The sequence below is a fragment of the Cyanobium sp. Tous-M-B4 genome, assembly GCF_024345395.1.
GTDB lineage: Bacteria > Cyanobacteriota > Cyanobacteriia > PCC-6307 > Cyanobiaceae > Cyanobium_A.
Window position 1 is genome coordinate 221623 of the sequence record NZ_JAGQBA010000004.1, and the last position, 97227, is coordinate 318849.

At 60.4% G+C, this 97227-nt stretch carries 100 protein-coding genes and 1 tRNA gene (1 of these 101 only partly in view); 53 read left to right on the forward strand and 48 right to left on the reverse strand.

Features of this window, described 5'->3' with window-relative positions; genetic code table 11:
* Positions 1–321, reverse strand: partial view of an anthranilate phosphoribosyltransferase gene (gene trpD, locus KBY73_RS09640; protein WP_254936865.1) — the beginning only. Its footprint begins 723 nt before the window's first position; only the first 321 of its 1044 coding nucleotides appear in the window; it begins with the start codon at positions 319–321; the stop codon falls past the left edge of the window.
* A gap of 104 nt (positions 322–425) precedes the next feature.
* Complete coding sequence (locus KBY73_RS09645) at positions 426–758, reverse strand: DUF3288 family protein (protein WP_254936866.1); 333 nt, start codon at positions 756–758, stop codon at positions 426–428.
* A gap of 76 nt (positions 759–834) precedes the next feature.
* Here KBY73_RS09645 and KBY73_RS09650 point away from each other — a divergent pair, with 76 nt between their 5' ends.
* The 7 genes from KBY73_RS09650 to KBY73_RS09680 all read left to right on the forward strand — a co-directional run bounded on the left by KBY73_RS09650 (position 835) and on the right by KBY73_RS09680 (position 4641).
* A complete protein-coding gene (locus KBY73_RS09650) occupies positions 835–2616 on the forward strand; it encodes an ABC transporter ATP-binding protein (protein ID WP_254936867.1) in 1782 nt (593 codons plus the stop codon).
* A gap of 91 nt (positions 2617–2707) precedes the next feature.
* Positions 2708–2986, forward strand: a complete 279-nt coding sequence (locus tag KBY73_RS09655) for a hypothetical protein (RefSeq protein ID WP_254936868.1) — start codon at positions 2708–2710, stop codon at positions 2984–2986.
* Between the two features lie 26 nt (positions 2987–3012).
* Positions 3013–3711 carry a peptide-methionine (S)-S-oxide reductase MsrA gene (gene msrA / locus KBY73_RS09660; protein ID WP_396096920.1) on the forward strand — a complete coding sequence of 233 codons (699 nt, stop codon included), beginning with the start codon at positions 3013–3015 and terminating at the stop codon, positions 3709–3711.
* An 8-nt stretch (positions 3712–3719) separates the two neighbouring features.
* Complete coding sequence (locus KBY73_RS09665) at positions 3720–4010, forward strand: hypothetical protein (RefSeq protein WP_254936869.1); 291 nt, start codon at positions 3720–3722, stop codon at positions 4008–4010.
* Between the two features lie 13 nt (positions 4011–4023).
* Positions 4024–4218, forward strand: coding sequence for a hypothetical protein (locus tag KBY73_RS09670; protein WP_254936870.1), 195 nt, complete (start codon positions 4024–4026; stop codon positions 4216–4218).
* Positions 4215–4556 carry a hypothetical protein gene (locus KBY73_RS09675; protein WP_254936871.1) on the forward strand — a complete coding sequence of 114 codons (342 nt, stop codon included), beginning with the start codon at positions 4215–4217 and terminating at the stop codon, positions 4554–4556. Before KBY73_RS09670 ends, KBY73_RS09675 begins: the two co-directional genes overlap by 4 nt.
* A gap of 11 nt (positions 4557–4567) precedes the next feature.
* Positions 4568–4641: transfer RNA gene (locus KBY73_RS09680), tRNA-Pro, on the forward strand.
* A 122-nt stretch (positions 4642–4763) separates the two neighbouring features.
* Here the strand turns inward: KBY73_RS09680 and KBY73_RS09685 are convergent.
* A complete protein-coding gene (locus KBY73_RS09685; protein WP_254936872.1) occupies positions 4764–4988 on the reverse strand; it encodes a hypothetical protein in 225 nt (74 codons plus the stop codon).
* A 131-nt stretch (positions 4989–5119) separates the two neighbouring features.
* The gene (locus tag KBY73_RS09690; RefSeq protein WP_254936873.1) at positions 5120–5974 is read right to left on the reverse strand and encodes a 3'-5' exonuclease; all 855 of its coding nucleotides are present in this window, start codon (positions 5972–5974) and stop codon (positions 5120–5122) included.
* Positions 5975–6098: 124 nt separating this feature from the next.
* Between KBY73_RS09690 and KBY73_RS09695 the strand changes: the two genes are divergently transcribed.
* The 4 genes from KBY73_RS09695 (at position 6099) to KBY73_RS09710 (ending at position 10253) form a co-directional block, all read left to right on the forward strand.
* Positions 6099–6554, forward strand: coding sequence for a peroxiredoxin (locus KBY73_RS09695; protein WP_254936874.1), 456 nt, complete (start codon positions 6099–6101; stop codon positions 6552–6554).
* Positions 6555–6556: 2 nt separating this feature from the next.
* The gene (locus KBY73_RS09700) at positions 6557–7291 is read left to right on the forward strand and encodes a DUF1350 family protein (RefSeq protein WP_254936875.1); all 735 of its coding nucleotides are present in this window, start codon (positions 6557–6559) and stop codon (positions 7289–7291) included.
* 77 nt (positions 7292–7368) lie between these two features.
* Positions 7369–8544, forward strand: coding sequence for an FIST signal transduction protein (locus KBY73_RS09705; protein ID WP_254936876.1), 1176 nt, complete (start codon positions 7369–7371; stop codon positions 8542–8544).
* 23 nt (positions 8545–8567) lie between these two features.
* Positions 8568–10253, forward strand: a complete 1686-nt coding sequence (locus KBY73_RS09710; RefSeq protein WP_254936877.1) for a bifunctional diguanylate cyclase/phosphodiesterase — start codon at positions 8568–8570, stop codon at positions 10251–10253.
* A gap of 15 nt (positions 10254–10268) precedes the next feature.
* Here KBY73_RS09710 and acs read toward each other — a convergent pair whose 3' ends face one another.
* On the reverse strand, positions 10269–12260 hold the full coding sequence (gene acs / locus KBY73_RS09715) for an acetate--CoA ligase (protein ID WP_254936878.1): 1992 nt from the start codon (positions 12258–12260) through the stop codon (positions 10269–10271).
* Between the two features lie 120 nt (positions 12261–12380).
* On the opposite strand from acs, the gene KBY73_RS09720 reads away from it, so the two are divergent.
* Positions 12381–13028, forward strand: a complete 648-nt coding sequence (locus KBY73_RS09720; protein WP_254936879.1) for an HAD family phosphatase — start codon at positions 12381–12383, stop codon at positions 13026–13028.
* A gap of 14 nt (positions 13029–13042) precedes the next feature.
* On the opposite strand, the gene sds is transcribed toward KBY73_RS09720, so the two are convergent.
* The 5 genes from sds to KBY73_RS09745 form a co-directional block, all read right to left on the reverse strand.
* Entirely contained in the window at positions 13043–14014 is a 972-nt protein-coding gene (gene sds / locus KBY73_RS09725; protein WP_254936880.1) for a solanesyl diphosphate synthase, read from the reverse strand.
* Positions 14015–14037: 23 nt separating this feature from the next.
* Entirely contained in the window at positions 14038–14862 is an 825-nt protein-coding gene (gene murI / locus KBY73_RS09730; RefSeq protein WP_254936881.1) for a glutamate racemase, read from the reverse strand.
* Positions 14859–15947: an N-acetylmuramoyl-L-alanine amidase gene (locus KBY73_RS09735; protein WP_254936882.1), complete on the reverse strand. Its 1089-nt coding sequence runs from the start codon at positions 15945–15947 to the stop codon at positions 14859–14861. Before KBY73_RS09735 ends, murI begins: the two co-directional genes overlap by 4 nt.
* An 8-nt stretch (positions 15948–15955) precedes the next feature.
* On the reverse strand, positions 15956–16774 hold the full coding sequence (locus KBY73_RS09740; RefSeq protein ID WP_254936883.1) for a carbon-nitrogen hydrolase family protein: 819 nt from the start codon (positions 16772–16774) through the stop codon (positions 15956–15958).
* Between the two features lie 65 nt (positions 16775–16839).
* The gene (locus KBY73_RS09745; protein WP_254936884.1) at positions 16840–17595 is read right to left on the reverse strand and encodes a 2-phosphosulfolactate phosphatase family protein; all 756 of its coding nucleotides are present in this window, start codon (positions 17593–17595) and stop codon (positions 16840–16842) included.
* Positions 17596–17647: 52 nt separating this feature from the next.
* On the opposite strand from KBY73_RS09745, the gene KBY73_RS09750 reads away from it, so the two are divergent.
* On the forward strand, positions 17648–19225 hold the full coding sequence (locus KBY73_RS09750; protein ID WP_254936975.1) for a UbiD family decarboxylase: 1578 nt from the start codon (positions 17648–17650) through the stop codon (positions 19223–19225).
* Positions 19225–19692: an Rrf2 family transcriptional regulator gene (locus KBY73_RS09755; protein WP_254936885.1), complete on the forward strand. Its 468-nt coding sequence runs from the start codon at positions 19225–19227 to the stop codon at positions 19690–19692. The genes KBY73_RS09750 and KBY73_RS09755 overlap by 1 nt, the downstream gene beginning before the upstream one ends.
* A gap of 43 nt (positions 19693–19735) precedes the next feature.
* Here KBY73_RS09755 and KBY73_RS09760 read toward each other — a convergent pair whose 3' ends face one another.
* Positions 19736–20107: a hypothetical protein gene (locus tag KBY73_RS09760; RefSeq protein ID WP_254936886.1), complete on the reverse strand. Its 372-nt coding sequence runs from the start codon at positions 20105–20107 to the stop codon at positions 19736–19738.
* A gap of 276 nt (positions 20108–20383) precedes the next feature.
* On the opposite strand from KBY73_RS09760, the gene thiD reads away from it, so the two are divergent.
* From thiD to KBY73_RS09780, 4 genes are read left to right on the forward strand one after another with little or no spacing between them, the layout of a single operon-like run.
* Complete coding sequence (gene thiD, locus KBY73_RS09765) at positions 20384–21208, forward strand: bifunctional hydroxymethylpyrimidine kinase/phosphomethylpyrimidine kinase (protein ID WP_254936887.1); 825 nt, start codon at positions 20384–20386, stop codon at positions 21206–21208.
* Between the two features lie 26 nt (positions 21209–21234).
* Positions 21235–22569: a 3-phosphoshikimate 1-carboxyvinyltransferase gene (aroA, locus tag KBY73_RS09770; protein WP_254936888.1), complete on the forward strand. Its 1335-nt coding sequence runs from the start codon at positions 21235–21237 to the stop codon at positions 22567–22569.
* Positions 22570–22591: 22 nt separating this feature from the next.
* Complete coding sequence (gene glmU, locus KBY73_RS09775; RefSeq protein ID WP_254936889.1) at positions 22592–23965, forward strand: bifunctional UDP-N-acetylglucosamine diphosphorylase/glucosamine-1-phosphate N-acetyltransferase GlmU; 1374 nt, start codon at positions 22592–22594, stop codon at positions 23963–23965.
* 25 nt (positions 23966–23990) lie between these two features.
* A complete protein-coding gene (locus KBY73_RS09780; RefSeq protein ID WP_254936890.1) occupies positions 23991–24251 on the forward strand; it encodes a chlorophyll a/b-binding protein in 261 nt (86 codons plus the stop codon).
* 114 nt (positions 24252–24365) lie between these two features.
* Here KBY73_RS09780 and murF read toward each other — a convergent pair whose 3' ends face one another.
* The 6 genes from murF to menD all read right to left on the reverse strand — a co-directional run bounded on the left by murF (position 24366) and on the right by menD (position 31299).
* A complete protein-coding gene (gene murF, locus KBY73_RS09785; RefSeq protein WP_254936891.1) occupies positions 24366–25760 on the reverse strand; it encodes a UDP-N-acetylmuramoyl-tripeptide--D-alanyl-D-alanine ligase in 1395 nt (464 codons plus the stop codon).
* A gap of 28 nt (positions 25761–25788) precedes the next feature.
* Positions 25789–26454: a hypothetical protein gene (locus KBY73_RS09790; protein WP_254936892.1), complete on the reverse strand. Its 666-nt coding sequence runs from the start codon at positions 26452–26454 to the stop codon at positions 25789–25791.
* A 106-nt stretch (positions 26455–26560) separates the two neighbouring features.
* Positions 26561–28033 carry a glycogen synthase GlgA gene (gene glgA, locus KBY73_RS09795; RefSeq protein WP_315858425.1) on the reverse strand — a complete coding sequence of 491 codons (1473 nt, stop codon included), beginning with the start codon at positions 28031–28033 and terminating at the stop codon, positions 26561–26563.
* Between the two features lie 40 nt (positions 28034–28073).
* Positions 28074–28523, reverse strand: a complete 450-nt coding sequence (locus tag KBY73_RS09800; RefSeq protein ID WP_254936893.1) for a L,D-transpeptidase — start codon at positions 28521–28523, stop codon at positions 28074–28076.
* Between the two features lie 110 nt (positions 28524–28633).
* Complete coding sequence (gene menB, locus KBY73_RS09805; protein ID WP_254936976.1) at positions 28634–29473, reverse strand: 1,4-dihydroxy-2-naphthoyl-CoA synthase; 840 nt, start codon at positions 29471–29473, stop codon at positions 28634–28636.
* A gap of 17 nt (positions 29474–29490) precedes the next feature.
* Positions 29491–31299: a 2-succinyl-5-enolpyruvyl-6-hydroxy-3-cyclohexene-1-carboxylic-acid synthase gene (gene menD / locus KBY73_RS09810; RefSeq protein WP_254936894.1), complete on the reverse strand. Its 1809-nt coding sequence runs from the start codon at positions 31297–31299 to the stop codon at positions 29491–29493.
* Positions 31300–31376: 77 nt separating this feature from the next.
* Here menD and lepB point away from each other — a divergent pair, with 77 nt between their 5' ends.
* Positions 31377–31952: a signal peptidase I gene (gene lepB, locus KBY73_RS09815; protein WP_254936977.1), complete on the forward strand. Its 576-nt coding sequence runs from the start codon at positions 31377–31379 to the stop codon at positions 31950–31952.
* Between the two features lie 30 nt (positions 31953–31982).
* Positions 31983–32342 (forward strand): DUF760 domain-containing protein, encoded by a 360-nt coding sequence (locus tag KBY73_RS09820; protein ID WP_254936978.1) that lies wholly within the window; start codon positions 31983–31985, stop codon positions 32340–32342.
* 12 nt (positions 32343–32354) lie between these two features.
* Here KBY73_RS09820 and KBY73_RS09825 read toward each other — a convergent pair whose 3' ends face one another.
* The 3 genes from KBY73_RS09825 to KBY73_RS09835 are packed head-to-tail and all read right to left on the reverse strand — an operon-like array spanning position 32355 to position 35762.
* Positions 32355–33578, reverse strand: a complete 1224-nt coding sequence (locus KBY73_RS09825) for a DUF4336 domain-containing protein (RefSeq protein WP_254936895.1) — start codon at positions 33576–33578, stop codon at positions 32355–32357.
* A 1-nt stretch (position 33579) separates the two neighbouring features.
* The gene (gene zupT, locus KBY73_RS09830; RefSeq protein ID WP_254936896.1) at positions 33580–34380 is read right to left on the reverse strand and encodes a zinc transporter ZupT; all 801 of its coding nucleotides are present in this window, start codon (positions 34378–34380) and stop codon (positions 33580–33582) included.
* A complete protein-coding gene (locus KBY73_RS09835) occupies positions 34377–35762 on the reverse strand; it encodes a YcjF family protein (RefSeq protein ID WP_254936897.1) in 1386 nt (461 codons plus the stop codon). Before KBY73_RS09835 ends, zupT begins: the two co-directional genes overlap by 4 nt.
* 165 nt (positions 35763–35927) lie before the next feature.
* Here KBY73_RS09835 and KBY73_RS09840 point away from each other — a divergent pair, with 165 nt between their 5' ends.
* From KBY73_RS09840 to trpS, 4 genes are read left to right on the forward strand one after another with little or no spacing between them, the layout of a single operon-like run.
* Positions 35928–36839, forward strand: a complete 912-nt coding sequence (locus tag KBY73_RS09840; RefSeq protein ID WP_254936979.1) for a cation diffusion facilitator family transporter — start codon at positions 35928–35930, stop codon at positions 36837–36839.
* Positions 36832–37389 (forward strand): hypothetical protein, encoded by a 558-nt coding sequence (locus tag KBY73_RS09845; RefSeq protein WP_254936898.1) that lies wholly within the window; start codon positions 36832–36834, stop codon positions 37387–37389. Before KBY73_RS09840 ends, KBY73_RS09845 begins: the two co-directional genes overlap by 8 nt.
* The gene (locus KBY73_RS09850) at positions 37367–37924 is read left to right on the forward strand and encodes a hypothetical protein (protein WP_396096931.1); all 558 of its coding nucleotides are present in this window, start codon (positions 37367–37369) and stop codon (positions 37922–37924) included. Before KBY73_RS09845 ends, KBY73_RS09850 begins: the two co-directional genes overlap by 23 nt.
* A gap of 5 nt (positions 37925–37929) precedes the next feature.
* Complete coding sequence (trpS, locus tag KBY73_RS09855) at positions 37930–38958, forward strand: tryptophan--tRNA ligase (RefSeq protein ID WP_254936899.1); 1029 nt, start codon at positions 37930–37932, stop codon at positions 38956–38958.
* Between the two features lie 16 nt (positions 38959–38974).
* Here trpS and KBY73_RS09860 read toward each other — a convergent pair whose 3' ends face one another.
* The 3 genes from KBY73_RS09860 to KBY73_RS09870 are packed head-to-tail and all read right to left on the reverse strand — an operon-like array spanning position 38975 to position 40085.
* Positions 38975–39328: a DUF2752 domain-containing protein gene (locus KBY73_RS09860; RefSeq protein ID WP_254936900.1), complete on the reverse strand. Its 354-nt coding sequence runs from the start codon at positions 39326–39328 to the stop codon at positions 38975–38977.
* The gene (locus KBY73_RS09865; protein ID WP_254936981.1) at positions 39325–39747 is read right to left on the reverse strand and encodes a TM2 domain-containing protein; all 423 of its coding nucleotides are present in this window, start codon (positions 39745–39747) and stop codon (positions 39325–39327) included. The genes KBY73_RS09860 and KBY73_RS09865 overlap by 4 nt, the downstream gene beginning before the upstream one ends.
* Positions 39747–40085, reverse strand: coding sequence for a DUF2605 family protein (locus KBY73_RS09870; RefSeq protein WP_254936901.1), 339 nt, complete (start codon positions 40083–40085; stop codon positions 39747–39749). Before KBY73_RS09870 ends, KBY73_RS09865 begins: the two co-directional genes overlap by 1 nt.
* 65 nt (positions 40086–40150) lie before the next feature.
* On the opposite strand from KBY73_RS09870, the gene thrS reads away from it, so the two are divergent.
* The 7 genes from thrS (at position 40151) to KBY73_RS09905 (ending at position 49471) form a co-directional block, all read left to right on the forward strand.
* Positions 40151–41968, forward strand: coding sequence for a threonine--tRNA ligase (gene thrS, locus KBY73_RS09875; protein ID WP_254936902.1), 1818 nt, complete (start codon positions 40151–40153; stop codon positions 41966–41968).
* On the forward strand, positions 41965–42957 hold the full coding sequence (locus KBY73_RS09880; RefSeq protein ID WP_254936903.1) for a glucokinase: 993 nt from the start codon (positions 41965–41967) through the stop codon (positions 42955–42957). The genes thrS and KBY73_RS09880 overlap by 4 nt, the downstream gene beginning before the upstream one ends.
* Before the next feature lie 27 nt (positions 42958–42984).
* Positions 42985–43950, forward strand: a complete 966-nt coding sequence (gene thrB / locus KBY73_RS09885) for a homoserine kinase (RefSeq protein WP_254936904.1) — start codon at positions 42985–42987, stop codon at positions 43948–43950.
* A 104-nt stretch (positions 43951–44054) separates the two neighbouring features.
* Positions 44055–45644 carry an NAD(P)H-quinone oxidoreductase subunit 4 gene (locus KBY73_RS09890; protein ID WP_254936982.1) on the forward strand — a complete coding sequence of 530 codons (1590 nt, stop codon included), beginning with the start codon at positions 44055–44057 and terminating at the stop codon, positions 45642–45644.
* A 52-nt stretch (positions 45645–45696) separates the two neighbouring features.
* The gene (locus KBY73_RS09895; protein ID WP_254936905.1) at positions 45697–47781 is read left to right on the forward strand and encodes a M3 family metallopeptidase; all 2085 of its coding nucleotides are present in this window, start codon (positions 45697–45699) and stop codon (positions 47779–47781) included.
* Positions 47781–48890, forward strand: a complete 1110-nt coding sequence (locus KBY73_RS09900; protein ID WP_254936906.1) for a phosphotransferase enzyme family protein — start codon at positions 47781–47783, stop codon at positions 48888–48890. The genes KBY73_RS09895 and KBY73_RS09900 overlap by 1 nt, the downstream gene beginning before the upstream one ends.
* The gene (locus KBY73_RS09905; RefSeq protein ID WP_254936907.1) at positions 48887–49471 is read left to right on the forward strand and encodes a DOMON-like domain-containing protein; all 585 of its coding nucleotides are present in this window, start codon (positions 48887–48889) and stop codon (positions 49469–49471) included. The genes KBY73_RS09900 and KBY73_RS09905 overlap by 4 nt, the downstream gene beginning before the upstream one ends.
* 470 nt (positions 49472–49941) lie before the next feature.
* Here the strand turns inward: KBY73_RS09905 and KBY73_RS09910 are convergent, their stop codons facing one another.
* Both KBY73_RS09910 and KBY73_RS09915 read right to left on the reverse strand, forming a co-directional pair.
* Positions 49942–50466 (reverse strand): hypothetical protein, encoded by a 525-nt coding sequence (locus tag KBY73_RS09910; RefSeq protein ID WP_254936908.1) that lies wholly within the window; start codon positions 50464–50466, stop codon positions 49942–49944.
* A gap of 89 nt (positions 50467–50555) precedes the next feature.
* Entirely contained in the window at positions 50556–51074 is a 519-nt protein-coding gene (locus tag KBY73_RS09915) for a hypothetical protein (RefSeq protein WP_254936909.1), read from the reverse strand.
* Positions 51075–51394: 320 nt separating this feature from the next.
* Here KBY73_RS09915 and KBY73_RS09920 point away from each other — a divergent pair, with 320 nt between their 5' ends.
* On the forward strand, positions 51395–52018 hold the full coding sequence (locus KBY73_RS09920) for a hypothetical protein (RefSeq protein WP_254936910.1): 624 nt from the start codon (positions 51395–51397) through the stop codon (positions 52016–52018).
* A gap of 75 nt (positions 52019–52093) precedes the next feature.
* Here the strand turns inward: KBY73_RS09920 and KBY73_RS09925 are convergent, their stop codons facing one another.
* The 9 genes from KBY73_RS09925 to KBY73_RS09965 form a co-directional block, all read right to left on the reverse strand.
* Positions 52094–55975: an FkbM family methyltransferase gene (locus tag KBY73_RS09925; protein WP_254936911.1), complete on the reverse strand. Its 3882-nt coding sequence runs from the start codon at positions 55973–55975 to the stop codon at positions 52094–52096.
* 430 nt (positions 55976–56405) lie between these two features.
* Positions 56406–56714, reverse strand: a complete 309-nt coding sequence (locus KBY73_RS09930) for a hypothetical protein (RefSeq protein WP_254936912.1) — start codon at positions 56712–56714, stop codon at positions 56406–56408.
* A 47-nt stretch (positions 56715–56761) separates the two neighbouring features.
* Positions 56762–57223: a hypothetical protein gene (locus KBY73_RS09935; protein WP_254936913.1), complete on the reverse strand. Its 462-nt coding sequence runs from the start codon at positions 57221–57223 to the stop codon at positions 56762–56764.
* Positions 57220–57708: a hypothetical protein gene (locus KBY73_RS09940; RefSeq protein WP_254936914.1), complete on the reverse strand. Its 489-nt coding sequence runs from the start codon at positions 57706–57708 to the stop codon at positions 57220–57222. Before KBY73_RS09940 ends, KBY73_RS09935 begins: the two co-directional genes overlap by 4 nt.
* 32 nt (positions 57709–57740) lie before the next feature.
* Positions 57741–58304 (reverse strand): hypothetical protein, encoded by a 564-nt coding sequence (locus KBY73_RS09945; protein WP_254936915.1) that lies wholly within the window; start codon positions 58302–58304, stop codon positions 57741–57743.
* 138 nt (positions 58305–58442) lie between these two features.
* Entirely contained in the window at positions 58443–58820 is a 378-nt protein-coding gene (locus KBY73_RS09950; protein ID WP_254936916.1) for a dihydroneopterin aldolase, read from the reverse strand.
* Positions 58821–58830: 10 nt separating this feature from the next.
* Complete coding sequence (locus KBY73_RS09955; RefSeq protein ID WP_254936917.1) at positions 58831–60132, reverse strand: glutamate-5-semialdehyde dehydrogenase; 1302 nt, start codon at positions 60130–60132, stop codon at positions 58831–58833.
* Between the two features lie 7 nt (positions 60133–60139).
* The gene (locus KBY73_RS09960; protein WP_254936918.1) at positions 60140–61036 is read right to left on the reverse strand and encodes an ROK family protein; all 897 of its coding nucleotides are present in this window, start codon (positions 61034–61036) and stop codon (positions 60140–60142) included.
* 28 nt (positions 61037–61064) lie between these two features.
* Positions 61065–65252 (reverse strand): translocation/assembly module TamB, encoded by a 4188-nt coding sequence (locus KBY73_RS09965; protein ID WP_254936919.1) that lies wholly within the window; start codon positions 65250–65252, stop codon positions 61065–61067.
* A gap of 157 nt (positions 65253–65409) precedes the next feature.
* On the opposite strand from KBY73_RS09965, the gene KBY73_RS09970 reads away from it, so the two are divergent.
* The 10 genes from KBY73_RS09970 (at position 65410) to KBY73_RS10015 (ending at position 74394) form a co-directional block, all read left to right on the forward strand.
* Positions 65410–65877, forward strand: a complete 468-nt coding sequence (locus KBY73_RS09970) for a Ycf51 family protein (protein ID WP_254936920.1) — start codon at positions 65410–65412, stop codon at positions 65875–65877.
* Between the two features lie 2 nt (positions 65878–65879).
* Positions 65880–66263, forward strand: coding sequence for a DUF4332 domain-containing protein (locus KBY73_RS09975; RefSeq protein ID WP_254936921.1), 384 nt, complete (start codon positions 65880–65882; stop codon positions 66261–66263).
* A gap of 64 nt (positions 66264–66327) precedes the next feature.
* A complete protein-coding gene (locus tag KBY73_RS09980; protein ID WP_315858426.1) occupies positions 66328–66645 on the forward strand; it encodes a hypothetical protein in 318 nt (105 codons plus the stop codon).
* 51 nt (positions 66646–66696) lie between these two features.
* Entirely contained in the window at positions 66697–68271 is a 1575-nt protein-coding gene (locus KBY73_RS09985; protein WP_254936923.1) for a CocE/NonD family hydrolase, read from the forward strand.
* A gap of 20 nt (positions 68272–68291) precedes the next feature.
* Positions 68292–69098, forward strand: a complete 807-nt coding sequence (locus KBY73_RS09990; RefSeq protein ID WP_254936924.1) for a DUF3887 domain-containing protein — start codon at positions 68292–68294, stop codon at positions 69096–69098.
* A 42-nt stretch (positions 69099–69140) separates the two neighbouring features.
* Positions 69141–71465 (forward strand): 1,4-alpha-glucan branching protein GlgB, encoded by a 2325-nt coding sequence (gene glgB / locus KBY73_RS09995; protein WP_254936925.1) that lies wholly within the window; start codon positions 69141–69143, stop codon positions 71463–71465.
* A gap of 26 nt (positions 71466–71491) precedes the next feature.
* Positions 71492–72550, forward strand: a complete 1059-nt coding sequence (gene hemE / locus KBY73_RS10000; protein ID WP_254936926.1) for a uroporphyrinogen decarboxylase — start codon at positions 71492–71494, stop codon at positions 72548–72550.
* On the forward strand, positions 72547–73557 hold the full coding sequence (locus KBY73_RS10005; RefSeq protein WP_254936927.1) for an NAD(P)-dependent oxidoreductase: 1011 nt from the start codon (positions 72547–72549) through the stop codon (positions 73555–73557). The genes hemE and KBY73_RS10005 overlap by 4 nt, the downstream gene beginning before the upstream one ends.
* Before the next feature lie 50 nt (positions 73558–73607).
* Positions 73608–73937 (forward strand): plastocyanin/azurin family copper-binding protein, encoded by a 330-nt coding sequence (locus KBY73_RS10010; RefSeq protein WP_254936928.1) that lies wholly within the window; start codon positions 73608–73610, stop codon positions 73935–73937.
* A gap of 115 nt (positions 73938–74052) precedes the next feature.
* Positions 74053–74394, forward strand: coding sequence for a c-type cytochrome (locus tag KBY73_RS10015; protein ID WP_106501929.1), 342 nt, complete (start codon positions 74053–74055; stop codon positions 74392–74394).
* Positions 74395–74514: 120 nt separating this feature from the next.
* Here the strand turns inward: KBY73_RS10015 and KBY73_RS10020 are convergent, their stop codons facing one another.
* Positions 74515–74721, reverse strand: a complete 207-nt coding sequence (locus KBY73_RS10020; RefSeq protein ID WP_254936929.1) for a hypothetical protein — start codon at positions 74719–74721, stop codon at positions 74515–74517.
* Between the two features lie 59 nt (positions 74722–74780).
* On the opposite strand from KBY73_RS10020, the gene KBY73_RS10025 reads away from it, so the two are divergent.
* A complete protein-coding gene (locus KBY73_RS10025; protein WP_254936930.1) occupies positions 74781–75083 on the forward strand; it encodes a hypothetical protein in 303 nt (100 codons plus the stop codon).
* On the opposite strand, the gene KBY73_RS10030 is transcribed toward KBY73_RS10025, so the two are convergent.
* Together KBY73_RS10030 and KBY73_RS10035 are read right to left on the reverse strand one after the other, a co-directional pair.
* A complete protein-coding gene (locus tag KBY73_RS10030) occupies positions 75065–75787 on the reverse strand; it encodes a hypothetical protein (RefSeq protein ID WP_254936931.1) in 723 nt (240 codons plus the stop codon). The two genes, KBY73_RS10025 and KBY73_RS10030, sit on opposite strands and share 19 nt — an antisense overlap.
* Positions 75788–75862: 75 nt before the next feature.
* Positions 75863–76939: a hypothetical protein gene (locus KBY73_RS10035; protein ID WP_254936932.1), complete on the reverse strand. Its 1077-nt coding sequence runs from the start codon at positions 76937–76939 to the stop codon at positions 75863–75865.
* 290 nt (positions 76940–77229) lie between these two features.
* On the opposite strand from KBY73_RS10035, the gene clpB reads away from it, so the two are divergent.
* Positions 77230–79860 carry an ATP-dependent chaperone ClpB gene (clpB, locus tag KBY73_RS10040; RefSeq protein ID WP_254936933.1) on the forward strand — a complete coding sequence of 877 codons (2631 nt, stop codon included), beginning with the start codon at positions 77230–77232 and terminating at the stop codon, positions 79858–79860.
* A 1-nt stretch (position 79861) separates the two neighbouring features.
* Here clpB and KBY73_RS10045 read toward each other — a convergent pair whose 3' ends face one another.
* Both KBY73_RS10045 and KBY73_RS10050 read right to left on the reverse strand, forming a co-directional pair.
* A complete protein-coding gene (locus KBY73_RS10045) occupies positions 79862–80326 on the reverse strand; it encodes an HIT family protein (protein WP_254936934.1) in 465 nt (154 codons plus the stop codon).
* Positions 80327–80350: 24 nt separating this feature from the next.
* Positions 80351–80803 carry a secondary thiamine-phosphate synthase enzyme YjbQ gene (locus tag KBY73_RS10050; RefSeq protein WP_254936935.1) on the reverse strand — a complete coding sequence of 151 codons (453 nt, stop codon included), beginning with the start codon at positions 80801–80803 and terminating at the stop codon, positions 80351–80353.
* Between the two features lie 83 nt (positions 80804–80886).
* On the opposite strand from KBY73_RS10050, the gene KBY73_RS10055 reads away from it, so the two are divergent.
* A complete protein-coding gene (locus tag KBY73_RS10055) occupies positions 80887–81126 on the forward strand; it encodes a hypothetical protein (RefSeq protein WP_254936936.1) in 240 nt (79 codons plus the stop codon).
* Positions 81123–81578 (forward strand): thiol-disulfide oxidoreductase DCC family protein, encoded by a 456-nt coding sequence (locus tag KBY73_RS10060; protein WP_254936937.1) that lies wholly within the window; start codon positions 81123–81125, stop codon positions 81576–81578. The genes KBY73_RS10055 and KBY73_RS10060 overlap by 4 nt, the downstream gene beginning before the upstream one ends.
* A gap of 46 nt (positions 81579–81624) precedes the next feature.
* On the opposite strand, the gene KBY73_RS10065 is transcribed toward KBY73_RS10060, so the two are convergent.
* The 4 genes from KBY73_RS10065 to KBY73_RS10080 form a co-directional block, all read right to left on the reverse strand.
* On the reverse strand, positions 81625–83379 hold the full coding sequence (locus tag KBY73_RS10065) for a GGDEF domain-containing phosphodiesterase (protein WP_254936938.1): 1755 nt from the start codon (positions 83377–83379) through the stop codon (positions 81625–81627).
* Positions 83376–84680, reverse strand: a complete 1305-nt coding sequence (locus KBY73_RS10070; RefSeq protein ID WP_254936939.1) for a diguanylate cyclase — start codon at positions 84678–84680, stop codon at positions 83376–83378. Before KBY73_RS10070 ends, KBY73_RS10065 begins: the two co-directional genes overlap by 4 nt.
* A gap of 2 nt (positions 84681–84682) precedes the next feature.
* The gene (locus tag KBY73_RS10075) at positions 84683–86119 is read right to left on the reverse strand and encodes a DUF3365 domain-containing protein (RefSeq protein ID WP_254936940.1); all 1437 of its coding nucleotides are present in this window, start codon (positions 86117–86119) and stop codon (positions 84683–84685) included.
* 161 nt (positions 86120–86280) lie between these two features.
* Positions 86281–87807 (reverse strand): deoxyribodipyrimidine photo-lyase, encoded by a 1527-nt coding sequence (locus tag KBY73_RS10080; protein ID WP_254936941.1) that lies wholly within the window; start codon positions 87805–87807, stop codon positions 86281–86283.
* A gap of 107 nt (positions 87808–87914) precedes the next feature.
* On the opposite strand from KBY73_RS10080, the gene KBY73_RS10085 reads away from it, so the two are divergent.
* Positions 87915–88349 carry a DUF1499 domain-containing protein gene (locus KBY73_RS10085; protein WP_254936942.1) on the forward strand — a complete coding sequence of 145 codons (435 nt, stop codon included), beginning with the start codon at positions 87915–87917 and terminating at the stop codon, positions 88347–88349.
* Positions 88350–88886: 537 nt separating this feature from the next.
* Here KBY73_RS10085 and KBY73_RS10090 read toward each other — a convergent pair.
* The 5 genes from KBY73_RS10090 to KBY73_RS10110 all read right to left on the reverse strand — a co-directional run bounded on the left by KBY73_RS10090 (position 88887) and on the right by KBY73_RS10110 (position 92288).
* A complete protein-coding gene (locus KBY73_RS10090; protein ID WP_254936943.1) occupies positions 88887–89450 on the reverse strand; it encodes a pyridoxamine 5'-phosphate oxidase family protein in 564 nt (187 codons plus the stop codon).
* A gap of 27 nt (positions 89451–89477) precedes the next feature.
* Positions 89478–90116: a DoxX family protein gene (locus tag KBY73_RS10095; protein WP_254936944.1), complete on the reverse strand. Its 639-nt coding sequence runs from the start codon at positions 90114–90116 to the stop codon at positions 89478–89480.
* A 127-nt stretch (positions 90117–90243) separates the two neighbouring features.
* Entirely contained in the window at positions 90244–90942 is a 699-nt protein-coding gene (locus KBY73_RS10100; RefSeq protein WP_254936945.1) for a hypothetical protein, read from the reverse strand.
* Between the two features lie 87 nt (positions 90943–91029).
* The gene (locus KBY73_RS10105) at positions 91030–91257 is read right to left on the reverse strand and encodes a hypothetical protein (RefSeq protein ID WP_254936946.1); all 228 of its coding nucleotides are present in this window, start codon (positions 91255–91257) and stop codon (positions 91030–91032) included.
* A gap of 50 nt (positions 91258–91307) precedes the next feature.
* Entirely contained in the window at positions 91308–92288 is a 981-nt protein-coding gene (locus KBY73_RS10110) for an SDR family NAD(P)-dependent oxidoreductase (RefSeq protein ID WP_254936947.1), read from the reverse strand.
* A 165-nt stretch (positions 92289–92453) separates the two neighbouring features.
* On the opposite strand from KBY73_RS10110, the gene KBY73_RS10115 reads away from it, so the two are divergent.
* The 6 genes from KBY73_RS10115 to KBY73_RS10140 all read left to right on the forward strand — a co-directional run bounded on the left by KBY73_RS10115 (position 92454) and on the right by KBY73_RS10140 (position 96989).
* Positions 92454–93176, forward strand: a complete 723-nt coding sequence (locus KBY73_RS10115; RefSeq protein WP_254936948.1) for a peroxiredoxin-like family protein — start codon at positions 92454–92456, stop codon at positions 93174–93176.
* Positions 93177–93287: 111 nt separating this feature from the next.
* Entirely contained in the window at positions 93288–93431 is a 144-nt protein-coding gene (locus tag KBY73_RS10120; RefSeq protein ID WP_254936949.1) for a chlorophyll a/b-binding protein, read from the forward strand.
* Positions 93432–93606: 175 nt separating this feature from the next.
* On the forward strand, positions 93607–93843 hold the full coding sequence (locus KBY73_RS10125; RefSeq protein ID WP_254936950.1) for a chlorophyll a/b-binding protein: 237 nt from the start codon (positions 93607–93609) through the stop codon (positions 93841–93843).
* A gap of 127 nt (positions 93844–93970) precedes the next feature.
* Entirely contained in the window at positions 93971–94747 is a 777-nt protein-coding gene (locus tag KBY73_RS10130) for a methyltransferase domain-containing protein (protein WP_254936951.1), read from the forward strand.
* A complete protein-coding gene (locus KBY73_RS10135) occupies positions 94731–95912 on the forward strand; it encodes an NAD(P)/FAD-dependent oxidoreductase (RefSeq protein WP_254936952.1) in 1182 nt (393 codons plus the stop codon). Before KBY73_RS10130 ends, KBY73_RS10135 begins: the two co-directional genes overlap by 17 nt.
* Positions 95913–95918: 6 nt before the next feature.
* Positions 95919–96989: a type III polyketide synthase gene (locus KBY73_RS10140; RefSeq protein ID WP_254936953.1), complete on the forward strand. Its 1071-nt coding sequence runs from the start codon at positions 95919–95921 to the stop codon at positions 96987–96989.
* Positions 96990–97227: the final 238 nt, after the last annotated feature.

A 97227-nucleotide genomic window follows, 5' to 3' on the forward strand; every position in this document is an offset into this window, starting at 1 on the left:
GGCGGCCGCCACAAACGCCACAGCCGTTGAAATATTGAAGCTGTCGGCCCCATCGCCACCGGTGCCACAGGTATCAACGAGAGCAAGCGAAGGGCGGGAAGCCGGCAGCGGGCAGGCTTGTCGCAAGACCTCGGCCATCGCCGCCAGCTCTTCGCCACTTACTCCCTTGGCCCGCAAGGCGGCCAGCAGCCCTCCGGTGAGCACTGGATCGATCTGTTCGGTCAGCCAGCCCTGCATCAGCTCGGTGGCCTGTTGGGCCGACAGCGACTCGCCATTGAGCAGCTGGTCCAACAGGGAAGGCCAGGACTGAACAATGGGCATGACTAGTAAAAAGCCCGGGTGCAAAGCACTCCGGGCCGGGTGATGGGGACCTCTCCACTATCACCCGAAGAAGGGGTAAATGGCGATGGCTGCCTTGGCAAATGTCAGTTCTGCTCCTGGTCAGCGGTGTCAAAGCTGGAGCCCACCGCCTCGCTCGCCGCTGGTGCGGGCCGAAAACCTTTGGCCCAGGTTGCCTGGGTGCGGCTGTGCAGATCTTCACGGCTAATGCCCCACAGCCGCAGGGTCTTGGCCAAATCTGAGCTGAGATCTCGGGCACCGGGAAAGGCTTCGTAGCGCATCAACAAGCGGGCGGCATCAACCAGGTGGTGGTCGGCTGGCACCTCAGCAGCAAGCAGCCCATCCACCACCTCGCGATCCGTGGCGTAAAGCGGATGACTTTGATCGTTGCTGCCGGATTGGGATGGAGCGGAAGCCATGGCGCAGCTGTTGCTGAGGCCAGCCTGCCGGAAAAGCAGCTGCTTAGGTTGGTGGGACCTGTGAAAACGGCCCCTGATGGGAGCCATACGGCTGGATCTGATCCGTCGCTACCTGCGGCCCCATCGCAAGGTGGTGTTAATCGGCGTCGCCGCCCTCGTGGTGGTGAACCTGCTGAGCGTCTCCATTCCCCTGCTGGTGCGGCGGGTCATCGATGACCTGCAGGATGGTTTCGCACTTCAAGACGTGCTCGCTCAGGCAGCGCTGATCGTCGCCCTGGCAACGGTGATGGGGGCGGTGCGGCTGTACTCACGAATGCTGGTGTTCGGGGTAGGCCGGCAGGTGGAGGCCGAGCTCAAGCAACAGATTTTTGATCACCTGCTCAAGCAGGAGCCCGGCTGGGTGCAGACCACTGGCAGCGGCGAGGTGATCAGCCGAGCCACTTCCGACGTTGAAAACGTGCGCAGGCTGCTGGGCTTCGCCGTGCTCAGCCTTACCAACACGGTGCTGGCCTACGCGCTCACCTTGCCGGCGATGCTTTCAATCGACGCCTGGTTGACCCTGGCGGCGGTGGGGCTCTACCCACTGATGCTGATGGTGGTGCGCCTGTTCGGCGGTCGCATGATGCGCCAGCAACGCCGCCAGCAGGAGGCCTTGGCCTCCTTAAGCGACCTGATCCAAGAGGACCTTTCCGGCATCAGCGCCATCAAGATCTATGGCCAGGAGAGCACCGAGCAGACCGCCTTCGCCGGTCGCAACCGCATCTACCGGGATGCTGCCCTGAATCTGGCCCGCACCCGCAGCACCCTGTTCCCGCTGCTGGAGGGCATCTCGTCAATCAGCCTGCTACTGCTGCTCGCCTTGGGCAGTGGCCAACTTGAAAGTGGCCGCCTCAGCATCGGCGACCTTGTCGCCCTGATCCTGTTTGTAGAGCGGCTGGTATTCCCCACAGCCCTGCTGGGTTTCACCCTCAACACCTTCCAAACCGGCCAGGTGAGCCTGGAGCGGGTCGAGGAGCTGCTGCGAAGGCGGCCCTTGATCGTTTCTTCAACTTCACCAACTCCCCCAGCCAAGCCCGGTCGCGGGGCTGTGGAGGCCCGCGGCCTCACAGTGCGTTATCCCAACGCTCCTCGACCAGCCTTAGTGGACGTCAGTTTTGAGCTCCACCCCGGCGAGCTTGTGGCAGTGGTGGGCCCCGTGGGCTGCGGTAAAACCACCCTGGCCCGTGCCCTGGGGCGCATGGTCGAGGTCGATCCCGGCCAACTTTGGCTTGATGGGGTCGACATCACCGCTCTGGATTTGGCTGAACTGCGGGGCCAGGTGGGCTTAGTACCCCAAGAGGGCTATCTGTTCACCGCCAGCCTTGCCGACAACCTGCGTTATGGCGAGCCTGATGCGCCGTTGGAGCGGGTCGAGGCAGCAGCTCGCCAGGCCAGGCTTGAGGGCGACATCAAGGGATTCCCCGACGGCTACCAGACCCTGGTGGGGGAGCGAGGCATCACCCTTAGCGGCGGCCAGCGACAACGCACAGCCTTGGGGCGGGCCCTGCTGGTACGCACCCCTCTGTTGGTGCTTGATGACGCCCTGGCCAGTGTCGACAACACCACCGCCGCCGAGATCCTGCGCACTATTCGCAGCGAGCAGGCCAATGCCCAATCAAATAACCAAGGCCTGGGTCGCACCGTGCTGATGATCAGCCACCAGTTATCGGCGGCTGCAGCCTGTGATCGAGTGCTGGTGCTCGAAGATGGCCGGCTAGTGCAGCAGGGCCACCACAGCGAGCTACTGGCTGAGGGCGGCACCTACCGACGCCTTTGGGATAGGGAGCAGGCAACGGAGCAGCTGAAGGCTGCCGGCTGATCTCAATACTTGTTGAGCTGTTCAGCCAAGTGGCCTAGATGGGGCTTAGGTGGATGGTGTCGCCTTTTGCGTTCCTCGCCTAGGAGCACCCATGGAGCCAGTTGCCCCGCTTACAGGCTTGCCCTACCGGCTTCGCTGCACCCTGACCTTCGGCGACATCTACGGGCAGATTTTGATCTGGATGCTGGTGATCTTCGCCAGCCTCGCGGCTGGCTTGGCCTTAATGGGGGCCAGCAAGCCGATCTTTGCCCTTGTGGGTGTGGGCCTGATCCTGGTGCTTTCCCTGCCGTTCCTGCTGTTCGCCTTCACCACCACTCTCCTCAATCACATTGCCTTTGAGCCCGACGCGGCAACTAAAGGGACTGTCTAGGCTCCGATTTCATTGCAATTAGCTGCGTGTTCGGCCTGTTTCAGGGCACCGCTCAGGCCCAAGCTCCCCATGTTGTGCTGGGCACCCCAATTGATGCAGCCATAAAGATCGGCCAGGCAGAGGCAGTTTTCGGTTGCGGCTGCTTTTGGGGAGCAGAAAAGGGCTTTTGGCGCCTGCCTGGCGTGGTTACAACCGCGGTGGGCTACGCCGGGGGCTCAATCCAGCAACCCAGCTACGACCAGGTTTGCTCCGGACGCACAGGCCACAGCGAGGTTGTGCGGGTGGTCTGGGATACGGCCCTGATCGATTTCAGTGACTTGCTGAAGCTGTTCTGGGAATGCCACGACCCCACCCAGGGGGACCGCCAGGGCAATGATCGGGGCAGCCAGTACCGCTCGGTGATCTATGCGGATGATCCTGGCCTGGTGGCTCTAGCAGAAGCCAGCCGCGAGGCTTACCAGGCCCTGCTGAGCAGCGCTGGCTTTGGGGCGATAACCACTGAGCTGCGCAGCAACCAAACTCTTTGGTATGCGGAGCCTTATCACCAGCAATATCTAGCCAAACCCGGCAGCCGGCCTTACTGCTCGGCCCAGCCAAGCGGACAAAGGCTCGGTGAATTTGCAGGCTCGGCCTACAAACTCGATCCGCGGGTGTGGTCTTCCTATGACTGGACGGTGGCCCACTGCGTGCTGCGGGGGGACAATGCACCCATTCAGCTGGCCTGAGCATGTCCATGCCGCTGCTTGCCGTTGTCTTGCTCTCCATGGGGTCTCCTTGGTGGGAGGACTACGGCATCACCGAACAATTCATCTGCCCCGATCAGAGCCGAGTCACTCTGGAGCGCAATGACGCCCAAGCCTCCCTGCTCACAGGGCGCTTCCGTTCAACCATGTTTCGCGAGGCCTCAGACCTACCAGGCATCCGTTATCGCAACGAGCAACTGACCTTGGTACTGAGAGGCGATGTGCTGACTATGGAGCAGCAATTCAGAAGGTTGGAGTGCCTGCGCACGGACCAGGTATGAGCAGGACAGCACTTTGAACCCCTTACCGGATCGCCTGGTGATTCTTGGCTTACTTATCACCCTGGGGCTCTGTTTTGCCCTGATCTTCTGGAGCGTCAAGCTGAACCCGAGGCCCGAACCTCAGCTGCAATGGCGGGAAAGGCCCACCGGTCAGCCTTCCGCTCAGCCGTCCGGCTGGCAGAACGACCCCAAGGCCCCCCTGCTGTGAGCAAGCTCGAGCCCAGGCCACGCAAGCGCCCCCTGCATCCTCTGCCGAAGGGTCTTGTAGAGCTCTACGGGTTGCTGGCCGTGTTGTTTGTGCTGGTGCCTGAGTGGATGGCTGGCGGCGCCCTGCTGAGCTTCTCAGCCAATCGCAAGGGTTCCGACCTGCCTGCGGCCTCAGCCGTATGGAGCCGATTGCCCGAATTGCGGCTGGCGAGCCTGGGGGTAGGGGAGCTCCGGCAATTAGCCCGTCGCCTGCGCGTGCCTGGGTATGCGCTGTTGGGAAGGGAGCTACTCACAGATCGGCTGATACGCCGGCTGAAACAGCGCAAAGCGCTGTGGTAACTTCGATCTGCCGGGGCGTAGCGCAGCTTGGTAGCGCACCACTTTGGGGTAGTGGGGGTCGCAGGTTCAAATCCTGTCGCTCCGATTTTTTACAATTCACCGATTTCCAAGGTGACCTTCTTCCATGCCGGCTTCCCCAGCCGGTTTTTTTATAGCTTTCTGCAACCTGCCGATAAGGGCACACAGGCAATCTGGGCATGCAGGCAATCAGGGCAACCTCGTGCTCACCCGTAAGCGTTCCAACCAGAGATTGACGCGACGTCGAAGCCGCGGCGGCACCTCCTGCAGTAGTTGACCCAATTCATGGGCGGCCAGCCTGCGCAGATCGCGCACATCAACCCGCCAAAGTCCCTCGGCTTCGCGGATCAGCCGCGCCCAAGTGCGCACGGCCTGCCAGCGGAGCAGCCGCTGCCGCGGCATCCGACCAGCCATGGATCCATGGCAACTACCAACTCAGCCTGTGGAGGCCACGGCCAAATGGCGATAACGCGCCGTTCGGCTTCGGAGATTGGAAGAAAAACCATAAGTAATGGGCGTCAGCTCAGGGCGCCAGTCCCGGGGGCTCAGGCCGCTTGTGAATCGGCCTCAACCCTCTGCACCTCAAAAGCCAGAGCTTGGGCTTGGCGCTCGCTTAGTCGACGACTCCAGGCACCCCGCACCGGTTCATTCCAGCGAAAGCCCGCCTTTTTGGCCTTATGCCGTTCGGCATAGGGGAGATTGGCCCGATAGAGCAGCTTCGGCTCCATAGCTGCAGCCAGGAGATCTTCGAGGTCGGCGCAACGCTCTAATACCTGAACGAGATAGGTGCAATCGGTAAGGGCTCGATGGGCAGCCCACACCGGCACCCCGTACGCCAAGGCCAGATCGCGCACCGAAGGGGCCGTCCTCAGGTGCCGCTCAGGCGGCCACTCAATATCGTCCATCGAGCAGATCCAAGGCTTGTCAACTGGCGGCAGCGGTCCCAGCCCAAACCACTTGGCATCAAAGGCTGCGTTGTGGGCGAGCACCGCATCGGCCCCAGCGAGCAGGGCAAGGAAATGCTGGAGGCCCGCCTGCCAGGGCTGGGAGATTCTGGTCACCTCTGCAGCAATGCCATTGACATGTTCCGCCGGGTTGGCAGCAGCTGGCAAAAGAAAGGAAACCTGGCTCAATACCGACCTGCTGGGTACATGAAACAGAACTGCTCCAACCTCGATGCACTGGGCCGAAACCGGCTCCAGACCCGTGGTCTCCGTGTCCAGGATCAGCAGATTGATAGGTGCTGCTCGAAGTTGTGGATCGCGGTTGGAAGGGCTGGGATCACAAGCCACAACCTGCTTGGTCTGGACCTCTGGACTCAAAGCCGGGGTTGCACTGACCAGGCTCAGCAGGTCGCTCTGCTGCCAGAGGCTGGGCTGTTCCTCGATCGGGCCAGTCACATCTGCCTGCGTTGCTCAACCCATCGTCCCAGCCCACCGCTACATAAACAGTTCCGACATGGAGTACGACTACGGCTACCAGGACAGCTGCCTAGGGTAAAAACGGTTGTCCAATTTGATTTAGATGGCACTTGCCGCAGGAGATCGAGCCCCCCTGGTTGCCCTTAGCGATCAAAATGGTGAAGGGCGCCGCAGCGATCAGCTAGCCGGCAAGGCATTGGTGCTGTTCTTCTATCCAAAGGACGACACCCCAGGCTGCACCGCTGAAGCCTGTGCCTTCCGTGACAGCTACGCCGACCTCCAGTCCCTAGGAGCTGAGGTGTGGGGTGTCAGCGGCGACGACCAGGCAAGCCACCAGCGCTTTGCCAGTCGTCACGACCTGCCCTTCCCGCTGCTGGTGGACAAAGGCAACGCCCTACGCAAAGCCTTCGGAGTTCCAAATGTGCTTGGGTTGCTGCCAGGCCGGGTCACCTACGTGATCGACCGCGATGGCGTAATCCGCCATATGTTCAACAACCTCCTTGATGGCGCAGCCCATCGCAACGAAGCGCGGGCGGCCTTGCAACGCCTCGCCCTCTGACCATGACGGTCTGGCGCCAGCGCGGTGATATCTGGCAACTGGAGGCCGAGCGCCCCAACCGCGGCACGGTCGAATTCATCGGCGGTAGTTACCTGGCCGCGACCCCCCAACTCAGCTACCGCAGGCTTCTAGAGGCACTGGCAGCTAGGGGCTGGCGGATTAGGGCCTGGACCTATGTGCCTGGCTTCGACCACCAGGATCAGGCCAATACCGCCTGGCGCCGGTTCCGCCAGCTGCGTGATGCGGATGGAGATGGGGGCGACTCCAGCAGGCTGTTGTTGCGACTTGGCCACAGCCTGGGCTGCAAGCTGCACCTGCTGGCACCTGATGGTGGGCGGGGGGGAGCTGGCCTAGTGGCCTTGAGCTTCAACAACTTCTCAGCCGAGCGCTCCATACCCCTGCTGTCGGAGCTCGGTCAACAGTTCAACTTTCGCAGCGAGTTCAGCCCCTCACCGGAGGAAACCCTGCAACAGGTGGCGCGCAGCTATCTCCAACCGCGCAACTTATTAGTGCGCTTCAACCGGGATCAGATCGACCAAAGCCAGCGGCTGCTGGGGGTACTGCAAAGTCGTACTGGAGATGCCAGCCTGCTGAAGGAATTGCCGGGAGATCATCTCGCCCCAGCCAGCGCGGGACTGCGACAGAGCCTGCTAGGCCAGTGGGCCGACGATCCCGCCAAAAAAAGAGCCCTGGGTGGCATCGCAGCCGCGATTGATACTTGGGCCAGCAGGTCCTAAATGCTGAGCCGGCCCCATGGGGGTAGACAATTGTAGGTATCAGTCGGGGACTAGCTCCGACGCATGAGCCAGCCTGAATGGTCACTTCTACGGATGCAGAGAGCTGGGTCAAGGTAGGCGCCTCTTCGTTAAACGACACAGGCCAGGCCTTTGAGCAGGCAATGCAAGCTCTGCAGTGCCCCCAGGATCCCAAATTGATCGTGGCTCTGATTGCACCAAATTTCGATTTGGCGGCGATAGCCGAACAGCTACATGGGACCTTTCCCCATACCCAAGTGATTGGTTGCACAACATCTGGCGAAATCACTCCAGGCGGTGCGGTGGCCAATGCCCTGGTCCTGTGGGCCCTAGGAGGCTCGGCAATCGAGATAAGTACAGGTTCCGGGCAGGGTGATGCCCACGGCCTGCGCCAGGCTGCAACCGAGGCCGCCCACTGCCTGGACCATCTGGAGCATCGGGCCAATACGATCTTGCTTGTCCTGTCCGATGGCCTTTGCGGTGACCAGATGGATGTGGTTCGAGGCGCCTACGACGTAGCAGGAATCGACGTTCCCCTGGTGGGGGGTTGCGCCGGCGACAACCTAGCCATGCGCCGAACCCGGCAGATTCATGGCCGGAGGGTTATGAGTCAGGCAGTGGTGGCAGCAGCAGTTAGTTCCGACCGCCCCTTAGGTATCGGCGTAAGCCACGGCTGGACCCCAGCAAGCGAGCCCATGCTGGTTACTGGGAGCAAGGGAAACATCCTGTCGACCTTGGAAGACAAGCCAGCCCTAGATGTATATCTAGATTTCTTCAATCCGGAAGATATTGTTCGCACTGACCCTGTCGCATTTGCCAGTTTTGCCGCAACTCACCCCATCGGCATTCGCCGCCGCGACAAAATTGAGATGCGTCATATCACCGGCTTTAACCTCGATAGCCGCGAACTGATCTTGGTGGCAGAGGTTCCCCAAGGAGCCTTGGCCTTCCTCACTGAAGGTGATTTCGACTCGGTTCTTAATGCGGCAGCCCAGTCCTGCATCACGGCTGTCGATGCACTTAACGGGCTGAAGCCGGCCGGCTTACTACTGTTCGACTGCGTCTCACGAAGGGCAGTATTTACAGAAGATCGAGTACATGAAGAAACTGACTTAATCACCAGTAGTTGCGGAGCCATACCGATGGCAGGGTTCTACACCTATGGGGAAATTGCCCGCACCAAAGGCGCAGGAGGTTTTCATAACCAAACCCTCGTAACTCTGGCGATCGGCTAATGGAGACCTCCTGGTCCCTGCACATGCTTTCGGAGATCCTCTCAGCTTTCTCCACGGAGGATCCAGATAATCTCCGCAATGTGCTCAACCGGGTGGCGGAATCCGTTGATGCCGAAGTGGCCGCAATCATCTGCGAGCGATCGATTGACTGGTGCATCGGACTATCAGAAGAGGACCAGCAACTGCTTCTGGAGGAATTAAGCAAGCAACCCAGCGATATCACTATTCGCTCAGGCACCCTGCGCACCTGCTGGGCTCCCATGGGCCCGAGGGATCTGCTGTTTGTGGGCCGACTTGGCGAACGCTTTGACTTGGAGGAACGATCTTTGCTGCGAGCTATGGCCCGAAGTATCGAACTAAGTATAAAAATGCTTACTGCTGTTTCGTCAGAAAGAAGCGCGCGCAAAAATGCCCTTTTTCAAGCTACTCATGACGCGCTTACCGGACTGCCCAATCGGCGCATGGTGCTGGAACGGCTGCAGGCGACGATTGATCATCTGTCAGCAGATAGCTCCCTTTTAACGGCGGTGCTTTTTATCGATATTGATCGCTTCAAGTGGATCAATGATGCCTATGGACACAGCGCGGGTGACCAACTACTAATTCACGTAAGTCATGTCCTAAAACAGGTGGTTCGCCACGACGATTTAGTCGGTCGTCTATCGGGAGATGAATTTATCGTCATAACCCGTACAGGCCACCAAGATGACGCCAGTCAATTGGCCAGCCGGATTATCACGGCAATCCGCCAGCCGCTGAAGGTTGCAGGCTCAGAACTCAGCCACACCGTGTCAATCGGCATCAGCTTTGCCCACGTAGGCGATAGCCCATCAACTCTGCTGGAAAACGCAGACATGGCTATGTATCAGGCGAAGGCCTTAGGCCGTGGACGCCAAACCAGCTTTCATTCGACCATGCGTCTGCAAGCCCAACAACGTTTATCGCTAGAGGAGGCACTCAGCAACGCGGTGCAAAACGGAGAAATCAAAACATTTTTACAACCCATCTTCCGCCTCGCCGACGAAACACTCACGGGTTTTGAAGCCTTGGTGCGCTGGCAACATCCCCAACTGGGACTGCTGATGCCAGACGCTTTTCTAGAACAAGCCGAGGACAGTGGCCTGATCCAGGAGATCGACATGTGTGTGTTTGCGAGCGCCTGCGCTGCCATAGCCAGATGGCAGCAAATTCACGGCCTAAGCAATCTGAGGTTGTCTTCAAACCTGTCTGCCCGCAGTCTTGCCGACCCGCGGGTTAAGGGTCATATCAAGGAAATCCTAGAATCAACAGGAATTAATCCAACCAGTGTCTACCTTGAGATCACAGAAACAACCCTGGTTGAGGACGTTGAGTCGACAGTGATCACCATCAATGCACTACGGGATCTTGACTTGCGACTGGCTATTGATGATTTCGGAACAGGTTATTCATCATTACTATACCTAAAGCGCTTTCCGGTAGGCGTTCTTAAAATCGACCGTTCATTTGTGAGTGGATTGGGCAGGAATTCAGAAGATGAGGTGATTGCAACAACAATCCTCTCTCTCGCCAAAGCTCTCGAACTGGAGGTGGTTGCTGAAGGAGTGGAAAATGAACACCAGCTGGGTCGCATGCGCGAACTGGGTTGTGATTACGGCCAGGGTTACTGGTTTGGACGCCCGATCACCATTGAGGCCACGGACGTCGCTCTCATCGAACCGCTTCGCTAGGCCCCCTTAGCCCCTCTAAACCCTTAGGGCATCAAGTACGGAGCGGTCCTCCAAAGTGGAGGTGTCGCCAGTCACTTCCTGGCCAGATGCCAAGGCGCGCAGAATGCGGCGCATGATTTTGCCGCTACGGGTTTTGGGTAGGGAATCGGTGAAACGAATTTCATCGGGCTTGGCGATCGGGCCGATCTCTTTGCCCACATGGGCCCGCAAAACGGCAATCAGGGCGTCGTCGCCGCAGCGACCGGCCTCCAGGGTCACAAAGGCCACAATCCCCTCACCCTTGAGCTCATCGGGCCGGCCCACCACCGCCGCCTCAGCCACCGTCGGATGGCTCACCAAAGCACTCTCAATCTCCATCGTGCCCAGTCGGTGACCACTCACGTTGATTACGTCATCAACCCGGCCCATCACCCAGAAGTAGCCGTCGGCGTCACGGCGGGCGCCATCACCGGCGAAATACAAATACGAGCCATCGGCTGGCCTGATCTCCTCCCAGTAGCTCTTGCGAAAGCGCTCCGGATCTCCATGCACGGTGCGCATCATCCCCGGCCAAGGCCTTCGCACTGCCAGGTAGCCACCAGCATCAGCCGGCTGGGATACGCCGTCCATATCGACGATGTCAGCCGCAATTCCAGGCAGGGGCAGGGTGCAGGAGCCGGGTTTGGTGGGGGTAGCGCCGGGCAGGGGACTGATCATCACGCCGCCGGTCTCGGTTTGCCACCAGGTATCAACTACTGGGCAGCGGTCGCCGCCGATCACATCCCGATACCACATCCAAGCCTCGGGATTGATCGGCTCACCCACTGTGCCCAGGATTCGCAACGAGCTCATGTCGTATTGATCCGGCACGGCTCGGCCTCCCTTCATAAAGGCCCGGATTGCTGTTGGGGCGGTATAGAAAATTGTGCAGCGGTGCTTTTGAATCACTTCCCAGAAGGCACCTGGCTTACTCGGCCTGGGAGCACCCTCGTACATCACCGTGGTGGCGCCATTGGAGAGTGGCCCGTAGACGATGTAGCTATGGCCGGTGATCCAGCCCACATCAGCGGTGCACCAGTGGATGTCGTTCTCACGGATGTCGAAGATCCATTGGAAGGTGAGGTGGGCCCAGAGGTTGTAGCCGGCTGTGGTGTGTACGACCCCCTTTGGTTTACCTGTGGAGCCAGAGGTATAGAGCACAAATAGGCGATCTTCGCTGGCCATGGGCTCGGCGGGGCACTCTGGGCTCTCTCCATCCACCAGCTCGTGCCACCAGTGGTCGCGGCCTGCCGTCATGGCGCAGTCGCCGCCGGCCCCAGCCAGCCGCCGCACCACCAGCACATGCTCAACGCTGGGTGCGCCGCCATTGGCCGCGAGTGCCTCATCCACCGCGGGCTTGAGGGGCACCGGCTTGTCCTTGCGAAAGCCACCATCGGCGGTGATCACAGCCTTCACCTGGCCATCGATCAGCCGGTCCCGAAGGGCATCGGCTGAGAAGCCGCCAAAAACAACCGAGTGGGGGGCACCTATGCGGGCACAGGCCAACATGGCAATGGCTGCCTCCGGGACCATCGGCATGTACAGGGCAACTAGGTCTCCCTTGCCGATGCCAAGAGCCTTGAGTGCATTGCTCGCCTTACACACCTCGGCATGCAGCTGGCGGTAAGTAAAGCTGAGGCTGTCGCCGGGCTCCCCTTCCCAAATCAGGGCGGTCTTATCGGCCCGAGGCCCATCGAGGTGGCGATCGAGGCAATTGAAGCTCAGGTTTGTGGTGCCCCCTGCAAACCACTTGACGAAAGGCGCATCACTCCAATCGAGCACCGAATCGAAAGGCTCAAACCAGTGCAGCTCACTACGGGCCAGGTCGCCCCAGAAGGCATCGGGATCACTTTCAGCTTTGCTGCATAGGGCCCGGTATGCATCCAGAGAGCCAATGCGGGCCGAGGCGGCCAGCTCAGCTGGCGGCGCAAACATCCGTTGCTCCTGGAGCACCGATTCGATCGTCGGGCCCGTTGTGGCATCAGGCATGGGAGGCAGACAGGCGGATGCTGACGGGCGTTTGCTAACGGATATTTAAACCAGCTGGCGCCGCAGCCGCAGGCTCCGTGCACCGGCATGTAACTGGACGTCGTGATGCAGGATAGTTAGATGGGTCCTGCTGCCTGCCTGTTCGATCTCGACGGCCTGCTTCTAGACACCGAACCACTGCAGGCCAGGGCCTGGCATAACGCCGCCGCCCACTTTGGTTGCCAGCTCGGTGCTGAACAGTTGCTCAAGCTGCGGGGCCAGCGCCGATTGGATTGCGCTGCCCTGGTATGCCGCTGGATCGCAGCATCAGGCTCAAAACCCCCGAGTTGTGAGGCTCTGCTGGCCGTGCGCCAACCCCTGGCCGATGCTCTGGTGCCCACCGCTGCCGCAATGGACGGCGCCGCCGAGCTGGTGCAGATGTGTAGGGATCACCAGGTGCCCATGGCCCTCGTCACCAGCAGCTCCCAGGACGCGGTGCGGCGTAAGGCTGCGCCCCACCGATGGCTGGAGCTGATCCAGGTAAGGGTTTACGGCGATGATCCAGCTCTGGCAGCCGGCAAACCGGCGCCGGACCCCTTCCTGCTGGCAGCTAAACGCCTTGTCCGTAATCCCGGCGACTGCTGGGCCTTCGAAGATTCAGCAGCCGGCATCGAAGCCGCAGTGGCCGCTGGTTGTCAGGTGTTTGCCCTTCTCCCCAACAACGGAGATGCCCAAGCAACACCTGCCGGGGTGACCCGCCTCAATTCGCTCAGAGATGTGCGCTGGTAGATCGCTGAGCAGGGTCAGTAAAGGCGACTAAGAACGAAATCAGGCAGGGCCCGCAGGGCGCTGCGCGGTTCGGAGGGGGCTAGCCATTCCAAAGCTTCAGCTGCTTCCTGGGCGAAGCCTTCAGCCAAGGCCCGGGAGCGGGGAATGGCCTCGCAACCCCTCACCAGATCAAGAGCTTGATCGAGATCGCCTTCCTCACAAAATTCGCGTTCAATCAAGCCAGCTAGGGCAGGGCGCTCTTGGAGTGCATACAGGGCCGGAGCAGTGAGATAGCCAGAGGCCAGATCGCTTGCCGCTGGCTTGCCGAGCTGCTGATCACTGCCAGTGAAATCGAGAATGTCGTCAACTACTTGGAAAGCCAAACCCAACTGGCGGCCGAAGCGGTAGAGATCATCGAGCTGGGACCCTGGCAAACCGGTGAGCACCCCAGCTGCCCTGGCACTATTCGCAATTAACGAGGCTGTTTTGCAGTAACTCTTTTCGAGGTATGTCTCAAAGCTCTGGCCGGTGTCGTAGCGGAAAAGGCCCTGTTTCACCTCGCCGTCTGCCAAATCCATGATCACCCGGCTGAGCAGCTTGACCACCTCGAGATCATCAAGATTGGCCAGATGCCAACTGGCTTGGGCAAAAAGGAAATCCCCCGCAAGCACAGCCACTCGATGATTGAAACGGCTGTGCACCGTGTCAACTCCGCGTCGGGTTGCAGCTTCATCGACAACGTCGTCGTGGACGAGCGAAGCCGTATGGATCATTTCAGTGATCTCCGCCAAGCGGCGATGGCGGGGCCCCAGCTCACCGTCCGGGGCTACTGCCCGCGATAGCAAAAGCACAATGCCGGGTCGCAACCTCTTACCACCTGCAGCAAACAGATGCTCAGCTGCTGCCTGCAAAATCGGATGGCCAGCTCCTATAAGGCTGCGCAGGTCGGCCAGCAGGGCATCTAGATCAGCCTCCACGGGCTGGAGCAGCTCTGCAACCGTTGCCACAACACCTCCGCCGTGGCGTGATCCTAGAAGGCTTGCCCCACCGACCGCAGGTCCACCCGCTCAACGGCGGGCCGGTAGCCCAACCAGCGGCTCGCCCCGTCGGCGAAGACCTCCGCAGATCCACTGACGCAGACCCGGGTGCGCTCGGCTGGGGACACCACTTCCACAGCTGCGAGTTCGCCCTCCGGCATGCCGCCCATGCTTGCCAATAGGGGCCCTAGGCGCCGTACCGCCGATTCAGCTGGATCAACAAGCCGCACATGGGGAGGCAGCAGGGACGTGAGCAAGGGGCGCAACATCGGGTAGTGGGTGCAGCCAAGCACCACCGTGTCGACACCGGCAGCGAGTAGGGGTTCCACGTATGCCTTGGCTTCCTCGATCAGGGCTGGAGACTGGAGATCACCGGCCTCGATCAAAGGCACGAAGGTGGGACAGCCCACCTCGAGCACAGAGGTGTGGGGCCGGCAAGCATGGATTGCCCGCCTGTAGGCACCGCTTGCGGCTGTGGCGGGAGTTGCCAACACCCCCACGCACTCACTGTTTAGGTCGGCAGCAACGCTGTCGATCAGGCCCACCACGGGAACGCCGGCCTCCGCCACGGCCACATCAAGGGCGAGGGCATTGGAGGTGTTGCAGGCCATCACCAGAACCCCAACCTGCTGGTGGCGCAGCCAGCCCACCACCTCAGCGGCAATGGAGCGGATATCGGCGACGCTGCGCTGGCCGTAGGGAACCCGGGCCGTATCCCCGAGATAAAGGCAGGAGGAATGGGGATAGCGCTCCTGAAGTCGCCGCAGCACCGTCAGCCCCCCCAAGCCGCTGTCAAAAAGCCCCACCAAAGCGCTCATGGCCGACCCTGCAGGGCGTTAAGGATCCCAGCGCTCAGAGCTAAAGCCATGCGACGACGGAAATTGGCATCGGCGAGGCGGCGGGAATCGAGTTCACCGGTGACAAAGCCCATCTCAACAAGGGCAGAGGGCATCACCGTGCGGCGGATCACGAAAAAGCGTCCGGTGCGCACGCCTCGATCTGGACTGCCAGGGGAAATGGCCACCATCTGCTCCTGCAACGCCACAGCAAGGCGCCGGGAGGGAGATCCCGCACCCTCAAAGAAAAAGGTCTCGATGCCGTTCACATCGGGTCGGGCCATGCTTAAGGCATTGGCGTGCACGCTCACAAACAAATCGGCGCCACTGCTATTGGCAAGGGCTACCCGGGGAGGCAGGTCAACGTCCACCTCCGAGGTGCGTGTCATCAACACCTGGACGCCGCGGGCCTGCAATAGTCGGGCAATTTGCAGACAAACATCAAGCACTACGTCGGTTTCCCGTAGGCCACCAATGCCAACGGCGCCTGGATCGGGGCCCCCATGGCCAGGGTCGATCACCACCTTGAAGCGGCCCCGGGGCACAACCGGCAAGCCATCGGCGGAGAGGGGCGTAGCTGCGGTGGGAAAGATGGTCTGCTGATCGGCGCCGTAGCGGGCGACAGCATCGAGATCTCCCTCTCCGAGGCCAAGCCCAGCTCGGTCGCCAAGACCCGGCAACTCCATGCGCCAGCGGTCGCGGGAGGTGCCCACCAGGCGCAGGCCAGAGGGATCGAGCTGGGTACCTGGCGCAAATTCGAGCACCAGGCGGGTTGTGAAGCCATCTGGACGGCCAATTCGAACCTCACGCAAGGCACCACTGCCACGCACAGTGCGTGTGCGCGATGGGGCACCGGGCAGGTCTACCCAGATCCGGGGGCCCCTAAAGCCTGTACCAGCTTCAAAAAAAGCCTGGGGGCGTACATCGATACTGGTACGTAACTCCAGCTGACCAGTGCGGGAAACGCGCCAGGCCGCCAGGGAAGAAGCCCAGGCCGGTAGATCGGCCAGCAGCAAAGCAACCGCTGCCAGGGCAGCACTCCAGCGGAATCTGACGGACCAGGGCATCGGGAAAGTCAGAACAGGGCTGGCCGGCGGTGCCTCAGGCTGGGCATCTGGGCCCGCACCCTCTGGGCATGGCCCGGATCGATCGGGGCAATGGCAGCGCTGACACTCACGCCGGCATCTGCCAGCACCGTGCCCCAGGGGTCGATTACCAAGGCATGGCCGTGGCTCTGCCTGCGTCCGTAGTGCTGGCCCGTCTGGGCGGGGGCGACCACGTATGCAGTGTTTTCAATCGCCCGGGCCTGCAGCAGCACCTGCCAGTGGTCCTTGCCGGTAAAAGCTGTAAAGGCTGCGGGCACAAACAAAACATCCGCCCCTGCCTGGGCCAGGTGGCGATAAAGCTCAGGGAAGCGAACGTCGTAGCAGATCGACAGGCCAATCCTGCCAAGACCGGGCACATCAACTACCGGGGGCAGTTGGTCTCCGGGCTGCACCGTGGCTGATTCCCGATAGGTGTTGCCGTCGGGCAAGTCGACATCGAACAGATGGATTTTGTCGTAGCGAGCCAGCAGCTGGCCCTCCGTTCCTACTAACTCAGCGCGGTTGAAGGTCTGCCCCGGTCCAGCGGGGACGGGGAAGCCACCACCTAACAAGGTCACTTGATAGCGACGCGCCATCGTGACAAGGAAGCTGCTGCAGCGTTCAGCCAAAGATGGGGCCAATTCAAGGCGCTGCTCGTCCTCACCCATGAAGGCGAAGTTTTCGGGGAGCCCGACCAACTCAGCGCCGCGACGGGCAGCAAGTTCGATCTGCTCTTCCGCTGAAGCGAAATTCGCATCCGGATCCGGCGTGCTTGTGAGTTGCACAGCTGCCGCCAGAAAACTGCTCACCGACTGCCCCAACTAATCCGCCAAACTTTAAGGGAAGTGCCAAGGGGCGTTCCTCGCTGCTGTGATCAGCTGGCCTTAAGCACCCCTGGCTCTGCCTGGAAGGGCACTATTTGCAGGCTGTCGACAGCTGCGCAGCAAGCAAAATCGGCGTCGTGATCGCCGAGATTGATCAGGCGCTGACCGTGACTGGCGGTGCGCAAGCAGGTCTCGGTATCGAGGTGCCACTGTTGCCAGAGAGCCAGGGCCGCCAGCATTTCGTCGTTGCCGAAGCTCACGCCGATGTGGGGAGCCACCGCCATCTCAATCGCCGCAGAAGCAACGGCACCGGCAGCGAGGCTGTCTTCGAGGGAGTAATCGCCCTCCCAGCCACTGCCCACGATCCAGATCCGGCGGCACTCCTGATCCAGCAAACGCCGAGCTACGGCGGTGCGGTTGGGAAGACAGGCCGTCAGGAGCAGCGGCACCGACTTGACTGCCGCTAAGGAGCGGGTGCCATTGGTGGTGCTCATGAATATGCGTTTGCCGCCCACCAGCTCGGGGGTGACCGCAAGGGGAGAGTTGCCCAGGTCGTAGCCGGCCACTCTCTGGCCGCCTCGCTCTCCGGCACGCAGTCGCTGCTGAGCCGGCCAGGCTGCCGCTGCAGCTTCAAGCTCTTCCAGGTTGGCGAAGGCCTCGATCGCCTCAGCGCCGTTCTGCAGGGACCAAGCAATCGTGGTCGTTGCCCGTAGAACGTCGATAACTACGGCCGCGTCGGGTCCACCCTCCGCCAGGGACCTGACAGGTGGCACGCATTCAGAGGAGTGGAAGTAGGAAATTTGCACAGCCGCGGCCCCAGTTCAAGTGCGTCACAGTAGTCACCACTCATATAAGTCGATGCCAAATAAGGGAATTAGTCAACGCAGTCGCCGGGATTTGCGCGGCTTCATCGACCTCCTGGAGCAACGGGGCCGGCTGAGGCGCATCAGCGCCCCGGTGGATCCAGACCTGGAGTTGGCAGCGATTGCCGACCGGGTGCTGGCAGCTGGCGGCCCGGCCCTGTTGTTTGAAAATGTGATCGGCTCCACCATGCCGGTCGCCGTGAACCTGCTGGGCACCCAGGAGCGGGTGCTCTGGAGCATGGGGATGGAGCAACCAGAGGAGCTGGAACGGCTAGGCGAGCGCCTGGCCCTGCTGCAGCAACCCCGACCCCCAAAGGGGGCCCGGGAGGCGGTGCGCTTTGGCTCGGTGCTGCTGGATGTACTCAAGGCCAGGCCCGATCTCGACCTCACCCCCCCCTGCCACCAGCAGGTGTTTAAGGGCGAGGCAGTGAACCTTGATGCCCTGCCCCTGCTGCGGCCCTGGCCCGGCGACGGTGGCCGGATCATCACCCTGGGCCTGGTGATCACCAAGGATCCAGAAACCGGTACACCGAATGTGGGCGTGTACCGGCTGCAACAGCAGTCGGTGAACTCAATGACCGTGCACTGGCTGAGCGTGCGCGGTGGCGCTCGCCACCTGCGCAAGGCGGCGGCGATGGGCAAAAAGCTGGAAATCGCCATCGCCATCGGCGTCCATCCGCTGCTGGTGATGGCGGCCGCCACGCCGATCCCGGTGCAGTTGAGCGAGTGGCTGTTTGCCGGCATCTACGCCGGCGAGGGCGTGCGGCTCGCTAAGTGCAAAACGGTGAATTTGGAAGTGCCGAGCCACAGTGAGGTAGTTCTGGAAGGCACAATCACTCCTGGCTCGGAGCTGGCTGACGGACCATTTGGCGACCACATGGGCTTCTACGGCGGCGTCGAAGATTCGCCCCTCGTCCAGATCCAGTGCGTCACCCAGCGGCGGGCCCCCGTGTACTTCACCACCTTCAGTGGCCGGCCCCCTAAGGAAGACGCCATGTTGGCGATCGCCCTAAACCGCATCTACACGCCGATCCTGCGCCAGCAGATCCCCGAGATCGTTGATTTCTTTCTGCCAATGGAGGGGCTCAGCTACAAACTCGCAGTAATAGCCATCGATAAGGCTTATCCAGGCCAGGCCAAGCGGGCGGCGATGGCCTTCTGGAGCGCTTTGCCCCAGTTCACTTACACCAAATTTGTCGTGGTGGTGGATAAGAGCATCAACATCCGCGACCCGCGCCAAGTGATCTGGGCGATCAGTGCCCAAGTGGATCCGCAGCGGGATTTGTTTGTGCTCGAAGACACCCCCTTTGACAGCCTCGATTTCGCCAGCGAACGCCTGGGCTTGGGCGGCAGGCTGGCGATAGATGCCACCACCAAGATCGGTCCAGAGAAGCGCCACCCCTGGGGCGAACCCCTTAGTCGTCCTGCCGAGCTGGAGGCAAGGCTCGATGCCCGCTGGGCCGAGCTTGGATTGGCCGATATCGGCAAGGATGAGCCAGATCCGGCATTGTTTGGTTACACCCTGGAGCATGTGCTGGAGCGACTGGCAGGACGGGCAACGGCTAAGACCTGATGCTTTCTCGCCAGGCCAGCCATGCTCTCAAGGCCCTACTGGAGCTGGCAGCAAGGCCACTGGAGTGGCAGTCAACCCACGCGCTGGCCACAGCCCATCTACTACCCGAACCCATGCTGGAGCAGCTGCTGCTGCGCCTACGGAGGGCCGGGCTGCTCGATGCGAGGCGTGGGCGCGTGGGCGGCTACCGACTCACCAGGCCGGCGCGGGAAATTTCAATGGAGCAGATTTTGGCAGGGCTGGGCGAGGCTTTGAAAGTTGCTGATGTTTGGAGAGAAAGTGCTAACCGGTCTGCAACGTCGGAGCCGGCCAGTTCTCCAGCCGATCAAGTGACCTATGCATTGCAGCTACGGCTAGAGCGGGTCCGGCAGAAGGCGCTGGCCGAACTCAGTCTTGAAGATCTGCTGTTCGACCTGCGCAGCGCCGTGGCCGGATCCGATAGCGAGGGTGGGGTGATGCTTGGTTGAGCCATGGACCTCCCCACCTTTCCTTGCTGGAGCATGCCGATATTCAGTCGCAACCCTCCACCGACACGCGGTAACTGAAGCCGGTAGAGGCGGGCATTTTGGTGGCACCAACCCTCACATTCACCTGGTTCGTGCGCCGGCCAGGTACGGCTGGAAAAGGACCGAAGACGTGTCTCTGCTCAGGTTGAAGGGTGCGATTCTCATTCACCAAGCAAAGGTCGTTGTTATCGGTGAGTCGCAAAAATGCTGAGGCTGGGAACACCGCCTTATCTGTCGATGCCGACTGCAAGTTGATGCGATGACTGGCGTAGCTGCGATCTACCGCAAAATCTGTGTTCCAGTTGTTGCGGCGAAACAATCCATCCGGACTGATGCGTTTTTGCACAACGGGCTCGCCACCTGCTGCTATAGGCATCAGAAACCGACAGCTAGCCTGGGCCGCGCCAGCATCAGCCGAAAGCACGACAATTGCAGCAATTACTAACGACACAGTTAGACGTAGCGCGTTCCTGCTAGCCGAGACACATTTAGACTTCAAATGCAGCATTGAAAAGACCAGTCGTGATAATCAAAATCCACACTAGATCCTCAAGCCAGATAAAAAGTACATGCCATTAACGATGAATGGCAAAGTAATGAATAATTCGATGATTTCTGAGATCATCAACTTGAGTGAACTGCTGCCGTGCCTATGACTACCGCCATCGCTATGACAATCGGAGGCAGCGATTCCAGCGGCGGCGCCGGCATCCAGGCCGACCTCAAGACCTTCACGGCCATGAGGGTATTTGGCTGCTCGGCCATCACCTGCGTCACCGCCCAAAACACCACAGGTGTCAGCCGCGTGGACTCTCTGCCGCCAGAGGCCCTGAGCGCCCAGATCACCGCGGTGCTCACCGACCTGCCGGTGGCAGCCCTTAAAACCGGCATGTTGCTCAATGCCAGCCTGATCGAAGCCACCGCTGCCGCCCTGGCGCCGTTGGCGATCCCGAAATTGATCGATCCGGTGATGGTGTCGCGGGCAGGGTCAGTGCTACTTGAGCCCAGCGCCATTGCTGCCTATCGGCTGCTGCTGCCCCAGGCCGAGCTGCTCACCCCCAACCTGCACGAAGCCCAGCTACTCAGCGGCGTGACGATTGAGGCGGCTAGCGATCTGGAACTTGCGGTTGAGCAAGCGGCGCAGAGGCTGCTGGAGCTGGGGTCAGCAGCGGTGCTGGTAAAAGGCGGCGGCCGGCCAGAGCTGCGCGGCCGCGACTACCTCCTGCAGCGGCATGCCCCTGGGCAGTGGCTCAGCCACGCGCCGATTAGCACCATCCACACCCACGGCAGTGGCTGCACACTGGGGGCAGCGATCACTGCCCAGCGGGCCCTGGGACGATCCCTTCAGGAGGCCATTAACGAAGCCAAGCGCTACGTGGAGGGCGGCTTGCGCTCCGCCCTAGCCATTGGCGCAGGTCAAGGCCCGCTCTGCCACTGGCATGCCTATGAATCAGTCGAGCAGCGGCAGGCTCCATAGGATCGGCCCACTGCCGTCAGAGCTTCGTGGCCCATTTCGCCGCCAATCATGCCCCACTCCGCCTGACTGGTGGCGGCACCCTGGCGGGAACCGTGCAGGTGCCTGGGGATAAATCAATCTCCCACCGGGCCCTTTTGTTTGGGGCTATCGCCGAGGGAGAAACGCGCATCGAGGGCTTGCTACCAGCGGAGGACCCGCTTAGTACGGCGGCCTGCCTGCGGGCCATGGGCGTGGAGGTATCGCCGATTCAGGCCGGCCAGCCAGTGACCGTGCAAGGCGCCGGCCTTGATGGCTTCCAGGAACCTGGCGATGTGCTCGATTGCGGCAACTCGGGCACCACCATGCGGCTGATGCTGGGGCTGCTGGCAGGCCGGGTGGGCCGCCACTTCGTGCTCACTGGTGATGGCTCCCTACGGGGCAGGCCGATGCGGCGGGTCGGAGCCCCCCTGGCCCAAATGGGTGCCCAGATCCATGGCCGCGGGGACGGCAACTTTGCACCCTTGGCGGTGCAGGGCCAGCCGCTGCGCGGCACAACCATTCACACCCCGGTTGCCTCAGCCCAGGTGAAGAGCGCCATCCTGCTTGCCGCCCTCACCGCTGACGGGCCCACCACCGTGATCGAGCCGGCCCAGAGCCGCGATCACAGCGAGCGAATGCTGCGGTCCTTCGGCGCCGAGTTATCTGTGGGCGGTGAAGGCAATACAGTGGTCACCCTAACCCCGGGGCAAACGCTCAAAGGGCAAGCCGTGGTGGTGCCAGGTGACATCAGCTCCGCCGCTTTCTGGCTGGTGGCCGGTGCCATCACCCCAGGCGCTGAGATCACAGTGCAGAACGTGGGGCTCAACCCCAGCCGGACCGGCATCCTCGAGGTGCTGGAGCAGATGGGCGCTCAAATCAGCGTCCTCAACCGCCGGGATGTGGCCGGGGAGCCTGTGGGCGACCTGCGGGTTTGCCACGGCCCGCTGCAAGCCTTTGAAATCGGTGGCGATCTGATCCCCCGGCTCGTTGATGAAATCCCAGTGCTAGCCGTAGCCGCCTGCTGCGCCGAGGGCATCAGCCGCATTCGTGACGCCGAGGAGCTGCGGGTCAAGGAAACAGACCGCCTGGCGGTAATGGGACGGCAGCTCGGGGCGATGGGCGGCCGCATCGAGGAATTCGCAGACGGCATGACTATCAGCGGCTGTACCGAACTGCATGGCGCAGAGGTTGACAGTGAGACCGACCACCGAGTGGCCATGAGTCTGGCGGTAGCCGCCGGCATCGCCCAGGGCGACACCCTGCTGCACCGGCCGGAAGCGGCGGCCGTCTCCTATCCGGGCTTCTGGGCCGACCTAGCCCGCCTCAAGCAACAGGCAAACTGATACCTATTCCACATACAAGTCCATGCTCGCCGTCGCCGTATTGGCCGCAGGGAAGGGCACCCGCATGAAGAGCGCCCTGCCCAAGGTGCTCCAGCCCCTAGCCGGTGCCACCCTGGTGGAGCGGGTACTGGCCAGCTGCGAGCAGCTTCAGCCAGAGCGGCGCCTGCTGATCGTTGGCCACCAGGCCGAGCGGGTGGAGCAGCAGCTGCAGGGCCTAAGCGGCCTGGAATTCGTGTTGCAGCAGCCACAGAACGGCACTGGCCACGCCGTGCAGCAGCTGCTCGAGCCGCTAAAAGACTTCAGCGGCGATCTGCTGGTACTCAATGGCGACGTGCCGTTGCTACGCCCCGAAACCCTTGCGACCCTGCTGGAGCAACACCGCAGCAGTGGCGCTGCCGTGACCCTGCTGACAGCCAGGCTGGACGATCCCAGTGGTTACGGGCGAGTGTTTGCCGATGCCAACGGCTCAGTTAGCGCAATCGTGGAGCACCGCGACTGCAACGACCACCAGCGTCTCAACGACCTCACCAACGCCGGTATCTACTGCTTCAACTGGGCCAAGTTGGCCGAGGTGCTGCCCAAGCTCACCACCGACAACGACCAAGGCGAGCTTTACCTCACCGACACGGTGGCCCTGCTCCGACCGGCCATGCACCGAGAGGTGGCCGATGCCGACGAAATTGCCGGTATCAACGACCGGCTCCAGCTCAGCCAATGCGAGGCGGCACTGCAGGAACGGCTAAAGCGCCACTGGATGGCTGAGGGTGTCAGCTTTGTCGATCCAGCTAGCTGCACCCTCAGCGAGGACTGCCGCTTTGGCCAGGATGTTGTCGTTGAACCCCAATGCCACTTCCGAGGCAGCAGCTCCATCGGCGATGGCTGCCGCATCGGGCCCGGCTGCTTGATCGAAGACAGCAGTTTGGGAGCAGGTGTGACCGTGCTCTATTCAGTGCTGCGCCAGGTGCAGGTGGGTGAGCACTGCGCCATTGGCCCCTTCGCCCAGCTACGCCCCGGCACCTCATTGGCGAAGCACTGTCACATCGGCAATTTTGTGGAAGTGAAAAACAGCAGTCTTGCCGATGGCGTGAAAGTAAACCATCTCAGCTATATCGGCGACGCAGATCTGGGAGCTGGCGTCAACGTGGGAGCAGGCACAATCACCGCCAACTACGACGGCGTGCGCAAGCACCGCACCGTGGTGGGCGCCGGCAGCAAAACCGGGGCAAATTCTGTGCTGGTGGCACCACTGACCCTGGGCGAAAACGTCACCGTTGGTGCCGGCTCGACGATCACCAAGGACGTGCCGGCCGGGTCGCTCGCCTTGGGCCGTGCTCGCCAGCTCGTCAAGGAAAACTGGTCCACCCAGTTAAACCAGCCAAGCCCTCCAGCCCCATAGGCTGCGCCAATCTTCCCCAGCTTTTATGAATCGCGACAGGCGTCCTGCAGCTTCACCAGATGCAGCTTCACCAGATAAAGAGGGCTTTCTCTACGAGCCGGTCGAACGGTTTGGCGAGAGCATGACCAGTCCCAAACCCTGGAACAAGGCTGCCCTTGCCGGGGTGGAATTATTAAATGGTCGGGTGGCCATGCTTGGCTTTGCCGCAGCAATCGCCGGCGAGCTTCTCACCGGCAAGGGCATGGTGGGCCAGCTGGCTGCCATGTTGCATTGGTATTTGGGCTGAAAGCAGAAAGGCCCCGAGTGAACCACCACCCAGGACCTTCGCCCGAAGGCACAACATCGTGAAATGCTGCTCCGCAGCCATCATGGCCGATCGCGTCGAGCCCGGCATGGCCGATTAGAGAAGCGGGATCAAGCGCTCCAGAGCAACACCCCGGCTGGCCTTGAGCAGAAGCACATCTCCAGGCTCCAGCCATTGCTGCAATGGCTCTGCCGCAGCCTCCGGGCAATCCACCTGCCTTAAACGCGCTAGGCCAGTGGCCGCCGCAACCATGGCCGCCCCTTCCTCGCCCTGGTCCACGATCACCAGCCCATCAAGGTCAAGTTGCCTTGCCCGTTCGGCCACGCTGCGGTGCAGAGCGAGGCTCTGCTCGCCCAGCTCAAGCATCGTGCCGAGCACCGCGAAGCGGCGGCCTGGCTGCTGGGCCAGCAGCTCCAAGGCGGCAAGCACCGCCTCCGGTGAGGCGTTGTAGGTCTCGTCAAGTATCAGCACGCCATTTTGCTGCAAACGGCGGCTGCGTCCTCCGGGCAAATCCACCTGCAGGGGCCGCCAACGCTCAGGCTCAAGGCCGAGCTCACGAGCTACCGCCATGGCAAGCATCAGGTTGCGGGCGTGATGAACACCCTCTAGCGGCACGGGCAGGGCCACTCCGGCCAACTCCAAAATCTCCCCCTGGCAATCAAGGCTGCCCACCAGGTCTGCGGCCACTTCATGGCCTTCTCCCTGCAGGGCAACCCGAACTACCCGGCCAGACCACACCCTGGCCAGGGCACTGTCCAGAAGAGGATCACCTGCCGGGATCACCACCAAGCCATCGGGCCTTAAACCAGCCACGATTTCGCACTTAGCCGTAGCGATTGCCTCGCGACTGCCAAGCCGGCCGATGTGGGCTGTGCCGATGTTGGTAATCACTGCCACATCGGGGCTGGCGCAACGACTGAGCCGTTCGATCTCACCGAGGCCCCGCATGCCCATTTCCACAACCAAGGCCGCCTGATCAGGTGCTGCGCCCAGCAAGGTCAGGGGAACGCCTACGTCGTTGTTTTCGTTGCCGCTGGAGGCCCAGATCGGCCCAAGCGGAGCCAGGGCACTGCGGATAAGTTCCCGCGTGGTGGTCTTGCCGGCGGAACCGGTCACCGCCACCACTGCTGCTGCAAGCTGCAGGCGCCAGAGACCCGCCAGGTCCTGGTAAGCCTGCAGGGTGTCCGGCACCAGCCAGAGAGGAACGTGAGCTGCGGCAGCAGCAGCCAACACACTGGCCTGGGAGGCTGGCGCAAGGTGGCCCGCCTGGGCTAATAGGGCGGCGGCACCTGCCTCGAGGGCACCGGCAAGGAAGCCATGGCCATCGAAGCGCTCGCCAATCAGCGGCAGAAAAAGGTCACCGCCGCGCAGCTGGCGGCTATCGGTGCAGATGGCCTGGGCGGCAAGCTTCAGCTCCGCCTGATCCAGCGCAAGTGGGCCGGTGGCGGGTGGACCCCAAAGCTCCTGCAACTGGGCTAAACGCAGACTCATCGTCGGCAGTCGGGGGCGATGCCGAGGATCATGCCTGAGGAATTGTCTCCGCCTCCAACAGCACCATGCCGCTACCCACCCGGGCGGCCTGAGCCAGCAGATTGCCGCCAGGGGCTACCAGGCGCAGACGCTCGTAACCCAACTCGCGGCTGCGCTGCAGCCAGATATCGGCCTGCTGCTGGCGTCGCTGCAATGGCAAGCCTGCCCAGGTCGTCACCAGCTCCAGATCGAGCAGCCCCTGCTCTGGGTGAGGGCGAGCAGAAGCAATACAGCCCTCGGGGTCGTCGTTTGAGAGCAGGGCCAGCAGGGGGTCGAGCTCAAGGCGCGTGGCTGGAGCAGGCTCTGCAAGCTCAGGAGAGCTTGGAGCTGGATCAACAGAGCGAGCAGCTGGCTGGCCTAGCGCCTGGGCAATCTGCAGATCAGAACGGGGGGCAACTTGTTCAACAACTGGTTGAACGGCTGAACTATCCGCAATATCAAAAGTGGTGGGGGTGGGGCTAGAGAAGACAGTTTTTATCAGCAGCGTCAGCAAACACGCCAATACAGCCAGACCCAGGGCTAGCAGCACCGGCCAAAAAAAGGCCGCAAGCCCTTGGGGCCAAAAGCCAGGCACGGATAAATCTCCCTCCCGGTTGCGGCGCACCAGCTCCCGCAGCTTGAGCACCGTGCTGGCCAAGGCGGCACGCAGGTCCACTGCAAGACGGCCCCAAGGTTCTACGTAAGGGGCCGGATAGGGAGCTGGTGGCTCCGAACGGCCCGAACTATCGGGGGCGGAAGTGGGTGGCGTCACCAAAAGGGGTTCAACGGCGCTTCAGCAGGGAAGCCAGACCCCTCCGGCTGGGGTCAGCATCTTGACCTTGGGAGAAACGCTCAACGGCGGCCGCTTCAGGCGTTGGCTCCTTTACGCCGCAAACGTCGCGGTACATGGCGTCGTATTCGAGCGCCGAGCGGGCCCAGCTGAAGTCCACGCCCATGCCCCGGCGCTGGAGTTCCTGCCAACTGGCCTGATTGCGGTAGGCCTCCCAGGAGCGCACGATTGCCGTGTAGAAATCGATTGGCTCGTAGCGATCGAAGCCATAGCCATTGCCGCTGCCCGCCAGGGGGTCGTTGGGGGGCACGGTGTCCACCAGACCACCCACCATCCGCACCACCGGAATCGAGCCGTAGCGCATCGCCAGCATCTGGCTGATACCGCAGGGCTCAAAACGACTCGGCATCAAGAAGGCGTCGCTGCCGGCATAAATCAGCCTTGAGAGGGCGTCGTCGTAGGTGAGGAAAACGGCGAAGCGGCCGGGATGGCGCGCTGCCATCTGCCATAGCCCCGACTCATAGGTGCGATCCCCCGTGCCCAGAACAACAACCTGGCTGTCGGTATAGGCCAACACCCGATCAGCAACCTGCAGCAGCAGGTCGACACCTTTTTGATCGACTAGCCGGCTCACCATTCCCATTAGGTAGGAGCGGGGATTCACAGCCAAGCCAAAGCGCTCCTGAAGGGCCTGCTTATTAATGGCACGGGGGGCTAAATCCGCAGCCGAAAACTGGGCTGGCAGGCTGGCATCAGTGGCTGGATTCCAGTCTTCGGTATCAATGCCGTTGAGGATGCCGCGCAACTTGCCACTGATGAAATTCAGCAAGCCATCGAGATGCTCGCCGTATTGGGGCGTGCGGATCTCCATCGCATAGGTAGGGGACACCGCATTGACCCGATCTGCATACAGCAAGGCCGCCGCCATCGTGTGGTCCCCTTGCATGTACCAGGGACACCAGGTAATGCGATCAAGCTTCCAGCGCCAAGGGCCCTGATACTTGAGATTGTGGATTGTGAATACGGTGCTGATCTCCGGGTCTTGATGCATCCACACCGGCAACATGCCGGTGTGCCAGTCGTGGCAGTGCAGCACCTGAGGCTTCCAGTGATGCCAGCAGAATTCCGCAGTGGCGCTGGCAAAGAAAGTAAAGCGCCAATCCTCGTCTTCGCCGCCGTAGATGCGCTCCGGATCAAACACCGGATGGCCCACTAAATAGAGAATCAGGCCGTTGGTGGGATGGCGGGCCTCAAAGACAGCGAAGTCATTGCCCATCGTGTGGCCGCGCCAGATGGGTTCGGGCGAAACCTTCAACTTCGACCACAACTTGCCGTAACCCGGCAAAATGATGCGTACGTCGTGGCCTAAGGCGGCTAGGGCCGGGGGCAAGGAACCCACCACATCTCCCATGCCCCCGACCTTGATCATCGGCGCGCATTCGGCTGCCGCAAACAAGACCCGCATCCCAGAGTTACCGGAGGTGGGCGCAACTCTACGGGCGTCGCTAAGGCAACACCGTCACGGGGGTGCCCATCTCCACCAGATCGAACAGTTCCCGCACATGCTCATCCAGTAGGCGCACGCAGCCGTGGGAAACGGCCTGGCCCACGCTGTGCCTCTGGGGTGTGCCGTGGAAGCCAGCGCTGACGCAACCCTTCACCACAAGGTGCTCGCTGCCGTTGAAGCCGGCGCGGCCCTTGCAGTCGCGGTGGAAGCCAATCCAGCGGCTGCCGAGGGGGTTGGCAGGTCCAGGCGGGATGCGTTGGCCGGTGGCTGGGTGCTCCCAGGTGGGGTCTACCGCTAGCTCGATAACCGAAAACTGACCCACCGGGGTCTCCCAGCCCGGCCGGCCGACACCCACTGGAAAGCGTTTGCGCTCCTGGTTGCCCTCTAGTACAAACAACTGGCGCTGGCGCCGGTCAAGGACGAGCCGACGCTGCTGAGATGGCTCCACAGCTGCAACGGCAAGGGGTGGCGCAATTAAGTGGGCTCCAACAAGCAAGAGCGGAAGCAAAGGCAGCAGCCCCAAACAACCCACTGCCCTGAGATGAAATCCGTCTGTTTTCAAGGTAACCAGGGAGCATCGGAGAAGTCTGGCGGTCGCTTCTCAAGGAAGGCATTGCGCCCCTCCTGGCCCTCCGCTGTTCGATAAAAGAGATGGGTGGCCTGGCCGGCCAGCTCCTGAATTCCTGCTAATCCGTCGGTTTCAGCGTTGAAGGCAGCCTTGAGACAGCGGATCGCCGTGGGGCTGTGCTGCAGCACCTCGCGCGCCCAGCTGATCCCCTCCTGCTCCAACTGATCAAGGGGCACAACCCCATTCACCAAGCCCATGGCCAAAGCCTGGTCGGCCCCGTATTGACGGCAGAGAAACCAAATCTCCCGTGCCTTGCGCTGGCCCACCAGCCGGGCCAGGTAGCCGGCGCCAAAGCCCCCATCAAAACTGCCCACCCGTGGTCCAGTCTGGCCAAATACGGCGTTCTCAGCCGCCAGGCTCAGATCGCAAAGCAGGTGCAGCACCTGGCCACCACCGATCGCGTAACCGGCCACCAGGGCAATCACCACCTTCGGCAAGCTGCGGATCAGGCGTTGCAAGTCCAGAACATTGAGACGGGGCAAACCCGACTCGTCGAGATAGCCCCCATCACCGCGCACGCTTTGATCGCCGCCAGCGCAAAAGGCCCAGCCACCATCAGCCGCTGGGCCGGCGCCGGTAAACAACACCACCCCAACCCGAGGGTTGTCGCGAACTCGGGAAAAGGCGTCGCAAAGCTCATGCACGGTGCGGGGCCGGAAGGCGTTGCGCTTGTGAGGTCGGTTGATCGTGATGCGAGCGATCCCCTCCTCGCACAGGTCAAAAAGGATGTCCTCGTAGGAGCCGGCGGGCTGCCATTGCACCGCTGACATGGTCGGGGAGGAAGGGCTCAAGACTGCATCAGGGCTTGGGCGGCCATTCTGCGCAAGGTCTGGCGCTTGAGTGCATCGGCGCGGCGATCGCTCACCAGCTCAAGCAGCGCCAGCGGCTGCTGCAGCGCCCAGTCCAGCTGGGATGGCAAGCCAGCGAGCTGATCCACCCTGCGCCCCTGCACGCCATGGGCTGCAGCCAAAGCCAAGTGATCAAGCTGCTGGGGCATGGCAAACAGCCTCTCGAAATCCAGAGCCTGCTCAGGCGTTATGCGAATCGGCAACTGTTCAAAGATGCCGCCACCGCCGTTGTTGATCAGGATCACGGTGAGGCGCCCCTTTAGTTGGCGCTGCCAGAGCCAGCCATGGCTGTCATGGAGCAGGGCCAGATCTCCCGTGAGCAGCACCGCCTGGCCATGGGCCTCAGCGACCCCGCAGGCGATCGAGAGGGTGCCATCGATGCCGGATGCCCCTCGGAAGCCATAAACCGGTCGCCAGGGGGCAGCAGGGTTGGCGAAGCTCTCCCAATCGCGCACTGGACTGCTGTTGGCAAGCACCAGCGGCAAGCCGGCGGGCAGCAGGAGCCCCAGTTGGCGCGCCAAACAAAGCTCGTTAACACCAGTTTCTGCCCCATCACCACTGGCCAGCTGCTGATCTAGCCAGAGCTGCAATTGCTGCTCCCGCTGGCGCCAGCGAGCCCCAAACTGCAGGCCCTCGGCACTGGGGCCGCCGGCCCAAATAGTTGGAGGCAAGCTGGCGCTCCAGCCGGCCAAACCGGCGGCGCTCTGCTGACATCCGCTGCCGTGCCATCCACTGCCGAGCGGATCAAGACATCTCGGCTCGCCCTCACTGACAAGCCACTGGCGAGACTCCTGGTCGACCAGCCAGCGCTGCAGACGGCGGCTGGCGGGCAAGGGGCCAAGGCGCAGCACCTGGGCTGAACTCAGCTTGAGTTCAGGAGCCTCGAGCAGTAGGTCGTAGCTGCTGATCAAATCGAGTTCGGCCAACCCCCGCAGCCCGCTGAGGCCATCGGCCAGCACGGGCCAGCCCGTGCGCCGCTGCCAGCGCACCAGAGCCTCCACATAACCAGGCCAGTGCTGGGGCAGGCCGCGCCAGGGACCAGCAACCACCACCCCTGGCTGGTCTGGATCGGGAGCGGGGCTGAAGGGCGGTGCCTGGGTCCCTGATCCAGGGGCCCTCAGGCCGAGATCGCCCAATGGAGGGGGAGTGGTCTCAAGGGAAGCGTGGGCCGTTGCCTCAAGCAGCGCCGTCCCGTCCGCATGAAGAGGTTCGGCAAAGGGAAGGTTGAGGTGCACTGGCCCCGGCGCAAGGCCATAGGGCCGGGTGGCAGACCATGCCTGGCGAGCCAGGGCGGCGATGGCAGTGTCCGTCATGGCAGCCAGTCCAGTGCCATCTCCCTGGCCAAACCAGCGCACACTGGCGGCCAGAAAGCTTTCCTGGTTCACGGTCTGGTTTGCCCCACAGCCTTTGAGCCGCGTGGGGCGATCAGCACTGATCAGTAATAGGGGGATGGCGCCATAGTCCGCTTCCACCGCGGCGGGCAGCAGGTTTGCCACAGCTGTGCCCGAGGTGGTGACAACTGCAACTGCTTTTCCAGTGGCCCTGGCCAATCCCAGGGCAAAAAAGGCGGCAGAGCGCTCGTCAATGGCGGTGTACAGCGCCAGCCCGCGCGGCTCAAGTACGCCCAGGGCCAGGGCCAGGGCACCGGAGCGACTGCCTGGACACAACACAGCCTGGCTGAGCCCCTCGCCCATCAGGGCCTTCAGCAGCAGCAGCGCCGCCTCAAGATTGCGACGGGCCAACTCCACGCCAGGGCGGTTCAGGATGGACTGGACCAGTCTCCCCTGCACCCTTGTCTTCCACGCCCCGCAGCAGCACACCCAGCCTGCTCGAAACCCTGCGCCGCCAGGTGGTGCCAGTGCTGGCCTGGGTGTTGCTGGCCCTGGTGCTGCGCTGGGCGGTGCTGGAGCCCCGCTGGATTCCCTCGGGATCGATGCTCCCGGCCCTGCAACTGCAGGATCGGGTGCTGGTGGAGAAGCTGCGCGCCCGGCTGCATCTCCCCGTACCGATCGGCACCGTGGTGGTATTCCATCCCCCCACAGCCCTGGTAGCCGCTGGCTACGACCCCAAGGCAGCCCTGATCAAGCGGGTGGTGGCACAAGCGGGCGATGAAGTGGAGGTGCGCGATGGAGTGCTTTGGCGCAACGGCATCAAGGCGGCGATCGATTGGTCAGCCGAACCGATGGACTACCAGCTGGAACCCCTCACGGTGCCCCCAGAGCATCTGCTGGTTTTGGGAGACAACCGCAATGCCAGCTTGGATTCCCACCTCTGGGGGCCCCTGCCTCAAAGGGCCTTGATCGGTACAGCGGTGCTTCGCTACTGGCCCCTCGATCGGTTCGGCTGGTTACGGATCTCCGCCATGGGCCACCCCCCTGGTAAGACGAATGAGCTGGGGTAGGGTGCAAAGCGGATGCAGCGCACGCCGGCGATGTTCAACCCGGAGTTCCTGACCACCGATAACGAAGCGATCAGCGGTAACTCGTTGATTCAGTACCTGCAGGAGCAATCTCCTGATGTGCTGCAAAGGGTTGCTCGCTCAGCCAGTAGCGACATCCAAGACATCATTCGCCACAACGTCCAAGGGCTGTTGGGAATGCTTCCCGGAGAGCAGTTCGAGGTCAAGATTCAGACCAACCGAGAAAACCTGGCTGGCCTGCTGGCTTCAGCGATGATGACCGGTTACTTCCTGCGCCAGATGGAACAGCGCATGGAACTGGACACGAGCCTGTTGGGCTGCGGAGATCTGGACAGCGACCTCGATGCCGACCCAGGCGAGCTCAGGCTCTGAGTTAGCTCAAACTCAGTAATCGCTTAGTCCGGAATCCCCTAGTCCAGGCTCCGCGGGCTGCTCCGGCACCACTCCAAGGCGCAGGAGGGTTTTGTCAATGCCGCTCAGGTAAGCCCAGCTGCCCCTATCTGGTGCCCAATCTCGCCCTTCCAGGCAGTCTGCAAGCTCCCCTAGTTGCTGAGGGCTGCATGCCACCGGAGCTTCGTAATGGGCCGGCACCAGCCAGCGGATCTCGGCTTGGCCAGCCAAAGTGCGGATCCAAGTCACCAGGGCGGCCCGGCAGCGGGGAAACACCAGCCGCTCCAAGACAGGCGCCACCAGCAGTGCAGCCTCAGGGCCGGGCACCAGCCGCCGAAATTCAGCCTGCCAACCCTCTTGCCAGCGGAAGGGATAGAGGCCGAAATAGGCCCGCGGCGAGCGCACCCCCGCGGCCAGCAGGCCGGAAAGCAGCTCCCTGATTCCAGGCACCTGCAGATGGTCTGGGCGGAGATAGGAGGCAAACAACACCAGTCGCTGCCAGCCCCGCCTGCGGCAATCAGGAGTGTCGAGCAGGGGCGCATCACCGCGATCCCTGGCATGGAAAAGCAGCGGCGTCGGATCGGCATCAAATAGTTCTGGGGGCTGCTCACTGATGGCCACTAGGGCATCGGTGAGCAGCAGGCAGCCGCTAGCGCGGTGCAGGCAGGCCGCCTCCATGAAGGTGCCCAGGCCTAGATCTAGGGGACCGAGCGGTAGCCAGTGCAGCTCATCGGCATGGGGAAGCCCCTGCTCAAACAGCACCCGGGTGCGCTGGGCCGGGAACCCCAGCCAGGCCAGCGGCAGCGGCAAGGGAAAGCTCCACTGCCGTGGTGTCACCCACACCTGGGCAGCAGGGAACGCCCTTGCCATCGCCGGCACCGGCAGCTTGTGCTCGAGGCCAGAGCTGGTAGGCAGCACGATCGTGCAAACGGCGCCGTAGCGGTGTTCCAGCTCGGCAAGAGCTGCCCGCACCTCTCCAGTGGGGGGCACGGGGGCATAGAGCAACAGACCAGCCCGCAAACGCACCACCGTCATCCGGATCGGCACTGCCACGTAAAACACCCCCTGGAGCTGCTCGAAACTCCAGACCTGGCCAGGGATCAATTCGCGCACCAAGGTGCGGCGGCGACCGTAGGGGTAGAGCGGCAAAAGCGGCCACCAGGGCCAGCTCTGATCTGCGCCAGGCGCCGCTGAATCTCTGCTGGGGAACTGGGTCACCTCAGGCCAGCAGCACCAAGCTGACACTCATCACCAGCATTCCTGCCGTGAGGCCAGCAATCATCACGTGATGATGGGCCCCGGTGCGCTGAGCGGCAGGCAGCAATTCGTCGAAGCAGATGTAAATCATCAAGCCGGCGACGCTGGCGAAAACCAATCCCATCACCGTGTCGCTGAGAAATGTTTTTAAAAAGACGTAGCCCACCACTGCACCGATGGGCTCGGCAAGCCCTGAGGCGAAAGACACCCAAAAAGCAGTGCGGCGGTTGCCAGTGGCGTAATACACCGGGGCTGAAATCGCCAGGCCCTCGGGAATGTTGTGGATGGCTATTGCAATAGCGATGCTGATGCCAAGCCTGGGACTTGAGAGGGCACCAACAAAGGTGGCCAAACCCTCTGGAAAATTGTGGATGGCAATCGCCAGGGCCGAAAACAACCCTGTGCGGAGCAAGGTCTGCGACTGGGCCCTGGGCAAGTTGGCCTCAGGAAGGGTCAGATCATGGCTAGGTAGGGCGTTGTCGATCAAGGCAATCACCACCATGCCAGCAAAAAAAGCCAGCACAGTTACCGCATAGCCGGTAGTAGCTCCAAGCCCGAGGGCCAGCGCTTGCCTAGCCTTGGGAAATATCTCCACAAAGGAGACAAAAATCATCACGCCAGCCGAAAAGCTCAACGACAAACTGAGCAACTTGGGGCTAAATCGCCTCGACACCAGGCCAAGCAAACTGCCAAGACCGGTGCAAAGGCCGGCTGCCAGGGTGAGCAGAAAGGCAAACAGCACCCGCTGATCGAGGGCAATCAAGGGGTTGGCTCCGCGGCCATCAGATCTGATCTGTCCATGCCGGCAGGGGGCAGGTTGCGAAGCCACTGCCGGCCCTGCTCGAGAAAAGCAGGCCAGTCAAGTTTTTCCGCCGCCGCTGCCGTGGCCACCAATAGGGGTGCCTGGCGTTTGATCTCGGCGAGATCCGGCTCGCTCACCCCCGCCGAGAGGGCCAACATGTCAGCCATAGACCTGGCAACAACCCTGGTGAGATAGGCGGCGCTGAGCGCCTGCAACGCGCCCCCCACCAGCCAGGTGGCGCCATGCAACTTGACCAAGCCAGTAAGAAGCTGGCTGCTCCACTCCACTACCCCCTGGGCGAGGGCTGCTTTGGCGAGTTCGCTAGCGGCGGCCTGCAGCTGCTCGAAAGTCCAGGGGCAATCCCAGAGTCGGGCCATTTCGCGCAACATCAAGCCATTAGCCACCGCAAGCACTAGCAGATCGAGGCTCGGCAGGGGCGCCGCCACCACCCCCGCCGCCACCAGCCATTGGGTGCGCCGCTGCAGTGGCAGGAAGTGCTGCCGCCGCAGCTGCTCAAGATTGCACTGCCACAGGCCATGCAATTGCTGAAGACGACGCAGCTGGCGGCCGCGGCGCAACTCAGCTCCTGCACTGGCGAGGTGGCGGGCTAAGGGCGAAATGCTGGCCGCAAGCGTCGTGGGCAGGCCGTTCCAAAAGAGCAGACGCTGGGAAAGATCCTGTCCAAGCTGGGAACGCAATTCAGCGGTCAGAGCTTCGAGAGTCTGGTCACCGCTGCTGAATTCCACCAGCAGCCAGGCGGGCTGAGCGGCGGGTAGGGCCTCTAGCCAGCGCAGATCAGCAGCTGAGAGAGGAGTGCGCAGATGGTGGATCAGCAGGTCGCAGGCAGCAAATGCTTCAGGCCAAGACCAATCTTTGCTCCAAGCCGGTAAGGGGTGGGCCCAGTGAAGCTGAAGTGACTCGGGACCACGCAGGGCCTCGATCAGATCTGGCTGCAGAGCCACAGCCGGAGGAGAGGTACCCACTAAGGCCAACTGCAAGCCCTGCCGATCCAGCTCCTGGCGCAGGGCTGCCAGTTGGTCCTTGCGCATCCGGCTATCAAGCTCAGCCTGGGCTGGAGCTGGTTCCCCTACAAGCCGTAAAAACTGGCCCTCAAGCTGCTCCAGGCGCCCCAGCCAGCCGGGCACATCCGTAGGGGCTGGCCCCCGGGGTTGGCGGCGGCGCAGCAGCGAAGCACCCAGGCCCAGGCCCGCCAAGGTGAGACCAGAGCCGATGGGCAGGTGGCTCAACCGCAGTAGCCCATCGAGGGCAAACCAGCCCGCAAGCCCGGTGCCGATAGCCGGCAGCCAAGGTTTGAGGGTCTTGGGCATGACCTGGCGGACCATGGCTAACCCGTCGAGCTGGGGGATGGTCACCGGCGGCGTCAACGGCCCTGGACAAGCTGATGCATCTTTAGCTCAGCTTGAGACGCTGCGCAGGCGCCAAATGCCAATAGCTTGGGCGCGAGTCGGGGGTCTGCCTTGCCAGCTCCAGGAGTAAGGGACAACCCAATGGAGGTTCGCCAGGACACCCGCGAACAAGTGAAGCGAGTGCTGCTGGTGGCCCTGGCCGTCAACATCAGCATGACGCTGTTGAAATTGCTGCTGGGGCTATTGAGTGGCTCGCTAGCAGTGCTGGCGGATGCCATGCACAGCGCCACTGACGGATTTTCAAGTCTGTTGGGGCTGGTGACCAATGGACTTTCGGATCCCGAACCGGACCGGGACCATCCCTACGGGCACCACAAATACGAAGCGGTGGGTGCCCTGGCTATTGCAGCCTTCATCCTTTTCACTGCCTTCGAGATCCTGCAGGCCGCCCTTGAACGTCTTCGCAACGGACTACAGCCGTTGCGCATGGACAGCCGGGAGCTACTGGTACTACTGCTCGTGCTTGGTATCAATATTCTGTTGGCTGGCTATGAGCGTGCCGAGGGGCGAAGGCTTGGCAGTCCCCTGCTCAAGGCCGATGCGGCCCACACCAGCAGCGACATCTGGACAACAGCAGTGGTGCTGGTGGGTCTGGCCGGAGCGGTATGGCTCAACCTCAGTTGGCTCGATGTCGCCCTAGCGATTCCACTCTGCTTGCTGCTGGTGCGGGTGTGCTGGTCAGTGTTGCGAACCAACTTGCCCCAGTTGGTTGATCAGATCGCCATTGCTCCGGAGGCCATTCACCAGGTCGCGATGGAGGTAGCAGGGGTGCTCAACTGTCACGACATCGCCAGCCGCGGGGTGCTCGGCCAGCAGGTCTTCATCGACATGCACATGGTGGTGGACGCCAATGACCTGCCAACGGCTCACCGGATTACTGAATTGGTGGAGGAGCACCTAGAGGCCCGGTTTGGTCGGGTGCGCTGCACCATCCACCTTGAACCGCGGGAATACGCCAGCGCCGCGATCACCTTTAAGGGCACCCATGGCTGAGCAGCTGCCGCAATTGACACCGCCGCAATTGACACTCCCACAATTGACACTTAGGCAGCAGGCCCAGCTGCTGGATTGGGCAGTGGAACTACAGGCTGCTCCCAGTTGGGTTGGCAGCCTGCCGGTGGCCCTGCTTGAGCGTTGCTGGCTGAGGCTGCGGCGCGTACCACTAGAGCAGCTTGCCCTGGTGCTGCCGCCAGATGCCAGCGCCGAAGCACCAGAACTGGTGCGCTATCGGGCCTGGATCTCCGCCGGACAGCCGGCCTGGTCAGCCCAGTTGCGCTGCTGGCAGGAATTCGGTCAACCGGCCTGCCAGGAGGCGCTGCGCCACTTCTGGGGCCACCAGGAGCGAGGCAACCACGGCTGGACATTTGCTGCCTATCTGGAGCTGCTGGAGACCTATCGAAACCAGTTTCAACCAGGGGCCGAGCGGGCCCTGCCCCTGATCGTGCTAGCTCGCAGCGGGCAGCGAGAGCCCCATCGACTGCACTGGCTCACCCCCCCCTTGGCCAGCCGATGCGGCACACTTGCCCCTGACTGCACAGGCTGAGGCGATGGCCGACGAAACCACCCCCTCTCAAACTCGCGATGACCAGGGAGGGCGTTCCGGTGGCGGCCGCCCACCAGGCAACCGCGAACCCGGCGGATTCCGCATCCGGCTCAGCGACAACGAGATGCGTGCCGCCCGAGCCATTCAGGAAGGCTTCGCGCTGCGCTCCACGGTGGCTGCCCTCGGCTTCGCCATTCGCACGGTGGCCCAGCTGCTCGAGGATGGAAAACTCGACGAACTGGTCGCTCAACAAAGGGCCCAGGCAGGTCCCCGTGGCGATTCCCCCCGCAGCGATTCCCCACGCTCCGAGCGCCGGCCAGGGGGTGGCGAGGGCCGGGTGATCCGCCAAGAGCGGGCACCTCGCATCGACCCGTTCGCTCGCCCCAGCAAGCCTCCTGCTCCCGTGGCAGAGCCCATCGTGCCCGTCTCTGAAGAGGCTGCCGCCGAAGAGCTGGCTGTAGAAGATCTGGCTGGAGAAGATCTTGCCCCCGAGAGCGCTGAGAGCACCGAAAACCCTGAGAGCACCGAGAGCTGAGTCCCATGGCACGGCCGAGGGTTCTGTCTGGGGTGCAACCCACCGGGGCTCTGCACCTCGGCAACTGGCTGGGCGCGATCCGCAACTGGGTTGATCTCCAGAGCAGCCACGACACCTTTTTTTGTGTGGTCGATCTTCATGCGATCACTGTTCCCCATCAGCCAGCCCAGCTCGCCGAGGACACGCTCTCAACAGCAGCTCTCTATCTCGCCTGCGGCATAGATCCCGATCGCTCAACTGTGTTCGTGCAGAGCCATGTGAGCGCTCACTGCGAACTCGCCTGGCTGCTCAACTGCGTCACCCCGCTCAATTGGCTGGAGCGGATGATCCAGTTCAAGGAAAAGGCAATCAAACAGGGAGACCAGGTATCTGTGGGCCTGTTGGACTACCCGGTGCTGATGGCTGCCGACATCCTTCTCTACGACGCTGATCTGGTGCCTGTGGGGGAGGACCAAAAGCAGCACCTTGAACTCGCCCGCGACATTGCCCAGCAGCGCATCAACGCCCGTTTTGGCAAGCGGAATCCAGATGGTGAGGTAATTCCAGTGCTCAAGGTGCCCGAGCCCTTGATCCTGCGGGAAGGGGCCCGGGTGATGAGCCTCACCGATGGCAGCTCAAAGATGAGCAAAAGCGACCCCAACGAGGGCTCACGAATCAGCTTGCTGGATCCGCCTGAACTGGTGGTTAAAAAAATAAAACGGGCCAAAACCGACCCCACCATGGGACTGGAATTCGGTAATCCGGAGCGGCCTGAAGCAGACAACCTTCTAGGGCTTTACGCCCTGCTGGCCGGCAAAACCAGGCAGCAGGCAGCCGAGCAGTGCGGCGCCATGGGCTGGGGCACGTTTAAGCCCCTGCTGGCAGATGCTGCCGTGGAGGCCTTAAGACCAGTGCAGCAGCGTTATCAGGAGTGGCGTCAGCAGCCTGGAGCGGTGGCGGAGGTGCTGCGCAATGGCCAACACAAAGCTGCAGCGGTTGCCGATGAGACCCTCAAACGGGTGCGGGAAACACTGGGTTTCTTGCCGCCCGGCTAGGAACTTTCTGGGCAGTTCAGGCCGGCAAAGGCTGGCCCTGGCTCCAGCCCCAGAGCCGCAGCAGCCAGTAGCCAAATGCGAGCAGCGCGGCGGCACAGGCCAACTGCAGCAGCAGCCGAGAGGCCAGGCGGCCGCCAAAGAGAGTCCAGAGCCCCAGGGCCAGCGCAAGCCCCACCAGCACCGGGCCAAAAGCGTGCCACTCCAGGGCCTGGGCTAGGTCGCCATGCAGGGTCGCCAGCACGGAGCGCGTTAAGTAGCAGGTGGGGCAGGGAATCCCCGTGAGCTGACGCAGGGGACAACTCCACAACCCCATGGGCAGCGCCGCTCCAGCCGCCAGCCCCAGCAACAACAAAAAACGTCGCTGTCTCAAGGCTCCTTGTAGATCACCCGGCCCCGATCGTCATTGCCGACATCTAAGAGCTCAGCGTGGAGCAACCTTTGAATCTCATCACGCACCTGGCGACTCTCCACCCCAGCCGGCAACTCCATCTCGACAAGGGCGTCATTAAGGGTGAAGCCCAGCTCGCCTCGGCGCCTCGCCAAATGGACTAGCTGCCGCTCAACCGAGAGGGTCGAGCCCTGCGACACCAAAGGTCGGTTCGCCTGGTCAACCAGTTCGGGCATCAACCAGAGATCAACCAATTGGCCCACGAAGCAGAGGCCAAAAGTGAGCAACCACAGGGTGCCGCTGAGGGGCTTGCGGTTGTAGAAGCGATGCACGCCACACACTCCCACCAGGCCTAGGGCCCAGAGGACGTAGCCGAAAGCCAGGTTGCGGCGCTCGCCCATCACGGCAGGGTCACCCCATGGCGGCGCAGGGCCGCCGAAAGATTCCACACCGACAACACCAGTTGATGCCAGGGAGCCAGGGTCTCCATCTCGAGGGCCATTGGTATGGGAGCTGCCTGGCGCAAGCTTGTGGCAGCGCAGAGTTCCTTGCGGGCCTGCACCAGGTGATCGCGCAGGATCAGCTGCTGGTCTTGGGGCATCACCTCTTCTGGGCAGTGATCTAGCAGCAGCAGGCCCCGCTCAAACCAGGAACTGAAATCATCGAGCAGGGACCCGAGCAGCTGATCAAGCAGAACGCCGGGGGATTCAGGCTCGGGTGTTGGAGAAGAAAAACCCATGGGTCCAGCTTAAGAGCGCTGCGTAGGATCGCTCTTCGCCCTAATTAGACGCGCGATCAGTGCCCGTGAACCCAACCAGCTCCGAGCCAGCACCGATCGCCCTGCCCAAAACCAGCGAAAGCAACCAGCTGCTGCGCATCCGCCACTCGATGAGCCATGTGCTGGCCATGGCTGTGCAGAAGCTCTTTCCCCAGGCTCAAGTCACCATCGGCCCTTGGACCGAGAGCGGCTTTTATTACGACTTCGACAATCCCGATCCCTTCACCGAGGCCGATCTCAAGGCAATCAAAAAGGAGATGGGCAAGATCATTGGCCGCCGTCTGCCCCTTGAGCGGATCGAAGTAAGCCGCACTGAAGCCGAGGCCAGGATCAAAGCCCAAAACGAGCCCTACAAGCTGGAGATCCTGGCGGGGATCAGCGAGCCGATCAGTCTTTACACCCTGGGCGAGGAGTGGTGGGACCTCTGCGCCGGGCCCCACGTAGCCAACACCAGCGAGCTCAACCCCAAGGCCTTCGAGCTCGAGAGCGTCGCCGGCGCCTATTGGCGTGGCGATGAAACCAAGGCCCAGCTGCAGCGCATCTACGGCACCGCCTGGGAAACCCCCGAGCAGCTGGCGGAACACAAGCGGCGCAAGGAAGAGGCCAAACGACGGGACCACAGGCGCTTGGGCACCGATCTGAATCTGTTCTCGATCGAGGATGAGGCCGGGGCTGGGCTGGTGTTCTGGCATCCCCGCGGCGCTCGGATGCGCCTGTTGATTGAAGATTTTTGGCGTCAGGCCCATTTCGCAGCTGGATACGAACTGTTGTACACACCACACGTGGCCGACATCAGCCTGTGGAAAACCTCGGGCCACCTCGACTTCTATGCCGAGAGCATGTTTGGCCCCATGCAAGTCGATGAGCGGCAATACCAGCTCAAGCCGATGAACTGCCCCTTTCACGTGCTCACATACGCAAGCACCCTGCGCAGTTACCGGGAGCTGCCAATTCGCTGGGCCGAGTTGGGCACCGTTTATCGCTACGAGCGTCCGGGTGTGATGCACGGCCTAATGCGGGTGCGCGGCTTCACCCAGGACGACGCCCACGTGTTTTGCCTACCAGAGCAGATCAGCGATGAGATCCTGCGCATCCTTGATCTCACAGAGGAGATCCTTTCCGCCTTCGATTTCAAGACCTACGAAATAAATCTCTCCACCAGGCCGGAGAAGTCGATCGGCGCAGACGCCGTGTGGGAACTGGCAACCCAAGGCCTGATCGAGGCCCTCGATCGCAAGGGATGGGCCTACAAGATCGATGAAGGCGGCGGCGCCTTCTACGGTCCCAAGATCGACCTAAAAATCGAAGATGCCATCGGGCGAATGTGGCAGTGCTCCACAATCCAGCTCGATTTCAACCTGCCAGAACGTTTCGAACTGGAGTACGTGGCCGCTGATGGCTCAAGAATGCGCCCGATCATGATCCACCGGGCGATCTTCGGTTCGCTGGAGCGGTTTTTCGGGATCATGACCGAGAACTACGCCGGCGATTTCCCCTTCTGGCTGGCACCCGAGCAGATCCGGCTGCTGCCCGTTACCGATGAGGTGATGCCCTACGCCGAGCAGCTACTGGAGCAGCTCAAGGCCGCTGGCATCCGCGCCACCCTGGACCATTCCGGCGAGCGCCTCGGCAAGCTGATTCGCAACGGCGAACAGATGAAAATCCCCCTGCTGGCAGTGATCGGCGCCAAGGAGGCTGAAACAGGTGCGGTGAGCCTGCGCAGCAGACGCGAAGGCGACCTCGGCAACCTGAGCGTGGCCGACCTGCTGGCTGCAGCAGTTACGGCAAATGCCAAGCGGGCAGCTGGCCTGGGCCTGCCGGCGATCCCCACACCCGGCCAGTGACCACCCTTCTAGCTGGAGACATCGGCGGCACCAAGACCCTTCTCGCCCTCTATCAGCTGCAGGCCGGGGGTGAATTGGAGCTGCTGCGCAGTGAGCGCTACCTATCCGCCGACTGGGACGACCTGGCCCCGTTGCTGGCCACCTTTCTGGGTGCTTCCCAGCCCCCTCCTGCGGCCGCCTGCCTGGCGGTGGCAGGACCGGTGGAGGCGGGTAAGGCCCAACTAACCAACCTCCACTGGCAGCTCGATGGCACCCAGCTGGCTGCCGCCACAGGTATTTGGCGGTTTGAGCTGGTCAATGATTTCGCCGTATTGATCTACGGGCTGCCCCATCTCACCTCCCAGCAACAGGCGCCAATCCGCCCGGGGGTGGCGAGGCCGGAGGCGCCCCTGCTGGTGCTTGGTGCGGGAACGGGTCTGGGGGTGGCCTACGGGGTACCAACCCCGTCGGGTTTGGTGGCGGTGGCCAGCGAGGCAGCCCACGCTGAATTCGCCCCCCGCAACCAGCAGGAATGGGAACTCAAACAGTGGCTCGCCCGCGAGCGGGGCCTAGAGCGAGTCTCAATCGAGCGGGTGGTAAGCGGCACTGGCCTGGGCGAAGTGGCGCGCTGGCTGCTTCACATCCGCCACCCCGGCGGAGACCATCCCCTCTTCCCGCTAGCCGATGGGTCGGAACTGCCCGCTGCCGTGGCTGCCAGCGCTGCCTTAGGGGAAAGCCTGGCCTGCGAAGCCTTGGAGATCTGGATCGGCTGCTACGGCAGTGTGTGTGGCGATCTGGCCCTGGCGGGCCTGAGCCGGGGGGGGATGTGGTTGGCCGGCGGTACCGCAGGAAAGCTGCTGGAAAGCCTGCGCTCGCCCACCTTTAACCGGGCATTTCTAAACAAGGGTCGGCTTGAGCCGGTGCTGGTAAGCATGCCGATCACGGCCGTGGTCGATCCGGCCATTGGCCAATTCAGCGCGGCCTGCCGGGCGCGCATGCTGCTGGCCTGAGACACTGGGCGCAGCAGAAGTTGTCCCATGGTGCGCCCCCGGGTCGGACAAGGGGTTGAGGTTCACGTTCCAGCTACCACAGCCAACGTCGGTCCTGGCTTTGACTGTCTGGGGGCTGCCCTGGATCTCGACAACGTCTTCCAGATGCGCTGCATCGAGGGCGGCAGCGAGCGCTTTGATCTGATTATCGAAGGCAGCGAAGGAGCCCACCTACGCGGAGGGCCCGACAACCTGGTGTATCGCTCGGCCCAACGGGTTTGGAAAGAAGCCGGCGAGGAGCCGGTGGCCCTTGAAGCAAGAGTGCGGCTAGCGGTGCCGCCGGCCCGGGGCCTGGGTAGCAGCGCCACGGCGATTGTGGCTGGCCTGATCGGCGCCAATGCGCTGGTGGGCGAGCCCCTCAGTCGCGAGAAGCTGCTGGAGTTGGCCATCGACATTGAAGGCCATCCCGACAACGTGGTGCCCTCCTTGGTGGGGGGATTGTGCATGACAGCCAAGGCGGCCTCGCACCGCTGGCGGGTGGTGCGCTGTGAATGGTCGCCTCTCGTTCAGGCAGTGGTCGCAATCCCCGCTATCCGGCTCACCACCAGCGAAGCAAGGCGGGCCCTGCCGAAATCAATTCCAGTGGGGGATGCGGTGATCAACCTGGGCTCCCTCACATTGCTGCTGCAGGGGCTGCGCACCGGCAATGGCGACTTGATCACCGATGGCATGCACGACCGTCTTCATGAGCCCTACCGCTGGGGCCTGATCCATGGCGGCAAGGCCGTAAGGGAGGCGGCCCTAGCGGCGGGAGCCTGGGGTTGCGTCATCAGTGGCGCCGGTCCAAGCCTGCTTGCCCTGTGCCCCAAACCAGCGGCCGAAGACGTGAGTAGAGCGATGGTGCGGGCCTGGCACCAAGCCGGGGTGGAGTCCCGCTCAGAGGTGCTGGCCATCCAGCAACTGGGCAGCCGCTGGGAGCACTTGCCAGACCAGAAGCCCGCCGCCAGTGAGTAGATCTACTCAGTACAGCAACCAGGACTGATAGGTTGGTTGCAGATTTGAACAGCGCCTGACCTCGGCCCTGTTCAGCGAATCACCAGATCTGCAATCGGGCCGTGATGGACATCAACATGCCCCTGCTAGCCGCGTCCAGCCTGGGCGCTACAGCAGCGGAATCAGCCTTTCCCTGGCTGAGCCTGATCGTGCTGCTGCCGGCAGCAGTCGCCCTTGTAATGCCGCTGCTGCCAGGAGATGGCAGCGACCCCAAGTGGCCCCGCACCCTGGCCCTCGCCACCCTGGCAATTGACCTTGGTCTAATGGTGTTCTGCTTTAGCAGGCACTTCGATGGCTCCAGCAGTGATTTGCAACTGGTCGAAAGGGTCAGTTGGGTGCCGGCCATGGGCCTGGAGTGGTCCCTGGCGGCTGATGGCCTCTCAACACCATTGGTACTGCTCTCAGGCCTGGTAACCCTGCTTTCGGTGGCGGCCAGCTGGAACATAAAGAGCAAAACCCGCCTTTATTTCGCCCTGATGCTGGTTCAGGCCTCAGCCCAGGGCCTTGTTTTTCTCTCCCAAGACTTTCTACTTTTCTTCCTTGCCTGGGAGCTTGAGCTAGTTCCTGTATATCTATTAATCGCGATCTGGGGTGGCAAGCAACGACAATACGCGGCCACCAAGTTTATTTTATATACCGCCACAGCCTCCCTGCTCATCTTGTTGAGCGGCCTTGCTCTTGCTTTCTCAGGCGACAGCTTCAGCTTCAACCTCTCAGAGCTAGCCAGCCGTTCCCCCGGTGGCACCTTTGGCCTGCTCTGCTATCTGGGCTTCCTGGTGGGTTTCGGGGTGAAATTGCCAATGTTCCCCCTCCACACCTGGTTACCCGACGCCCACGGTGAAGCAAATGCGCCCGTATCGATGCTGCTGGCAGGAGTGCTGCTGAAAATGGGTGGCTACGCCCTTCTGCGCTTCAACGTGCAGATGCTTCCGGAGGTGCATCTGAGGCTGGCACCAGCCCTAATTGTGCTCGGCATCGTCAACATCGTCTACGGCGCCCTGAATGCTTTTGCCCAGGACAACGTCAAACGGCGCATTGCCTGCAGCTCCGTGAGCCACATGGGTTTTGTGCTGCTCGGTATTGGTGCAGTAGATGCCCTTGGCATCAGCGGCGCCATGCTGCAGATGATCAGTCATGGCCTGATCGCAGCTGCCATGTTCTTTGTTACCGGGGTGTTTTACGAACGCACCGAAACCCTTTCAATCCCCAACATGGGCGGCCTCGCCAAAGCCCTGCCGATCACCTTCGCCTTTTTCCTTGCCAGCTCTCTTGCTTCCCTTGCCCTGCCAGGCATGAGTGGCTTTGTGAGCGAGATCACGGTGTTTCTCGGCATCACCGCAAACGACGGCTTCACCATCGGTTTCCGGGTGATCGCCATCGTGCTGGCGGCGATCGGACTAGTGCTAACCCCTGTTTATCTGCTCAGCCTCTGCCGCCGGGTGTTCTTCGGTCCGAGAATTCCGGCCCTAGCAGTGGTTGGAGACATGCGTCCGCGGGAGCTTTTTATTGGTCTCACGCTGCTGATACCAACCCTGGCGATTGGCTTTTGGCCGCGGCTAGCAATTGATGTCTATGAGGCCTCAACCAACGCCCTGGCCCAGCAATTGAGTGCAACTGCCCTGGTTGCCATGGGCCGGGTCACCGCCCTGGGCTAGTTCACAAAAGCTTGTTGGATCGGCTGGAATAGGTGCACTAAATCCCCCATCCATGACCCTGAGCGTACCCCTGCCCTTGCTGGTTGGTCAGGGGCTTCCGCCCTTCGATGCGATCACGCCGGAGCAGGTAGAGCAGGCGATCCCTGCCTTACTAAGCGAGCTAAACGAATCGCTCTCCGCCCTGGAAGCCACGCTGGAATTGCGCTTAGGCCAATCCGAGTCGCTCCGCTGGGAGGAGGTTATGGAGCCTCTGCACCAGCTAGGCGAGCGGTTGCGCTGGAGCTGGGGGGTGGTGAGCCATCTCAATGGCGTCTGCAACACACCAGCGCTGAGGGAAGCCCACCAACAGCAGCAGGGGGCCGTGGTGCAATTCGGCAACCGCGCTGGGCAATCGCGAGCGATATATCGGGCTCTCAAGGCACTGCAAGCCAATCCCAGCCAGCTCGATGCCACCCAAATGCGCATCCTGGGGGCGGAGCTACGGGACATGCAATTGCGGGGCGTGGGCCTGGAGGGGCAGGAGCAGCAAGCCTTCAACGCCGCCTGTGAGCGGCTCGCCGAACTCGCCACCGCCTTCGGCAACCACGTGCTCGATGCCACCAACGGCTGGAGCCTCACTTTGAACAGCGAAGACGAACTGGCCGGCTTACCAGCCAGCCTGCGGCAGCTGCTGGCCCAAGCTGCGACAGATGCTGGTGAAAGCGGCTGGCGCCTGGGGCTAGACATGCCCAGGGTGGTGCCCTTTCTAAAATTCAGTGAGCGCCGGGACCTGCGCGAAAAGGTCTACCGCGCCCAGGTGGGCAGGGCAGCAAGCGGCGAACTGGATAACAATCCCCTGATTGCCCAAACCCTGGAGCTGAAGTTGAAACAAGCCCAGCTGCTGGGCTATGCCAACTGGGCCGAGGTAAGCCTGGCCTCGAAAATGGCCGGCTCGGTGCATGAGGTGGAAGGCCTACTTGAAGACCTGCGCGCTGCAGCCTTTCCAGTGGCCCAGCAAGAGCTCGCCGCCCTTGCTGCCTGCGCAAGCCGTCACGGAGCACCAGAGGCAGCTGAGTTGAAGCCCTGGGACGTGAGCTATTGGGCAGAGGTGCTGCGGCAAGAGAGTTTCGAGCTCAACAGCGAGGCGCTTAGACCCTGGTTTTCCCTGGAGCAGGTACTGCAAGGGCTATTTGTTCTTTGCCAGCGCCTATTCGATATACAAATAGTGGCAGCCGATGGGGAGGCGCCGATCTGGCATAGCGACGTGCGCTACTTCCGAGTGCTCGAAGCCTGTAACGGGGAGCCCCTAGCAGGCTTTTACCTTGATCCCTATAGCCGCCCTGGCAGCAAGCGCGGTGGAGCCTGGATGGATGAATGCCTCGGCCGCTCCCGCAGCGCCAGCGGCGAGCCTGTGTTGCCGGTGGCCTACTTGATCTGCAACCAGAGCCCACCGGTAGGGGACACCCCCAGCCTGATGACCTTCGACGAGGTGGAAACCCTCTTCCACGAATTTGGCCATGGCCTCCAGCACATGCTCACCACGGTGGAGCGGCCCCAGGCCGCCGGTATCAACAACGTGGAGTGGGACGCGGTAGAGCTACCCAGCCAATTCATGGAGAACTGGTGCTATGACCGGGCCACCTTGATGGGCATGGCACGCCACTGGCAGAGCGGCGAACTGCTACCGGAGGCCGAATACCAGAAGCTGCTGGCAGCCCGCACCTTCATGGCTGGCGGCGCCACCCTGCGCCAGGTGCACTTCGCCCTCACCGATCTACGCCTGCACAGCCAGTGGACCCCCGAAAGCGGTGAGAGTCCAGATCAACTGCGACGCCAGATCGCAGCCACCACAACGGTGCTGGAGCCCATTGCCGAGGATGCCTTCCTCTGCGCTTTCAGCCATATTTTTGCCGGCGGCTATGCGGCCGGCTACTACTCCTACAAGTGGGCCGAGGTGCTCAGCGCCGATGCCTTCAGTGCCTTCGAGGAGGTGGGCCTGGAGCAGGAGGAGGAGATCGTTGCTACCGGCCGCCGTTTCCGCGACACCGTGCTCAGCCTCGGCGGCAGCCGCTCCCCAGCGGAGGTGTTCGAAGCCTTCCGGGGGCGTCAGCCAAGCAGCGAGGCTCTGATCCGCCACTCCGGGCTGGTGGCCGCCTGATGGGAGACTCCGCTCCAGATCTGAACGCCATCGCCAGTCGCTTTGACCTTCCCGCAGCGGTGACCACAATCACCCCTCTGGGCAACGGCAACGTCAACGACACTTACCGGGTGGACACCGCCACCGGTACTTGCTTTGTGCTTCAGCGGCTAAACACGGCTGTGTTTCCCCAGCCAGAGCTGGTAATGGCCAATCTGCTGGCTCTGGCGCGCCACGTGAAGGCCAAGGGCGATCAAGCGGGCTGCCAGGTGCCCAGCCCCGTTCCCTTACTCAACGGCGGGGAATGCCTGCTGAGACAACCGGATGGATCCGCGTGGCGCCTGCTCACCTTCATTGCTGGCACCCACAGCCTTGATGTGCTGGAAAACGGCGAACAGGCGGAGCAGGTTGGCCGAGGTCTGGGGCGCTTTCATGCTTTGGTGCACGATCTGCCCGGAAACCAGCTGCACGACACCCTGGAAGGGTTCCACGTCACACCCCGATACCTGGAGCGCTACCAGGATGTTTTGACTAACAGTGCAGTGCCGCCGTGCCCAGAAAGCGAGGCCTGCCAGCTAATCGTGGAGCAGCGGCTCGACCTGGTGCCGGTGCTGGAGAACGCGCGACAAGCAGGATGCCTGCAGCTCCGCCCAATTCACGGCGACCCAAAGGTGAACAACGTGATGCTCTGCCAAACCAGCGGCCGGGCAGTGGCTCTAGTCGACCTGGACACCGTGAAGCCGGGCCTGCTGCACTACGACATTGGCGACTGCCTGCGCTCGGCCTGCAACCCCGCCGGCGAGGAGTGCACAGATCTAGAGGCGGTGCACTTCAACCTGGAGCTAGCCGAGGCACTGCTGCGGGGATACCTGGCCGAAGCGGGCAGCTGCCTGAGCGCGGCCGACTTAGATCACCTCTACGACGCTATCCGCTTGCTGCCCTTTGAACTGGGGCTGCGCTTTTTCACCGATCACCTGGCCGGCAACGTGTATTTCAAAGCCAGCCATGCCCGCCAGAACCTAGTTCGCGCCCGAGTGCAGTTTCGGCTCACCGAAAGCATTGAGGACCAGGAGCCGGCGCTTCGCGCATTGATAGCACGACTGACTTCCAGCAATGAACTGCTGCCATGACTGAATCCTCCGGTAAGGCTTACCAAAAGGTTTCCTTTGAGCTCACCCCTTTTAACAAGGAAACCAATCAAGACATCAGCATCACAGGCTCGGTTGTTTTGTTATCTGGAGAGTTGCACATCCAATACACCCTGCATCAAGCCTCCCACGACACCTTTAGCCCGGTGCTGTGGCCCCCAACTAAGACCAAAGCCAGCCGCCGCGATGGAATCTGGCAGAGCACCTGCATGGAGCTGTTCATCAGCACGCCATCGATGCAACGCTACTGGGAATACAACTTCTGCCCCTCAGGCGACTGGAACATCTACCAGCTCAATGGTTACCGCAGCGATCTCCAGGCCGAGCCCAGCTGCCACCAACCCTCAATCACCCAAGACTCACATGCAGGAGGCGATGAGCTGGCAATTATCACCCAACTGCCACCGGCGCTGATCGATCAGCGAGAGCTGATCTTGGCTATCACGGCCGTGCTGGAGCAGCGCAACGGACAACTGAGCTATTTTGCCCTTCAGCATGGCGGTAGCGAAGCGGATTTCCATCGCCGCGATGGCTTTCAGCTGCGTCTGCAACAGCCGGCATGATTGGCGGCGCGACGAAGTCGCGAATCAATTAAATACGCTTGGATTCATGAAATCCCCTTGCAGCAGGGGAGCTAGGGCTGGCGCATCAAGGGGTTCAGCCGCACTGGGAAGCCGCGGTGACTCGATCATAGGCGCAGATGGTGGGTCCTCCCCTGCGCACACAAGCGAACCATCACCTGCTGGTACACAGCGAGGGCCAGCTGAACGGCCATTGCCGCTGGGCGGATTAGTACAAGAGATCACACCACCAAGGGACTGAATACAGGTGAAACTGCGGCCGGAAGGGGTCGAGCAGGTGTTGGTGCTGCCAAGGCTACGAATGCAGGTGAGCGTTTCGCCCCCCTCCCAGCCCGCGCAGGTTTGGGTGCCATCGGAATTGTCGGTGCAAAACACATCAAAACTCGATGCTCTGGCACTGAGGGGCAGGGCCAGAAGAGTAGGCAGCAAAAGCAACCTGAAGCCAATACGCATCACAAACCAACCGCCAGCGCGAGGGAAGCACCTGGGCTACGACGCAAAGGCAGCAAGGGAATGCCCAGCGCCTGCAGCTCAGCTTGACGCAGACGGAAGGCGCGCAAGCCTTTCGGTGTTTCGCGGTAGACGCCGACTCTCACACCGTCGGCATCGGCATGCAGGGTGGGTTGCTGGAGGTAGGAGGCCAATTTGGCCGCCTGATCGGTGGTCTGGGGGTCGGCGTAGAGATAAATCAGGGTTTCTGCCACGGTGGGCTCTGCCAAAACCACCGGCTCGAGGGGTCGTGAGGCGGGCAGTGGAGGAGACCAGGCCAAATTTGCCTGAGGATGGAGAGGGTCGTACACCAGCTCAAAGGGAAGGCGCAGCCGGCGCTGTAGGGCGCGCCCGAGAGCATGACCCTGGCGTGCATCGTCGAACTCCCCCACCACCACAAATGCCTCGCCGTCCATAGCGGTCAAGCGGCCGTCATGCACCAGAGCCATCACCTGCTCATAGGCATCGGCCGTTGGCACAGCCAGCATCAGCCGAACCCGTGGCCCAGCGAGCGCGGGGGCTGCCAGCAAAAGCACCCCAACCCAGATAAACGCGTGGATTGGTTGAAGGAAAACTCTCAAGGGTTAAACCGCTGCCGCACTGGGGGTTGGGCTTCGCCTTGGGCTGCCATGCCCCGTGGCATCACGCCCTGGCAGAGCTGGGCAAACTGACCAGTGAGGCTGGCCACGCGCATGATCTCAACGCACTTGATCGCGGTGACCAGATTGATATCGGCCTGGGTTTTGCGTGCCTCGGTATTTGCTCGTACCACCTGGCTCTGGAGCGCTTGCACTTGAGCCTTGCCGATTTCCTTGCAGATTTCGGCATTAGCACCACCTATAGGAAATGTCATGCTCACAATGCCGCCGTAATTATCACTATCCACCTGGGCACCGATCACATCACCGTTGCTGTTTCCCGAACCGCTGCCGCCAAATCCAGCGACTGAAAAAGTGGGGGTGGGGCAGTTGATACCGGGCCCGAAGCCGTAAAAAGAGTTGGTATTGATCTGGGAATTGTTCTGGTTATTGACCGTAGTGCCAGCAGCAGTTGCAGCCGACGAAGCACTTGCCGTGGGTACCTGTTGCGCCACCACGATTCTGGTGTTGCCAGAGGAAACAAGAGCTAGCAAGGCACAAGCACGAAGCGCTTGCTGGCGTAGCCGGCCAGCAGGCCAAAGGCCGAACATCCCCAAAAAACGCAAAAATTTACGTTTGCATTATGGGGCATTAATTGGATATCAAGCCCATAAAAGCGAACCCAAAAGACCAATTTGGCCAGCGGCAGGAAAAATTGGTATCAGAGGATACATAAAAAGAAACAGGGGCTTCATGATGCCTTAAGGTTTCACAATCCCTTAACAAGTCCGAAGGCCGCATTAAGCGGGCTTGGGGGGCAAATTCCTGCATTGCTTCCATGAATCCCAAACTCAACCTCATCCTCACCGCTGCCGGCGCCGGCATCGCCTTGCTTGGCCAAGGCTTGATGCTGAGCCCTGCACAAGCTGGCCCCAGCCTCAACGCCATAAGCGGCCAGTCCTTCAACGCTGGTGCCAATTTCAACCTTCAGCAGGCTCAATCTTTCTCTGCTACAGGCAACTACTCGGGCACTGTTAATCCATTCGCAGTAACAGAACAAAGTACTGCTTCTGCGTCTTCTACCAATTTTCCGGGTATTGCAGGCAACCTAAGCGCAGGGACCTCGACACTCACCGCCGCATTCGACAAGGATGGCTTCCAGAACACCAGCGATACCACTTCTTTTGCCGTACAGGCTGGTGTCGTCGGCCTTGGTGGTAACGCTCCAACCGCTGGGGTAACTACAAGCGACGCAGGTCCAATCGTAACGGCACGTCTTGCACTAGGTATTGTATTTAATCAAGATGCCACATCTGGTATACCAAGCATCGCCATCACAGGTGCCGGAAGCGATAGTGGCATTATTAGCGCATCCATTACCTCCCAGGCAATCGGTGCCAGTGCTGCGAGTGGAAACTTCACAGAAAGCCTGAGCGTGCTTAACAGCCTCTCGGCATTCTGACCTGAAGGCACGGTCAAATTATAGGCACGGCGAAAGTCGTGCTTTTTTTGTCCTCTGCTAAAAGAAGTACATAGTTCAGCTGCTGCCACCAGCACACTGCTCAAGCATTTGCATAAAAGCCTGTTCGAGCGCACCGCAGAGAGAAGCTCCATCCCAGAGCTCAGAAGCACGCACCTGCCGGTGCAACTGGAGTTTTAGTAGGTTGGGCTGGCTCAGGCTAGCGGCGGCTAGCTCAGCGGCCTTAGCTGCAAACGCCGAGGGGTCACGGCTGATCCATCCTTCGCGACCCAAGGCTGTGAGAGCAGAAGAGCTCATGCGACCACCCATCCAGTCGCTTTGGATCGCCAACAGCGGCACACCCATACAGAGCGCCTCGAAGCCGGTAGTTGCACTGGTCATCGGCGTGGTGTCGAAAGCAATGTCCACCTCGTTGTAATGGTCCATATGGTCATGCCAGTCAGCCAATCGATCAATGAAAGTGATCCTATCGAGATCCACTCCTAGATCAGCAAGCGCCTGCGAGATGCGATCCCGCACGGAAGAGTTAGCTGAACTCTTATCTTTCAACAGGAGCTTTGCAGAGGGCACCGATTGCAGCGCCGCTGCCCAAAACTCTAGGCAGCGTTCTCCCACCTTAAGTAAATTGTTGAATGAGCCAAAAGTGATCGGTGCGCCTTCCCGCCGATCTCTTAGGGGCGGCGGTGCAAAAGTGGGTGCATAAGTCGACCAGCAGCGCGGCAGCGTCCAGATCTTTTCACTGAACTGGTTCTGGAGCTCAGGCGGTGTCAGCACCGCATCACCAATTATGTAATCCATGTTGGTTAGGCCGGTGGTGCCGCAGAAACCGACGTAATGGCACTGAACCGGTGCAACTCGATGACGCAATAGACGCAGCGGGTTGTATTCGGTCCAGCCACTCGTGTCGATCGCAACGGCGCAGCTCCTTTGACGCAAGACCGCAACCGCCTCCGCTTCATCTAGGCCGGTGAGATCCACCAGCTCGTCAGCCAGTTGCTCCAGCTCTTTGGCACGGGCTTCGCGCCGGCGGTGGGTGAGGGCTAGAACCACCTTAAAGCTCAGACGATCGATGCCCCGCAACACCGGCTCAAGGAAGCAACTAACAGAATGGTTGCCAATATCCCCCGAGATCAAAAGCAGGCGGATTGGTGCTGCGTCGGCCAAGACCTGGGCTGCAATTGGCTCGCGTGGCGGGAAGGGGTCGACCAGGAGGGTTGGGTATTGCCTCCAGAACTGTTCCGCTTCCATGCGGATACGCACACCATCCTCACCATGGCAGAACAGATCGAGATAAAAGCGTGAGCTGTACCCTTGGTAGAAGGATGGAGTAACAGCCACAGCTTGTTTTAGAGCAGCTATCGCATCCTTGAATTTACCAGCCGACGCCAACAAAGAACTGCGGCAATAGTGAGCTGCGTAGAGACTGGGATCAATTGCTAACGCTTGATCGAGAGAGAGATGGCACTCTTGATCGCGATAGGTCTCTTGAAGCAGGCAGGCCTTGGCGAGGTGGCTCATTCCGCAGCTTGGTTGGTTGGTCAGCATGGCCTCGATCGCTTCACTTGCGGCCTCGGGCATGCCGATCATCTTCAAGACCTTAATTTTTATCCAATGGATCGGCAGCCAGTCGGGATCGATTTTCAGCCCTTGTTCAGTAATCAGAAGGGCCTGCTCGAAATCATCGAGCAATTGATGGGCCCTGGCCAGGCCGAGGTAAGCCTTGAGCTCATCTGGATTGAGCTGAATGGCCGTGCGAAAGGCAACAATTGCCTCCGGTAGGCGATTGAGTTCGAGCAGCCCGTCGCCCAGATTCAGATGGAACTGCGGATGGTTGGGATTGATCGCGATCGCCTGGCGCTGGCTGGCAATGCCCGTCTCACTCTGGCCATCCGTCAGCAGGGCGAGGCCGAGATTGGAGAGGGCTTCGGGGTACTCGGGCTTAAGCCGCAGTGCCTCGCGAAATGCGGCGATAGCCTCCTGCAGGCAATCACCCCTGCTTCTCAGGGCAAACCCCAAATTCGACCAGGCAGCGGGGTAGGCGGGCCTGAGCTCCAGTGCTTCGCGGTGGTGCTCAATAGCCTCCTCGAGCTGGCCCTGTGCCTGCAGGGCAACTCCCAGCCCGGTATGGGCTTCCGGCAGAGCGGGGTTAAAAGCAATCGCTTTGCGAAATGCCTTGATCGCATCCTCGGAGCGTCCGGCTGTCTGGAGCGCATTGCCAAGGTTGAGCAGGGCCTCGGGATAGGCCGGCTGCAAGGCGATTGCCTGCTCCAGCAGCGGAATCGATTCAGCGGCGCGACCAGCAATCTGGTGGAGGGCAGCCAAGTTCGCGCACACCTGGGCGTCGGCCTGGCCGGAGGCCAGCAGCCACTCATAGATCTGCTGGGCTTCGTCGTAGCGCTCGGCCCCAATCAACTCCATCGCCTGCTGCTTGGACTGCTGCAGGGAGACTGAAGCCAGGCCTGGGCCTATGGAACCCTCGGAACGTTGCGGGGTCTGGCAAAACTGGAGGGGTAAAGGCAAGCAGTTGATTGGGCCCTGATAGCGCTGCTGAACCAGCTGCATACGACGGTAGATCGGATCCGGAATAAAACCGAGACTATAAATTCTCTCCAACCTTGGAATTGCATCTTGACCTGTGTAGAAGCCTGAAAAGCTACTGAGTTGTTCAATGGCAGATAAGGCTGCTGCTTCCAGCCAGGTTTCAGCTAGTTCTGCAGGAGTGAGTGAATCAAATGTCGGTTCTGGACTGAGGAATGGTTCATAAAGATCCAGCCGACTACCACACTGGAGTTCCCCCACCAATGCATTAAGCGCATCAACGGCCTGAACTCGTTCACCACAAGCCCGTGCCACCCTTGCAAGGCTCGCCAAGCGGCCAGGGTTACATCCGGGCTGGTAAACCTGCTGCAATAGGACAAGGCTTTGTGACAGCGCGACAGATCTACTTGCGGTCGGTTGCTCATGATCTTGAGCGAAACACCACGCTGCCATGGCACTGCAAACTGCGGCCCTGTCGGTTTGCTGTGGATCAAGTTCCCAGCTCACTGCCAGCCTACTTGCATAGGGTTTCTCTTTCAGTGCTTTTAGGCAAGGATCCATGAAGACGGCGTCTTCTGAATCAGTTGCAATGGCATGGGGTCCATCTACAAGCAAGCCATCAGCGGCCAATGTCGCGATACGGTCAGGCTTTGCTGCGAACAGGTTCAGCAGGTAACCATCCACTTGGTAATCTACAGCAAAGGGAACCAGAGCGTTTAATCCTGGAATCAGCTGGAAGCTTTGATAGCCCAGTTCCTGAAAACGCAGCACCAGATCGAGGTTCAGTTTGGTGCCAGCTTTCACTTCAAACATCACCAGAGGCGAGAGCTCCTGGAAAAACCTCTGGCCACCACTGAGAATCCGATCTTCCTCTCCTTCAGCGTCGAGCTTCAAGAGGTCAACCCTGTTCCAGGCATGGATGTCCAGGCAGCGATCTAACGTTGTGATCGCTACCGAAGCACCGCAACCTTGCTGGCCCGCTAATTCCAGCGAGGAGGGATGAACGAGGCTGTTGAGCTCAGAATGGCCAGGCATCTTTAGCCAGGCTGTGCCCTCTCGATCAGACAATGCCTGTTGCACGACTTGCAGCCAGGGCGTGTGGTTCGCTGAAGCACTCTTACGCAACAGCATGGCGGTTTCCGATGCCGGCTCGAAGGCCCAAACCTGTCCACTCGCTCCCACTTTCCGCGCTAACGACAGTGCATACACTCCGTAGTTCGCACCAATATCCACGACCACATCGCCTGATTGCACCAGTTCCCTTAGGAACTTGATTTCATCCTCAAACCAGTCTCCCTGTTCCTGCAGTACGTAGGAGGTGATTAACTCCAGCGAATCCGGCACAACCACCTTGGTGCCATCCACCAGCTCAACGATGATTGGGTCGGTGGAGCTGGCCATGGGCTGATGCATTCTCTTTGTCACTGTAAGGGTTTTGGATCAGCGGGGCATAACAAGTGCATGAGGTCGAGCTTTTGTGTGTTTCTTGTTATTTTCTAGATAGTGCTGGTCGTGAGGCCAGGCCTGAGTCTCAGCCTTCGTGGAAAACAGCTCGATATTGAGGAACTAGTCCCTGAATGAGTTCTCCGCCGATGGCGCCAGTTGGTTGGCCTACGTAGAGGTGCTTCCGAAGAAAGTGAATTGAATATTCTGCCGCGAAGGCTCTATGCAATAGTCATTCACAATTCCGAACAACGAAACCACTGGCCCGCGCGCTACCTCAGGATCCAAAATCCACTAAGGAAGTGATCGGCCCTCGGCTAGCGCTCAACTCAGCATCGGCTCAATTAGATGGTCTATTGATGAAAATGGTGCGACAAGCATCTAGCGATCAATAGGTAAACACCGAATAACCCCAATCACTAAGGGTGAACAGACTCAGCCCCTGGAAGCGGCTGCGCTCATCCGAGCTTGTGGATTGGGAGAAAGAGCCAAATTTCTCGGAAGGATCCAGGATCCGGTAGGCCGTCGTGCCATCGGACCGTTTGATCAGCTCAACATTGCCCGACTCGATCGCCACCTGCTGGCCGCTGCTGTCGCTGCGGCTGCTCACCGCTGTGCGGTTCTGGGTGCCCATGCCATTTGAGCGGCTGTAGCTCCAGCCAGTCACTTGCGGGATGCGCTGGCTACGGACCGGCAAGCCTCCGGCCAAGCCCAACAGCAAACAAGAAACGGCAAACCAGCGGGTCATGGTGCAAACACACTGATGCTGGTGCTGGGCAGGGCCGGACCATCCGGCAACGTAAGGCCATCGAGAAAAACCGAGCGCAGGGACTCAGCCGCCGGACCGGACACCTGCACGTACACACGCTCCGTGCGACCCACCTGGGCCGAACGCGTGATGACATCACTGTTGCGGATCTCCAGCTGGGGACTGTTTTCAACCACCGTGAGTGAAAAGGGACGATCCGGTTGGTCAATTTTCCAGATCGTGTTTTCGTCGTAGATCAAGCTGCCATCAGCTGGCACCACATTCACGCCCGCAACACCAAACTGCACCGTTTCGCGCACACCGCGCCGCTCCTCCACGCCCACAAACGCTGAGGTGAAGATCGGGTTGCTATACCCCACGGTGACCTGGGCGGCAGCAGGCAACATGGCCAGCAACAGCGACTGGATCGTGAATGCCAACGGCAGCAGCTGCTTCATCGCTTCACCAGGCTGCTGGAATTGAACACGCTGGGAAACAGGCCTGGGAAGACGCTCATGCTCTGGCCGTCCACCTGCTCGCTGCGAAGAGATTGGACACTACCGCCGATCGCGATTGGCATCGGCAAGCGACCACCGATACCCAGCAACACGGTATCGGCAGCCGTCACATTGATCCGGGCCCCCACTAGCTCAGGACTGAGGCTGTTGATGCGGGCACGGCCGCTATCGACCAATGCCTGCACCTCAGCGGGCACCCCGTCGAGCAACACCTGATCGTTAATCACGATCCGCACGCCGATGGCCGAATCCAGCGGCGTGATCGCATTGAGGGCGCCATTATAGCTGAGACCCCCATCGCTCACGATCGAAAAGCCGCCGCCATTCACGGAGGTCACATTGGTGCTGATGGCCTGGATGTCGGTCACCCGGGCCGATTGGGCCCACGCGCTCGAAGCGCCAGCCAGCACCAACGTCAACAGCAAGCCTGCGCGAACCAGCATCACAACGGGTTGGATCAGAACGCAGTGAGGTTGTTGATCACCGAAGTGTTCAGTGAACCAGTCACCTGCAGGCTGGCGGTGCCGATATTGGTGCCGATGATGCTGGCGCCGATCACGGAGCTATCGGTTGTGCCAGGTGTGATTTGGAGGGCTGGCAATCCGTTAGTCGTGCTTGTGTTCAACACCACACTGTTGGGGTTAATAGGATTGCCATTAACCGTCGCCTCAGGATTGACAAAGGAGGAGGCATCAAGCGTTCCGCCGTCCACAGTCATGTTGGAAACGGTGGCCGTAAGTGACGCCAACCCTGAATTCGGCAACAGCGCAGGCGTGGTTGTCAGTTGCTCAAACGGAAGTAGAACCCCATCTCCAGCGATATCAATGCTCATCGCCCCCTTTGCTTCGAAGGTCTGGGCCCAATTGTTGTTGAAGGTGGCCTGGGCACCGATCGCCGAGTTTTCAGTGGTTTCCAAGGTGGGGCCAGCCTGCACGGACTGCGCACCACAAACTCCGGCTGAGATCAGGCAAATCGCCAGCAGAGACTGAACTCTGTGGCTGGATGTAAAACCGGTGATCATGAAAGATCCCAAGAGGGGTGCTCCTTAGTTAGGAGCGCCTAAACAAAAACTGCCAACTACCAGTGATTTCTTCGGGATCGATGCTTGTACCCGTTTAATGACATTTTGAAGCCTTACTAAATTCGGAAGAAATTCATTTTATTTGAGGCTGTTAGTTCTTTGCCGGCGGCTGCGCCGCACCGCCACAACCCCGTCAAAGCCCGGCACCGGAGCCGCACACTTGCGCAGTTCAAGGCGGATCGGCACCGGGCCATAGAGCTCTTCGATCCGATCGAGAATCCTTTCGCTGTAGTGCTCCAGGGTTTGGCAGATCAGGCTGCGGGCCTGCTGTTGCAAGGCGGTGATCAACTGGCTGTAGTCGAGGGTGTCGCCTAGGGCATCACTGCGGCCAGCAGCACTGAGATCCACGCCCAATTCCAGATCCAGCTCAAACCACTGGCCTTCCATGCGCTCAAAATCGAGCACCCCCACATGGGCCCAAAGCCGCAGGCCGCGCACCTGAATCGCATCGCTCACGGCAGGAAATTCAAAGGGGCAGGGGGCGATGGCTGAAATGGCGCAAGCCGCTGGCGTAATCGGCGGCGATATGGCCCTCACCGCGCAGCCGGTAGCGATAGGTCACCAAACCCTCCAGCCCAACTGGGCCGCGGGGGGGCATGGTTTGGGTGGAGATGCCCACCTCGGCGCCAAAGCCGTAGCGGAAGCCATCGGCGAAGCGGGTGGAGCAATTGAGATACACCCCGGCGCTGTTTACCGCAGCCAGGAAGCGGTCGGCCGTGGCGGCTTCTCCGGTACAGATCGCATCGGTGTGACGGGAGCCGTAACGGGCAATGTGCTGGAGCGCGTCCTCCAGATCGGCCACCACCTTCACGCTCAGAATCAGGTCGGAGTATTCGGTGCTCCAATCGTCGTCTGTGGCTGCATGGCTCACGCCCAGCTCAATGGCGGCGGCATCGCCGCGCAATTCAACCCCGGCGGCCCCGAAGGCCAGCACGGCCCTAGGCAGAAAATCAGCAGCTATCGCCGCATCAACCAGCAGGGTCTCGATCGCGTTGCAGGCTGCCGGATACTGGGTTTTGGAATCCAACGACACCTTCAGAGCCAGCTCAAGGTCGGCGGCCCGATCCACAAACAGATGGCAGATGCCATCGGCGTGACCCAGCACAGGAATCCGAGTGTTGTCCTGGATGAAGCGCACCAGGGCATTGGAGCCCCGGGGAATGATCAGGTCCACCAGCCCGTCGAGCTTCAGCAGCCCCAAGCTCTCCTCCCGGCTGGTGAGCAGCTCCAGGGCATCGGGTTGCACCGCACTGGCGGCAAGGCCACGGCGCAGCGCTGCATGGATGGCCTCACAGCTGCGGCTGGCTTCGCGGCCACCCTTGAGCAGGGCGCCGTTGCCGGAGCGAATTGCCAAGGAGGCGATCTGCATCACCGCATCTGGCCGCGCCTCAAAGATCACGCCCAGCACCCCCAGGGGCACCGTCAGCCGCTCCAGCACCAACCCCTCATCTAGCTCGGTGTGGAGCTGACGGCGGCCAACCGGATCGGCAAGCTCTGCCACCTGGCGCACTCCCGCGGTCGCCCCTGCCAATTTGGAACCATCAAGCTTGAGCCGTGCCACCAGCGCCGGCGCCAGCTCCTCGGCGGCAGCGGCCTCAAGATCGGCCTGGTTGGCGGCCAAAATGGCTTCACTGCTCTGCTCTAGGGCTTCTGCCATGGCCAGCACGGCCTGACGGCGCTGGCCATCGTCGAGTTGGCCCAGGGCCATGGCGCAGCGGCGCACTTGGGCGGCCCGGGCCAGCAGGTCTGGGGAGGGATCAGCAATCATCAAGCCATCATCCCAAGCTGGGCGCCAAACGTTGCAGCGCCAGGCGGGCCGCCCCCAGCCGGCCGGCTCCGTTGCCGAGGCTGCAGCGACGAATCGTCAGGCCCTCACGGCTGGCCGCCTGCACCCGCTGCTCCACCTCTTGCCACACCGCTGGCAGAAAGTGATCGCTGGCGCCGCTGAGGCCACCACCAATCAGCACTAGTTCCGGAGTAAGCACATAGAGCAGGGAGCTCAACCCTTGCCCCAGCAGCTGGCCGTAGGCCCGCCACACCGCCAGGGCTTCGCCATCGCCGCCAGTGGCCCGGCGGCAGAGTTCAGCCGGATCCACGCTGGAGAGGCGATCGAAGCCGCGGCGACTGCAGAAGGATTCCAGGGAGCCGTTGTTACCGCTGTTGCAGGGCGGACCAGCGGGATCGAGGCCTATCAACCCGGGCTCGGCGGCCGCCCCCCGATGACCCGTAAACAAATGGCCATCAAGCAACACCGCTCCGCCCACTCCCGTGCCCAAGGTGAGCAGCAACACATCGCCAACTCCTCGGGCCGCCCCGAGCCAGTGCTCACCGATCAGGGCGCAGTTGGCGTCATTGGCCAGGGTCACAGGGCGCTCCAGCAGGGGCTCGAGCCAGTTGGCCAAGGGCACATCCAGCCAACCCGGCAGGTTTATGGCGATGCGCGCCACCCGGCCGGCCTGGTCGCTCGGCCCCGGATGGCCCACCCCAACCCGATCGGCCAACCGCTCAGGATCAAGTTGCTGGACCGCCGCCACGATCGCCGTTGTCACTGCACCAGGCATTGCTGGCTGGGGCGTAGGCACCTGCAGCTCCGCCAGCAGGTCGCCGGCTTCGCTGAAGCGCCCCAACTTGATGGCACTACCACCGAGATCCACCCCGATCAACTGGTTCATCGGAATCACTGCATCGAAATAAACAAGCTCAGAAGCGGAAAAACAGCTGCAACTGGGTCTGCCAGGCACCCTGGGAGTCGATGGCCCCCTGCAGGTTGAGCAATTCTGAGGCCTTGAAATTCAGATTTAATTGGGGGGGGACGTCGGAGCGGTTGGGGGCAGCCAACACAGATGCATTGAAGCGTTCCGTGAGATCAAGACCTAACTCAGCTCCCAGCACCAGCTGGGGCGGCACCCGACCTGAGCGACGTTCGGCGCCACTGGCCACACCTTGGTTCACGTAGGTGGGATAAAGGGCAAAGCTGAGTCGCTGGCCGAAGGCATCGCCGAGGGTGCCGAGCAGGGGAGAGAGCAGGGTTTGTCCTAGTGCGGTGGCAAGAGCAGTGCCGCCTGCCGATCCCGCCAGGCCGGCAAGGGTATTGCCACCGATCAGGGCCAGGAGACGATCCTCTGAGAGCGGCGGCGAACTGCGCAGCACCAGGTTGTCGGCAAGTCGGTCAGCCGGGCCGCTCACACTCAGAAAAACCCGCACCAAGTTGAGCTGGTCGAGGGAGTTGGTGGCGCCAACCGCCTGAAAGTCCTGCACCGAAAGGCTGCCGGCTGTTCCAACACCACTGGTGGTAGGCAGGTTGTCGGAGACCCTGGTACGCAGCGAGATGTCAAGAAAAGGAATCAATCCCATCGAGGGAGTGAACACCGCAACGTTTGGAGAGTCGGGGTCGAGTCCAAACGTGGTGGTGAACAGATTCAGTCGCCCGTTCAGCAACCGCACCACGCCCTGCAAGCGCAGGCTCGGATCCAGCCGCCCGTTAAGTCGCAGCAACCCACTGGTGCCAAAGCTGGCCAAGTTGGGGATGCCCACCTTCAGATCGGGGCCCAGCTTCAGCTTCAGGTCATCGAAACCCACAAAGCTGGCATTAGGCACGGCGGCCCGCAGGGTCTCACTGGCGTTGCTCTCCACATCGGGACCGAGCAGCACCATGGGCTGGTCGTAATCCCAGCGGGATTCGAGTAATTCAGCGGCGCTGACTACTGGAGCCGCCAGATTGGCTTCACTGGCTAGTCGGGCCGGCTGGACGTTGACGCTGCCCCGGGCTACAGCCAGCTCCCCGCCAATATCAAGGGCAGCAAGGCTGCCACCGATTTGAAGGGACCCATCAGCCACGGCCTTGATCCGGGGCATGGCAAAGGGCACCTTTTCGAGCACCACCATCAGGTTGGCGTCTTTGCCATCGGCGGTGGCCTCAGGCCGAAACAGCCCCAGGCTGCCACTGCCACGCACCACTCCCTTATCTCCCACCTTGGCGTTGAACTCCTGAAGCAGGAGCTGCTCAAAGTCGAACAGCAAGGTGGCATCGACATCACGAACCTTTTGGCCGATGAACTGCAACTGAGCACCCCGGAAACGCAAAAATCCGTTAGCGATCGGCTCTCTGACGCTGCCGCGCACCAGCAGCTGCAGGTCGCCGCTGCCTTGGTTCCACTGCAGGGCAGGCTGGGCAAGCCCCGCCAGGAAACGCAGGCCGTCGTCGCGGCTGGCCAGGCGCAGTTCAAGGCCCTGCTTGCCTGAATCCAAGGGCACAACCCCCGCCAATTCGACGCTGCTTGAAGCTCCGGCCGCCCGCAAAGAAAGATCAAGGAGCAGCCTGGCCTGCTCCAGCTGAATGGTGCCCCGCTCCAGCACCAAAGCCGTTTCCCTTAGGTAGCCATCAACCAGGCTGATGTTGAGGGCAAGCTCAGGCTGGGGAGTGCCGAGGCGGTAGCGCCCCTGCAGAGATAGGCGGCCCCGCAAACCTGCAGGAACAGGAGTGAGCAGCGCCAACAGTTCAAGGGGCAGGTCGGCCAGGCTGAAATTGCCAGCCCCCCGCCGCAGGGGCCCGGTGAACTTCACCTGCACCGGCACAGAAGTAAGGGGCTGGTCCTGGTTTGCTTCAGGCAACCAAAGGTGGGCGCGGGCCTGGAGGTCGGCGCTGGCTTCCAGCAGGCTGGCTCCGTCAAGGCGCAAATCTGCGTCGATGTGACCTGCCAGCCGCTGCAGTCGCTCCTTGGGGCTGCTTTGCCGGTCACGCTCCAGCCGGGCAGCGCTCAGCCGAGCTCTAGCTAGCTCCAGGGCCCGCAGCTGGTCCTGCACGCTGCCGCTAAAGGTGTCGATCAGCAAAGTGCCGATGTCGCTGGCCCGGCCCAGGATCGGCGCGCTCTCGCCGCGCCACAGGGGCCAAGCCCTGACCAACTGCTGCAAAAACAGCGGCGGTAATCGCTCACCCTGAAGGCGGGCTCGGAAGGCGCCATGCCACACGCCACTCCAATCGATGGCAAGGTTGCCCCCAGCAAGAGGAGAGAAAGCTCCTTGGACTGAGTAGCGACGCTTGGCATAGCGGAAATTCGCCTGTGCCGATTTCCCCCAAACGCCTAAAAACACTGGCCGATCGAGCTGGGCGCTGCCGCTGAAGGCCAGGGGTTGGAGTTCAAGCAGGCCCTGACCGCTCAGCCGGGCTTGCAGGGGCTGACGCCTCGAATTTGGTCCCAGGGCAAGCTGCAATCCATCGATGGGCAATTGGGATGCCTGCCAGCGATAGCCCTGAGGGCGGCCATTGAGTTCGAGCTCCCCGCCGGCCCGTTCAAGGCGCACCTGTAGGGGGACCCAACGGGAATCGAGGCGGGCTTCCAGCACCCCCACCGGAGCTGGGGCTAGGGCTTCCATGCGAAGGCGCCCACCACCAGCCGGATCACCAAACCACTGTCCCTGCCAGTTTTCCCGCAAGCTGAGGGGGCCGGCACCGGGCTGGTCGATCCGGAGATCCAGGTCTGGCTTCAAGGCATTGAGTGGGCCCCGCACCCGGCCGGAGGCTTGCAAAGTTCCCTGCAATTGGGCGCCCACAAGCAGATCGAGCCGCTCGAGTGGGTAGCGATCTAGCTCCAGGCTGAGATCGAGCTGGCCCGGCACCAGCCCCTCACCGGCCCGCAAGCCCAGGGGCAACACCCCCTGGGCCGAGAGGTGGGCACTGGTGAACCTTTGCAGCACTAGGCGCTGATCACGCCAATCCAGAACCGCATCCCAGCGCCCCAGCAACGGGTTGCTGGGCTGGCCAAAGCGGGCCTGGAGCTGGGGCAGGCCCCACGGACCCCTGGCCGTCAGTGAACCGCCCATTTGTTGGTTCAACACCCAGGCGGGGGTTCCGGCTTGCAGGGGAAGGTCACCGGGCCGGAGCTGCCATTGCCCCGTCAGATCAAAACGCCTGGCCAAGCTCCCCTTGAGCTTTAGCCAGGAACGGCCGCGGGCCAGCTCAAACTGGCGCAACTGAAGCTGGTTTCGCTGCCACAACCCCTTAAGCCACAGCGTGCCCTGCAGGCCCTTGCTCCCCGGTACTCCCCAGCGCCAAGCAGAGCGGTTCAACTCAAGCGCCTGGCCGCTGCAGCGCAATTGGCTGAATGGCAACTCCAGTCGGGCTGCGCCAGTAGCCGGCCGCCAGCGCAATTGGTGCAGCTGGGCTCCACCTCGACAGAAGGGCTGGCGATCCCTCCAGGCCAAGGCGAACTTGCCATCTGCGCGACCAGCAAGCTGACCAGGCACGCCTAACAGGCGCTGCAGCGGGGCTAGCTGCAAGGCTTGTGCCCGCAGGGTTCCATCCCAGTGCTGACTCTGCCAATTGCCCTGGAGCTCCATGGCCAGCTCGCCAGCGGCCGCCTCCGAGCGCAGCCAAGCCGCCAGTTCCAGCTCGCGCCTATGGGGCCGCACTGCGCCGCGGCCCGTGAGGCGGAGGCTGGTACCGGAAGGCAGCAGGTTGAGCACGGCTGGATCAACCAGGCGCAACCTGAGATCCAGGTGTGGTGGCTTTGTCCCTGGGTCAAGCCGCCCTGGCACCCAAAACTGACCTTGGGAGTTGCGGCGCAAGTCAGCTCGCACTCCCGCCAAGCCCACATGCAGCACTGGCAAACGCTGGCTCAAGCTGGCTAGTGGGTCCAGGCTCACCAAAGCCGAACGCACCAAGACTGAGGAGCTATCGAGCCGCCCAGGGGCGATGCGACTGGGACCAATGCGCAGACCACCCCAGCCCAGACCCTGATAGTCGCCAAGCTCAACGGGATGGCCAGCAAGCTGGCTGAGCGGCTGCTCAAGCCGAGGTCTCCAGTGCTCGTAGAGCTTTCTCAGGGCCTGATCCCCGCCCCAAACCAGCAGAATCAGACCACCGCAGCCGCCAGTAAACGCCGCAAGCAAGCGGAAGCTGCCGGGGCCGCGAGGCCAGGGTGGGGGTGAAAGTGACGGCGAAGCAGGGACTGGCCCAGGGTTCTGTTCTGGCAACTCCGCCATTCCCGTGGGCTGCCACCCCTGCGACCGGCGCAATATAAAGGCACTAACCCAAACTTCCAGCCCTATGGCCGCTGATCCAATCCTGCTAACAGCGGGCAAATGGCTGGGGGCCGCCAGTGGGGTCCTGGCTTTGACAACAATTATTGGTTATCTGAGCCGCTGGGGAATTCGCTTTCGACTGGTTGGTGTCACCAGCTTCACGGCCCTGCTCGCCGTTTCCTGCCTGGCCTTTGCGGTGAGCTACACCCCTCGGGTGCAGCTAGCTGGGGCCGTGAGCGTGCCCGTGGTGTTTGACAACGGCATCGACCTGGTGGTGGCAGCAGCGCCAGACGGCCTAGCGGATGGGGCCGCGGCACCCACCGTTCAGCAAGTAGCCCAAAACCTCAGGGGTGGCGGCCGCAGCAGCGCCGACAACCTGGTTCATGTGCGACTGCGTCGGGTGGAGACGGTCGCCCCGGGGCTGAGCAAGCCGGTGGTGCTGGCGGAAGCCACCCGCAGCCTGACAACTGGTGATGTTGAGCTAGGTCCCTAACCATGTGGCAATTGCCGATTCACTTCAAGCGGGAACAACGCCAATTGGAGCTGGCCGGCATCGATAACTGGCCCCAACTCGCCGGTCTCCAAGACCAGGACCTGCGCCGGCTTGGCCGCAGCGGCGGCGCCAGCGAGGCCCGGCTGATCAAGCTTCGGGGCCAGGCCCGGCTAGTGGTGGAGGTTGGCCTCGAGCCGGCAGAAGCCGCCCTGCTGCTCTACGCCGGCATCGCTAGCAGGGCTGGATTGGCGGCCAGTGACCCTCACCAACTCTTGGTACAGATGGGCCGACTGCAGCGAAGCCTCACCGGCATGGCCTCCCCGCTGCTCGATCTAGCCACCTTGAACAAGTGGATCCAGCGCGCCCAACGCCGCCCCACAAACTGATCCAGAGCAGGCTCCAGCCGCCGTGCCTTATGGCTCAAATGGATTTGCAATGGGGCTTCATACGTTGTCTGATCGCCAGTCCCCCAAAATTCACTCGGCCTACGGCCGGGCCCTAGCCAGACTGCTGCCGGTGTTGCTAATCAACTTGGCAGCCGTATGGACACCCGTCCTGGCCCAATCCCAGTTGCTGGAGTCCGTGAAGCAAAACCCGGCCAAGGCGAAGGCGCTTTGCAGCCAGTTTCAAAGCTTCAATGCCCAGGGGCTCTCCGCTACATCCCGTGCGGCCGTCGGCCAGATCGCTCGCCAACAAAACCTCAGCCCTATGGATTCTGAGGTACTAATAACCTATGTAATTGGGCTTTATTGCCCCGATGTGCGCTGAGTGAGCAGCCCGGCGCCAAACCTTTTGCAGGTTCAATGGCGAGACGAGGCCATGGCCTGCCGGGATGGCACCCAGTTGGTCAGCCGAGTTTGGCAACCAGCAGGCCAAGGTCCATGGCCGGTGCTGCTGATGCGCCAGCCCTACGGCCGAGCGATCGCCTCAACTGTTACCTATGCCCATCCCAGCTGGTACGCAGCCCATGGCTTTCTGGTAGTTGTTCAGGATGTGCGCGGTCAAGGTGCATCCCAGGGAACTTTCCAAGGATTCGAGCAGGAGTTATCCGATGGGGCAGACACAATCCGCTGGGTTCGCCAACTTGATGGCAGTAACGGACGAGTCGGTTGCTATGGATTTTCTTACCAAGGCCTAACCCAACTACTAAGCGACGATCCAGCGGCTATTCCAGACTGCCTTGTACCGGCTATGGCTGGCTTGGACGAGCGCGGCGACTGGGCCTGCGAGGGAGGAGCCCACTGGTGGGCCCTAGGCCTCGGCTGGGGACTGCAATTGGCAGCCCTGCGCTGCCAAAAACTTGGGGACGATGCCGGCTGGCAAGCGATTCGCCGCAGCCTCGACTCGGGCGCCTTTCTGGCTGAAGGCTTAGAGCTGCTCAAGCGCCATGACCCCCAAGGCATGGCCTGCCGCTGGCTGCAGCTACCGGCAAGCGAGGCCCCTAGATGGGTTTGCCACCAACCAAGCGCAGCTCTATTGCAGCGCCCGATGCTACTGATCGGTGGCTGGTACGACCCCCATCTGCGCGGCATCTTGAACCTCTTTGCAAGTGCTAAGGCTGCAGGTGGCTCGCCGCTGCTGCGCATTGGCGCCTATACCCACCTCGACTGGAAGGGCGGCCTTGATCGATTGCAACTAGCCTTTTTTCAGCACCATCTTCAGGATCAAGCCGCTACAGAAGAACTGAGCGCTGCAGTTCTTGTAGAAAAAGACCTGCGTACAGACGGCAAGCACTCAAGCCGCCATTGGCGGGCACCCAAATCAGACAGCAGACCCCTGAGCTGGGGGCTAAGCAGTGGTGGCCTGGCCACAATCGACGCTGAGGAGGGCGAACTGCTGCTCGATCAATCTGGCAGCGGCGAAGTCGCCCTAGTGCACGATCCCTGGCGACCAGTTCCAGGTCGGGGCGGCCACCTTGGCCTCGATCCAGGCCCGTGTGAACGCGGCGACCTCGACCGCCGCAGTGATGTGATCTGTTTCAGCAGTTCACCACTCAGCACGCCCCTGGAGCTGGAAGGACGGCCCCTATTGACTATTGCTGTGCGGGCCGACCAACCCAGCTTTGACCTTTGTGCAGCGCTCTCAGTGCTGGATCGCCAGGGAAGGGTGCTCCAACTGTGCACGGGCGTGGTCAGGACCCAGCAGCTAGCAGGCGAAAAGTCGTTGCTGCAAGTTCAATTGCAGCCCCTGCTAGCTGAGCTCGGCCCTGGGGAACGGTTGCGACTCTCATTAGCAGGAGCGGCCTGGCCGCAGATTGCCGTAAACCCGGGCGATGGCCACGAGCCCCTAGGCCCTGCCGGCCCGCACCATCGAGTGATCACGCTGGAGCTTGAACTAGCTGATTCCCAATTGCAGCTGCTGCCCCTCTTAGGCGGCAAATTTGGGGCACACTGAGCCAAATGTTTGTTTTTGCGATGTCGCTGCGCCGCCTGCGCCCTGCTCAACAGCCCCAAGCCCTCAGCCGCATGGCTCTCGGCATGCTTTCTCTGGCCACCGGCCTGAGCATCACCATGGCGGCACTGCCAGGAACATCAGGCAGTGCAGCTTTGGCCCAGAGCCAGAGCGGTGGCGTAGATCGTCCAGCCCTCAGCGTCGAAGCCGCCCGCGCTGCCGCCAATCGCATTTTGGCAGCAGTTAAAAGCCGCGATCCAAACCTCCGCTACAGCCAATTCTCAGAGGAACTCAAGGCGGTTAGCAGCCCTTCAATGGTGGCGGAGACAATGCGCACCCAGCCGAAGCTGTTGAGCTGGACCCTGCTCAGCGTGCAAGGGGGTTTGCGCAACACCACCGTTGAGGCCAGCATCACCACAAGCATGGGCAAGCGAGACCTGTTCATCGTGCTCAACCCCGAGGGCAAACTCGCTGGCTATCACCTTGATGTCACCGATGAGGCACCCAGCGTGGTTGCCAAAAGATTCGTCACCGCCCTAAGCAGTGGCCAGTTCATCTCAGCGCGCAGCTATTTGAGCCTGCCACTGCAGAAGGAAATCTCAGCGAGCAGCCTTCAGGTGCGTTGGCAGCAGCTGCAACGTCAAACCGGCGAATTTGTACGAATCCGCAAGGTTGTGGTGGCCGAGGGGGGCGGCGACCAGCGTCTTGTACTGGTAAACACCGATTTCAATCGGCTTAGCGATTCCCTCTTCGTGATCCTCAATGCCAACAACGACATAATCGGTATCGACTTTCCAAGCGATCCAATCGTCCCCAAGCAGGTGCGCTGAGCCCTAAGCCGCCTAAGCTCGCCTTCCGATCGCTGCTGGTACATGTCCTTGCTCACCCTTAACTGGATGGCGGAGGATTGCCAGCGGCTGGCTGAATGCCGGCACGACCACCCGTTTGCGGTGCTGGGGCCCCAGCCTCTCGAATCGGGCGGTTGGGTGCTGCGCGTCTGGATGCCTGAGGCAGAGCGTGTTGAGCTGCTGATCGACGGCCAAGCGCTGCCGATGGCCACCCCGAATCACCCTTGGATATTCGAGGCCCCCTGGGGTAGTGATCCTGGTACCTCTTATCAGGTGCGGGTCAACCGCGGTGGCATAGAACACGTGCAGCCCGATCCCTGGTCCTTTCGCCATGAGTGGATGGGCGAATTGGATCGCCTGTTGTTTGCGGAGGGCAACCACCACCACATCTGGCGCCGTATGGGTGCCCACGTGGTGGAGCACAGCGGCGTCAAGGGCGTTCAGTTTTGCCTCTGGGCCCCCAATGCCCGCAGCGTGGCGGTGCTGGGCAATTTCAACGGCTGGGATGGCCGCCACCATCCGATGCAGGCAAGGGTGGGTGGATCCTGGGAGCTATTCATTCCCGGGCTTAAGCCAGGTGAGATCTACAAATACGAGGTAAGAGCTCAAAACGGGCACTGCTACCAAAAAGCAGACCCCTATGGCTTCCGCCATGAGATTCGTCCTAACAATGGCTCGATCGTTGAGTCCCTTGCGGGGCACCAATGGCAGGACATGGGCTGGATGGAGGAGCGGGACAGCCGCAACCCCCTAGATCAGCCGGTGTCTGTGTATGAAATGCATCTGGGCAGCTGGATGCACGGCTCTGCCGACCAGCCCTACATCGAGCCTGACGGCACACCGCGCCCGCCGGTGCCTGCAGCCGATCTCAAGCCCGGCGCTCGCCTGCTCACCTATCCGGAGCTAGCTGATCGGGTCATCCCCTATGTGAAAGCCCGCGGCTTTACCCACATCGAGCTGATGCCCATCTCGGAGCATCCCTTCGATGGTTCCTGGGGTTACCAAGTCACGGGCTGGTACGCCCCCACCAGCCGCTTTGGCACACCGGATGAATTCCGCGCCTTTGTAGACCGTTGCCACGCCGAAGGCATCGGCGTGATCCTCGACTGGGTGCCAGGCCACTTCCCCAAAGATGCCCACGGCCTGGCCTTCTTTGATGGCGCCCATCTTTATGAGCATGCCGATCCGCGCATCGGCGAGCACAAGGAGTGGGGCACCCTCATCTTCAACTACAGCCGCAATGAAGTGCGCAACTTCCTTGTAGCCAACCTGGTTTATTGGTTTGAGGAGTTCCATATCGACGGCATCCGCGTAGATGCGGTGGCCTCCATGCTTTATCGCGACTACCTGCGCCCAGATGGTGAGTGGTTGCCAAATGACCATGGCGGCCGTGAAAACACTGAGGCCGTCACTTTCCTTCAACAGGCCAACCACGTGCTGTTCGAGCACTTCCCTGGAGCACTCTCGATCGCCGAGGAATCCACCACCTGGCCCATGGTTACCCAGCCCACCAATATTGGCGGCCTTGGGTTCAACCTCAAATGGAACATGGGCTGGATGCACGACATGCTCGATTACTTCGAGCTTGATCCCTGGTTCCGCCAGTTCCACCAGAACAACGTCACCTTCTCAATCTGGTACGCCTTCACCGAGAACTTCATGTTGGCCTTAAGCCACGATGAAGTGGTGCATGGCAAGAGCAACCTCTTGCACAAAATGCCAGGTGACGACTGGCAAAAATTTGCCAACGTGCGGGCATTGCTGGCATACATGTGGACCCATCCCGGCAAGAAAACCATCTTTATGGGGATGGAATTTGGCCAGAGAGCTGAGTGGAACGTATGGGGAGATCTGCAATGGGATCTGCTGCAGCACGACTCCCACCAGGGGCTGCAGCGTCTCGTCGACGATCTCAACGTCTTCTACAAATCGGAGCGAGCTCTCTGGGGCGACGACTTCAGTGAATTCGGCTTCCAGTGGATCGATTGCAACGACAATCGCCACTCGATCATCAGCTTCATGCGGCGTGAGAGTGCCACGGGCAAGTGGCTAGTGGTGGTGGCCAACTTCACTCCCCAGAGCCATTCCCACTACCGAGTGGGTGTACCGCTGGAGGGCTTCTATGAGGAGGCCTTTAACACCGATGCTGAGCGCTACGGCGGCAGCAACCTGGGCAACCTAGGCGGCAAATTCACCGACCAGTGGGGGATTCATGGCTATGAACAATCCCTGGATCTCTGCCTGCCACCCCTCGCGGTGCTCGTCTTCCGTCGGGACGAAATCCGCAGCCAGCAGTTGGATGAAGACACCTGTGACGAAGCAGTCGATTCCGGGGCCCTGCTCGGGTAAGTTCTCGCTTCGCTCTGCTTGCACCCATGACCGAAACCGCCCCCCTGCTGCTGCGCGCCGCCCGAGGTGAGCAGGTGGAGCGGCCCCCGGTCTGGATGATGCGCCAAGCCGGGCGCTACATGAAGGTGTATCGGGACCTGCGCGACCGCCATCCCGGTTTCCGCGAGCGCTCGGAAAACCCTGATCTCTCCTACGAGATCTCCATGCAGCCCTTCCACGCCTTCAAACCCGACGGCGTGATCCTCTTTTCAGACATCCTCACGCCCCTACCGGGTATGGGGATCAACTTCGACATCATTGAGAGCCAGGGGCCCCTGATCCAAGACCCAATCCGCAACCTTGCCCAAGTAGGGGCTTTGCGAGCCTTGGAGCCGGCCGAAAGCATGCCTTTTGTGGGTGAGGTGCTCACCCGCTTGCGTCAATCGGTTGGCAATGAAGCTGCAGTGCTCGGCTTTGTGGGTGCCCCCTGGACCCTGGCCGCCTATGTGGTGGAGGGCAAAAGCAGCAAGAACTACGCCGTGATTAAGGCGATGGCCTTCCAAGAGCCGGAGCTGCTGCACAAGCTCCTAGACCACTTCGCCGAGTCAATTGCCACCTACCTGCGCTATCAGATCGATTCCGGCGCTCAGGTGGTGCAGATGTTCGATTCCTGGGCCGGCCAGCTCAGCCCGATGGATTACGACAGCTTCGCGGCGCCTTACCAAAAGAAGGTGGTGGACCTGGTTAAGCAAACCCATCCCGATACCCCCTTCATCCTCTACATCTCCGGCAGCGCCGGCGTGCTTGAGCGCATGGCACGCACAGGGGTAGACATCATTTCGCTCGACTGGACCGTGGACATGGCGGAGGGCCTGGCCCGCCTACCCGAGCACATTGGCGTCCAGGGCAACGTGGATCCCGGATTGCTATTCGGCACCCCAGCAGCCATCCAGGCCCGCATCGACGACACCGTGCGTAAAGCCCGCGGCCGTAAGCACATTCTCAACCTGGGCCACGGCATCCTGCCGGGCACTCCAGAAGAAAACGGCCGCGCCTTCTTTGAAGCCGGCAAGAGTGTGATGGAGCGCATCGGAGCGGCGGCTTGAGCAGCCCCGCGGCAGGATCCCGGCCCCAACGGATCCTGATCACAGGGGCTAGTGGCTGCGTTGGCCAATACATCACCGAGCAGCTTTATCGCCACAGCGATGCAGAGTTGCTGCTCCTGCTCCGTGATCCAGCCAAGCTCACGGTTGTTTCAGCAGATGATCCCCGGGTCACGTTGCTGGTCGGTGACCTGCGGGAGCTGACCCCCCATGCCGGTGCAATCGCCACCGCTACTCGCATCATCCACACGGCCACCGCCTGGGGCGATCCCTTAAGAGCCCAGCAGGTGAACGTGGACGCGGTCAAGCAGCTGCTGGCTTTCACCAGCCCTGTATGGCTGGAGCAGGTGATCTACTTCTCCACCGCCTCAATTCTGGATCGCCAATTGCAGCTGCTTCCCGAGGCAGCGGAATTTGGCACTGAATACATCCAAACCAAGGCACTCTGTCTGCAACAACTGGAGGCCCACCCCCTGGCCGCCAAAATTGTGGCCGTATTTCCCACCCTGGTATTTGGCGGGCAGGTGGGTCCAGGCGACCGCCACCCCACCAGCTATCTCACAGCCGGGCTTAGGGAGGCAACCCGCTGGTTGTGGCTTGCCAAGTGGCTGCGCGCCGAAGCCAGCTTCCACTTCATCCACGCCGCCGACATAGCCCTGGTGTGCGCCCATTTGGCCACCCAGCCCCATCAGCCCAATCCTGAGCCAAACCAGGGAGCTCTTCGGCGCCTAGTGCTCGGCCAGGCACCTATCAGCGTCAATGCCACCGTGGCCCAGCTCTGCCGTTGGCGCCGCAGCTGGCAGCCACCCTTTGGGATCGACCTGCAAGGCTGGCTCATCGAAGCCCTGATCAAACTGCTACGGATTGAAGTCAATGCTTGGGATCGCTTCTCAATTCGCCAGCGCCACTTTGTGCACGAGCCCGTAAGCCCACCCGAACGGTTTGGCTTGGTCAGCTACGCACCCACGCTCCAAGCGGTGTTCGAAACCGCTGGCCTGCCCCACAGGTGAATAACCCCAGGCTGGTTTGGCTGGTCGGGAGGCTGCTGCTGAGCTGCCTCATGTTGGTGATGCTGCTTAGCGGCGGCCCAAAGGCAGCCCTGGCGGCCACGGTTTCGATGGGGCTGGGCAACGACGAAGGCTTTCTGGTGTTCCAACCCGAGCATCTGACGATCAACGCAGGCGACACGGTGAGCTTTGAAGTGCGCGGGCTCGGCCCCCACAACTTGATCGTCGCAGGCCATCCCGAATGGAGCCATGAACCCCTCAGCTTCGCTGTGGGCGAAAGCTGGGAGCAAAAATTTGATATGCCCGGCCGTTATGCCATTTGGTGCGAGCCCCATCGGGCAGCAGGTATGACCGCTGAAATCAACGTCTTGGCACCTGGCTGATCCCACCTCACAGCCAACTTTGTGGCAATTGTTTCGAACCTGGTTACCAGAGGTCACAGGAGCCCGGTTGGCGCCTTAATTTTGGCGAGTTGCCCATGCTTTTAAGCGCCCCCCCATGCGCCGTCTCTTCTCTCTGATCGCTCTCTGCCTGGCGCTCGTGCTGGGTGCTGCACCGAGTTTCGCTGCCGATGTGGCCCATGGCGGCCAAATCTTTTCCGCCAACTGCGCCGCTTGCCACATGGGTGGCGGCAACGTTGTTAATGCCGAGCGCACCCTTAAGCAGGATGCACTGACTGCCTACCTGGCCAACTACAGCGAAGGCCACGAAGCTGCCATTGCATACCAGGTAACCAACGGCAAGAACGCCATGCCTGCCTTTGGTGGCAAGCTCAGCGAAGGTGACATCGCCGATGTCGCTGCCTACGTCGAAGACATGTCCTCTAAGGGCTGGGCCTGATCTAAGCCTGGTCTCCCGGACTGATGTCCAATTAGTTCATCAGCAAACCCCGGCCAAGGCCGGGGTTTTTTTGTTGGCCACCGAAGCCGAGCGAACATCCGGGAAAATTCAGCACTGATCTCAGCTCTGGTGCCGGCGCACAGCCAGCACGGCCAGGTAGAGCTCCTCAGGAACCTCACGTATGTCGTATTCGCTGGGAAGCACACCGTGCACATACCGATGCACGGCCATCCAGCAGTTGCGCTCCGGATCCCGACCCGTTCCATCAAACTCCCGGGACTCAGCAGCCAGTTGCTCAATCAACGAGTCGTTCCAGTTGTCGTTCACGGCAGCGATCCCCGATGCGGTGGGGCCAGAGTGGGCTCAGTCTGAACTAGTGCATCGGCATGGCAGCCCATACCCTCTCGCCCCCAACCCGACTGCTGCTGGGACTCGCCATCGCAGGGGGTGGGCTGCTGGAGAGCTTCCAAGGCCATGCCCAGGCTCAGGCCTTACCTAAGCCCCCCTGTCCACTGGTGGTGCCCGCCAGCCAGAAACTGCTCCAGCCCCGGCGCATCCAACCCAATCAGGTGCAGGCCAAGAACGCGATGGGCTGCCTATCTCCCGCCGACGCGGTTTACGGAGCGGATGGCTGTCCGCTCCGCATGTGCGGCGCCGAGGCAGGAGTGATTCAGCTGCCGGAGCCGTAGGCCACCTGGCAGACCGCATTAAGCAGTTGGGCTTGGTCGGCAGTGCCAGGCTGCTGACCATTGAGCAGACCCTGCTGACAGTTGACGGCACCAAACAACTGGCTGCCATCGACGTTGTAGTTGAAGCTTGCGCCGTAGCTACCAACCGCTTCTACCGAACCGTAGTTGAGCTCGTAGCTGGTGTTCGGCACCACAATCACGGGTGAACTGTTGTTGGCCGCCCCATCCACCAGGCCAGTGATCACGGCACCTGTGGCAAGGCCAGCCAGACCCCAGCCCACTGAGCTGGCACCCCACCAGCCCCACCCACCCCAGCCGCCGTACCAGCCGGCGTTCCAGGGGCGATTGCCCCAGTAGCCACCATTGCGCCAATTGTTGTTCCAACCGTTGTAATCACGGTTGTAGAAGTTGTTGTTGACGTTGATCCGATTGCCACCCCCCCAGCTGTTGCGGGCACCGTCTCCGTACATCGGGTGATAGCCCTGGTAGCCCCGCTGCCAGTTGTTGTTCTGAAAGTGGTAGCTGCCGCCGCCCCAGCTGCGGCCACCGGCTCCTGCACCGCCCCAGCCACCAGCCCGCTCACCGCCACCACCGAAGCCGCCCCCGCCGCCACCACCACGGGCCTCAGCCGATTGGGGGATAGCAATCGTGGTGAGCAGCAATCCAGCACTGAGGGTGGCCGACAGGAAACGTCTCAGGGTCATGGCAACAGGAAAGAGGGGAAGGGAAGGGAAAAGGAAAGGTAAGTAGAGCTGAAGGAGAAATCGGCTTGGCCAACTTCAGCCGCTGGTGACAAGCGCATGGTGCTCGCCACCCTTAGAAGAAGGGGGACGCCGACAGCGAAGCAGCCTCCATGCCGCAACTGCGATGCCGACCCCGAGGGCCAACAGGAGCAGGTCGCGGGACCAGCCCGGCAGCCGGCCAGCCAGGCTCTCCGGCAGGGGGGTGCCCTTCGGATCAGGTCCGTAAGCCACCTGGCAAGCGGCATTGAGCAATTGCGCCTGGGCTGCAGTGCTAGGCACCTGGCCACCCAGCAAGCCTTGCTGGCAGTTGGCGGCCCCCTTCAGCGGGGCACTGCCGGCTACCGCGTAGCTGAAGTCGGCGCCACCTGAGCCCACCGAATCAACACTGGCGTAGTTGAGTTGATAGTCGCTGTCGGGCACATCAATGACCGAGGACTGTTGTTCAGAGGCGTTATTCACCAGATTCGTGATCACCTCAGCACCGGCAAGAGCTGCCACCCCCCAGCCAAGGGAGGATCCACCCCACCAGCCCCAGGTGTCTGAATTCCAGTTGTACCAGCCGTAACCCCAGGGGCGGCTTCCCCAGTAGCCACCATTGGCCCAGTTGTCGTTCCAGCCGCCATAGTTTCGGCTGTAGAAATTATTTTCCTGGTTGAACTGGCGATTAAAGCGGTCGTTATCGAAACCTCTGTTTATCCCATCATTGGACCAGCCGCTTTGGTTGTAGCGCCGAAACTGATCAGCCGAAACGTTGTGACCGGTCCATGGGGTACGGCTACCAGCGCCATAGAGGGGATGGCTGCCGCGATAGCCCTGATCCAGACTGCGCTCAGCGGGACGATCGGCCGCGCTTCCGCCACCACCACTGGCTTCCCGTTCAATTGGTGCAGTATCCATCCGGGGGGCTGCTTCAGCTGGAGGAGAACTGAAGCGGTAAGCCCCGCCGCCGCCAGAAAAATCACCACCACCACGAAAACCTTCACCACCACCACCGCCACCCCGAAAACCGCCACCGCCGCCGCCGCCACCACCACCTCGGGCTTCCACCACGGCAGGGGTTGCAATTACCCCCAACAACAACACCGAAACCCCGAGAGCGCACCAATTTTTCATCAGCTGGCTGGATCATCCAGCTATTGAATTTGACTCCTTACTAATCAGTAGCTCTGCAAGCACCAGTAACTGCAGGGATCCGTTACAGAGAAATGCTGGATGCTTGTGATGGCAAATCCTGAACGCTGCAGATGGGCGCGAAGTGTTGAAACTAATTACAACGGCAGGCCGCGTTGGAGGTTTCCCGCCAGCTCTGCGGAGGACCGAATCAATCCGTTCGGTTCTCCGCGCAGCTGAATTGTGACAACGGGCATACGGTTGATCCAGCAGCTCAAACGAGGCAAGTGGCCATGCATCCCACCGCCGAACTTTTCACCGAAAAAGCCTGGGCCTCCGTGGTGGCGGCCCAGCAATTGGCTCAGCAGCGGCGCCAGCAGCAGATGGAAAGTGAGCATCTGCTCGCCGCCCTGCTAAGCCAGCAGGGCTTGGCCGGCCGCATCCTGGAAAAGGCCGGCGTCGATGTGGGCACCCTCAGCCAAAAGGTTGAGGCCTGGATCCTCGCTCAGCCAAGCCTTAGTGCGCCGCCCGACAACGTCTATCTGGGCAAGGGGCTCAATACCGTTCTTGACCAGGCCGAGGAGCTCAAACAGTCCTACGGCGACAGCTACATCGCGATTGAGCACCTACTTCTGGCGCTGGCGATCGACGACCGCTGCGGCAAGCAATTGCTATCTCAAGCGGGCACAAGCACCAACAAACTCAAAGAAGCCGTACAAGCCATCCGCGGATCCCAAAACGTGACCGATCAGAACCCCGAAGGCACCTACGAATCCCTGGAGAAATACGGCAGGGATCTCACGGCCGCAGCCCGCGAGGGCAAGCTCGATCCGGTGATTGGGCGCGATGAAGAGATCCGCCGCACGATCCAGATCCTCAGCCGCCGCACCAAGAACAACCCAGTGCTGATCGGTGAGCCCGGCGTTGGCAAAACCGCCATCGTCGAGGGCCTAGCCCAGCGCATCGTCAATGGCGACGTGCCGCAGGCCCTGCAGAACCGCCAACTCGTGTCGCTGGACATGGGCGCCCTGATCGCCGGCGCCAAGTATCGCGGTGAGTTTGAGGAGCGGCTCAAGGCCGTGCTCAAGGAGGTCACCGCCTCCGAGGGCCAGATCGTGCTGTTCATCGACGAGATCCACACGGTGGTGGGGGCCGGTGCCAGCGGCGGCGCCATGGATGCCAGCAACCTGCTCAAGCCCATGCTGGCCAGGGGCGAACTGCGCTGCATCGGCGCCACCACCCTCGATGAGCACCGCCAGCACATCGAGAAGGATCCAGCCCTAGAGCGCCGCTTCCAGCAGGTGTTCGTGGATCAACCCACGGTGGAGGACACAATCTCAATCCTTCGCGGTTTGAAAGAGCGATATGAGGTGCACCACGGCGTGCGCATCGCCGACAACGCCCTGGTAGCAGCAGCCGTGCTCTCCAGCCGCTACATCGCCGATCGCTTCCTGCCAGACAAGGCCATCGATCTGATGGATGAATCGGCCGCCCGCCTAAAGATGGAGATCACCTCCAAGCCGGAGCAGATCGACGAGCTCGATCGCCGCATCCTGCAACTGGAGATGGAAAAGCTGTCTCTGGGGCGCGAATCGGACCCTGCCAGCAAGGATCGGCTCGAGCGGCTGGAGAAGGAGCTGGCCGATCTAAGCGAACAGCAGAGCACCCTTAATGCCCAATGGCAGGCAGAAAAGAGCTCGATCGATGAGCTGGGCGCCATCAAAGAAGAGATCGAGCAGGTGCAGCTGCAGGTGGAGCAAGCCAAGCGCAACTACGACCTCAACAAGGCCGCCGAACTGGAATACGGCACCCTGGCCGAGCTGCACAAGAAACTGGCAGCCAAAGAAGAAGCGCTTAATGCCAGCGGTAGCGATAAAACCATGCTGCGCGAAGAGGTCACCGAAGACGACATCGCCGAGGTGATTGCCAAATGGACCGGCATCCCCGTGGCCAAGTTGGTCCAAAGCGAGATGGCGAAGCTGCTGCACCTGGAGGAGGAGCTACACACCCGGGTTATCGGCCAGCAGCAAGCTGTTACCGCCGTAGCTGATGCGATTCAGCGCTCGCGCGCCGGACTCAGCGATCCCAACCGCCCCATTGCCAGCTTCCTATTCCTTGGCCCCACCGGCGTGGGCAAAACGGAGCTCTCCAAGGCCCTGGCCTCGCAGCTGTTCGATTCAGAGGAGTCGATGGTGCGCATCGACATGAGCGAATACATGGAGAAGCACGCCGTAAGCCGGCTAATCGGAGCGCCTCCTGGCTACGTGGGCTACGAGGAAGGCGGCCAGCTCACCGAAGCAGTGCGACGCCGGCCCTATGCGGTGATCCTGTTCGATGAGGTGGAGAAGGCCCACCCCGATGTGTTCAACGTGATGCTGCAGATCCTCGATGACGGCCGCGTCACCGATGGCCAGGGCCGCACGGTGGACTTCACCAACACGGTGCTGATCCTCACTAGCAACATCGGCAGCGCCTCAATCCTGGATCTGGCCGGTGATCCAGCCCGCCACGGTGAGATGGAAGCCCGGGTGAATGAGGCTCTGCGGGGTCACTTCCGGCCTGAATTCCTCAATCGACTGGATGAATCGATCATCTTCCACAGCCTCAGGCAGGAGGAACTGCGCGAGATCGTGGAGCTGCAGGTGCAGCGGCTGGCCAAGCGGCTGGAGGACAAAAAACTAGGCCTGCAACTCAACGCTGATGCCCTCGACTGGCTTGCCGGTGTGGGCTACGACCCGGTGTATGGCGCCCGTCCACTCAAGCGGGCCATCCAAAGGGAGCTGGAAACCCCAATCGCCAAGGGAATCCTCGCTGGTGTATTCACCGGCGGCCACACGATCGCGATTGATGTTGAAACTGAAGGCGAAGTGCGCAAGCTGCGCTTCCAGCAAAGCGAGCCAGCCAAGTTACCTGTGCTGGTGTAGCTCACTCCAAAAGTTGGTGCGAAAAGCTGCTGCGGGCCCGATTTACCAGGTCCGTCAGCTGCTCGGGAGGAGCGGGCTGCAGCTCTGCAGCTGCTACTGCTCGGTAATGATCTGCCACCAACCAGGCGCTGGTGCGGGGATCGCCAATAAAGCGGGGAATTAGGTGGAGGTGCAAATGGGGCGCACCCTCACCAAAAGCAATCGCATAAACCCTGTCGCAGCCGGTCTGCTCTTTAAGCAAAGAGCTGGCATAGCGCACGGCAAGCCCCCAGGAGGCTGCCTCCTGGTCATTGAAATCAGCCGGTCCCGCTACATGGCGGAGACTATCTAGGAGCATCCAGCCAACTAGGGGGGCGGGGTCGGGATGGTGGCGCAACAGCCAATGCGTACTGCGACCGATTTCATAGGCCCCCCGCGCGGCTTGATCGTCATGAAGTTTGCAGATAGGACAAGGGGTAATGCTCATGGATCGAATCAAACGACTAGAGCCCTAGGAACCCAATAGGTGCAGCGTCAGCAACCGCTCACTGCCGCGACGGCGGTGCTCCCACAGATAAACAGCCTGCCAGGTGCCTAGCAACAGACGACCAGCCTCAAAGGAAAGGCTTAGCTGACTGGTGGTGAGAGCCGTACGGATATGGGCCGGCATATCGTCGGAGCCTTCATCAGCGTGTACGTAAGGGCGCAGTTCCCCTTGACCGCTGACAGGACGGATGCCCTCCTCGGGCACGAGAGCTCGCAGGTAGCCGGAAAGGTCGCGCAGTACGCGCGGGTCGGCGTTTTCGTTGATAGTTAGGCTGCAAGAGGTATGCAGACATACCAAGTTGAGCAGCCCCTGCTCCATGCCGCTAGAGGCCAAGGCGGCATTAAGTCGGATGGTGAGATCGGTAAAGCCCTCACCTAGGGTCACCACCCGCAGGGTCTCGAGGGTTTGGCGAAGCATACAGATTGAATATGTATCAGATCATGCCTAGCATTCTGCCTAGGATTGGTTTAAAACCATCCAAGGTCCTGAGGTGCTCTGCCATGCGCATATTACTTTCTTTATTGATCGTGTTACCGGGCCTGGCAGTAGTTGCCCCAGCCGCCCAAGCCCAGCGCCAGGTCCCCAAACTAGGCGACATCTGCCCCCTGGGGTACGTAGACATGCTGAATGGCAAGTGCAGCACCCTGGGGCTGATGACATACACGGTGCAGCCCACCAATGGCAAGGCCTGCGCTGAAGGCTGGATGAACGTAGGCGGAAACTACTGCCGTAAAAAGTGAACTCTTCTAGCCACAAACATTTCAAGGCAGCCGATTGCCCAGCTCTTACCGTCCTCTACGACGGGGGTTGCCCCCTGTGCCTGCGGGAGGTGGAGCTATTGGGCCGCAAAGACAGGCAGCGCCACGGGGAGCAGCTGAAACTCGCTTTCGTGGACATCGATCAGGCCGACTACAACCCAGATAGCTACTCCGGCATCAGCTACAGAGAAGCTATGGGGCGCATCCACGCAATTGATGCCAGTGGTGCAGTGCTGCGAGACGTCGAGGTGTTTAGACGGGCCTACGACCTAATCGGCTTGGGCTGGCTTTATGCACCAACTCAGTGGCCCCTGCTCCGCCCCTTGACAAACCTTGCCTACGGCATTTGGGCAGATATGAGGCTGCGGATCACTGGACGACCAAGCTTGGAAAGCCTCTGCCAAGAGCGCAATGGCTCATGTCGTATAGACTAATGAGTCGTGGACCAAGCAGAGTATCTGCTCACTCAACGACTAACAACTAAAAAGGATTTAGCAAAAAGCGAAGCAAACGATCCCTAAACCGCAAAGGTGGTGGATCTAACTCAACTGCAATAGCAGAACTGCGCAGTCGCAAACTCTCGAGATAGCTCATCGCATCCCCTAAGGACATAGGAGGCGCGAAAAGGAATCCCTGAGCAAGACGAAAACCTCGGTCTATCAACCAAGTCCTCTGACGCTGGGTCTCAACCCCTTCAGCGGTGGTACTCAGACCAAGATCATCAGCCAAAGCCCCCATAGTTGATACAAGCTTATTACTTGGCCTCACTGGGTCGTCAAGAAGTTGCACAAAACTCAGGTCAATCTTAAATCCATTTATGGGCATACTTGTTAACCGGGACAAGGAGGAGTAACCAGTACCAAAGTCGTCAATAGTAATACGAATTTGGCGCTCGGATAAATGGCGAAGGAATTCATCAAATCCCGAGGTGGCATCCTGCAGAGACTCCTCTAAAATCTCAGCTTGCAAATACCATCCCATCGGGAGCTGATGATCGTCGATCAACTGCAAAAACCGACGGCGCATCAACAAATCATCAAGCAGATTAGCTGATAAGTTAACGCTTAGCACCATGGAGCGCCATGGCACAACACGAGAGAGAGTTCCCACATGCTCCAGAGCTTTTTCAATTATTTGCAAATCAAGCTCGGCTGTTAGTCCAACCGAGCGAGCGACAGGAACGAATACAGAGGGAGATACAAAGTTGCCATCAGCTCTGGGCCAACGTGCTAAAACCTCAAAACCCATTGGTTCACAAGAGTTGAGATCAACAATCGGCTGGAAAAAAGGGATCATTTCCTTTTGCTGAATAGCTAAGCGCACATCAGCCTCGAGGGCATAACTTTCACGCGCTAGACGTCTCGTCTCTAGATCAAAGAAACGATATTGGCTATGAATATGTCGACTGGCAATACGCAAAGCCATATTTGCGTCGGCGAGCATATCCTCAGGATCAGAATATGAACCCTGCTGCAGGGTGATGCCAATGGCTACAGACAACGGAACGCGATGCTCAGCAATCCTAAAGGGTTCAACGAAAAGGTCAATTATGCGCGTGACGATTGGAACAACAGAATTTTCATCACTTAGATCAGATATCAGGAAAATGAACTGCGAATCAGAAAAGCGAGCAAGATAAGCCGTCTTAGGCACAGCATTAATTAAGCGACGCGCCGCCTCATTCACTAAGGCCTCCGCGGGTCGGCCTCCTAGGGTGGCGCTAATACTCCCATAGCCCTTGAGCTGGCAACGTACTAAAGCGAAAGGAGGGTGCAACTCAAGCTCCAATAAGCGATCGAGTTGACGCAACAATTGACCTCTACTAATGAGAAGATCAAGAGCCCGTTGCTCTTCCGATGATTGCGGTTTGGCTAGAGCTGGAGCTAAATCAGCCTCAATGATTGAAACAGTTTGAGTAGCTAGCCATAGCATTGCTGCATGACTGCGGGGATCTAGGGTACGAGAGGCGCTATCGTAAAGGCATAGTGAACCAAGAGCAAAGCCTGTCCGACTAATTAAGGGAAAGCGTGCATAAAAATTTACAGGCTTATCACTATCTGGCATCAAAAGAGAATCGAGTCGTGAATCACGAGCCGTTCCATCAATCACCAAAACTTCGCTGGATGGCAGAGGTTGGCTAGCAAGAAGAACCCGTGCCGCTTCTGAGCCAGTGATGGCCTCAGCGAGGTCACAAACAACATCGAAGCGATCAGAAGCCTGGTATTTACTACTCATGAATCTGATTCTGAACCTGGCTCAAAATGGTGGCTAAAGGAGTCGGCCCATGCTTTGCCTGGCGACCATGGATCATATAATACGTTGTCTTGTACTGATGATGAGCTGCATACCCTATTGCGCCCCATTTCCTTGGCGCGATAAAGAGCAGCATCAGCCTGAGCATATAAGTGGTTCAAATTATACCCAAAATGCTCTGAGCCAACCACACCAATACTTACTGTCAACTTGATCTGTCTACCTTGCCATTGGATCAATTGCTGTTCAACAGCCACTCGCAATCTATCCATCATTATCAAGCCATGAGCAGAAGAACATTGAGCAATAACAAAAAATTCTTCGCCACCCAAGCGTGCCAACAAATCATCATTTCCATACAGAGATTTTCTCAAGATTGCCGCAGCCTCCTGAAGCGCGAAATCACCACACTGATGTCCATAGGCATCATTTATTGCTTTAAAATTATCCAAATCGAGAATGCCCAAAACATAGGGAACTTGATCTGCTTCTCCATGGGACAAAAGGCGCATGCCCATATCCATGCATGCACGACGATTCAACAATCCGGTGAGATTATCAATATCAATAAATCTACGCAATACTGGGGTAAGACGAGAATACAGGGCAAGAGCCAATACAAAAAAAACCAATCCTAAAAACACAAAGCTAAACAAAGCAATTAATAATAAGTCTGTTGCAAATCCAGAAGAGGTAATTGACGGGTCAAAGTTTATTACGACCAAATGATTATCTTGTCGCAAGCCCCGATCGTTAAGAATAAATTTTACAGGCAACGCTAGGGTAAAACTACCGGCGAATGGTAGGTAAAAGCCAATATAGTTTTTGAAACAGATGGCAGAGTTTGAAGTATTTTCAATAAAACAATTACGGATCGCTCGAAACTGAGAATCGTCAGATTCAGATCTTGCCAGCATTGGATCTGCAATTAAAAGACGGTTCCAGGCAGGTCGACTACTCTTTACAATACGTCCTTCGGAATCAAGTACTAAAATATAGTTGATTCCCTCCTTGAGATCGTCGTTGTGCTGAAGTCTGTACCGAGACAATAAGGCAGCGTCTCCAGAGAACGAAGGCTTATCAAGACGCAAAAAGGTAGATACAATAGATCTTATCTCGTAAGCATGGCTGATCACCTCTCTGTTTGACTCAAGCAGGAGATGAGATGCCAAACCTGCTGACATTAAAAGCGATGATGCAACTCCAACCCGCAAGAAAACAAAAAAAGCGCGAGATTTTATGCTCGAAAGAAAATTAGAGGCCGGAAGAAGTTCGCCGATCACTGTTAAATTTCCGCGGTATCCGATAAATCTTGTTCGCTTGCAATGAGGGTTAGCGCTTCAAGTTCTGCCTTAACCTGAGCCAATAAACCATTTTCAACTTTTAAGAATTTCTCAAGGTCAAGTTGGTTTAAATTTATATCATTGTCGCAAAACTGCATATCTTGCATCATTGACAAGGCATGATTGACTTGCTGAGATGCATTATCAAGAGGTGTTTTTAGTGAAGCTAATCTATCAACAGCAGCTTGTCCAAGCGTTCTAATATTCGTGATATCGACCTGATTGCCAACATAGAAATCAGGCTTACCAGGCTTTCCACCGAATGGATAAATTGTTAATCTATTCCAGAATCGTTCACCATTTAATCTATAGTTTACTAACTCACATGTAAAAGAACGGCCTTCTTGAATAGCCCTGGCAATCTCAGCAGTGGTATTGGGGTCTGTGTCTGGTCCACGCAGAAACCTGCAGTTGAAACCAGCCGCTTTATCCTTAGGATAGCCTGTTATTTTAGAGAAGGCTTCGTTAACGTAGATCAAAGGATAATCATCTCGTCTCATGTCAGCAATAGAAACTCCAAAAGTTGCATTCTCTACAACAGAACCAAGAAGTGATAGCTCTTGGACTTGTTGGCGCAACTTATCAGACAAGCCAACCTCTCTTTGACTACCTTCTTTAAGTCGTAGGTTATTAACTGAAAGCATTTTATTTTGCCGCTGAAAGGTTGCCGCTGCTCCAACAGAAACAACCCCAAGCAAGGCTACATAGCCAACTAAATATCCAATCTGGCCGAATCCATCAACTTGAATGCCACGCACAGTTACCTCCTGAATGCCACGAACGTCACCAACCTTCCAATCTCGCTTGGGTGAATCAGGATGCTGATTGTGGCAAGTTACACAGGCTGGCCTCATAAATACTGGCGTAGCAAGTCTATATGTAGCAGATCCAAAAAGTGGGCGCTCAAGACTAACTATACGAGGCTGGTTAGGATCCTTGCGTAGGCTCTGTAAAGCCATTTCTTCGAAACTATCAAGTGGTGGGACATCTCTCTTCGCAAACGGATAGTCAGACAGAAAAGCGTAATTTATACGACCATCACTATGGGCACTATCAAACAATGCCCCCAATTCAATGGACAATGTTGCAGGTATTGGAATGCCCCCATGGACTTCACGGTAATTTTCAGTAAATACAGCTTGGCCGTCAGCTTGTTGCAAGCGTGCAACTACATTATCGGCATAGTAACTGCGAATACCAGTAGCCAAAGTGGAAATCTCATCGGCTTGCAGCTCCATCTGTTTTACAGTCGCCGAAGCAAGACTGTTAACCATCACAAAAGGAAGGCCGACAAGGCTAAGAATTAGCAACACCAAAACGAAGCCTGGCCTGCCAACAAACCTTATCAGTTTTGATAACAACCTAGACGGCCAGCTCATCGCACTGCCATTGCTGATCTGTTCCTTGCCTTGACGGTGCCTAAATCCTAGTTGGGGGAGGGGATAATCGCATCCCTCGGCAAGGGGGCAGCCTCCATATCAACGGTCTCAGGAGGGGAGGGACCACCGCTGCTGGAAAACATCGGTTCGCATGCGTGCCTTCAGCCCGGCAGATCCAAGCTGAGCTGCCCAGAGGTTTCTTTGCTCAGCCTTCTGCGGCTAGAGCGCAGACCGGAACGCCGTGAACCGTGGCGCTGCTGGATCTCATCAGCAGTAGCCGCAAAGCCATGCTGCTGCCGTAGGGCCCAGACTCGATCGCGTGCGACTGCAGCCGCATTATTCCAATCGATCAGCGGCAGCGGATAGGAGCGACCGATCTCGATGCCAAGCCGGGCCTGGGTGCGGCCATCCATGGTCCAGGGAGTGTGCAGGTACACCGGCGGAACAGCCGCCAGCTCGGGCAGCCAGCGGCGGATGAAGACCCCTTCAGGATCGTGGTCTAGACCCTGCTTTAGCGGGTTATATATTCGGATTGTATTGATGCCGGTGGTGCCAGATTGCATTTGACACTGGCTCCAGTGGATACCAGGTTCATAGTCGACGAATTGACGAGCGAGATGTACGCCGCTCTCCCGCCATGGAATCCACAGCTGATAGCTGGCTACGGAAAGCAGCATCGCCCGCATACGGAAATTCAGCCAACCGGTTGCGTTCAGAGAGCGCATGCAAGCATCCACAAAAGGAAGGCCCGTGCGCCCCTCTGCCCAGGCTGCCAAACGCTCCTGATTACTTTCACGCAGTCCAGCAGTGAGGGGATGGAGCTCGCTGTATTCGAGGCTTGGCTGACATTCCAACTTCTGGATAAAATGGCAATGCCAGTGCAAGCGTTCATCAAAGCGCTGCAGGGAGCGCCGCCAGGGGACTACCGCGAGAGCTTGGCGTCGCAGGCGGCTTTTTTGCACTACCTCCCGCATCGACAAGCTGCCCCAACTGAGATGGGGCGAAAGGCGCGAGCAGCTGACGTCTGCCGTATTGGGACTAGACAACCCAGCTTGGTAGGAGCGGCTGCGCTGATCCAAGAAGGAAGCGAGGGTTGTCAAGCCTTGGGATCGCCCCCCCTTTTGCCGCCCAGGGCAGGAATCGGGCTCAAGTCCTAGCTCTGCCGCCATGGGCAAGTGACCGGGGTCGAGCCGGGGCAGCGGGGTGAGACGGGGTGGCGCGGCGCTTAGCTCCTCGGCCATGCGCTGCTCCCAGCGCTTTGCCCAACCCGTTCGCTTGCTGAGCCTCCGGGTGACGCCAAATTGCGGAATCTCCTGCCATTTAATGCCGTGCAGGCGGGCCCATTCGGCAACGCGCCGGTCGCGGGCGTAGGTCCAGCCGTTGCCAGTTTCCTCGTGACTCCACAAGCCAGCTACTCCAAACTGGCGATGGGCCCGATCCAGCACCTGCTCAATCGCACCGATGCGCACCACGAGTGGTTGGCCAAGACCGGCAAGGACCTCTCGCAGCTCTACAAGGCATTCGCGGCAAAACTCCCACTGCCTGGCGGAGCTGTCTGGCTCGCTCCACAGGTCTGGCTCCACCACGTAGAGCGGCAGGACTGGTCCCCGCAGCGACGCCTCCAACAAGGGCCTGTGATCGAAGCTGCGTAGATCGCGCTTGAACCAAACGATTTGCAGCGGCCCCATGGCATCAAAGAGGAAAACCGCTCCGAAATTTTAATCAATCTGGAGTCAGCCAGACGAGCCAACCTGGTTACGGTGGCACCTACCCATCTCCCCCACCTGAGCCCGCGATGATCTATCTGCTGCAGCATCTGGCCGTAGTGCTGAGCCTGGCCCTGTTTCACATCGTTGGTCCGATACCAATCGAACTGGGCGTGCACGACGGCGCCCTAGCCCCTTGTCCAACGCCAGCACACTGCGCAAGGGCGGATTGGCCTATCGAGCAGAGAAGCGGAGATACTCCCCAAAGCGCCCTCGAAAGCCTGGTTCCCGTGATTGAAGCTATGGCCGGTACCGAGGTTGTGGAGCGAGCTGAGGGCTATCTGCACGCAACCGCAACAAGCTCCCTGTTTGGCTTCGTCGACGATCTGGAACTATACGCCGACACTGAGGATGGAATTCTCCAGGCTCGATCAGTCTCGCGGCTTGGCGATTCAGATCTGGGGGTCAACAGCAAACGCCTAGAAATTCTGCGACAAGCACTCAATCCAGCCCCACAGGTATGAAATCAGCTGGCCCGGCGTCCCCAGCGCTGCTGGACACCTAGTAGCAGCGATTGTTGAACCTGCCAAAGGAAGTTATGAAGGCGTTGCTGTCTGGCGGCAGAGCGAGGCAGATGGTCCGAAAAAGCTCCAGCGTGGCAAAGATCAACCAGTAGGCCAACCTCCTCGGAACTGAGGCAGATCAGATGGTGATCGCCGTGGTGAGAAACCTTCATCGCAAGCCGACTCCGATTTTGTTCAACAGGGAGGCGTTGAGGGATGCTTTTGGTCGGGCTTTGCTGGTTCAGCGGCTGACTTCAAGCCGTCAAACAACTGACCAAGCAGAGTTGCCAAGACAGGGGGTAAGGCCTCCGGGGGAGCAGCCTCAGAAGCCAATACCAACAGGGCACAGGCATCTACCAAACTAGATGCCTCTAGTGCCGTTAGGGCAACCAGGTGCTCACCGTTGCACTGCGTAATTCGCATACAGCTGCGCTTTTACCAAGTAAAAGGTACTCCGTAAAGGAGCTGGGTGTGATGGATCACTCCCAAATGGCCGAATCAAGGGTTCAGCAGCTCTTCAGACCAGGAGCCAGAGGCGCACCAGCGCCTGCGCCGGTGTGGTTGCCCGCCAAGTTCCAGTAACTCAACCTGATGCACCTCAAAGCTCAGCAGTTCAAAGTGACTCGGCATCGGTGTGGTGTCGCCAAGTTCCTGGGGAAAGGCTGCCTCCAGCTCAAGGGGAATTCCTGGCTCAGGCCAGCCCCATAAGGCCCTCGCGGAAGGGGTGAGGCTTTGCCAATGGTGCTGCCGCTGGATCAGCAGCTCCGCTGCAGGAAGCTGGCAGCGCCTTGAGCGCAATCGAAACTGGCTGCGTGCCCGAGGCAAAAGCCAGCAGATTTCCGCGTCTGGCAAATTTCGCAGCTCGCTGGCCTTCTCACTGCGACCATCAGTGAACAAATCCAAAACCGCTGGAGCTGACCAGCCCCTAAACACCAAGGTGCGCACCCTGGGGGTGCCATCGCAGGCGACAGTTGCAAGTTGCAGCCAGCGGCCATTAGGTGATTTGCCCTCCCTCCGCAGGGCAGCTCGCAAGAGGGGGCGCCATGGGGGCAGGCTATCCATTAAGCCGAGGCAAAACAGCCAGCAGATTCAGCGATTTGAGTTGCTGGCTTTGATTGGCACGTAAGCAGGTGCCAATCCTGAAATGCCAGCTGAGGGAGCAGAAGTTTCTGGCTTAATACGAACAGCTGGCTTAACGAGCAGACCTGGAAGCATGCCGGCATCAAATGAAAAACGGCCAGGACCAACAAGCAACAGGGCAAGGCTGCCGCCCAAATAGAGGACTACCAGCTCGAGTACATAAATGTTGAGCCCTGCGGTAAGGATGTGTTGGTAGGCAGCAACTGTCATTGTGCCGGTGAGGGCAAGAGCTCCAACGGGAGTCAGCAAGCCGAGAATCACCAGCCAACTGCCGATCAGCTCTGAGAAGCCAGCTGCATAGGCAAAAAACAAGGGGAATGGCAGGTGCAGAGATGCCACATAGGTATTGGCAAATTGCTGTGGATCAGCCAGTTTTTCATGGCCATGGTGAATCATCATCACGCCGATAGCCAAGCGAAGCAGCAGCAGGCCAAGCGACGCAACCCCACCTGGCTTCAACACATAGGCCTCTAGAAAGGAACGGATCCGTTGGACTTGGCCAGTAGTGATCCATAGATCATTCTCAGGGCTCTGGGCTGCAGCCGGTTGATCTGCAGGGCGGCTGAGGGCCACAAACCAAAGGGCCATACAGGCAGCCAAGAAGCCTCCAAACAGTTCAAGAAGCAGGGGCGTGGACATGGTGAATTGATTTCTTCTCCAATCTTGGCAAGCTTGATGAAGAAACGTGAAGCACCAAGTCGCGTTTGCCTAGGCCCTATCCCAGGGCAATGACGATCATGCGGGCACTGGAGCGGTAGGCCAGTGTTTCAACTCCAAGAGCTAAAGGCGCATCGGGATGGCCGGAACCTATGCCGTGAAGCAGGGCAAGGTTCTGGAGGCCGCTTTCTAAATGGCGCTGAAGGTGCCTTACGCGGGGGTCAGCCAGGTTTATCGCCACAGGCCGTTGAACCCAGCGCTCTGCCAGCTCGAGCGGCACGCGGTGGCGGCTGACCTCGCTAATAGTCGTGGCCAGCCGCTGGGGGTTGAGGTTGAAGAGCAAGCCATTGAAGTGGCCGGTCTCAACAGAAAAGGATTGACCTGGCAGATAGATCGCCTGCTGGCCAGCCCGATCAAACCAGTCCTTGCCCTCAATGCGAAAACGAGTGCTGCCGAAGTAGGGGATTTCCAGAGTGCTGTCACTGTGATCCGAGGTGCTGGCAACTAAGGGCACATAAGTTGCTGCGCTGATTGCCATCCGACCTGCCAGCAAGCAGTGGGCACGATGGGCAAAAGGCTGGCTGATTTGGCGGGCCTCAAAACAGATGAGTTTCACAGTGAGGCCGATTTCCTCGGCTAAGGCATCACTGTCAAAGCGCAACTCACCAGGTTCACTGCCGAATGCCAATGTCTGCGTGCCCAACCAGTCCATTTGCTGGTGAAGCGGCGCATCTGGGGCCGGAGCAGCGGCTGCCACGGAAATACCCATTTATGGGAATTTATTAAGTGCGCAGGCTAAGTCCGTTTCGCCAAACTTTCACTTACTACGCATTTATTTCCAAAATCAAGGGGTCTGCTGATAGATCTGCTCTAAACGCTCGCGGCTGAAGTCGACGTAAAGCACCTCATCGCCTGGCTGGGGAGCCTCTGGGTGAACCCTGCTGCGTTTACGAGGGGCCTGAAGGGAATCTCCCTGCTGGGAACTACGCAAGTTTTGGGACATCAGAGCAAAGGCGCCGCCAGCGATGGCCGCAAAGAAAACCAAATAAATGACTGCCAGCAAATCGTTCATCGGACTTTCCGCTTTGCTGAATCTTAATATGAAGAAATATGAAACGTGGCTTAGCGGCCTGCTGCTGCGGCGCTGAGATCCCACAACAGCCGCGCTAATGGATCGGAGCACGCCTCCGCACTGGGTTGGCTGGCCTCAAAACGCAGCCGACCTGGCCCCACAACTCGATTGCTCAAGTAATGAAATCCACTGGCGTGCGGTTTTGAGCCATCAGCGAGACCTGCCAGCAGGGCGCCAGCCCTCTGGGGAGTTTCGGTGAGCCGCAGCAGGTCGCGGGCAACGAAGGCGAAAAGGGCCTGGCCCAAGGGGTTATGGCTGCGGCTGTAGCGGAAGAAGCCACCCTGGCTGCGCGGAATCACCAGCCCCGGGCTCCAAGCGAGTACGGGCAGCAGCGTGCCCTGCTCCCTCAGCCGCCGCTCCGCCTCCCTTGCCATCAGCAGGTTGCAGAGTTTGCTGTCTTTGTAAGCCTTCTCGGCATTAAAGCCGCTGCTGCCATCCAGCATTAGCGACCCAGGTCCCTGGCGCAGGCCAGCAAGATCCCCGAGGCCAGCCGGGAGACCCACTTTCCCTCCGGCGCTGGTGGGGTCATGCACCTCTGATGCGGTTACCACCAAGCGAGGTGCTGTACCGCGGATCAAAAGGGGCAAGAGTTGCTGCAGCAGGGCCTGGTGGCCTAAGTGGTTGACGGCGATAGTGAGCTCAAACCCCTGGGCCGACCAGCGGGGCTCGACCATGCCGCTGTACTGCAGGCCAGCGTTGAGCACCAAGGTGTCGATCGGCTCGCCCTTTGCCAGCAAGGCATCAGCACAGCGACCGATGCTGTTCAGGTCGGCCAGATCGCAGGTAGGGGTATCGATGCTGCCGCTCAGGCGCTGGCGCAGGAGCGCGGCGGTGGTCCCATCCCGGCAGGGAATGATGAGGTGGTGGCCGGCTTGGAGCAGCAGGGTTGCCGCCTGAAAGCCGATCCCGGAGCTGCCACCAGTTAGCAGGATGTTGCGCGCGGCTCCAGCCCTGCGCTCCTCAACTGCCATAGCTCCTGTTCCCGGCAACACCCGATTCTGTTGATTAAAAAGATGGATCGCCAGGCAGCCGGATCTTCGCCGGCTCGGCGCCACGATGGCTACCTCAACAGCGCAGCGATCCCCATGTCCAGCAGCGAGTTAGCCCCAGATTCCCCGGGCTCAGATACCAAGCCCATGGCAGCCGCTGAACTTGTGGAGCGACTGGCTGGCGTTGCGGGGATGGGTAGGGGACAACGCCGTTTGGTGCTTTTGCTACCCCAGCTGGGGGATTTCGACAGCCTCGAATACGCCCAGGCCCTGGTTCCCGCCCTGCCACAGCTGGAGACTGCCGGGATCGCCGTGCTGGCCCTCGGCATCGGCCAGGCCGCAGGAGCCGATCGCTTCTGCGAGTTCACAGGCTTTCCCCGCGAGCTATTGCAGGTGGATGCAGACCCGAAGCTGCACCGTGCCCTGGGCCTCTACGAGGGTCTGCAGCAGATCGGCGGCCCCTGGCCCAACCTGCTTTTGATGTGCGCCGGCATCGGTTCCCCCGGCACCTTGGCCGAGGTATTGCGCGGCTACACGGGCGATCGAGCGGCTCCCCAGCGAATCGCCGACGAGGAGACTATCCAAGCCGGCCCATTGCCGCCAATTAAAGGTTCGTTCTTTGCTAGGGCTGGCGGTACCGGATTCCAGCGCCCCTTCGAACTGGCCACGGTCCGCCTGCGCAACATGAGCGAGGTGTTGGGCAACTGGCGCACCTATGTACCCTGCGACGACTTTCTTACCCAGCGCGGTGGCACCTTCCTGCTGGAGGAAGACAACAGCCTGCTGTACAGCCACAAGGACCGCGGCATCCTCGGCTTCTCGGCATCGATGGCAAGGCCGCTCAGCTTCCTGGATCCATACCTCGACTGACTATTAACGGCTTGCACAGACAGCGCCGAATCCGGCAGAAGCCCACGGGACCTCACCCCAACAGGCCCTCGTCACATTGCGTTACAGTTGCGGCAACAAATCGCAAAACTCATGCCCGAAACTGTTTCCCGCTTCGGATTCGTTGAGTTCGCAGAGACCTGGAATGGTCGCCTAGCCATGCTCGGTTTCGTAATCGGCCTCGGCACTGAGCTGCTCACCGGCCAAGGCATCCTTTCCCAACTCGGCCTGGGTTGATCACCATGGAAACCGATTACACCGCTGCAATTTTTACCGTGATCGCCCTTGTGGTGGTGCTTGGTGGTATGACCACATACGTGCTCAGTCGCCCCACTGATCTGAGCCCGCGATCCAGATAGTTGCGACCCTCAGCATCGTTGAGCTTCTAATTCCTTCATCTTCGCGGCAAATAATGACAAACACTCCAGCTGGTCGTGAATGGCTTAAGCATCGGGCCGAAGAGTTGATTCTATTGGAACAACTCAAACGAGTCGAACTTTTTAATGGCCGGGCAGCAATGTTGGCTATTGCAATTGGCATCATTACCGAAGGGCTTACTGGTTCCGGCATCGCCCATCAAATCGGACTCGCAGCGCTGGTAGACGTTTACGCAGCCTGCCGCACCCAGTTTCTTCCCTTCTGTTTCTAAACTATCTAGCTGCAGCGCTGCGCTGCAGAAAATTATCAGCCCCACTCTTTGTCAGGTTGTCAACGTCTAGCTGTTATCGGCCTTTACATTCCTAGGATTAGTAAAAGATTTCAACCAACTGGGAAATTTGCAGCAAAAATTCGCTGATCTCCAAGCGGCCCTAACGGTGCCCCTGCCCCAGTTATGGAGTCAGCTTGGTCAGCGACAGCTGAGGCCAGAGCTGATGGATCAGCCAGGTCTTGATCCCCAGGCCCATCAAGCAGCCCTGCTTGGCTTGGGCCGCATAAATGCGATGACCCGCAGCGCTGCTTGCTTCTTTCCTGATATCCGTCGCTTAGCAATACTGAATCCCGCTCGGCGGTTGCGCCTCCTAGATGTGGCCTGCGGTGGGGGCGACACGGTGCGTGCCATTAGTCGCATGGCAAAGCGGGAGGGGATTGATCTGGTGGTGCATGGCTGTGACATCAGCGCTGAAGCTGTCTCCCTGGCAAGGGAAGCCGCTGAGGCGGAGGGATTGGAGACTCATTTCTTCCAAACCGACGCAATAAATTCCCCTCTTCCTGGCGGTTATCACTTAATCACCACCTCGTTGTTTCTGCATCACCTCACGGAAGTCGATGCCGAAAGCCTGCTGCGCTCTATGGCCGCCGCCACCCTCGACCAGCTGTTGGTGCACGACCTAACCCGCAGCCACATTGATCTGTTGCTCACCTGGATCGGCACCCGACTGCTGAGTCGCTCACCGATCGTTCATATTGATGGACCTCTCTCGGTGGGGGGTGCCTTTCAGCTCGACGAGGTGGCTCAGCTGGCCGCAGCGGCTGGCCTAGTGGGTGCCCAGATCACCAAGTTCTGGCCCGAGCGCTTCCTGCTCTCCTGGAGCCGGAATGCAGCCAACGCCTGAACTCGGACCGTTGCATATTTCGCCTTGCTGGGATGTGGTGGTAGTGGGTGCTGGACCAGCCGGCGCCCTTGCCGCCCATGGTCTGGCCAGTCGCGGCGTGCGCGTGTTGCTGGTTGAGCAGCGCCTCTTCCCTCGTTGGAAAGTCTGTGGGGCCTGCCTCAGCCCCCAGGCCCTTGCAGCACTTGAAGCCGCAGGACTTGCCGACCTAGTTACAGACCAGGGAGGCCTATTCCTTGAGCGGCTGCAGTTGGGGGTAGCTGGCCTGGTGAGCCCGATCGCCCTGGGAGCTGGCCGGGTCCTGTCCCGCTCTCGCCTCGATCAGGCGCTGCTGGAAGCAGCTGTTGCTGCTGGTACCACGGTGCTGACGGGCACCCGAGCCGTGCTGGGCGCCGCCGCCACCGGCTTAGAAGCAGACCGGGAAGTGTTGTTGCAAAAAGGCACTGCAAGGCGGAGTGTCAGCGCCAAGGTGGTGTTGATCGCGGCGGGTCTCAGCCACCGCGCCATCGATGACGAGGCTGAGATCAGCACCAGCATCGAGCCCCACAGTCGAATTGGCGCAGGTTGTGTATTGCCAGGGGAAGCTGCCGCGCTCCCACCCGGTGTGCTGCAAATGGCTGTGGGCCGAAGCGGTTATGTGGGTCTGGTGCGAACCGAGAGCGGGGAAATCAACCTGGCATGTGCCTTCGATCGGCCCATGCTGCGCTCCGGTGGTGGAGCGGCCCTGCTTTGCCAAAATATCCTTGCTGAAGCGGGCTTTGCGCCCTTGCCTGGCCTGAAAGAGGCAGCCTGGCAACTCACCGCAGCGCTCAGCCGTCGCACAATTCCGCTTGCGGGCCACAGGCTGCTGCTGCTCGGTGATGCCGCCGGCTATGTGGAGCCCTTCACCGGCGAAGGCATGGGCTGGGCTCTGACCTCTTCGTTAGCTGCCCTACCGCTTGTGCTGCGAGGAAGGGAGCAGTGGGATGGCGCGATTGAGACGGAATGGCGGCTCCTTCACCGCCGTTGGGTCAAACAGCGGCAGAGATCATGCCAAGTGCTGGCAGTGGTTTTGCGGCAACCCAGGATCAGCTGGGGCCTGCACAGGCTGGCGGGGAGCTTCCCCTCAGCCGCCAGCTCCATGATTGGGCATCTGCAAAGGCCCGCCCTGCCCTGCTCGACGGCCTGATCGATCATGCCCTTGTCCTTAATTGGTCTTGGCACTGCGGTGCCTAAAAGGCGCATCAGCCAGCAAGAGGCCCTGGCCCTTGCACCGCAGATGGGCAACGCCAGCCCCCGTCAACAACGCCTGCTGGAGAGGATCTACCAACGCTCAGGGGTGATGCACCGCCACTGCATTCCCCTGCCTGACTCCAGCAACCCCTCAACGGCTGAGCGGATGAGGCGCTACCAACCGGCAGCGCTTGAGCTAGCCCAAGAGGCTTCCCGTCTAGCGCTTAAGGATGCCGGTATCGAGGCAAGCACGATCACCCACTTGATCACCGTTTCATGCACGGGCTTCGGTGCCCCTGGCTTCGATCTTGCCTTAATCGCCAAACTGCCACTAGCGATGGATGTGGCCCGAACTCATGTGGGTTTCATGGGCTGCCACGGGGCATTCAACGGACTGCGGGTGGCACGGGCCTTTGTGGAAGCTGATCCCAGTGCCTGCGTGCTGCTGTGTGCAGTGGAGTTGTGCAGCTTGCACTTGCAGGAGGGCTGGAACCCCGACCACATCGTGGCCAATGCCCTATTCGCTGATGGTGCCGGCGCGGTGGTGGCGGTAGCTGCCGATGGCTCTCGTGTGGGCTCAACCAATAAAACAGGCCTGGAGCTAGTCGCCTCATCCTCAACGGTGCTGCCCGGCACTGAAGATCTGATGAGCTGGATCATTGAAGATCATGGTTTTTCCATGGTTCTTTCATCCAAAGTCCCCAGTCGCATCGCCGCCCAGCTGCGCCCGTGGCTGGAGCAGTGGCTGACGGGCATGGGTCTGACGCTGCCAGAAGTAAAAACCTGGGCCGTTCATCCAGGCGGCCCCCGCATCCTTGGGGCGGTACTAGAGAGCGCTGGGTTGCAACCCGCCCAGATCGATCTCTCCACTGCGGTATTACGCCATTTCGGCAATATGTCGTCGGCAACTATTTTGTTCATCCTGGAGCGACTGCGCACCTCGGCGCGCCACGACGGCCCATGTCTGGCTTTGGGCTTCGGCCCCGGTCTAACAGTGGAAGCGGCATTGCTCATGGTGCAAAAGCCCATCTGATTGCGTCTCTGACCACCGGCGGAGGGCCTGAAGCACTGCCAACTGTTCTCCATCCAAGCTAGTTGCCCAGCTTGTTGTGCAACAGATTGGGCAACAACTTGCGCAACAACTACCCAGCCAATAAAAAAGCCCCCTGGTGAGAGGGAGCTTTTGGGATTCCGTTATTTCCCAGCCGTAGCTGGGCTGTTGACTATCAACCGATTGCAGGTGCGGTCAGTGCCACGGGGGTGGCAGTAGC

Bases quoted from the DNA above. Each gene is read 5' to 3' on its own strand.
- KBY73_RS09645 (WP_254936866.1), bottom strand. From the start codon at position 758: ATGGCTTCCGCTCCATCCCAATCCGGCAGCAACGATCAAAGTCATCCG.
- KBY73_RS09650 (WP_254936867.1), top strand. From the start codon at position 835: ATGGGAGCCATACGGCTGGATCTGATCCGTCGCTACCTGCGGCCCCAT.
- KBY73_RS09655 (WP_254936868.1), top strand. From the start codon at position 2,708: ATGGAGCCAGTTGCCCCGCTTACAGGCTTGCCCTACCGGCTTCGCTGC.
- KBY73_RS09665 (WP_254936869.1), top strand. From the start codon at position 3,720: ATGCCGCTGCTTGCCGTTGTCTTGCTCTCCATGGGGTCTCCTTGGTGG.
- KBY73_RS09685 (WP_254936872.1), bottom strand. From the start codon at position 4,988: ATGGCTGGTCGGATGCCGCGGCAGCGGCTGCTCCGCTGGCAGGCCGTG.
- KBY73_RS09695 (WP_254936874.1), top strand. From the start codon at position 6,099: ATGGCACTTGCCGCAGGAGATCGAGCCCCCCTGGTTGCCCTTAGCGAT.
- KBY73_RS09700 (WP_254936875.1), top strand. From the start codon at position 6,557: ATGACGGTCTGGCGCCAGCGCGGTGATATCTGGCAACTGGAGGCCGAG.
- KBY73_RS09705 (WP_254936876.1), top strand. From the start codon at position 7,369: ATGGTCACTTCTACGGATGCAGAGAGCTGGGTCAAGGTAGGCGCCTCT.
- KBY73_RS09710 (WP_254936877.1), top strand. From the start codon at position 8,568: ATGCTTTCGGAGATCCTCTCAGCTTTCTCCACGGAGGATCCAGATAAT.
- acs (WP_254936878.1), bottom strand. From the start codon at position 12,260: ATGCCTGATGCCACAACGGGCCCGACGATCGAATCGGTGCTCCAGGAG.
- KBY73_RS09720 (WP_254936879.1), top strand. From the start codon at position 12,381: ATGGGTCCTGCTGCCTGCCTGTTCGATCTCGACGGCCTGCTTCTAGAC.
- murI (WP_254936881.1), bottom strand. From the start codon at position 14,862: ATGAGCGCTTTGGTGGGGCTTTTTGACAGCGGCTTGGGGGGGCTGACG.
- KBY73_RS09735 (WP_254936882.1), bottom strand. From the start codon at position 15,947: ATGCCCTGGTCCGTCAGATTCCGCTGGAGTGCTGCCCTGGCAGCGGTT.
- KBY73_RS09750 (WP_254936975.1), top strand. From the start codon at position 17,648: ATGCCAAATAAGGGAATTAGTCAACGCAGTCGCCGGGATTTGCGCGGC.
- KBY73_RS09755 (WP_254936885.1), top strand. From the start codon at position 19,225: ATGCTTTCTCGCCAGGCCAGCCATGCTCTCAAGGCCCTACTGGAGCTG.
- KBY73_RS09760 (WP_254936886.1), bottom strand. From the start codon at position 20,107: ATGCCTATAGCAGCAGGTGGCGAGCCCGTTGTGCAAAAACGCATCAGT.
- thiD (WP_254936887.1), top strand. From the start codon at position 20,384: ATGACTACCGCCATCGCTATGACAATCGGAGGCAGCGATTCCAGCGGC.
- glmU (WP_254936889.1), top strand. From the start codon at position 22,592: ATGCTCGCCGTCGCCGTATTGGCCGCAGGGAAGGGCACCCGCATGAAG.
- KBY73_RS09780 (WP_254936890.1), top strand. From the start codon at position 23,991: ATGAATCGCGACAGGCGTCCTGCAGCTTCACCAGATGCAGCTTCACCA.
- murF (WP_254936891.1), bottom strand. From the start codon at position 25,760: ATGAGTCTGCGTTTAGCCCAGTTGCAGGAGCTTTGGGGTCCACCCGCC.
- glgA (WP_315858425.1), bottom strand. From the start codon at position 28,033: ATGCGGGTCTTGTTTGCGGCAGCCGAATGCGCGCCGATGATCAAGGTC.
- menB (WP_254936976.1), bottom strand. From the start codon at position 29,473: ATGTCAGCGGTGCAATGGCAGCCCGCCGGCTCCTACGAGGACATCCTT.
- KBY73_RS09820 (WP_254936978.1), top strand. From the start codon at position 31,983: ATGTTCAACCCGGAGTTCCTGACCACCGATAACGAAGCGATCAGCGGT.
- KBY73_RS09835 (WP_254936897.1), bottom strand. From the start codon at position 35,762: ATGGTCCGCCAGGTCATGCCCAAGACCCTCAAACCTTGGCTGCCGGCT.
- KBY73_RS09840 (WP_254936979.1), top strand. From the start codon at position 35,928: ATGGAGGTTCGCCAGGACACCCGCGAACAAGTGAAGCGAGTGCTGCTG.
- KBY73_RS09845 (WP_254936898.1), top strand. From the start codon at position 36,832: ATGGCTGAGCAGCTGCCGCAATTGACACCGCCGCAATTGACACTCCCA.
- trpS (WP_254936899.1), top strand. From the start codon at position 37,930: ATGGCACGGCCGAGGGTTCTGTCTGGGGTGCAACCCACCGGGGCTCTG.
- KBY73_RS09865 (WP_254936981.1), bottom strand. From the start codon at position 39,747: ATGGGCGAGCGCCGCAACCTGGCTTTCGGCTACGTCCTCTGGGCCCTA.
- KBY73_RS09870 (WP_254936901.1), bottom strand. From the start codon at position 40,085: ATGGGTTTTTCTTCTCCAACACCCGAGCCTGAATCCCCCGGCGTTCTG.
- thrB (WP_254936904.1), top strand. From the start codon at position 42,985: ATGGTGCGCCCCCGGGTCGGACAAGGGGTTGAGGTTCACGTTCCAGCT.
- KBY73_RS09890 (WP_254936982.1), top strand. From the start codon at position 44,055: ATGGACATCAACATGCCCCTGCTAGCCGCGTCCAGCCTGGGCGCTACA.
- KBY73_RS09895 (WP_254936905.1), top strand. From the start codon at position 45,697: ATGACCCTGAGCGTACCCCTGCCCTTGCTGGTTGGTCAGGGGCTTCCG.
- KBY73_RS09900 (WP_254936906.1), top strand. From the start codon at position 47,781: ATGGGAGACTCCGCTCCAGATCTGAACGCCATCGCCAGTCGCTTTGAC.
- KBY73_RS09905 (WP_254936907.1), top strand. From the start codon at position 48,887: ATGACTGAATCCTCCGGTAAGGCTTACCAAAAGGTTTCCTTTGAGCTC.
- KBY73_RS09910 (WP_254936908.1), bottom strand. From the start codon at position 50,466: ATGCTGGCTGTGCCAACGGCCGATGCCTATGAGCAGGTGATGGCTCTG.
- KBY73_RS09920 (WP_254936910.1), top strand. From the start codon at position 51,395: ATGAATCCCAAACTCAACCTCATCCTCACCGCTGCCGGCGCCGGCATC.
- KBY73_RS09925 (WP_254936911.1), bottom strand. From the start codon at position 55,975: ATGGCCAGCTCCACCGACCCAATCATCGTTGAGCTGGTGGATGGCACC.
- KBY73_RS09935 (WP_254936913.1), bottom strand. From the start codon at position 57,223: ATGAAGCAGCTGCTGCCGTTGGCATTCACGATCCAGTCGCTGTTGCTG.
- KBY73_RS09945 (WP_254936915.1), bottom strand. From the start codon at position 58,304: ATGATCACCGGTTTTACATCCAGCCACAGAGTTCAGTCTCTGCTGGCG.
- KBY73_RS09955 (WP_254936917.1), bottom strand. From the start codon at position 60,132: ATGATTGCTGATCCCTCCCCAGACCTGCTGGCCCGGGCCGCCCAAGTG.
- KBY73_RS09960 (WP_254936918.1), bottom strand. From the start codon at position 61,036: ATGAACCAGTTGATCGGGGTGGATCTCGGTGGTAGTGCCATCAAGTTG.
- KBY73_RS09970 (WP_254936920.1), top strand. From the start codon at position 65,410: ATGGCCGCTGATCCAATCCTGCTAACAGCGGGCAAATGGCTGGGGGCC.
- KBY73_RS09975 (WP_254936921.1), top strand. From the start codon at position 65,880: ATGTGGCAATTGCCGATTCACTTCAAGCGGGAACAACGCCAATTGGAG.
- KBY73_RS09985 (WP_254936923.1), top strand. From the start codon at position 66,697: ATGGCCTGCCGGGATGGCACCCAGTTGGTCAGCCGAGTTTGGCAACCA.
- KBY73_RS09990 (WP_254936924.1), top strand. From the start codon at position 68,292: ATGTCGCTGCGCCGCCTGCGCCCTGCTCAACAGCCCCAAGCCCTCAGC.
- glgB (WP_254936925.1), top strand. From the start codon at position 69,141: ATGTCCTTGCTCACCCTTAACTGGATGGCGGAGGATTGCCAGCGGCTG.
- hemE (WP_254936926.1), top strand. From the start codon at position 71,492: ATGACCGAAACCGCCCCCCTGCTGCTGCGCGCCGCCCGAGGTGAGCAG.
- KBY73_RS10010 (WP_254936928.1), top strand. From the start codon at position 73,608: ATGTTGGTGATGCTGCTTAGCGGCGGCCCAAAGGCAGCCCTGGCGGCC.
- KBY73_RS10015 (WP_106501929.1), top strand. From the start codon at position 74,053: ATGCGCCGTCTCTTCTCTCTGATCGCTCTCTGCCTGGCGCTCGTGCTG.
- KBY73_RS10025 (WP_254936930.1), top strand. From the start codon at position 74,781: ATGGCAGCCCATACCCTCTCGCCCCCAACCCGACTGCTGCTGGGACTC.
- KBY73_RS10030 (WP_254936931.1), bottom strand. From the start codon at position 75,787: ATGACCCTGAGACGTTTCCTGTCGGCCACCCTCAGTGCTGGATTGCTG.
- KBY73_RS10035 (WP_254936932.1), bottom strand. From the start codon at position 76,939: ATGAAAAATTGGTGCGCTCTCGGGGTTTCGGTGTTGTTGTTGGGGGTA.
- clpB (WP_254936933.1), top strand. From the start codon at position 77,230: ATGCATCCCACCGCCGAACTTTTCACCGAAAAAGCCTGGGCCTCCGTG.
- KBY73_RS10045 (WP_254936934.1), bottom strand. From the start codon at position 80,326: ATGAGCATTACCCCTTGTCCTATCTGCAAACTTCATGACGATCAAGCC.
- KBY73_RS10050 (WP_254936935.1), bottom strand. From the start codon at position 80,803: ATGCTTCGCCAAACCCTCGAGACCCTGCGGGTGGTGACCCTAGGTGAG.
- KBY73_RS10055 (WP_254936936.1), top strand. From the start codon at position 80,887: ATGCGCATATTACTTTCTTTATTGATCGTGTTACCGGGCCTGGCAGTA.
- KBY73_RS10065 (WP_254936938.1), bottom strand. From the start codon at position 83,379: ATGAGTAGTAAATACCAGGCTTCTGATCGCTTCGATGTTGTTTGTGAC.
- KBY73_RS10075 (WP_254936940.1), bottom strand. From the start codon at position 86,119: ATGAGCTGGCCGTCTAGGTTGTTATCAAAACTGATAAGGTTTGTTGGC.
- KBY73_RS10080 (WP_254936941.1), bottom strand. From the start codon at position 87,807: ATGGGGCCGCTGCAAATCGTTTGGTTCAAGCGCGATCTACGCAGCTTC.
- KBY73_RS10085 (WP_254936942.1), top strand. From the start codon at position 87,915: ATGATCTATCTGCTGCAGCATCTGGCCGTAGTGCTGAGCCTGGCCCTG.
- KBY73_RS10090 (WP_254936943.1), bottom strand. From the start codon at position 89,450: ATGGATAGCCTGCCCCCATGGCGCCCCCTCTTGCGAGCTGCCCTGCGG.
- KBY73_RS10095 (WP_254936944.1), bottom strand. From the start codon at position 90,116: ATGGCCCTTTGGTTTGTGGCCCTCAGCCGCCCTGCAGATCAACCGGCT.
- KBY73_RS10105 (WP_254936946.1), bottom strand. From the start codon at position 91,257: ATGAACGATTTGCTGGCAGTCATTTATTTGGTTTTCTTTGCGGCCATC.
- KBY73_RS10110 (WP_254936947.1), bottom strand. From the start codon at position 92,288: ATGGCAGTTGAGGAGCGCAGGGCTGGAGCCGCGCGCAACATCCTGCTA.
- KBY73_RS10115 (WP_254936948.1), top strand. From the start codon at position 92,454: ATGGCAGCCGCTGAACTTGTGGAGCGACTGGCTGGCGTTGCGGGGATG.
- KBY73_RS10120 (WP_254936949.1), top strand. From the start codon at position 93,288: ATGCCCGAAACTGTTTCCCGCTTCGGATTCGTTGAGTTCGCAGAGACC.
- KBY73_RS10125 (WP_254936950.1), top strand. From the start codon at position 93,607: ATGACAAACACTCCAGCTGGTCGTGAATGGCTTAAGCATCGGGCCGAA.
- KBY73_RS10135 (WP_254936952.1), top strand. From the start codon at position 94,731: ATGCAGCCAACGCCTGAACTCGGACCGTTGCATATTTCGCCTTGCTGG.
- KBY73_RS10140 (WP_254936953.1), top strand. From the start codon at position 95,919: ATGCCCTTGTCCTTAATTGGTCTTGGCACTGCGGTGCCTAAAAGGCGC.